87 protein-coding genes, 5 pseudogenes and 2 riboswitches (1 of these 94 running past the window's edge) are annotated in these 115,343 nt (G+C 46.9%); of the genes and pseudogenes, 34 read left to right on the forward strand and 58 right to left on the reverse strand.

Annotated features, from left to right (window positions below; genetic code table 11):
- Positions 1-91: 91 nt before the first annotated feature.
- The 19 genes from GGR07_RS00005 to GGR07_RS00090 all read right to left on the reverse strand — a co-directional run bounded on the left by GGR07_RS00005 (position 92) and on the right by GGR07_RS00090 (position 23,685).
- Positions 92-409 carry a hypothetical protein gene (locus tag GGR07_RS00005; RefSeq protein ID WP_183200451.1) on the reverse strand — a complete coding sequence of 106 codons (318 nt, stop codon included), beginning with the start codon at positions 407-409 and terminating at the stop codon, positions 92-94.
- Between the two features lie 17 nt (positions 410-426).
- Positions 427-885 (reverse strand): hypothetical protein, encoded by a 459-nt coding sequence (locus tag GGR07_RS00010; protein WP_147298137.1) that lies wholly within the window; start codon positions 883-885, stop codon positions 427-429.
- 359 nt (positions 886-1,244) lie between these two features.
- Complete coding sequence (locus GGR07_RS00015; protein WP_122056521.1) at positions 1,245-2,081, reverse strand: class I SAM-dependent methyltransferase; 837 nt, start codon at positions 2,079-2,081, stop codon at positions 1,245-1,247.
- Between the two features lie 53 nt (positions 2,082-2,134).
- On the reverse strand, positions 2,135-2,971 hold the full coding sequence (locus GGR07_RS00020; protein ID WP_034543547.1) for a DUF4372 domain-containing protein: 837 nt from the start codon (positions 2,969-2,971) through the stop codon (positions 2,135-2,137).
- Positions 2,972-3,252: 281 nt separating this feature from the next.
- Positions 3,253-3,393 carry a hypothetical protein gene (locus GGR07_RS14125; protein WP_338065884.1) on the reverse strand — a complete coding sequence of 47 codons (141 nt, stop codon included), beginning with the start codon at positions 3,391-3,393 and terminating at the stop codon, positions 3,253-3,255.
- A 61-nt stretch (positions 3,394-3,454) separates the two neighbouring features.
- Complete coding sequence (locus GGR07_RS14010; RefSeq protein ID WP_316928472.1) at positions 3,455-3,715, reverse strand: ZIP family transporter; 261 nt, start codon at positions 3,713-3,715, stop codon at positions 3,455-3,457.
- A 136-nt stretch (positions 3,716-3,851) separates the two neighbouring features.
- A complete protein-coding gene (locus GGR07_RS00030; protein WP_051990639.1) occupies positions 3,852-5,642 on the reverse strand; it encodes an ABC transporter ATP-binding protein in 1,791 nt (596 codons plus the stop codon).
- A gap of 7 nt (positions 5,643-5,649) precedes the next feature.
- On the reverse strand, positions 5,650-7,449 hold the full coding sequence (locus GGR07_RS00035) for an ABC transporter ATP-binding protein (protein WP_034543545.1): 1,800 nt from the start codon (positions 7,447-7,449) through the stop codon (positions 5,650-5,652).
- An 8-nt stretch (positions 7,450-7,457) separates the two neighbouring features.
- Positions 7,458-8,150 carry a methyltransferase family protein gene (locus tag GGR07_RS00040; RefSeq protein ID WP_034543529.1) on the reverse strand — a complete coding sequence of 231 codons (693 nt, stop codon included), beginning with the start codon at positions 8,148-8,150 and terminating at the stop codon, positions 7,458-7,460.
- A complete protein-coding gene (locus tag GGR07_RS00045) occupies positions 8,147-8,824 on the reverse strand; it encodes a hypothetical protein (RefSeq protein ID WP_034543527.1) in 678 nt (225 codons plus the stop codon). The genes GGR07_RS00040 and GGR07_RS00045 overlap by 4 nt, the downstream gene beginning before the upstream one ends.
- On the reverse strand, positions 8,821-9,618 hold the full coding sequence (locus tag GGR07_RS00050) for a methyltransferase domain-containing protein (protein WP_021644135.1): 798 nt from the start codon (positions 9,616-9,618) through the stop codon (positions 8,821-8,823). Before GGR07_RS00050 ends, GGR07_RS00045 begins: the two co-directional genes overlap by 4 nt.
- Positions 9,619-9,622: 4 nt before the next feature.
- Positions 9,623-10,417, reverse strand: a complete 795-nt coding sequence (locus tag GGR07_RS00055; protein WP_034543525.1) for a hypothetical protein — start codon at positions 10,415-10,417, stop codon at positions 9,623-9,625.
- Positions 10,401-11,504: a saccharopine dehydrogenase family protein gene (locus tag GGR07_RS00060; protein ID WP_034543524.1), complete on the reverse strand. Its 1,104-nt coding sequence runs from the start codon at positions 11,502-11,504 to the stop codon at positions 10,401-10,403. The genes GGR07_RS00055 and GGR07_RS00060 overlap by 17 nt, the downstream gene beginning before the upstream one ends.
- The gene (locus GGR07_RS00065) at positions 11,491-12,591 is read right to left on the reverse strand and encodes a saccharopine dehydrogenase family protein (RefSeq protein ID WP_034543523.1); all 1,101 of its coding nucleotides are present in this window, start codon (positions 12,589-12,591) and stop codon (positions 11,491-11,493) included. The genes GGR07_RS00060 and GGR07_RS00065 overlap by 14 nt, the downstream gene beginning before the upstream one ends.
- A complete protein-coding gene (locus GGR07_RS00070; RefSeq protein ID WP_034543522.1) occupies positions 12,570-13,226 on the reverse strand; it encodes a DUF6796 family protein in 657 nt (218 codons plus the stop codon). The genes GGR07_RS00065 and GGR07_RS00070 overlap by 22 nt, the downstream gene beginning before the upstream one ends.
- 65 nt (positions 13,227-13,291) lie before the next feature.
- Entirely contained in the window at positions 13,292-14,473 is a 1,182-nt protein-coding gene (locus GGR07_RS00075) for a YncE family protein (RefSeq protein ID WP_034543543.1), read from the reverse strand.
- 38 nt (positions 14,474-14,511) lie between these two features.
- Positions 14,512-16,941, reverse strand: coding sequence for a TonB-dependent receptor (locus tag GGR07_RS00080; protein ID WP_256680572.1), 2,430 nt, complete (start codon positions 16,939-16,941; stop codon positions 14,512-14,514).
- Complete coding sequence (locus GGR07_RS00085) at positions 16,917-17,492, reverse strand: 4'-phosphopantetheinyl transferase family protein (RefSeq protein ID WP_260167992.1); 576 nt, start codon at positions 17,490-17,492, stop codon at positions 16,917-16,919. The genes GGR07_RS00080 and GGR07_RS00085 overlap by 25 nt, the downstream gene beginning before the upstream one ends.
- Before the next feature lie 22 nt (positions 17,493-17,514).
- Positions 17,515-23,685 (reverse strand): non-ribosomal peptide synthetase, encoded by a 6,171-nt coding sequence (locus GGR07_RS00090; RefSeq protein WP_122056522.1) that lies wholly within the window; start codon positions 23,683-23,685, stop codon positions 17,515-17,517.
- Positions 23,686-23,822: 137 nt separating this feature from the next.
- Between GGR07_RS00090 and GGR07_RS14015 the strand changes: the two are divergent.
- Positions 23,823-24,078: pseudogene (locus GGR07_RS14015) on the forward strand (DNA topoisomerase III); the annotation flags it as partial.
- A 78-nt stretch (positions 24,079-24,156) separates the two neighbouring features.
- Here the strand turns inward: GGR07_RS14015 and GGR07_RS00095 are convergent.
- Complete coding sequence (locus GGR07_RS00095; protein ID WP_081724044.1) at positions 24,157-25,053, reverse strand: IS5 family transposase; 897 nt, start codon at positions 25,051-25,053, stop codon at positions 24,157-24,159.
- Between the two features lie 237 nt (positions 25,054-25,290).
- Between GGR07_RS00095 and GGR07_RS00100 the strand changes: the two genes are divergently transcribed.
- Positions 25,291-25,857, forward strand: a complete 567-nt coding sequence (locus tag GGR07_RS00100; protein WP_039972742.1) for a hypothetical protein — start codon at positions 25,291-25,293, stop codon at positions 25,855-25,857.
- A gap of 182 nt (positions 25,858-26,039) precedes the next feature.
- Here GGR07_RS00100 and GGR07_RS00105 read toward each other — a convergent pair.
- The 3 genes and pseudogenes from GGR07_RS00105 to GGR07_RS00115 all read right to left on the reverse strand — a co-directional run.
- Positions 26,040-27,087: pseudogene (locus GGR07_RS00105) on the reverse strand (IS256 family transposase); the annotation flags it as partial.
- 233 nt (positions 27,088-27,320) lie between these two features.
- A complete protein-coding gene (locus GGR07_RS00110; RefSeq protein ID WP_021644563.1) occupies positions 27,321-29,324 on the reverse strand; it encodes an AAA family ATPase in 2,004 nt (667 codons plus the stop codon).
- A 7-nt stretch (positions 29,325-29,331) separates the two neighbouring features.
- The gene (locus GGR07_RS00115) at positions 29,332-30,123 is read right to left on the reverse strand and encodes a Cof-type HAD-IIB family hydrolase (RefSeq protein ID WP_034543537.1); all 792 of its coding nucleotides are present in this window, start codon (positions 30,121-30,123) and stop codon (positions 29,332-29,334) included.
- Positions 30,124-30,193: 70 nt separating this feature from the next.
- On the opposite strand from GGR07_RS00115, the gene GGR07_RS00120 reads away from it, so the two are divergent.
- Positions 30,194-31,366 (forward strand): MalY/PatB family protein, encoded by a 1,173-nt coding sequence (locus tag GGR07_RS00120; RefSeq protein WP_021644561.1) that lies wholly within the window; start codon positions 30,194-30,196, stop codon positions 31,364-31,366.
- Here GGR07_RS00120 and dnaG read toward each other — a convergent pair.
- From dnaG to GGR07_RS00135, 3 genes are all read right to left on the reverse strand, one after another.
- Positions 31,358-33,367, reverse strand: coding sequence for a DNA primase (dnaG, locus tag GGR07_RS00125; protein ID WP_021644560.1), 2,010 nt, complete (start codon positions 33,365-33,367; stop codon positions 31,358-31,360). The two genes, GGR07_RS00120 and dnaG, sit on opposite strands and share 9 nt — an antisense overlap.
- Positions 33,368-33,441: 74 nt before the next feature.
- Positions 33,442-34,143 (reverse strand): Crp/Fnr family transcriptional regulator, encoded by a 702-nt coding sequence (locus GGR07_RS00130; protein ID WP_021644559.1) that lies wholly within the window; start codon positions 34,141-34,143, stop codon positions 33,442-33,444.
- A gap of 166 nt (positions 34,144-34,309) precedes the next feature.
- The gene (locus tag GGR07_RS00135) at positions 34,310-36,499 is read right to left on the reverse strand and encodes a glutamine synthetase III family protein (protein ID WP_122056523.1); all 2,190 of its coding nucleotides are present in this window, start codon (positions 36,497-36,499) and stop codon (positions 34,310-34,312) included.
- 306 nt (positions 36,500-36,805) lie between these two features.
- Here GGR07_RS00135 and GGR07_RS00140 point away from each other — a divergent pair, with 306 nt between their 5' ends.
- The gene (locus GGR07_RS00140) at positions 36,806-38,917 is read left to right on the forward strand and encodes a DUF5686 family protein (protein WP_221213929.1); all 2,112 of its coding nucleotides are present in this window, start codon (positions 36,806-36,808) and stop codon (positions 38,915-38,917) included.
- Between the two features lie 205 nt (positions 38,918-39,122).
- Here GGR07_RS00140 and GGR07_RS00145 read toward each other — a convergent pair whose 3' ends face one another.
- Together GGR07_RS00145 and GGR07_RS00150 are read right to left on the reverse strand one after the other, a co-directional pair.
- A complete protein-coding gene (locus GGR07_RS00145; RefSeq protein WP_122056524.1) occupies positions 39,123-41,255 on the reverse strand; it encodes a thiol-activated cytolysin family protein in 2,133 nt (710 codons plus the stop codon).
- A 161-nt stretch (positions 41,256-41,416) separates the two neighbouring features.
- Positions 41,417-41,677 (reverse strand): hypothetical protein, encoded by a 261-nt coding sequence (locus GGR07_RS00150; protein ID WP_034543514.1) that lies wholly within the window; start codon positions 41,675-41,677, stop codon positions 41,417-41,419.
- A gap of 411 nt (positions 41,678-42,088) precedes the next feature.
- Between GGR07_RS00150 and GGR07_RS00155 the strand changes: the two genes are divergently transcribed.
- From GGR07_RS00155 to GGR07_RS00160, 3 genes and pseudogenes are all read left to right on the forward strand, one after another.
- A complete protein-coding gene (locus GGR07_RS00155) occupies positions 42,089-43,204 on the forward strand; it encodes a Fic family protein (protein WP_122056525.1) in 1,116 nt (371 codons plus the stop codon).
- A 3-nt stretch (positions 43,205-43,207) separates the two neighbouring features.
- On the forward strand, positions 43,208-43,621 hold the full coding sequence (locus GGR07_RS14205; RefSeq protein WP_147298138.1) for a hypothetical protein: 414 nt from the start codon (positions 43,208-43,210) through the stop codon (positions 43,619-43,621).
- Between the two features lie 39 nt (positions 43,622-43,660).
- Positions 43,661-46,121, forward strand: a pseudogene (locus GGR07_RS00160) (hybrid sensor histidine kinase/response regulator transcription factor).
- 80 nt (positions 46,122-46,201) lie between these two features.
- Here GGR07_RS00160 and GGR07_RS00165 read toward each other — a convergent pair.
- Positions 46,202-52,039: a DUF3320 domain-containing protein gene (locus GGR07_RS00165; RefSeq protein ID WP_122056527.1), complete on the reverse strand. Its 5,838-nt coding sequence runs from the start codon at positions 52,037-52,039 to the stop codon at positions 46,202-46,204.
- A 169-nt stretch (positions 52,040-52,208) separates the two neighbouring features.
- On the opposite strand from GGR07_RS00165, the gene rpsA reads away from it, so the two are divergent.
- The 6 genes from rpsA (at position 52,209) to GGR07_RS00195 (ending at position 57,362) form a co-directional block, all read left to right on the forward strand.
- Positions 52,209-53,993: a 30S ribosomal protein S1 gene (rpsA, locus tag GGR07_RS00170; RefSeq protein ID WP_034543513.1), complete on the forward strand. Its 1,785-nt coding sequence runs from the start codon at positions 52,209-52,211 to the stop codon at positions 53,991-53,993.
- Positions 53,994-54,155: 162 nt separating this feature from the next.
- Positions 54,156-54,671 (forward strand): outer membrane protein assembly factor BamE, encoded by a 516-nt coding sequence (locus GGR07_RS00175; RefSeq protein WP_256680573.1) that lies wholly within the window; start codon positions 54,156-54,158, stop codon positions 54,669-54,671.
- 251 nt (positions 54,672-54,922) lie between these two features.
- Entirely contained in the window at positions 54,923-55,861 is a 939-nt protein-coding gene (locus GGR07_RS00180; protein ID WP_034543512.1) for a ribonuclease Z, read from the forward strand.
- A gap of 32 nt (positions 55,862-55,893) precedes the next feature.
- Complete coding sequence (locus GGR07_RS00185; RefSeq protein ID WP_034543532.1) at positions 55,894-56,445, forward strand: RNA polymerase sigma factor; 552 nt, start codon at positions 55,894-55,896, stop codon at positions 56,443-56,445.
- Between the two features lie 46 nt (positions 56,446-56,491).
- On the forward strand, positions 56,492-56,869 hold the full coding sequence (locus tag GGR07_RS00190) for a hypothetical protein (RefSeq protein WP_034543511.1): 378 nt from the start codon (positions 56,492-56,494) through the stop codon (positions 56,867-56,869).
- 28 nt (positions 56,870-56,897) lie between these two features.
- Positions 56,898-57,362: a hypothetical protein gene (locus GGR07_RS00195; RefSeq protein WP_034543509.1), complete on the forward strand. Its 465-nt coding sequence runs from the start codon at positions 56,898-56,900 to the stop codon at positions 57,360-57,362.
- 473 nt (positions 57,363-57,835) lie between these two features.
- On the opposite strand, the gene mazG is transcribed toward GGR07_RS00195, so the two are convergent.
- From mazG to GGR07_RS00230, 7 genes are all read right to left on the reverse strand, one after another.
- The gene (gene mazG, locus GGR07_RS00200; RefSeq protein ID WP_122056696.1) at positions 57,836-58,636 is read right to left on the reverse strand and encodes a nucleoside triphosphate pyrophosphohydrolase; all 801 of its coding nucleotides are present in this window, start codon (positions 58,634-58,636) and stop codon (positions 57,836-57,838) included.
- Positions 58,637-58,908: 272 nt separating this feature from the next.
- Complete coding sequence (locus GGR07_RS13805; RefSeq protein WP_034542666.1) at positions 58,909-60,459, reverse strand: hypothetical protein; 1,551 nt, start codon at positions 60,457-60,459, stop codon at positions 58,909-58,911.
- Positions 60,460-60,554: 95 nt separating this feature from the next.
- Positions 60,555-61,463, reverse strand: a complete 909-nt coding sequence (locus GGR07_RS00210) for a DUF4465 domain-containing protein (protein ID WP_081724008.1) — start codon at positions 61,461-61,463, stop codon at positions 60,555-60,557.
- 70 nt (positions 61,464-61,533) lie between these two features.
- On the reverse strand, positions 61,534-62,916 hold the full coding sequence (locus tag GGR07_RS00215) for a PKD-like domain-containing protein (protein ID WP_122056529.1): 1,383 nt from the start codon (positions 62,914-62,916) through the stop codon (positions 61,534-61,536).
- Between the two features lie 38 nt (positions 62,917-62,954).
- The gene (locus GGR07_RS00220; RefSeq protein ID WP_034542657.1) at positions 62,955-64,127 is read right to left on the reverse strand and encodes a YncE family protein; all 1,173 of its coding nucleotides are present in this window, start codon (positions 64,125-64,127) and stop codon (positions 62,955-62,957) included.
- A complete protein-coding gene (locus GGR07_RS00225) occupies positions 64,124-66,181 on the reverse strand; it encodes a TonB-dependent receptor (RefSeq protein ID WP_122056697.1) in 2,058 nt (685 codons plus the stop codon). Before GGR07_RS00225 ends, GGR07_RS00220 begins: the two co-directional genes overlap by 4 nt.
- A gap of 112 nt (positions 66,182-66,293) precedes the next feature.
- A riboswitch (cobalamin riboswitch) is annotated at positions 66,294-66,503 on the reverse strand.
- A gap of 221 nt (positions 66,504-66,724) precedes the next feature.
- Positions 66,725-67,771, reverse strand: a complete 1,047-nt coding sequence (locus tag GGR07_RS00230; protein ID WP_122056530.1) for a DUF3810 domain-containing protein — start codon at positions 67,769-67,771, stop codon at positions 66,725-66,727.
- A gap of 126 nt (positions 67,772-67,897) precedes the next feature.
- Here GGR07_RS00230 and GGR07_RS00235 point away from each other — a divergent pair, with 126 nt between their 5' ends.
- Positions 67,898-70,531 carry a valine--tRNA ligase gene (locus GGR07_RS00235; RefSeq protein WP_122056531.1) on the forward strand — a complete coding sequence of 878 codons (2,634 nt, stop codon included), beginning with the start codon at positions 67,898-67,900 and terminating at the stop codon, positions 70,529-70,531.
- Between the two features lie 47 nt (positions 70,532-70,578).
- Positions 70,579-70,815 (forward strand): hypothetical protein, encoded by a 237-nt coding sequence (locus GGR07_RS13760; protein ID WP_122056532.1) that lies wholly within the window; start codon positions 70,579-70,581, stop codon positions 70,813-70,815.
- Here the strand turns inward: GGR07_RS13760 and fucP are convergent.
- The 11 genes from fucP to lnb form a co-directional block, all read right to left on the reverse strand.
- The gene (gene fucP / locus GGR07_RS00240) at positions 70,788-72,098 is read right to left on the reverse strand and encodes an L-fucose:H+ symporter permease (protein WP_021644537.1); all 1,311 of its coding nucleotides are present in this window, start codon (positions 72,096-72,098) and stop codon (positions 70,788-70,790) included. The genes GGR07_RS13760 and fucP overlap by 28 nt on opposite strands.
- 21 nt (positions 72,099-72,119) lie before the next feature.
- On the reverse strand, positions 72,120-72,512 hold the full coding sequence (locus GGR07_RS00245; RefSeq protein WP_021644536.1) for an L-rhamnose mutarotase: 393 nt from the start codon (positions 72,510-72,512) through the stop codon (positions 72,120-72,122).
- A gap of 5 nt (positions 72,513-72,517) precedes the next feature.
- Positions 72,518-73,948 (reverse strand): rhamnulokinase, encoded by a 1,431-nt coding sequence (locus GGR07_RS00250; RefSeq protein WP_034542655.1) that lies wholly within the window; start codon positions 73,946-73,948, stop codon positions 72,518-72,520.
- Positions 73,949-73,961: 13 nt separating this feature from the next.
- Complete coding sequence (locus GGR07_RS00255) at positions 73,962-74,600, reverse strand: class II aldolase/adducin family protein (RefSeq protein WP_122056533.1); 639 nt, start codon at positions 74,598-74,600, stop codon at positions 73,962-73,964.
- 21 nt (positions 74,601-74,621) lie between these two features.
- Positions 74,622-76,397 (reverse strand): L-fucose isomerase, encoded by a 1,776-nt coding sequence (fucI, locus tag GGR07_RS00260; protein WP_034542652.1) that lies wholly within the window; start codon positions 76,395-76,397, stop codon positions 74,622-74,624.
- 99 nt (positions 76,398-76,496) lie between these two features.
- Positions 76,497-77,492 (reverse strand): GntR family transcriptional regulator, encoded by a 996-nt coding sequence (locus GGR07_RS00265; protein ID WP_021644532.1) that lies wholly within the window; start codon positions 77,490-77,492, stop codon positions 76,497-76,499.
- A gap of 252 nt (positions 77,493-77,744) precedes the next feature.
- The gene (locus GGR07_RS00270) at positions 77,745-78,191 is read right to left on the reverse strand and encodes a hypothetical protein (RefSeq protein ID WP_034542649.1); all 447 of its coding nucleotides are present in this window, start codon (positions 78,189-78,191) and stop codon (positions 77,745-77,747) included.
- A 62-nt stretch (positions 78,192-78,253) separates the two neighbouring features.
- Complete coding sequence (locus tag GGR07_RS00275; protein ID WP_034542648.1) at positions 78,254-79,354, reverse strand: DUF6340 family protein; 1,101 nt, start codon at positions 79,352-79,354, stop codon at positions 78,254-78,256.
- A 683-nt stretch (positions 79,355-80,037) separates the two neighbouring features.
- Positions 80,038-83,355 carry a preprotein translocase subunit SecA gene (secA, locus tag GGR07_RS00280; RefSeq protein ID WP_034542688.1) on the reverse strand — a complete coding sequence of 1,106 codons (3,318 nt, stop codon included), beginning with the start codon at positions 83,353-83,355 and terminating at the stop codon, positions 80,038-80,040.
- Between the two features lie 105 nt (positions 83,356-83,460).
- Positions 83,461-85,035: an alkaline phosphatase family protein gene (locus tag GGR07_RS00285; RefSeq protein ID WP_034542645.1), complete on the reverse strand. Its 1,575-nt coding sequence runs from the start codon at positions 85,033-85,035 to the stop codon at positions 83,461-83,463.
- Positions 85,032-86,222: a lipoprotein N-acyltransferase Lnb gene (gene lnb, locus GGR07_RS00290; RefSeq protein WP_034542643.1), complete on the reverse strand. Its 1,191-nt coding sequence runs from the start codon at positions 86,220-86,222 to the stop codon at positions 85,032-85,034. Before lnb ends, GGR07_RS00285 begins: the two co-directional genes overlap by 4 nt.
- A 346-nt stretch (positions 86,223-86,568) precedes the next feature.
- Between lnb and GGR07_RS00295 the strand changes: the two genes are divergently transcribed.
- The 15 genes from GGR07_RS00295 (at position 86,569) to GGR07_RS00365 (ending at position 103,189) form a co-directional block, all read left to right on the forward strand.
- Positions 86,569-87,300, forward strand: a complete 732-nt coding sequence (locus tag GGR07_RS00295) for a type III pantothenate kinase (RefSeq protein WP_034542686.1) — start codon at positions 86,569-86,571, stop codon at positions 87,298-87,300.
- Entirely contained in the window at positions 87,287-88,582 is a 1,296-nt protein-coding gene (locus GGR07_RS00300) for an outer membrane protein transport protein (RefSeq protein WP_021644521.1), read from the forward strand. The genes GGR07_RS00295 and GGR07_RS00300 overlap by 14 nt, the downstream gene beginning before the upstream one ends.
- 64 nt (positions 88,583-88,646) lie before the next feature.
- On the forward strand, positions 88,647-89,975 hold the full coding sequence (locus GGR07_RS00305) for a tetratricopeptide repeat protein (RefSeq protein WP_021644520.1): 1,329 nt from the start codon (positions 88,647-88,649) through the stop codon (positions 89,973-89,975).
- Positions 89,976-89,979: 4 nt separating this feature from the next.
- On the forward strand, positions 89,980-90,612 hold the full coding sequence (gene lptC / locus GGR07_RS00310; protein WP_021644519.1) for an LPS export ABC transporter periplasmic protein LptC: 633 nt from the start codon (positions 89,980-89,982) through the stop codon (positions 90,610-90,612).
- A gap of 2 nt (positions 90,613-90,614) precedes the next feature.
- Positions 90,615-91,871 (forward strand): hemolysin family protein, encoded by a 1,257-nt coding sequence (locus GGR07_RS00315; protein ID WP_021644518.1) that lies wholly within the window; start codon positions 90,615-90,617, stop codon positions 91,869-91,871.
- A 122-nt stretch (positions 91,872-91,993) separates the two neighbouring features.
- On the forward strand, positions 91,994-94,120 hold the full coding sequence (locus GGR07_RS00320) for a peptidylprolyl isomerase (RefSeq protein WP_122056534.1): 2,127 nt from the start codon (positions 91,994-91,996) through the stop codon (positions 94,118-94,120).
- A gap of 593 nt (positions 94,121-94,713) precedes the next feature.
- Positions 94,714-95,751 carry a 23S rRNA (adenine(2503)-C(2))-methyltransferase RlmN gene (rlmN, locus tag GGR07_RS00325; RefSeq protein WP_034542640.1) on the forward strand — a complete coding sequence of 346 codons (1,038 nt, stop codon included), beginning with the start codon at positions 94,714-94,716 and terminating at the stop codon, positions 95,749-95,751.
- Positions 95,752-95,762: 11 nt separating this feature from the next.
- Positions 95,763-96,809 carry a DUF4837 family protein gene (locus GGR07_RS00330; protein WP_021644514.1) on the forward strand — a complete coding sequence of 349 codons (1,047 nt, stop codon included), beginning with the start codon at positions 95,763-95,765 and terminating at the stop codon, positions 96,807-96,809.
- A complete protein-coding gene (pdxA, locus tag GGR07_RS00335; RefSeq protein WP_034542638.1) occupies positions 96,799-97,896 on the forward strand; it encodes a 4-hydroxythreonine-4-phosphate dehydrogenase PdxA in 1,098 nt (365 codons plus the stop codon). The genes GGR07_RS00330 and pdxA overlap by 11 nt, the downstream gene beginning before the upstream one ends.
- A gap of 77 nt (positions 97,897-97,973) precedes the next feature.
- Positions 97,974-99,182: a sigma-54 interaction domain-containing protein gene (locus GGR07_RS00340; protein ID WP_027325916.1), complete on the forward strand. Its 1,209-nt coding sequence runs from the start codon at positions 97,974-97,976 to the stop codon at positions 99,180-99,182.
- Complete coding sequence (lptE, locus tag GGR07_RS00345) at positions 99,169-99,696, forward strand: LPS assembly lipoprotein LptE (protein ID WP_021644511.1); 528 nt, start codon at positions 99,169-99,171, stop codon at positions 99,694-99,696. Before GGR07_RS00340 ends, lptE begins: the two co-directional genes overlap by 14 nt.
- Before the next feature lie 10 nt (positions 99,697-99,706).
- On the forward strand, positions 99,707-100,585 hold the full coding sequence (locus GGR07_RS00350; RefSeq protein WP_021644510.1) for a hypothetical protein: 879 nt from the start codon (positions 99,707-99,709) through the stop codon (positions 100,583-100,585).
- A 6-nt stretch (positions 100,586-100,591) separates the two neighbouring features.
- Positions 100,592-100,969: a preprotein translocase subunit SecG gene (secG, locus tag GGR07_RS00355; RefSeq protein WP_021644509.1), complete on the forward strand. Its 378-nt coding sequence runs from the start codon at positions 100,592-100,594 to the stop codon at positions 100,967-100,969.
- Between the two features lie 130 nt (positions 100,970-101,099).
- Entirely contained in the window at positions 101,100-102,764 is a 1,665-nt protein-coding gene (locus GGR07_RS00360) for an MFS transporter (RefSeq protein ID WP_122056535.1), read from the forward strand.
- A gap of 77 nt (positions 102,765-102,841) precedes the next feature.
- On the forward strand, positions 102,842-103,189 hold the full coding sequence (locus GGR07_RS00365) for a PqqD family protein (protein WP_034542685.1): 348 nt from the start codon (positions 102,842-102,844) through the stop codon (positions 103,187-103,189).
- Here the strand turns inward: GGR07_RS00365 and GGR07_RS00370 are convergent.
- The 4 genes from GGR07_RS00370 to GGR07_RS00385 all read right to left on the reverse strand — a co-directional run bounded on the left by GGR07_RS00370 (position 103,179) and on the right by GGR07_RS00385 (position 107,079).
- Positions 103,179-103,460, reverse strand: coding sequence for a hypothetical protein (locus GGR07_RS00370; protein ID WP_021644506.1), 282 nt, complete (start codon positions 103,458-103,460; stop codon positions 103,179-103,181). The two genes, GGR07_RS00365 and GGR07_RS00370, sit on opposite strands and share 11 nt — an antisense overlap.
- 20 nt (positions 103,461-103,480) lie before the next feature.
- On the reverse strand, positions 103,481-104,545 hold the full coding sequence (locus GGR07_RS00375; protein WP_122056698.1) for a DUF4831 family protein: 1,065 nt from the start codon (positions 104,543-104,545) through the stop codon (positions 103,481-103,483).
- A 159-nt stretch (positions 104,546-104,704) separates the two neighbouring features.
- Positions 104,705-106,216, reverse strand: a complete 1,512-nt coding sequence (locus GGR07_RS00380) for an NAD(P)H-hydrate dehydratase (RefSeq protein WP_122056536.1) — start codon at positions 106,214-106,216, stop codon at positions 104,705-104,707.
- 608 nt (positions 106,217-106,824) lie between these two features.
- A complete protein-coding gene (locus GGR07_RS00385; protein ID WP_034542636.1) occupies positions 106,825-107,079 on the reverse strand; it encodes a type B 50S ribosomal protein L31 in 255 nt (84 codons plus the stop codon).
- Between the two features lie 299 nt (positions 107,080-107,378).
- Between GGR07_RS00385 and GGR07_RS00390 the strand changes: the two genes are divergently transcribed.
- Positions 107,379-108,383, forward strand: coding sequence for a class II fructose-bisphosphate aldolase (locus tag GGR07_RS00390; protein ID WP_021644499.1), 1,005 nt, complete (start codon positions 107,379-107,381; stop codon positions 108,381-108,383).
- A 415-nt stretch (positions 108,384-108,798) separates the two neighbouring features.
- On the opposite strand, the gene GGR07_RS00395 is transcribed toward GGR07_RS00390, so the two are convergent.
- From GGR07_RS00395 to GGR07_RS13830, 7 genes and pseudogenes are all read right to left on the reverse strand, one after another.
- The gene (locus tag GGR07_RS00395; RefSeq protein WP_122056537.1) at positions 108,799-109,143 is read right to left on the reverse strand and encodes a transposase; all 345 of its coding nucleotides are present in this window, start codon (positions 109,141-109,143) and stop codon (positions 108,799-108,801) included.
- Positions 109,136-109,180 (reverse strand): annotated as a pseudogene (locus tag GGR07_RS14130) (hypothetical protein); the annotation flags it as partial. The gene GGR07_RS00395 and the pseudogene GGR07_RS14130, both read right to left, overlap by 8 nt.
- A 455-nt stretch (positions 109,181-109,635) precedes the next feature.
- A complete protein-coding gene (locus GGR07_RS13810) occupies positions 109,636-110,175 on the reverse strand; it encodes a hypothetical protein (RefSeq protein ID WP_256680625.1) in 540 nt (179 codons plus the stop codon).
- Positions 110,176-110,216: 41 nt separating this feature from the next.
- Positions 110,217-110,381: pseudogene (locus tag GGR07_RS13815) on the reverse strand (transposase); the annotation flags it as partial.
- Complete coding sequence (locus tag GGR07_RS14135; protein ID WP_338065891.1) at positions 110,353-110,463, reverse strand: hypothetical protein; 111 nt, start codon at positions 110,461-110,463, stop codon at positions 110,353-110,355. The gene GGR07_RS14135 and the pseudogene GGR07_RS13815, both read right to left, overlap by 29 nt.
- A gap of 276 nt (positions 110,464-110,739) precedes the next feature.
- A complete protein-coding gene (locus GGR07_RS14025) occupies positions 110,740-111,018 on the reverse strand; it encodes a transposase (protein ID WP_317616689.1) in 279 nt (92 codons plus the stop codon).
- Complete coding sequence (locus GGR07_RS13830) at positions 110,946-111,134, reverse strand: transposase (RefSeq protein WP_231381858.1); 189 nt, start codon at positions 111,132-111,134, stop codon at positions 110,946-110,948. Before GGR07_RS13830 ends, GGR07_RS14025 begins: the two co-directional genes overlap by 73 nt.
- Before the next feature lie 451 nt (positions 111,135-111,585).
- A riboswitch (cobalamin riboswitch) is annotated at positions 111,586-111,798 on the forward strand.
- A gap of 214 nt (positions 111,799-112,012) precedes the next feature.
- Between GGR07_RS13830 and GGR07_RS00415 the strand changes: the two genes are divergently transcribed.
- The 3 genes in view from GGR07_RS00415 to GGR07_RS00425 are tightly spaced (at most 51 nt apart) and all read left to right on the forward strand, a layout consistent with a single transcriptional unit that may run on beyond the window.
- Entirely contained in the window at positions 112,013-114,076 is a 2,064-nt protein-coding gene (locus tag GGR07_RS00415; protein ID WP_051322488.1) for a TonB-dependent receptor, read from the forward strand.
- Between the two features lie 14 nt (positions 114,077-114,090).
- The gene (locus tag GGR07_RS00420) at positions 114,091-115,263 is read left to right on the forward strand and encodes a YncE family protein (RefSeq protein WP_034542684.1); all 1,173 of its coding nucleotides are present in this window, start codon (positions 114,091-114,093) and stop codon (positions 115,261-115,263) included.
- 51 nt (positions 115,264-115,314) lie between these two features.
- On the forward strand, positions 115,315-115,343 hold the 5' portion of the coding sequence (locus GGR07_RS00425; RefSeq protein WP_260168013.1) for a PKD-like domain-containing protein. 1,990 nt of this gene lie beyond the right edge of the window; only the first 29 of its 2,019 coding nucleotides appear in the window; the start codon lies at positions 115,315-115,317; its stop codon lies off the right edge, out of view.

A 115,343-nucleotide genomic window follows, 5' to 3' on the forward strand; every position in this document is an offset into this window, starting at 1 on the left:
CTATTAGTCCCGACTCGGAGGCGAATCTGAACGAATCGTGCCCAGTCGGGACTAATTTTTTGTATTTTGCAATACGTACTTTACCGGAGGCTTACGCTTCTTTTTTACCTTTATACTTATAAGCCAGTTGGGATATTTGAGTACGGAATTGTTGTAGCCCAAGTTTTTCATGCTCACCTTTATATTGAGAAATGAAATGATTATAGATGGAATCTTTATGAAACATCACAAAACTTCCACGAAAATACCTGGTTATATGTCGGGGATGAATCCTGTCCATTTCATCTTTTGACAGATAATCTAGAAGTTCAGGAGGTTGGTAATTCAATGGAGACATTTCACAGAATTCTTCTGAACAATATTCCTCCGGATAATTAGGAGTAATGGCTTCCAATGGTTCTGTTTCCAAAGAAAAATAATTCTATCCTATTTCGTTGTTGATAAACTCAAATGACAATCTTTGGGGCTTGACAACATACACCAAGCCATTGAATGTAATTCTATACAATGCTTTCTCATGAGACAAGTCCGCACTTGTAAGGTCAAGCCAACACCTTCGGCGGCAGCCTGCCGGGCTTGTTCCATGAGACAAGTCCGCACTTGTAAGGTCAAGCCAACCAGCATCAGGGAAAAAGCGTGATTTGGGCTGTTGTATTTCCTCAGTAGTTCCAGCACATTTACAATATCATTAATATTATGCCATTCAGCATGAGTTGGAACCATTGTTGGAAATAATTGTTCCTGTACTTCCTGCCATTGCAAAAGATTTTGACGACTCAAACTATTGTTAATATTAATCCAGTCTGTAATTTGCTGTTTCAATTCCATCGCATTAGGATGGGTGTCTCCATTGTAATCAGTACATTGTGGCAATAGTTTTTCCAAAGGATAGAGATATATGTCATCTGACATGTATTGACGTAGACTAATAACCGAATTAGGTATATATGTCTTTCAAATGATTTCATATCGCTTGTCAATATTATCCAAATAGTTTTTGCCATAGAATAGATATCAGCCTTGTATTTATCAGCATGAACAACATCACGCTCCATCTGGGGGGGGAGATTGTTCACTTCGCTCCGAGTTTTGCACCTACAGGAGTTTTTAATATTTTTTATTAAAAACAAGTCCAAAATCCGACAATACATAATTACTGGAAAAGCCACGCTACTCTTCAGGAACGACATCGTTTATTCCAAACTAGATTTTCTCCTTGTCAAAAAAGATACTGTATTACACTCTTAATCACTAGCAGAAGATTCGATACGATAGCCCAGCATCGAGCTGAATCTATAGCAGACTTTCTTCATCCGTCCTAAAACCTGGCCGAACAGGATCCCCCAGCGGGGACGGAAGAACTTCATGTAGTTAGCCTGTTCGATAAGGGCGAGAGAAGGAACCCACCGCGTAGGTAAATGCCCGTCACTGATGCCACTGCGTATTTCGGCTTTGTGCCCACGCAAGGAATCTGGTTTGAGACCCCGGCGATACATGGTCGTGCCGCAGACATCGAACCACAGCTCCCCTCCGGAAAAACGAGCGGCCACCTCCCGCAAAAAGAGGCGCACTTGCTCTTCGTAGAAATACATCAATACGCCTTCCACCACAAAGATGAAATCGCCGTCAGGATGCCTCTTCTTCAGCTCATCCATCCATCTTGTTTCCAGCAACGAAGCTGCCAGATAATGGTCGTTCACCGGCTCCGGTATAAGCTTACGCCGCAAAACGATGACCTCCGGCAGATCCAATTCATAGAAGACGGTACAGCCATCATCCCCGATGCGTTGCGCCCGTGTATCGAGACCGCACCCTACGTTCACGACAATCGGGCAGTCATGCTCCGCAATGAACCGGCGGACAGCCTTGTCGAAATACCAGCCGCGTATCACGCACCCCACTTCACTCAACCGTGCCTCATCCAGTTTTGAATAATCATATTCAATACTATCTGCCAACTCTTCGGCCATCTCATCCTTCAAGATGGCACTTTCTCCGCGACGGCTTTCCTTTGCCCGCATATAGAGCGGGATCAGCAAGGTTTCCGCCACGACATTATCAAATGCATGTTTCTGTTTCATCTCTTATTTATTTTCTTCATATCACTAGTGTCCACTAAAAATTATTGGACAGGTTAAAAGTTAAAATTATCAAACAAACTAAGTCCATCAAGACCACTTTGATCTTTGACATTATTGAATTTAGATTGACTGAAGAGATCAACCAAATGAGACTTGTCGGTAAGTGAAATGCTAAGGATCTGAAGTACCTCATATATGCTTCTTTCAAGTTGCATGTCGTGCTGAACGACAGCAACAAGACAGTACGATATGATGGCGCAATAGACCTGGATTCGTACTGCATTCTCTGAAGTTCCCCAAAACTTTTTTATCTTCAGATGTTGCTTGAGCCATTTGAAAAATAACTCGACCTGCCATCTGTTTTTATAAAGTAGGGCAACTTGAAGAGCGGTCAAATCAAAAGCATTTGTAAGGAAAACGAATTGACGATTCTGTTCTTCATCCCAATACTCAACCTTACGGATTTTGATCGGATAGTCCTTTGAGGACTTATAAACAGTCAATATCCCTTCTGAGTCGGAAAGGACATTTTTAGGCATTCGTCTTCTCCATTTGATAGGTTTTGTTCTAGCTTGCTCGACCATGTAGTATGCGAAGTCTTCAAAGATATGGTAATCTCTGTTTTCATTAGCTTTCGAAAGATTGCTACGAGTAACGGATTTACCCAATCCAAGATGGTACCACTTCTCTTGATGTGCTTGCAATGCAACTATGAGGTCTCGAAGACCTTCACGATAACAAAGCCGGCCAAACATCATAGCGAGGAGTTGATTCCAACAGGTGAAGGACTTGACGTATTTGTCGCCTTGATACTTGGCAACAATACGATTAAACTTGCTTCTATCCAAGAAGGATGTAGGTTGAGCGAATACATACTTATCTTTAAACATATCATAAGATATGAAAAAAGATTGTGCTCCTCGCCAATTCAAGTCCATTCTCTCGGATTTTCTCTACAATTATCTAAATATCAATGATTTCAAAGAACGCTTAGCGATTTTTAGTGGACACTAATGTCTTCATATATATATTACAACAGCAAAAGGCTGAAAGCCATAACGGCCATTCCCGCAACCACGCCCCCAATGATGATATTTTTCCGTCCCAGGCAATAATTCATCAAACGAGATATACACCATGATCCCGAAAATGAAAGCAAACAGAAGGGTATTCAGCGAAGCAGTTCAGAAAGGGGCAGGAAAAGATAGCCGATCAAAGCCTCTATCGGTTCTGCCATCCCGAATAAAAAAGAATACACGAAAGCCTTCTTCCGACTTCCGGTCGCATGGTAGACAGGGACCGAAACCGCCATCCCTTCCGGAATATTATGAATGGCAATGGCAAAACGATCGGTATGGTGACTTCCCTCTTCTTCAACGCGATGTAAAGGTAGCCAATCCTTCGGGAAAATAATGGATGCCGATGGCGAATGCTATCATGATTCCGCTCCGTTTCAACCCAATACGATAATCACCTCCCGAATCCATGTGCATTTCATGTGGATTCTCATCTTCCGGAACAGATTTGTCTATCAGCGCAATGACACCGATACCTAGGGAAAACGCCGCCGGCATGTAGACTGTGGCTTCCCACTCGATATACAGATCGGACAACAGGACCACGGATTCCGGCATAAGCTCCATGAAAGAGACATAGAGACCATCACGCCTGCCGAAAGTCCCAGTGCACAGGATAGAAAGCGGTTGTTCGTATGTTTCGTCAGAAAAGCGATCAGGCTGCCGGTATCGGTAGAAAGGCCGGTCAGCAAAGTCAATCCGAATGCAATAAGTTAATCGTGCGTTCCCGCCATGCCTCCTCCGTGTTATCAACTTTCCAGCCATACGACTTTTCCTGTATTTCCCACAAGCGGGCATACAGCCCCTTGTTTTCCAATAACAGTTCATGAGTCCCCTGTTCCACGACGTACCCGTTATCCAGAACGATGATATGATCGGCATCGCTTATCGTCCTCAGCTTATGGGCGATGACGATGACGGTCCTGCCCTGTATCAGGGAATTGATGGCGCTTTGGATCTCCACCTCATTTTCCGGGTCGAGAGAGGCGGTCGCCTCATCCAGCAGAATGACCGGTGCATCCTTCAATATGGCGCGCGCAATCGAAATCCTCTGCTTTTCCCCTCCGGACAAAGTACATCCGCCTTCGCCGACCCTCGTATCGTATCCCATGGGCAGCTGCATGATGAAATCATGGCATTGGGCCTTTTTCGCGGCTGCCATGATCTCGGCGTCCGTGGCATTCTCTTTTCCGAAACGGATATTGTTCTTTATCGTATCCTGGAACAGATATACATCCTGAAAGACCATCGAGATGCGTTGCATAAGCTTTTCAGGGTCAACTTCCCGGATATCTCTGTTCCCGAACATGATCGTACCTTCCGAGGGATCATAAAAACGGGCACAAAGCTTCATCAGCGTACTCTTCCCGCTTCCCGAAGGTCCGACAAGGGCTGTCAGGGAGCCTTGGCGCATGGTAATATTGATATTGTGCAGAACCTCTGCCTCATCATATCTGAAGCTCACATCCCGGAAATAAATATCTCCCCGGTCCGGCGCGTCCTTCGTGCCCGGTATTTCCAGTTCATCCAACAAGGTCCGTATGCGTTCGCCGGCAATGGAATAATAACGGAATTCCGCCAGATTGATCAAGGCCAAGGTCAACGGATCAAAGACCCTGGACCCTACAATAAGGAACATCACGAAAACAGACACCGAAAGCGCACCGCCGATCAGGAGGTAAGTGCCGCAGAGGATCATCAGCGTAAGCCCGAACCGGAGAAGGGTTACGGACAACATGACGATCGGCCCGATCAGCGCCTCCGTTTTGATATTCGCGCGCTTGAGCTGGTCGAACGCTTCCCGTAAACGGGCGAACTTCTTCCCCGTCATATTATAGGCCTTGATTACCCGTATGCCCTGCAGGTATTCCTCCATCCTGCTGCCGGAACGTATCTTCGCCGCAATCTGGGTCTGCCCCAGCTTGCGCTGGATATCGGAAGTCAAGAGAAGAACCGAAAAAGAGACCGGAAGCGCGATGAACATAGCCACCGACATACGCCAGTCCACGAACAGCAAACCTAAAAAAGCGAACAACGGCATGACCAACGCCCCAAGCAACCGGGGAAGATGATGAGACATACCTTGTTCGGCCATCGCAAAATCAGTTATCAGCATGGAAGATAGTTCGCCGGAATCTTTCTTGTAGAAAGAACCGAGGGAGAGCCTGCGTAAATGTTCCGCAAGCGCGACACGCCCCTCCGCGCTCATCCGGTATGCTTCCTGGAAGTTGGCATGGTAGGATTTCTTTTCACCCCAAACCATAAGAACAATATACACATACATGATTGCAATCAGCATCCACAGCCTGGAGACCTCCAAAGGCGTCCCCGTCCCGTCGAAGGCACTGAAAAGCGTATTGATCACCTCTATAGAAAGGCAAAAGGGAATTATATTTATAAAATTGGCCAGCATCGTATATCCTACCGGCTTATACAAAAGCCAGGGACGACCTATCGTAATATTTCTTATAGCATCCGTAACCATTTTCATTCTATCTTTTTAGATCCAACTTCCAGGCATGGGCATGAATATAAGCCTCCCACATATTCTTATAGACACCGGGGGCCGCGTGCAATTCATCATGTTTCCCTTTCTGGACCAAATGCCCCTCCTTAAAAACCAGGATCTGGTGGGCCGACGCGATGGAAGAGAGCCGATGAGCGATGATTATAACCGTTTTACCCCTTATCAGTTTCTGCAGGGCCTGTTGTATCTTATACTCATTCTCCGGATCGGCGAAAGCGGTGGCCTCATCCAATACCAGAACAGGAGAATTTCTCAGAATCGCCCGGGCAATGCAGATACGCTGTGCCTCTCCTCCGGAGAGACAAGTGCCATGCTCGCCGATAACCGTCTCATATCCTTCGGGAAGTTTTTGGATAAATTCGTCACACTGGGCCGCCTGGGCCGCCTGCATGACATCCGACAGGCTTGCCTGCTCGTTTCCTGCCGCGATATTCGCATAGATGGTATCATTGAAAAGAAAGATATCCTGGAATACGAACGATACGATCTCGAGCAGCCTGGGCGAAGCAATCTTCCTGATGTCCACACCACCGATCAGAATCTCTCCGGAAGAGACATCCCAAAAACGGGGGATCAGATTGGCGATAGTCGACTTCCCCGAGCCCGACGGTCCGACCAAAGCCGTTATTTCTCCTTGTTTGGCGATGAAAGAAACATTCTTCAAAGCCTCTTTCCGGGTCATGATCTCTTTGTCTTCATAGGCAAAACTGACGTTCCTGAATTCGACATCATACGTTCGAGGTATCTCGGGGACAGCCGGTTCCGGCAATGTCTTTTCCTCAAATATCCGGTCGATCCGCTTGACACCTTCGTTGATTTCCACGGTCCCGGAAGACAAAAAGGCGAGTTTGTATACGGGAGAGGCGACCCCGGGCCCCATCACGATAAAGAAGAGGTAAATGGCGGCCAAAGAAATATTCCCCGGATCGGAACTCAAGATCAGCAATCCGACGGGAAGAATGAATGTAACGATTGAATTCAACAGAATGATGAAGGCGATTATGCCGTTCTGATAATTGTTACAACACTGTAAAGCGAAGGTCTTATAGGCTTCTATTTCCGCATAGAACTGTCGGTAAGAACGCACGCTTTGTCCAAAGATCTTAATGACCGGCATCCCTCTCACATACTGGACGGCCGAAGCGCTCATGCGCTCCTGCACATCGAAATAGGCTTTTGTCAACTCGGCAGCCCTTTTGCCTATGAAATTGGAGAACTGCATGCCAAGACTGAGAAAGATACATGCCAAAGCCGTCAAAGCCATCCATCCGTTCAGCGAAAAGAAGATGATGAACATGAAGATGATCGTTGCAAGGACATTCACGATATCAGGAATGGTATGGGCAATGAAATGTTCGATTTTCTCGACATTCTGCTCCATGATCTTTTTCACGCATCCCACCGATGTTGAATTCAGATACCCCAGAGACAATTGTCCGAGATGGTCCGAAAGACTCATTTTCAATCCGTATAAAATACGGAAAGCCGCGATATGGGAAGACATTAGGCTTGCATACAGGAACAGGACTCCCATGACCAGGCCGGCAAAAGCCAGCCAGCCCCAACGAACCATGAAAACCGAACCGATCGCCGACAGATCGGCAGCATGGATAAGCAATTCCTTCAATATCTCATAGATAGCCCAAAACGGGACAAGCGCGCACAATGCGCTGATAGCGGATAACAGTCCCGAAAAGAACAACAAACTTTTTTTCTCACCTGCAATTTCCAGCAACCTGGATAAGCCTTCCTTCTTCTTCTTCATTACGCATTTCAAACATCCCATTTCGTTAGACAGATATTCATGAAGATCATCGCTAGATAAAGAATGGCGAATAAACCTAATTCCCGATTGAGATAAGCCGGAGTCCTCCTGGCATATTCCATATATTCGTTCTTGAAATGGACATAGACGGAATATTTATTCTCAATATGGACTATCGCGACATTAATGCATATGTAAACCACATATAAGCACAGTGTATAGACGGCGCCAAGCAAAAGGATAAAGCTCAGATGGCAAAACAAATCCCCCATTATCATCGGATTCCTCACTTTCCCGTAAGGACCCTTCGTCATTAAGGCCGCAGGGTGCAGGAAGCGGTCTTTCGTCACCTTCAGATTATAATTCACGACCCTGCTCCCCCAGACCGACATGAAATAGACGATCAACGCGACAAGGACTATCGCGTAAAAGCCGTTTTCCCACAATATGACTTCCGCTTCGAACAATGAAAAGACATTCAACTTAAAACGAGGCTGTTCCAAAAAAGGCATCACGTACCAGAGGAGCGATATGAAAAAACCTGAATAGTACATCCGTGTGTATGGATTACTGCGGGACAAATCCAATGCTTTCGTCATATACTTATGACTCCCGAACCTAAACGCTACATAATAAGGAATCAGCATAAGCATCGAGACGATAGCCAGAAGTATTTGCAGGGCCCAACTTAAACCTATCATATTATATCATTATAAATTAAATAATTAGACACGAACAATGCAAGCATGAACAAGGCGATGCACATCAATTCACGGTCCAGGAGAGCCGGCGTTTTCTTTCTGTAGACCGATAGTTCAGCCTTAAAATAAGGCTCTAAAGAATACTTCACCTGTATCTTTATCATACACATGTCAATGAATATATAGAGCGGAAACAAAGCGCAAGTATAGATCCCTCCGGCCAATAGGACCAAAGAAAAATGCCCTAGCAGATCTCCGATAATCATCGGATGCTGTATCCTCGCGTACAACCCGTCCGTCAACAGCCTGCTGGGCGCATAGAATGCACTTTTGGTCGCTTCTATATTCTGCGAAACGGACTTCTTCCCCCAAATGCAGAAGAAATAGACGAAAAATCCGGCAGAGAGCAGGACATATATGACATTGAAAAGAGTGAATCGCCCGTCCAGCCAATCATACAGGCCATGTATCCTCGGCTGTTCCACAAAGGGAAGGGCATACCAGATAAGCGCGGGATAAACACTCAGGAAGTATAATTTTTCAGGAAGCCGAGATACGGTTTCCATCTTAAACTCATACTTTTTGCGCCCCAACCGGAACGCATAGTAGTAAATAAGCAGTCCGCTAAGCGAAAACAGACTTATTGTTATATGGATGATCAAACTATTATTCATTGTTGTGCCTTGTTATTTCTATCCGTATCCATAATGTCATCACGATCTTCGGCAGTACGCTTGGAAGGCATCTTGACGGCTATGACACCAGCGAAATTATGCCACTTTATAAACGTATCCGCATATTGGAAACCGGCATCGGAAAGAAGTTTCAGGTTTTCCGTCAGGCTCAAGGGGATCAGAACCCCTCTCAGGCTTTGCGACTTCTTGATAACTTGTTGCTCGTTCAATCCGTTCTCCTGCTTGAAATCCCAATACAAGTCGTTCCAGATATCTTCGAACAAAGAGTTCTCCGCCCTTATTTTCTCCACCAATATAAAGGCGCCCCCTTCTACCAATCCGTTATAGATCCGCTGAACCACCTTTTTTCTTTTCCATAAAGGCAAAAACTGTAACGTATAGAGGGATAGGACCAAGTCTACGCTTATAAATTCATTGATATCCTCTATGTTTTGCTGCAAGAACTGGACGCATTCGCTATCGCATTTCTTCCTTGCGATCTCAATCATGGGCAAGCTCTCCTCCACTCCGATCAGTCTCACATTCCTTTTCCTCGCATGCTTCTGCAAGAGGAGAGAGATCGTCTCGCCGGTAGAAGACCCCAGATCATACACGACGCTGTTGTCTCGGATAAACCACTCACTCATCTCAATGACCGCCTTTTGCACTTCCTCGTACAGAGGGACGCTTTTTCTCACATGCGTGTCAAAGTGTTGCGATACCTGTTCATCGAACTTCCACTCTCCGGGAATCGACGTGATCAAATCATCAACCTGCCCTTCCTTATTTTCCATATCATTATCTTCTTTTAAATATATAATAAACTCCGATCACATTCAAGACCTCGGCCAGCGACATATACACGACCCATAGCGGCCTGTACGAATCCCCAGGACTTCCCCATACGAAAAAAACGATGAAATAGAGAAGAGAGAAGACAAGGATCGACTTAGCGAAGTTCATGAAAAAAAGAATCCTGCTGCTTACATAATACAGGATCACGGAGGAAAAAGCCGTGAAACCGCTAACCATTCCGAATGTATATCTGTCATAGGCGGAAACGGAAGCATAAGGTGTTGTGAACATCGCGTCCCAGGCCCATTCCGGGAACAGGATACTGACTATATGCAATAGAAATATCCCGCTCAGTATCCGGAACAAAGGGGTCAGGACAGGCAACTTCCGTTTTTCAGGCATCATGCCGTCGATCCCGGAGTTCAAGTAGAACATGCAGCTGCCGATGACAAGCCAAACCACGGGTTCGTAGTCGGATGAGACATGCTCGATACCTGTCCGCAGCTTCAGTAAATGCATATAAAACCCCATAAATGCAACTAAGAAAGAGCAGAACCGAATGAGGCTCTTATATTTCTCCACCTTTCTCAAGAACAGAAAATAGATACAGAAAAAACCGAAGAATAAGCATTCCGCCCGAAACAGGACGAGTGTCATTGCAGACGGCGCATCATGGATCCCCATGTAGGTATGAATGACATCCCACGGAAAGAATATCCATGGAAAGCCGGTAAAACATGCTATCACGCACAGCCACAGCATGCAGACAAGTATTTTCCGTTTATTTCTTTTGCTCATAACACCTATATTTTATTCCATACGCATTCAGATCCGACATAAAAGATCGGCAATCCACTGCATCACAAAGACAATTCAATCCGCTTTTCACTTTGCCCTCCAGGATATACCGGGTCGCGAGGACAGCCGGCAAGGCCGTCCATAACAGATTGGAATGCGTGTACAAATAGTAGTATCGATCCGCATCCCTTCCAGCCTCGGAAACCCGGCAGACAACGCTTCCCCATTTATTCTCCTTTTTGACAAGGCGACGATAATCTTTTTGCAACATGCGTATAGCCCAGTCCAACCGATTCCGGTAGAAGAGTTTCAATGACATGAATTTCCCCATCGAAACATAGTCATTGATCATGACAAAGGCCGACAGGCTCCTAATTTGCTTCAACGAGAGGGCCAGTCGGCCCAATTCCGTACCAAACAGCGGCATGCAGATCTTTTTATGCCCGATGAAAGGGAAGAGGACCGTATGGGTATGCCGGAAAGGAGAAACGGCTTTTCTCTCTCCATAAGAATAGGCATAGGAACGTACCTCCCCCGTCGAAGACGCGACAAGATCATAGGTCGAAGCGTATGACCAGTTGTCGACTGCCCCGTAATAGATCGTAAACTCTGTCTTTTCTGGATTGTCCATATGAGTTTCTATCACAGCTTTAGAAAATACGCCGGAAATACCGGGCATCCAGCCCGCTCCCGTAACAAAACAAAGATTCCGGCTTTCTATCTTTTCCTGGTAAGACTCCAAGAGTTCGGGCAAGAGGTCATATCCTCCGATATCCATGTAGTGACAATGGTTCTTCAGCGCCTCCAGGGCTATCTTGTCACGGATCTCAAACGAAGGACCGGCCGCATTGATGACCAGCAGACAGCGTGAACAGAAATCTGCCAGTTCCGCATCATTCCGATAGTCTACCCGGCAATATTCAAATCGTTCGTTATTCCCGGATCTGTCGACAGGTATCTCTTCCTGAACTTTCCGGCTGCCGATCAAGAGGGGCGGACAAGCCTTCAACCGAGCCAACTGCTCCACGATGACGGCACCGATTGTTCCCGTTCCACCTATTATTCCGATATGTCTAGAATTCGTCATAGCCCGATTTCCTTATGGATACGTGTATATCGTTGTCTTCGAGCGTTTCATTCAGCAGAGGTAGATCGACATTCATCTCTTCAAATGAAAACACACCCGGAGCGACTGGAATCCGTCCCTTTATTATCAGAAGGACAATCGTGGCGCAGAAGGCTCCCGTCAGCCGGAAGGAAGAATCCGAATGCAAAGAACATTTCACCGTCGCGGTTTGGTTCTTGACGGAAACATAGGCTATCACCGCCTTTTCATTCCTTGCATTTTTATCCAACCGGTTCTGCTGCTTATTCACCATTTTACAAATCAGCCTTCTGATCAGGGAGCTCTTTCTCAGCAACGGGACTATACCCATCGGAAGATGTTGCAGATGGAAAGCGCAATCAAAATTCCGCAACGCCCTCAAACGATCGGCTCGCCGTATCGTCTTCACCTCCGGGCTGGAAAAATAGATCAAGGGCAGATGAGTATGAAAGCTGTCAAAAGAAAAGGTCCTGTTCCACGGGTATTTACGCGGGTTCATCTTTTTGACATTCCCTGCAGAAATTACCCTTATATCCTCCTTAAACCCCTCAAACATATTCATAATCGAAGCCATTCCCGAAGCCACACCCGCTCCGAAATAGATACGCGAGCAGGCATCCGAAGCAGGTTTCTTCAAATATTCCGCCGCATACTCCAGCATGAAGGTCGTCAATCCGGGACATAATCCCATTCCGGTGAAAATCGTTCCACGGAAATCGGTGGCATTTCTGTTTCTCAAATCCAGTAGGCATTCAGCATGCTTATAGTCATCATTGATATCTATACAAACGACATGATTCCTCAAACAAACCCTATAGACTTCCATTCCTACGGAAGAAAAAGGACCAAGAGCCAATATGACGACATCGAATTGACAGATGACGGCATTCAATGCCTCCGTATCGTGTATATCCATCTTTATGAATCCGACTCTTTTATCTGGTATCTCATGAATGCCCCTCGAGGAAACAAACAGTTCGCAACCCTCATAATCACACAATAAATAATCGACAATGAATCGTCCGGCAACCCCTGTACCGCCAACGACTAAAACTTTCTTTCTACACATAAATTTCTCTCTTTCTTCAGACTCATCCAGCAGATGGCATAATAGGAAGTGACCCCCAAGCTGAAAATCCCGGGCTGAAGGCATTCCGCACGCGGGTCAATCCAGACCATAACAGACGAAATAAGAGTCAACATAACCGGATTCATCACAATGGACCAACGGGGTACCACGGCCTTAGCCGAAAAATTGCTAAATCCGACGACCAGCCAACTGACCGGAAGCAAAATAAACATAAAAGGATAGAAGGGCAGATTGGACGCAACCAATACTTGCCAATCCATACCGGCCACATCCATCGTTCCAGACATGCCTATCCGATAGATTATGGCATAACTATAATGGAAAAAAGCCAACATCAACAAAGAATATACGATAGAAGCCGAACAGAGAAGTGCCACCCGCCTATTGACTCTGCACATTGTCTTGTACACGAAGTACACGCCGGTGATCCAGAAAGGAAACAGGAAAACACATCCATACGACGACAAGTTCAAAACCATACTGTCCAACGATAATAATTTCGAAACGAAATAGGTCGTCTCTACGGTGGTCATTTGCACCCAATAGTCACAAACGATCACAAATACCCCGCCTATTACGCTTTGAATGAAAATCAGATCTTCATATTTTTTCATCTCGATGGTTTGCAAAAAGAGAGGTGCCGACCGATAGGACAGAGGCCGGCACACTTCTCTGTCGTTTATTTCAAGTTACTGATCATATAAGGCGCTCCGACGGTCTTGATCTTCATATTCTCATAACTTCCGTTCTTCATATGATAGATATAGTATCCCGTGCCTAACGTCGAAGCCATACCCCAGACAATAGCATCTCCAGCCTTGCAGACAGAGGTAGCCCATCCCGTTGTACCGTCAAAATCCAGTTTCTTCAACGTTTCGCCATAGAGATCGATTTCAAAGGCTTGCATAGATTTATCATTGACATAGTCGGGCGGATTGCTCATCGCTCCCGGAATGTTCAGATAGGCGTACACTTTTCCGTTTCCTGCGTACACTTTGTTGTAAACGTAAGACGCCTTACTGCCCTTCACACCGGGAATATCCTTGTCTGAGACGGGAAAATAATACGACTTATCAAATTCCTGCTCATTCTTCTTAATACGCAGGAAACCTTCCTTCAGGTTCGGGACATAGCCGAACATGGCTACGCTATAAAAATAAATATCCCCTTTTTCATCGATAAACGGATCGCCGGCAGGAGTCATTGACGACACCATGGTAGCCCTATCATCGCTAATCATCTTGATGGGCTTGTCTGTCTTTGTATCGATAAGCACAATGTGCGAACCCGCATTGGGGTTGAATTGGGACCTCAATTGCGTTAGCGATACATACAGAATGCCGTCTCTGATGATGGAACTAGCGGGTTCGGGGTTGTTGTCTCCGCTCTCCTTGCCGATCGCGAACTCTGACAAATCGATCTCGCCCGTCTTCTTCATTGTCGACGGATCTATAATCCATAGTTTGCCCAGACCGAGACAAGACACATACGCCTTGGTATCCGAGACGAAAGAGATGAAGACCGCCTTCGCACCGGCGGGGAATATCAAGGTCTGTCCCTCCTGGACAAGATTGCCTCTGTTTACCGCATACTTATAGAAATATTCCGTATCCGTCACATATACCTTATCTTTATGGACATAGGTAAACGCACCTTTCGCAAGAATCTGCGCTTTATCCGTATCCACTTCACCGACATTCAAGTCTTTAAACAGACTGATATAGGTGTTGTCTCCGACATTGACACTGTGAACAAACCCTGCATCTTCTTCACTTGATGAAGGAGTAGGATCATCTTTCTCACATGAAATGCAGAAAGAAGAAAGCAACAGAATCGTTGCAAATAATGAATTCTTTTTCATTCTCATACTATTCAAAAATTAGGTTATTAATAATAAGATTACAAACTCATTGCCCCGCCGGAAGTCTTGTCACGGAACAGATTGAACCTCAACTTCACCTTGAATGTCCGTCCCTGCAAAGGCTTCTTGAACTCCATATAGTTCTCCTTGTTGAAGAGATTTTCGATCTCGCATCCCAGCGAGACATTGTTATGCCAGAAAGACTGCTGCAATCCCACCGTAAAAAGATGGCTGCTCGGAATGATCCATTTCTTGCGCTGCTCCGGCAAAGAACTCATTTGCCAGCCCCAGTCGAACGCCCCGACATAGGAGGCATCTACGTATATTCTCGACAGTTCATGCTTGCCCAATATCCCTTCGGCATGATATTCCGCTCCATAATTGAAGTAGAAATCAGGGATATTCGGAACCTTCTTCCTATACGTGGGGTTTTCCAGCGTCCTATCGGCGGACGTCCATTTCAACCGGTCTCTTATATCCTGAAGCGTCATATTGAAATAAGCATAGATGTCGGGGGTGAGATCGACCTTTAGATCCACATCGAATCCCATGATGCTTGTCTTTCCCAAATTAGTGTAGATAGCCTGAAGATCTGCCGGGAAAAGCCGGATCATATCCGTTATATACATATAATACAGATTTGATTCCAGCTGTACACGCGACAAGCCCATTATATGCTGCTTGTCTACGACAAGCCCGACATTCAGATTGTCTCCTCTCTCCGGGCGCAAACTGACCGAAGGTTTTATGCTTATCCCGTTGCCGAACAGTTCACCCGCATCCGGAATCCGAACATTATGCGAAAATGAGACCTTGCCCCTTATCCCCTTAAAAAACTCGTAGCTGATGCCTTCGCTGAAACCATAATAAAACTTGCTGATGCTCGTCACCTTCGGCTCGATCTTGCCCCCCGAACCATCTTCCGTCAGCTTATCGCTTGTTCGGTAAATCCGGGAATTTAAACAATACAGACTCAGCATCAAGGAGTTCTGCAACCGATTGTGCATCTCCATATATACATGGGATAATCCCAACGTATTACCGATCATTTTACTGGGAAAAGCGCTCGGATCAAACCCCAAATAGCTCTTCATATAATCATCTTTCGGCCTGTAATTGGAATAGGCGAACTGATTATTCGCATTGAAAGTATGTTTTCCCCGCTCATATTTCAAGTTGATCTTATCTCTCAGTTCGAACTGCTTGTCCTGTGAGTTGTTGAACAGGTTTTCTTCCGTCTCTCCCATCGACGGCGTAATACTGCCATCCCATTGCTTTCTGGACCGGACCGTATCCACAAAATAAGTCTGTATAATCGGTACGACAAGGGCCGATTTCAATTCCAGCCCTTGCAACAGGAAGTTTTTCTTTTCCATCACAAGAGTCGGCATCGTATTGGTCCCGTACGTATAAGCATGCCGGGAGTCAAAATTCAAGGACTGGATGCCTTTCTTGTTGTTGTACAGGGCGCATTCGAACTCCAATTTGTCGAAATACAACTTAGTGAATGCGATACCGGCATGATAGAATGTCGATCTGTAATAATCATTGTTTCTCTTTACCTTCCGGTATTCGGACGGAGGAAGATTGGTCTCGAAGACAGGCCACGTCATCGTATAGTCATTATCAGACTTATTGTTGAATAAAGCGAGGCTGACCTGTATTCCCGGCTTGGTAAATAATTTTTTCGTACTGACAAGCGTCTTCGAAGTTCCGAAGGAAGCAAATTCCTGCGTAAAACCGATAAGGTCGCAATCGTCTTCCCTTGTCACGACATTGATGGCTCCTCCCAATCCGTCTCCTCCGTATTCGGCCGGCACGATACCCTTGTACACCTCAATATATTTGATCACATCGATCGGTATGTCATTAATATCGAACGAGCCGTCCGGACTATTGAGCGGGAAGCCGTCGATATAGACCGCGACCCGTTTCCCTTCCAAACCGTGTACCGACATACGCGAGGCACTGCCCAGTCCTCCCGATTTCCGAACTTTAAGCCCGGAAGTACGACTGAGTATTTCTTCGATCCCGCTCGAACGGCCTCTCAACTTCGCTCCGTCGACAACCGTCACGGCCATCGGACTTTTACGGATCTGGTTGATCTCTGCCTGCTGTACGGAGGCTTTCACCAGAACCTCGTTCAGTACTTTTGAACTCTCTTCCAGCAGAAAGTTCTTCATCGTACTCCCATCGACCGGAACGGATTGTTTTATCGTCTTATATCCGATGAATGAGACCTCCACAAGATATGTCCCGCTTTGGGACAGCTTGATTTTATAAAGTCCTTTTTCATCCGTATTGTCTCCTGTCTGGCTTTCCCGTATATATACGGAAGCACCAGCAACCGGCTCATTCGTCTTCTTGTCGATGACGCGACCGGACAAAAAGGTTTGTGCCCAGGACAACATCGGGACACAACAGATTCCCATAATGGTCAAAATCAGCTTTCCTTTTCTATACAACATACGTTTATTACAAATTTACCTTTGTTAAACATATACATCTTAATCATATCAGACCTCTCTGACACCTGGATCGTGTCGATATCCATCCAATCATACGCAGCATGAGCTACCACATAATAAGCCTTCCATACAGCCTCCTTACGCGAAAATATATCAACGGGAGAAAATGTTTTTCGTTTGATATGCCGTATCTCTTCCGGCGTACAGAATAAGGCATATTCCTTTTCGGTCAATGCGATTGTCCGATCCTCGATATCGATTCCAATCCCCTTATATTTCTTCTTCCTCCCGACAGCAGCCACCGCGACCGTATCCTTATGGGAAATAGAGCCGACCATGTCCCCTGCCCATATAGGTTCTCCCTTTTCCCCCTTCAATACAGGAAAAGCTTTCTCTTTCAAGGCCAACAAAGCAGAATGTGCGGCACAACGTCCCAAAATGAACGTTTTCAGGCGTACTTCCGACCAGGAATCTCTGACAAGAGTTCTTTCCTCTTGAAAAAGGAATCCGCCTGTGGCAAAAGGCGTGCCTTCGACCATTTCCACGGCCATGTCTGGGAGTCGGAATAAAGAGCTATAATACATGCGACTCAATATATTTCATGACCAATGCTGCCAGTTCCACGTGATATCTGGTAATGAGCACATGCCCTCCCGGCAATTCATGGAAAGAGACCTTTTGGAAATACTCCTTCCATAAGGGTTGATTATCCCGAATCGTCGGTTCATCCTCCCTTCCCACAATGGAACACAAAGGCGTCTTCAATTTGAAATCAAGAAATTCGTAATGGACCATCGCGACCGTATTCATTCTCAACTCATGCAGATACTCATGTTTTTCTTCTTCTGACAAGGTGGCGATCAACTCCTCATTCAGCAGGTCTTTTGCACGCGAATAATCCAGAAGAGCCGTATCGTCATTCGAGAAGAATTGCATCAAATCGTCACGCAGGGTAGGAGGAGTTCCTCCTATCATGATAATGCCGCGTACCGGAATATTCTCCTGCTCGAACCGCTTGCAAAGATCATAGGCGATATAACAGCTATACGAATATCCCATGATAAACAACGGTATTTCCCGATCGGTTCCCTTCAGCTCCTCGGCTAACAAGGCCCCAACTTCTTCCACAGAAGACTTTATCTCGCGTCCGTCCCCGTGCCCCGGATATTGTACCGTGTACAGATCGATTCCGCCGGTAAAATCTCCGGCAAACGTAGTGTACATACCGGGAGTGCCCGCAGCGTAAGGCAAGCAAACGAGCTTGGCACGCGGAGAAGCATTTTTTCTCATGCAAATGATGTTCTCTGCTTTGACAGGCTCAACTTTCTGTTCAAGCAGTTCGGCAATCGTAGGTTTATCAAACAGATCCTTCAGCTTTATGTCGGTCATGCCAGCCTCCTTCAACTCCTTGATCAGTCGTACGGACCGGATGGAGTCACCTCCTATCTCCCAGAAATTATCGGACACGCCTACTTCCGGCAATCCCAATACTTTTTCCCATATTTGGGCAATCCATCTTTCTTTTTCATTTCTCGGACTTACGATATCCCTCTTGACCAGATTCTGCTTTTGATTGGCAATATCCGGCAGTTGCTTTTTATCAGTCTTGCCATTGGCGGAAATAGGGATCTGTTCTATTTTCGCCATGGCTGAAGGCAGCATATAATGGGGTATCTTCATTTGCAGGACGGACATTATATCCTGATAGTCCAAGTCACGGTTGTTCGCTGTCACATAGAAGGCAACGACCACAGGCTGCTTGTTCGCATCATATTGAATCTCGGCGCAGGCTTCTGTGACACCGGGAACCTTCAGCAAGGCATTCTCTATTTCGCCCAATTCGATTCTGTATCCTCTGACATTCACCTGAAAATCCTTGCGTCCCACGAAAACGATATCACCGGTCAACGTCATTTTCACGACATCTCCGGTATTATAAACAATGCCCTCATGCGTGATCGGATTGGTTATGAATACGGATTTCGTTTTCTCTTCCTTATTCAAATAGCCGCATGCCACACCGGCGCCTCCGATATAAAGAATACCGGGCACTTCGGGCAGCGCATATTCCAGATTGTCATTTAAGATATAGACCTGCGTATTATAAATGGGTTTCCCGATCGGAACGACATTCAAATGGCATTTGCCGTCATCCCCGATCGGAATGGGATAGAAAGTGGAAGCTACCGTTGTTTCCGTAGGTCCATATTCATTGATAAATGTGTGCAGCGGATAGCTTTCCAGCCATCTGTTTATATCGGAGACATTGATGATCTCCGCGCCTAACATGACAGTCATCCTGGGCGATAGGTCCACCGGTTTATCCAAAAAACCTAACGTATTCACCAACATGGAGAAGTGGGAAGGAGTCACATTCAGGAAATTAATCCTCTTCTCATCGATGAAATGCAGGAGAGTCTCTATATCCTTCGTCTCATGGTCCGAAAGAATATGCAAGGAAGCTCCCGTAACGAAAGGCAACCAGCTGGAAGTTACAGTCATATCAAAGGAATAGGACGTTATCAAGGCAAAACGGTTTTCACAATTCACATGAAACGCCTCTTTTTCATAATGCAGGAAATTGGAGACATTTCTATGCCTAAGCATCGTTCCCTTGGGTTGCCCTGTCGATCCGGAAGTATAGATCATATAAATCAAATCATCCGCAGTATTGCAAAGCTCGATATCTTCTGCAGGCTGCCGCCCGATCTCTTCCGCAGTATGCCGCTGATAGGTATCCGGCAGAGAGACAGTATCCTCCTCAAGCAACACGCAATGCTTAATATTCGGGGCGCAGGAGCGGTTGATATTCTCGGCATGCACTCCTTGGGTTATTAAAACTTCCGCTCCGCAATCATGTATCATGTACTGTATCCGGTCCGAAGGATAAGACGGGTCGATAGGCACATATGCGCCTCCTGCAAGAAGGATCCCAAGCTGTACGATCGGCAGGTCGAGGGTTCTGTTCAGCAACAGGACGACCTTGGAGCTCCTCACGACGCCCAGCGTACGCAAGAAATGCGCCATCTGATTGGCTCTCTTCCAATATTCCGCATAGGTCAAGGAGACATCTCGATAAGAAATCGCCTCCCTGTCCGGATAGGATTTCACGATGCTGCCGATCTGGTTATATATCGTTTCAACAGGGTACGTATGTTCCGTCTTATTGACCTGCTCCAGCAATCTCATATAAGAAAACGGAAGTATGTTCGAACAGGAACGTTCTTCGATCTTTTTAGCATCCGCATCATCGACCAGCTGACGAAGCATGGACGTGAACTGTTCGGAAAGCTGCCGGATAAACTGTATGTCAAACAGCTCTCGGACATAATTCCAGTCGAAGCACCATTTATCCTCCCATGTGTACATGACAAGATCGATATAAGTGCCGGGGGCACCGGTCTGTACCTTAGGTGCACCGATTGTCAAGTATTTGGAGGCACGGCTGACACCTTTCGGAAGCATGTTGATGGAATTGCTGAAAATAATAGCGCTCAAGGAACTCTGCTTGAGTCCTTCCTGCTCCGCTATCCTCCTTGACAATTCGATGGAAGAAATCGGATATTCCAGCATAGCCCGTACAAACCGCTCGATCTTGCGTGCAATGGAGACGATCGCTTCTTGCGGAGACGTTTGAATACGAACGGGGAAAATATCGAGAAAACTCCCTAATACATTTCGGGCATTGGGTAAATGCTGCTCCCGGTTGAATACAGGCATGTTAATGATAAGATCGTTCTGCCCGGACCATAGATTCATCAGCTTGAAATAACATGCCATCAGTAGGGAATTGAGGCATACGCCCTGAACATGAGAACTGACTTCGAACACCTTGTTCATCAACGCAGGATCCAACTCTGTATGCAAGGTGTGGAAATGCACTTTCCCGATCAGCGAAGGCTGACACTTCATGGGAATCGTTATTTTCTCAGGCAGATGCTTGAACACCTTCAACGCGAAATCCATGGCGTTCCGATACCGTTTCGTCTGTCTTCTGAACCGCTCCACAAAAACATAATCGGAAAAGAGCAATCCGCTTTCCTTTTCGATCGTGATCACTTCTCCTGCGGCAAGCTGATCATAGGTCGTTGTCAACTCCTGCAGAAACCGGAAAAAACTAAAGCCATCAATGATCTGATGATCGATATGTATGATCAATTCGTGTTCGTTTTCTCCCGTTTTATACACATTGCAATAAAACAAAGGATACTTCTTGAGATCGAACCTATAGTCATGATCTTCCTGATCTTTCCGTAAAAAGAAAGCCTCCTGCTGCTCCTTGCTCATAGAAGTCAGATCTTCATAAGAACTCTTGAATGACGGATAATGAGAAAGGGTTATCATTTCCGGCTTATCCGACTCTTCGGAAAGAATTGAATGCAGTAAGGGGTGACAGCGGATCACATGGTTCAAAGTCTTTTCCCAATATATCGGATCAAAATATCCCTTCAATTGCGTTCGACAGATGATATAACAACTCAATCCGGTCGGTTCATTACGGATAAAACTTTTACTGTGGTAGAACAAGGTCTCCTGAAAATCCATCAACGGGAAAGAATCCCCTTCCGGGATTTGGTACCGTTCTTTTATGACCCGGGCTATGTCGCGTACACACGTCTTATCCTTTATATCCTCCCATGTTATCCGATTAAAAATATCTGTCAAACGTTTCATCATCTGATATACAATGGCAAAGGAAGCCGATTTGGCAACGAGATTCTCCGTATATTGTATTTCGGAAAAAGGAATCCCCAACTCTTCACCGACAAACTCACGGACGAGCAATTCAAATTCATTGACAGGAGATTCGATCTCTTTCGAGAAATAATCCTCCAGATATTGAACCTGGGAAGCGAATGAAGGATACTTGTAGAAAAAACTATTCTCCAATTTGATGCCCAATTGCTCTTCTAATGTAGAAACAGCCATCATGCTCCGTATCGAATCTCCGCCCAGTGAGAAAAAATGATCCGACGGACCGATCGTGTCCACTTTCAGGACATCAGACCATACATTTTCGATAATCTCAGCGTAATCCATATCATTGCTTACTTTATTTAAATTCACGATCGATTTGTCATACTTCCCTTGTTCGAAGCACTGTGCCATAAACCTGCGCTTTATTTTAGAACTTGAAGTTCTGAGTATCTCGCCTTTTTTAATCTTTATCGAATATTCCGGAGCAAATCCCACCTTGTCAGCCAAAAACGCATTGCACGCATGGACCAACCGCTTGAGTTGCTCTTCCGGCATATTCTTTGACAGGACAAAGAAATGGAGTACGATCTCCCGGCCTTTTTCCGTGGAATAGAAAGAAGTAAACACGGATTTTTCGATCAAGAGACCGAATTTCTCCAGAACGCAGTTTTCCAAATCGAAAGGATGGAAGTTTTGTCCATTCACAATGATTATCTCCTTTTTACGACCGACCAGATAGAGAATCCCGTTATCATCAAAGAAACCCAAATCGCCGGTACTCAGCCAACCGTCCTCCAAGACTTCTTTCGTGCCCCGTTCGTTATTGTAATAGCCGGACATGACGCTGGCTCCTTTCACCAGAATCTCTCCTAACTCCATGTTTCCCTGTGATATGCCATTCTTCACGATACGTACCTGCACGCCCGGTAAAGCCTTGCCGGCGCTGATAAACTCACAAAAGTTCCGGTCTCCGTCAGTCGGCTGGATAATCCCGTCATAAAACAACTCCCTGTCGATCCGGATCGTCTTATTGCCTTCACCGGGCAGACAGGAGGTAACGATCAGCGTAGCTTCGGCTATTCCATATCCGGGGCGAAACGCTCTCCGGTCGAATCCCAAATCGAAAAGAGGAGACAAGCGCCCGTATAAATCAGAAGGGATCATCTCCGCTCCGATGGAAAGAGTTTTCACACGAGAAAAATCGAGTCTCTTTACTTCGTCAGACGATCTCTTCAACTTCTGAATCAGAAGCTCCAATCCGGAAGGAGTCGTTCCGCCACAGATGCTAACCTTATATGATGAGATTTTTTTCAAGAAAATCAAAGGATCTCGTAAAAAGGAGTAAGGTTCTATTTTTATTTCCGTAATTTGATTATACAGACAAAGCAGGTGGTTGCCGAAAAGGCCATAATCATGAAAATAGGGCATCCAATGAATCAGAATATCATCCGCCGTTATTCCGTCCGCAAGGGTTTTCAACTTCAGATTAGCCAAAATATTATTAAAATTTAGCATAACCCCTTTCGGAGAGCCTGTACTTCCTGACGAAAATTGAATCACACATAAATCGGAAGTATTCATTTCCAATCTATGCAATGAAAAATCTTCTAACAAATCAGATTGTCGCATTATATCTTCAAAATATATCACTCTGTGAGTCGTTAATTTATAGGACTCATACAAATTGATATCACTCGTTATAAGAGTCATTTCACCAACTATTTCAATCGTATTATTCAACCGTTCAAAGGCAATCGTTTTTTTATTGCTAAACTGAACGGAAGGCATTAAAATCGGCACACACCCAGCTATGATACTCCCCCAAAACAATAAAATAAAATCTTCCGATCTTTCAACGGATACAACAATCTTACTACCGGGTTCTATCTGATAAACAGATTGTAACACAAAAGCTATCTTTTTAGATCTATCTCTCAGCTCCGAATAACTTATGAAAATATCGCTTTGACTATTATTGACGATAACAATACCCTTCTGGGGCACATCAGATGCTGCTTTTTCCAATAAATTATATAGCATTTTCATTCACTTTTTATTTTTATTTTGCAAAGTTGACAAGTTTTTTCAGACTCATCAATACCCATAATTGGGTATTTTATCATAGTCCATAAAAGGAAATAACCGCATCTGGTAAGAAAGTAATCCTGTTCATTGTTTGACGCTATGTGGAAAGAAGTGGACGGTCACTGGTTCCCACTCCTAAAGGGCCGGAAGTATATGGTATCGTGAAAGAGAAAATGATCGCCAATGTGAGTGACCGGAAGGTGGAAATGTCAATTACATGAAATAAAAACCGGAGAAGTTTCTACAGAAACATTCACGAAGAGTATCAACTCCTACGCCCGGCAAATCGCATCTGAACCGTTTGCTCTTAAACTTGACCATCCGGACTTGCCGTATTGTAAATGTCCCAAATGCAGATTGACCTCTCTTGGGTATGGGCGATATTAATTCCGCTCCCATTTATTATACATATATGTCAGGTATTGAAGTGATTTAAACTTTTCTTTTTCTCAAACATTTCCTTAGCAGAATTATCATAAACGCAATATAGTTCCATGATTCCCAATTCCTAACCGTTGTTTCAAATCGATTTAAAATAGTCCTGTAACTGTCCATCCATGCATTGGTCCTCTCAATGGCATAACGTTCAGCATACAACAGTTCGTCCACAATGGTATTATTGGTAGTCCTGTTTCTTTTATTGATACGGCTATTGGAGACTACTCCATGACAGCCAAGTACACTTCGGAGAGCTGTACAGTCAAATCCGGTATCCGCATTCAAGAAAAGACCATCCGTTCTGACATTTGCAATCCCAAGGTCATGCATCATAGACCGGATTACGTTTTTTATGTCATGAGTATCATGATGTTCGCCGCTTTTAGGCGAAGACATGATAACCGATATGCCTTGCCGGTCTGTAATATAAAGAGCGTTGGTTGTCTTGCGCTTTTTTCTACCCTGATAACCAACCTCCTCTCCACCACGCATAGCTACCGTATGACTTCCGTCAAGGTCTACACTTGACATATCAAACTTCGTACGGTGCTTATCCAAAAGATGAAGCCAAAGAGACTTCCATTCACCTTTTTTACTCCATTTGTTATAATGATAGAATACCGCACCATATGTCAGAACCTTGTCACTGAACAGGGAATCTACAGGTAAATATTTCCACTGACACCCCGTTTTCAGTTTATAAAGAATGGCATTTACGATTTCAACAAGACTACTTTGAGTTACGAAATCACGTTTGGCCACACATAAATGAGGCAATATTTCACTTTTTATTGTATCTTTGTCCAACACAGCGTACATAGGGATATTGTTATGAATGAGTTTGGTCACCCATAATATAACAATTTTAGCTATTAGTACGCTGTTTCTCATTGGATCAATTAGTTTAAATCACTTCGATTCATAGAAAACTTTATTGACGATTTAATTAAGTCCCCTTTCCCATCTGAAGAAATAGAAGAAGATTTGCTTCATTGTCTTATTGCCACAGATTCTCTTCCAATAAATGTATTTAAAGGTATCTTACCTATATTCAAAAGATGGATATTTGGAGAAAAGGATCTATCTGATCTCACCTCTGATAAGATAAGGTTATTATTGCAAAACTCAATGATTAAATATAATGAGTTTAATACAAAGCAGTTATTGCCCTTTGGAGATGAAATTTTTGCACAGTATTTATTAAACCGCAAATCGGAATATCTAAAGATACCATCGGATATTAGTTATTCAAAGGATTTAGTATCAATATTATTCGGATCAACAGACCTAACAATAAAAGAGAAAAGTTCGCTGCTCCCATATGTACAAGCAGATCATCTTGAGGATAATCGAGATTTAGCTGAGCAAATTATCGTTGTATTACAACAAGAAAGTGTAGATTTGAATCATGCTGTGTTATGTGAAATATTAGCTAATTCCAAACGGATTGAAGAAAAAAATCACATTATAAATCAGACAATCCTTAAAAAGGATGATTTAACGGAAGAAGAGATAGATACTTTCCTCAAAACCCTTCCCGAACCTTATTGTGTGATAGCAAAAAGAGGGAAGAATCCAGCGATACCAAAAAAAGATTATTCAATGCAATTAGTTGAAATCCTTTACAATATAAATTATATATCATCTTTTACGCCAGAAAAAGATATAATACGTATCTATACTAAGAAAACATAATGCCCCATTGGGCTTTATGTTGCTTTTAAGTCATCTCAACTCACAGTTAAAAGTAAGGAGGTATTTTTCATAGTGGGTAATGTAAAATAAACTGTGTCAAGCATTATTTTCTAGTTAAAACTCATCGGTCGGGGATCGCTTGGCGGCAAAGGGCGGGACCACCCGTCCCGACGAGCGTAAAATTACAACAACTTAAATCTCTCTCCAAATTTTATTGCTAATTGTTTTGATATGGTACCCCAATTTGCCTGCGGCATAGGCCATTTCTTCCGTATATTAGATAAGCAAGATAAACTAACTTTTCAAGGGCGGTGTCTGTAGGGAACACGCCCTTGTTTTTTGTAACTTTACGGATCCGGCGATGATATCCTTCGACAGTGTTGGTTGTGTATATTAGTTTACGTATACCAGATGTGAATTGGAAGTACTCAGAGGGCCTATCCCGGTTGCCCTGCTATGACTTGATAACAATAGGATAAAGTTCACCCCACTTTTGATCCGGTTTCTTAAGTTCGTCTTCAGCTGCGTCTTTACTAACAGCCTGGTATACGCATTTCAGATCCTTGAGGAACTCTTTCCGGTTCTTAGAACCGATGTATTTGATGGAATTTCTGATTTGATGTACGATGCAAAGTTGAGCAACAGTATCAGGATAAACGCTCTGTATGGCTTCAGGGAAGCCTTTCAAACCGTCTACACAGGCAATAAGGATGTCTTCAACACCACGGTTTTGAAGGTCTGTAAGGACACTCAGCCAAAAGTTAGCTCCTTCACCTCTCTTTCTATATATACATACATACCAAGAACGTTCTTGTGGCCTTCCTTATCAATGCCAAGAACATTATAAATGGTAGGGGTAACTGCACAGCCTCGTTCATCTGTTACCTTGTAATGAATGGCATCCATCCGGACTATTGGATAAACAGGATCAAGCATGCGTGACTTCCAGGCTTTTATCTCAGGCAGCACACGGTCGGTAATACTGCTGATAGTTTCAGCAGAAACACGGTTACCTAAGTTCTCTTCCATCCGGTCACTGATTTCACGTGTGCTCTTACCAAAAGCATATAAGCCGATAATACGGTTTGCAACGCCCTCTGCAAGGATAGTTTCACGCTTCTTAATAAACTGAGGATCGTAACTTGCATTACGGTCTCTTGGTGTTGAAATGGTCACTTCGCCGAGTGGTGTCTGAACCTCCTTGTGCATCTTTCCGTTACGACGATTGCCATTATCACAAAGCCCGCCGTGTCTGCTTCCAAAGCCCGCCGCCTTTTTTTCAAAGCCCGCCGCCTTTTTTTCAAAGCCCACGGGCTTTTTTTCAGAGCCCGCCGCCTTTTTCTACATCCGCCGCCCCCTCTGTTTTTCTCTGCTGCGGGAGAATGTCATTGAGCGTCACATGTGTATATTCCATATGAAGCGGATTATCATTTCATTGAAACGGATCATCACGCGACCCGGAGCTAATCTCTTGCTTTGCCTTGTCTGAGCTCTTCCGCAATCCTCCATTGAAGCGCAGCTTCGTCCTCTTTCCCTGCCTTCGACAGTGCGTCTCCGAACAGTTGGTGCGCGCCTGCATGACCGGGTTTCAGGGTGGTGGCTTTATCCAAGTCGGACACGGCTCCTTCCGTATTGCCGGTTTTCAGGCGAAGTTTCCCGCGATTGTAGAAGGCTTTGAATTCCATGGGGCGCAGACCGACGGCTGTGCTGAAACAATGCTCGGCCTCTGCATACGATTGGTTGTTGAACAGCGTGATTCCTTTGCGTATCCAGGCGTCGGTATAACCGGGATCGAGACTGATCGCTTTGTCGTAGTTGGCAATGGCGGCACGCGAATCGTGCGCCTGCGTGATGCACTCGTTTCCCATTTGCAGGTATTCGCGGGCATACTTGCGCAGGCGTTCCTGTTGCCGGCGCATTTCTTCCTGAAGACGGCTGTTCTTCTCTTTCAGCGTATTGATAATTCCCAATTTTCTGCGGATCAATCGGCGGGCAACGGGCTTTTCGATGTCGTACCGGGAGTGGATGGCTCGAAAGAACTGTTCCAGACACTCTTCCATGTCTCCCTTGTCGAACGCGCGGGCGGCAGCGGCATATTGCACATCCGCCTGCGCTTGTTTCAGAGCCTTCTCGATGGCTTGGCGGTCGTTGAACTTCCGTGCGAAGTTGACAATCTCCTGACGGACAAAAATGTCGGCGCGATTGACAGGCTTCTTTAGCCGGATACCATCCAGCGAAGTGCAACGGCTCAGGGCAACGTATGTCTGTCCGCCGGCAAACACGCCGCCGGTGAAGTCGATCACCACCCGGCTGAAAGTCAGCCCCTGGCTTTTATGAACGGTTATGGCCCATGCCAGACGGATGGGATATTGGGTGAAAGTGCCCAGCACCTCTTCTTCGATTTCTTTCTTCTTTTCGTTGTATCGGTAGCGGATGTTGCGCCACGACTCGCGCTTTACGTCGCACTCCTTGCCGTCGTCGGTTATCACGTAGATGGTGTCGTTCTCCTCGTCGATGCCTGCTACCGTTCCGATGGTTCCGTTTACCCATCGGCGGTCGAAGTCGTTTTTGATAAAAATGACCTGTGCGCCGGGCTTCAGCACCAGCTCTTGCGAAGTGGGCAGGCTGCTTTCGGGGAAGTCGCCGTTTATTTCGCCCTCAAACACCAGCGGGTCGCCCGGCAGTTCGGCGAGCTTCTTCTCATTGATCCCGTCCACCGTATCCCTCCGCGTGGCGAGCGTGATATACATGTCCTCCTCCGACTCTTCAATCCGGGTGCCGTAGCGGGTGTTGAGCAGTTGAAGGTCGGCAGCCCCGGCATTGTTTGTGCGGATGCGGTCGAGCACGCCCACAAAGACGGGATCGGACTGCCGGTATACCTTCTGCAGTTCGATGGAAACAAGGTCTATCTGCGCGAAAACATGCGCCGAGAAGAAATAGGGAGTGGGATAGAAACGGTTGAGAATCTCCCGTTCGTCAGCCTTCACCACCGGCTCCAACTGAAACACATCGCCCACCAACAGCAACTGCTTGCCGCCGAAAGGTTCGCGGAGATTGTGCGAATATACCCTCAGGATGCGGTCGATGGCGTCGATTATATCTGCCCTGACCATCGAAATCTCGTCGATAATCACCAATTCTATCTGTTCCAGCAGCTTCCGGTGATGTTTGGTGTATTTAAAGAAGTTGTGGATGCGTCCTTTTTGCAGGCTCAAATTCGGATCGTCGGGCAGTAGCGGATAAAAAGGAAGCTTGAAAAAACTGTGCATCGTGCTTCCGCCCGCATTGATGGCGGCAATGCCTGTGGGAGCGAGCACCACGTGTTTCTTTTTGGTATGCTCGCAAACGTAGCGGAGAAATGTAGACTTTCCCGTGCCCGCCTTTCCGGTGAGGAAAACCGATCGGCGGGTGTACTGAATCAGGTTCAGCGCATCCTGAAAAGCGGTATTGTCGGTATCGACCTGCATTGTCCGGTTATTCGATTATGCCGAAATGTTTCAGCGCAAGGCTGATTCCGTCTTCGTCGACCGGCGCGGTGACATAATCCGCCGCTGCTTTCACTTCGTCTCTGGCCTGCCCCATGGCTACCCCGACGGCCGCATGGCGGAGCATGCTGATGTCGTTTCCTCCATCGCCGAAAGCCATTGTTTCTTCGAGTTTCAGGCCGAAATGCCCGATGATGGCATCGATTCCTTTCTGCTTGGTGTTGCCTTTTGCGGTGATGTCGGCAAAGGCCGGATACCAACGGCTTATTTCGCAATTGGGGATGTAGGGAAGCAGCTCTTTTTCTTCCTCCTCTGTGATCAATGGAGTCATTTGAAATATTTCTTTCCGTATCACCTCTTCGAAGGACGCGACGGTCGGCATTGCTTTTACGTGCAGTAAATCTTGGAAAATGTGGCGTAACGATTCGTTGGGCTGATACATGAAGATATCCTTTTCTTCCACGAAGATGCAGGGGGCCTCTTTCTGTCGGCAGAACTTCGCCATAGTTTCCACCTCTTCGCGGCGGATGGCGCTTTTGTAGATTACTTTGTTGCCTACAAAACAATAGGCGCCGTTCATCGTAATGTAACCGTCGATGAGGTTCCGCTCTTGGAGTTCGGAAAGATTGTTGATGATGGCATCCGGACGGCCGGTGGCGATAAACACCTTGACTCCCTTTTTATGGGCGGCCTCGATGGCCCGAACGGTGGAAGACGGGATGCGGTGGGTCTTGAAGCTGACCAGTGTTCCGTCGATATCGAAAAATAAAGCTTTCGTCATGATTTCTTTTTTGAATTGCATACAAAAGTACTATTTTTGCCTGACATAACATAGAAAAACAATCTCTCGCATGAATTATAATTTCGATGAAATAATAGACCGCAGCGGCACAGACTCCGTGAAATGGGACGGGGTGGAAGCCGTTTGGGGACGGAACGATCTGATGCCGATGTGGGTGGCGGATATGGATTTCCGCACGGCTCCCTGCGTGATAGAAGCGCTGAAAAAGCGTCTGGAGCACGAAGTGTTGGGATACACCATGCCCTGCAAGGAGTGGGGAGAGTCGATTGTCCGCTGGCTGAAAGAGCGTCACGGATGGGCGGTGACCGAACGGATGCTGACTTTTACGCCGGGCATTGTGCGCGGTCTGGCTTTCGCCATCCATTGCTTTACCGAGAAGGCGGATAAGGTGATGGTGATGCCGCCGGTCTATCCGCCGTTTTTTTCGGTGACGCAATGCACCGGGCGGGAAGTGGTGTTCAGTCCGTTGCAACTTAAAGACGGCCGGTACGAAATCGACTTCGAACGCTTGCCCCATGATGTGCGGGGCTGCAAACTGCTTATTCTTTGCAATCCTCATAACCCCGGAGGGAGGGTATGGACGCGTGAAGAGCTGGCGCGCATCGCCGACATCTGCTACGAGAACAGAACGCTGGTCGTTTCCGACGAGATTCATGCCGACCTTACACTGCCGCCTTACAAGCATGTGGCGTTTGCTTCGGCTTCCGAACGGGCGCGTATGAACTCGCTGGTGTTCATGTCGCCCAGCAAGGCTTTCAACATGGCGGGACTGGCTTCTTCGTACGCCGTGATCGAAAATGAAGAAATCTGCGAACGTTTCCGGCAATACATGGAAGCCGGAGAGTTCTGTACCGGGCATTTGTTCGCCTACCTGAGCGTGGCCGCCGCCTACAACGGAGGAGGGGAGTGGCTCGACCGGCTGTTGGCGTACATCGGCGAGAATATCGATTTCACGGAGAGTTACCTGCGGGAGCATATTCCCGGCATCAGCGCCATTCGTCCGCAAGCGTCTTTTCTTGTTTTTCTCGATTGCCGGGGGTTGGGACTGAACCGCGAGGAGCTTCATCGTCTTTTTGTGGAAGATGCCCGGTTGGCATTGAATGAAGGATCTACATTCGGCAGGGAAGGCGAAGGATTCATGCGCCTGAACGTGGGCTGTCCGCGGGCTGTGCTCCGGCAGGCGCTGGAACGGCTGGCAGAAGCTGTGGCGGGATTATCTTAACACGACACGGTCGCCAAGACGTTTGGCCATCATGCTCTGTATGCTTCTCAAATCGTTGTACCGTTCCATCAGCGAGTTGCATTTCTCGTTGTCGCGGGCAAGCTCGGGGTCTTGCAGGGCAAGGAGCATATGCTTCAGCTCCTCGGTCACAATGGCGTTTTTGAAATCTCCCATCAGGCGGGGCACTATCTCGTAAAGCCGCTCTTCGTCCGCCACAATCTTTTGAAGTTTGGAGTGATACTTGCTGAGCCGGTAGCGCACATCGATCAGGTCTGCGCTCAGCTTGCTGATAGCCGCGTCGGAATGGGAAAGGAAATACCTTTCGGCGGTGAATCCGTCGTCGTGCAGGTGGGCGACCGCCTCTGCCAGCATGCGCCTGTGCAGCGGATTGTGAAACGCCAGACTGTCTTCTTTCAGTTCGCTTTCCACGTATTCTATCACGGTAATGGCGGTTGATGCTCCGTCGTCATCGGTCAGCTCGCACATCACCTGTTCGCCGTAGCGCACGATGGCGGTCAGTATCAGCCGTTCGAATTTGTAAAACTCCCGTCCCTCCTGTCCCTGTTGCGGGATGAAAGAGGTGTACGCGTCTTCCGGCAGCGGGTTCTCCGCATTCGGAATATCGGCGCCGGGCGGTGTGTTTTCTTGCGATGCGGTGTTGCTGACGATCGGTTTGTTCGCTTTTTCGGCTTGCGCTTCCCTCATTTTGGCGACCTCCGCCACCAGAAGTTTTTCTTCCAGATGCAGTTGCTGCCCGCACTCTTTGATGTACACGTCGCGTACGATGGCCTCCGGTATCACCGAAATGCTCCGTACGATGTTCGCTATCAGTTCGGCACGCTTTATCGGATCCTTTCCCGCGTCCTCCATCAGCAAGTCGGTCTTGAAGCGGATGAAATCTTTTTCGTTTTCGCGGATAAAGTTCTGAAACTCTTCGGAATTGTGCTTTCGGGCGAATGAATCAGGGTCGTCGCCGTCGGGGAGCAGGCACACCTTGATGTTCATTCCCTCTTCCAGCAGCATGTCGATGCCGCGGATAGAGGCGCGGATGCCTGCAAGGTCGCCGTCGTAGAGCACGGTAATGTTATTGGTGAAGCGGTGAATCAGGCGAATCTGTCCCGGCGTGAGCGCCGTTCCCGAAGAGGCCACCACGTTCTCCACACCCGACTGGTGCATGGAGATGACATCCGTATATCCTTCGACGAGGAAGCAGCGGTCTTGCTTCACGATTGCCTGCTTGGCGAAAAAAATGCCGTACAGTTCGTTGCTCTTATGGTATATTTCCGATTCGGGCGAATTGACGTATTTCACTTTCACGCCCTTCGTCGCGTTGCTCAACACCCGTCCGCCGAAAGCCACCACCTTACCCGAAAGCGTATGCACGGGAAAGATGACGCGTCCCCAGAAACGGTCGCGCAGCCGGTGGTCGTCGGTTTCGTAGCAGATGCCCGTCTTCACGAGAAACTCTTTCCTGTACCCTTTGCGCAAAGCCTCCTGCGCCATTGCGTCGTGGCTTTCGGTGCAATATCCGAGTTGGAATTTCTCGATAATGTCGTCGCGGAATCCGCGTTGGCGGAGATAAGCCATGCCGACGCTACGCCCTTCGGCATGATTCTTCAGTGTCTCCTGAAAATAGTCGCGGGCAAAGCTGTTGACGATGAACAGGCTTTCGCGCAACGACTGCGCCAGTTTCTCCTCGTCGGTCAGCTCCCTTTCCTGTATCTCGATGTTGTATTTCTTGGCCAGAAACTTCAAGGCCTCGTAATAAGTCATCTGTTCGTGCTCCATGATGAAGTGCACGACATTTCCGCCTTTTCCGCAGCTGAAACATTTGCAAAGCCCTTTGGCGGGAGATACGCTGAAAGAAGGTGTCTTCTCGTTATGAAACGGGCAAAGGCCGACATAGTTCACTCCGCGCCTGCGCAGCGTGACGAACTCGGACACCACGTCTACGATTTGTGCGGCGTCCAGAATGCGGTCGATGGTTGCCTGATCTATCATTCTTGTTTTCCCGGTCTTAGCATCTACATTTGTCAGTACTCCTGTTTGCGCTCTTGTATCTACCTTATTCTTTATTATCCGATTTTGCTGATCTTCTTCAATCTTTCTTCGTCTATGATCTTGATTTTTCTTCCGTCGATGGTTATCAACCGTTCTGTGGCAAACTGAGAAAGGGTACGTATGGCGTTGGAGGTTGTCATATTGGAGAGGTTGGCCAGATCTTCCCGCGAGAGGTAAATGCTTAAGGTAGATCCGTCTTCTTCCAGCCCGTAGTTTTCTTTGAGAAACAGCAATGATTCGGACAGGCGTCCGCGGATGTGTTTTTGCGTCAGGTTGACCGTGCGCTCGTCGGATATGCCCAGATCGATGGATAGCTGGCGGATAAAGAACATTGCCAGATTGTTGTTCTGGACTATCAAAGTGGCGATAACACTCATAGGAATTAAGCAGACCACGGAGGGTTCGAAGGCGGCGGCGGCGGTGACAAAGTCTTCTTTGGCAAAATAGGCCCGGTAAGCGAAATATTCACGCGGCTTGATCATGCGTATAATCTGGCTTCTGCCTCCGACACCATCCTTGAATATCTTCACCTTTCCGCTGATGAGGCACATGAGTTGCCGGGGCGTTTCGCCTTCGCAATAGATGATTTCGTTTTTTTTGTAGGTCTGTATCGTGTAATTATTCATCAAGAACTCCCTTTGCTCGCTGTTCAAAGGAGCTAACATATCGGATAGCGGTTCCGAAACATTGATGTCTGATATGTTTATTTTTACCATGAGTACTACAAAACTGTGTTATACAGCACAAAAGTAAAAATAAAAAGTGAGAAAAAAAACGGATAAAGAGAAAAAGGAGGGTGAAAGGGTGATTTGATTCATGTTTAAAACCGGCAACCGGAAGCAAGCTCGCGATGGAGCCTTACTGCCGGTGGCCGGAGAAATGCTATTTGGCGAACAGCAATTCTCTGTATTTGGGCAACGGCCATATCTCATCGTCCACTTCCATTTCAAGATGGTCGATATGGTCGCGTATCTTGTCGAGGTACGGCCGTACTTTTTCTTCGTAATCGAATGCTTTTTCCTTGTAATTTTCTTTGTGGTTGGCCACTTTGCGGGCTTCGGTCATTTCGTACACCAATATTTTGATTGCCGTAACTCTGCGTGATATTTCACGGATCAAGTCTTTGCGGTCGGCACTCATCTGTTCGTATTCCTCAGCGGAGAAAACCTCTTTCAAGCCGCGCAGGTTTTCGAGAAGCCGGTTTTGGTAAGCCACGGCGATAGGGACGATATGGTTGATGGCCAGGTCGCCCAACACGCGGCTTTCTATCTGCACCTTCATGGTGTATTTTTCGAGCTCTACCTCCAAGCGGCAGTTCAGCTCCGTTTCATTGAAGATGCGTTCGCCGATGAGCACGGCTTTCGATTGGTTGTCGACATAGTGCATCAGAGCCTCCGGCACGTGGCAGATGTTTGTCAGTCCGCGACGGGCGGCTTCCTGCTTCCACTCTTCGGAATATCCGTCGCCTTCGAAACGGATGGGTTCGGAGGCTATGATGGTTTCTTTCAGAATACGGAAGATGGCCTCATCTTTGCCCACGCCTTCTTCCATCAACTTTTCGACAGAGGCGCGGAATTCATTCAACTGGTTTGCCATGGCGGCATTGATAGCTATCATGGCGGCCGCACAGTTTGAGGAAGAGCCTGCCGCACGGAACTCGAAACGGTTTCCGGTGAAGGCGAAAGGAGAAGTGCGGTTGCGGTCGGTCGTGTCGAGCAGAATTTCGGGAATCCTGCCGATGCCGAGCTTTAAAGTGGTCTTCTCTTCGGGGGTCATTTTGTCATTGCCTACCTGGCGCACGATTTCGTCGAGAGTGCCCGAAAGCTCTTTGCCTAAAAAACACGACAGGATGGCCGGAGGGGCTTCATTGGCTCCCAGCCGGTGGCTGTTGCCTGCGCTCATGATCGAGGCACGTAGCAAATTCTGATTCTTATAAACCATCATCAGTGCGTTTACAAGGAAAGTAAGAAACAGCATATTGCCTTTCGGGTTCTTTCCGGGAGCGAAGAGGTTGACTCCGGTATCTGTACATAACGACCAATTGTTGTGCTTCCCCGATCCGTTTACTCCGTTGTAAGGTTTTTCGTGTAGCAATACGTTGAAATGATGCTTGCGGGCAATGCGTTTCATCAGGTCCATTACGAGCTGGTTGTGGTCGTTGGCCAGGTTGCAGTTTTCGAACACCGGAGCCAGTTCGAATTGGTTGGGCGCCACTTCGTTGTGGCGTGTTTTGGCGGGAATTCCCAGCTTGTGGCACTCGATCTCGAGCTCTTTCATGAAAGCAGTCACACGGGGAGGGATGGAGCCGAAATAATGATCCTCCAATTGTTGGTCTTTGGCAGAAGAGTGTCCCATCAGCGTGCGTCCGGTAAGGCAAAGGTCCGGCCGTGCATTATATAAGGAAGAATCTACGAGGAAATATTCCTGCTCCCATCCTAAATTGGTAAATACGCGTGTAATGTTCTTGTCGAAGAGTTGCGATACTTCGGTTGCCGCCTTGTCTACCGCAGCAAGGGCTTTGAGCAGGGGAGTCTTGTAGTCGAGCGCTTCGCCCGTGTACGATATGAATATGGTAGGTATGCAAAGAGTAGTGTCTACGATGAAGGCGGGCGACGAAACGTCCCATGCGGTGTATCCTCTGGCCTCAAAGGTGTTGCGTATTCCTCCGTTGGGAAAAGAAGACGCATCGGGCTCTTGCTGAACCAGCAGTTTTCCCGAGAACCGTTCGATTACTTCGCCGTCTTCGCCGAACTCTATGAAGCCGTCGTGCTTTTCGGCGGTTCCGTCGGTCAATGGCTGAAACCAGTGCGTGTAGTGCGTCACGTTGAGCGATTTCGCCCAGCTTTTCATGCCGTTGGCTATCAGGTCGGCCATTTCCCTGTTAATGGGTGTTCCTTTTTCGTTGGCGTCTATTACCGCTTTATAAGCTTCTTTCGGAAGATACTCCTGCATCTTCTTGCGGTCGAATACATGACTGCCGTAGTAGTCGGAAACCTTGTTGGAAGGAACTGTCACTTCCAAAGGCTTCCGGGTGGAAAGCTCTTGCAAAGCAAAAAATCTCATTTTTGACATAGGTGTGTTGTTTTTGTGGGTCGATGGCGCAAAATTAGTGGTTTTTCTTGAATATACCCTATAAAAAATAGGGGTGATTTTGAAAAAAAGTGTGATTTTATCTGTAAGAGGCGTTTTCCGATAGGCTTCGCCGGTAGTACCGTAGCCGTTCAGGGCAACCGGATATTATTGGCTTTTGATAATCTTTTTCTATATTTGTGTCACTATAAACTTAAGGAGTGACAATCATTGAGAGGTAACATACTGACAGGATGGCTATTGTGCTTGTTTTTTCTGTTTCCGGCAAGGGGAGAAGCAAGCGTTGTGCTGAATCCCTATACCCGGCAGGGGATATCGGTGGACTCCATCATCGAACGTATGATGACCTTTGCCCCTTCTTATGAAATGATTGTGAATGAGTATCGTGCGGGACTGTATATAAAAGGAAAAATACATATCCGTAAGAAGAATTTCATCCTTCGCTACGTTCCTTCGATGTTCCGGCTGCAAAGGGGGGTGCGCGAGTATTTGCTCGAAACGTATAGCGACCTGCATTATACGGCTCCGAATATTTACGACCAGAAGGTGAAGGCCGCACAAGGAACGATAAGAGGCACCAAAGGCGTGCCGGGACTGCTCGAATATTTCAATATCAACATCTACTCCTCTTCCCTCCTGAAAGACGAACGCCTGCTGTCTCCTCTCGCCAGAAACGGGAATAAGTATTATGTTTACCGGATAGACAGCGTGATGGGCGATCCGAATAATCTTGATTATCTGATACGCTTTACTCCCAAGACCAAAAGCGACCAGCTGGTGAGCGGGTGCATGATTGTCAGCGGCAATGTGTGGAGTATACGAAAAATAGAATTCGAAGGACGGTCGGAGTTGATTACTTTCAAATGCAGGATTCTGATGGGAGATGTAAACAAACCGGATGAGTTTCTGCCGGTGAGGTATGACGTAAATGCTTCGTTCAGTTTCGTGGGGAATAAGATCGACGGCAATTATACGGCCTCTTTGAATTATAATTCTATCGAGCTGAAAGAAAAAAATGTGCGCAAGAAAGAAAAGAAGAATTATGACCTGTCGGACTCTTTTTCTTTGCGATGCGACACGAATGCCTATAAAACGGATCCCTCCGTTTTTGCCATGCTGCGCCCCATTCCTTTGGAGGCGGGGGAAAAAGAACTGTATGAGGAGTATAAGTCGAGGCAAGACACCGCATTGAAAATGAAGAAAGCCAAAGGACAGTCTTTTTGGGGAACGGTGGGCGATCTGATGGTGGAAGATTATAAATTCAACTTGGCTAATGTAGGGAGCCTTCGCTTCTCACCGTTCATCAACCCGCTGTTGTTCAGCTACAGCGGAAGCAACGGACTCTCTTACCGGCAGGACTTTCGCTATAACCGGCTGTTCAGGGGGGATAAATTGTTGCGGGTAGTCCCGAAATTCGGATATAACTTCACACGTAAAGAATTCTACTGGTCGATGAACGCCTCTTTTGAATATTGGCCGCAGAAGAGGGGAGTATTGAGGCTGAACACGGGAAGCGGTAACCGGATTTACAGCAGTAGAGTGTTGGATGAACTGAAAGCGATACCGGACAGCATTTTCGACTTCAACCAGATACATCTCGAATATTTTAAAGACTTGTATCTGAATGTCTTTCACTCTTGTGAGATTGTGAACGGACTGGAGCTGAATCTGGGATTTTCCGCCCACCGGCGAAAAGCGGTAGAACGCTCAAAGTTTATTTTCAACGGAAACCATCCGCTGCCTCCTCCCGATTTTCTGAGCAAGTTCAAAAACACGTATATCAGTTTTGCTCCGCATGTCCGTGTGGAGTGGACGCCGGGCATGTATTATTATATGAACGGGAGACGGAAAATGAATCTGTACTCCCGGTATCCTACGTTTTCTGTCGATTACGAACGCGGCATCAAGGGCGTGTTTCGCAGTACGGGCGAGTATGAGAAGGTGGAGTTCGATATTCAGCATAAGGTGAAAATGGACCTGATGCACAATATTTATTATCGTTTGGGCATGGGAATGTTTACCAATCAGGATGAATTGTATTTTGTAGACTTTGCCCACTTCTCGCGCCATAATCTGCCTGTCGGCTGGAACGATGAGATCGGCGGCGTGTTTCAATTGCTCGACGCGCGTTGGTATAACTCTTCCCGAAGGTATATAAGAGGGCATTTCACTTACGAGGCTCCGTTGTTGCTTTTGAAGCATCTGGTGAAGCGTACCCGCTATGTACAAAACGAACGCATTTATCTCAGTGCGCTTTCCATGCCTCATTTGCGTCCTTACATGGAAGCGGGATACGGCATAGGAACGCATATCTTTGATTTCGGCTTTTTTGTGGGAGGCGGAAATTGGAAGTTCGACCAGATAGGTTGTAAATTCACATTCGAGCTGTTCAACCGGTAGTCCGGGATATTCAGCAAATGCCTCAAATTTCTATATTTGTTTTTTCTTCTTCTACTCTTTTCAATGTTAAATTCGTTGCATTTGCGCATAAGTATGCAAACTACCTTCCGGCCGGATAGTGCTCTCGCGGCTAAGTGCTTATCAGGATATGGCGCCCTGACAAAATCGCTACTTTGTCAAGGCTGTTTTTATTGTTACACATTACTCATAAAGCCTTTACTTCAGAGATTCTCACAGATCTGAAAACGCTGCCTTTCAGTACGATTTCCATTGCCCCCGTTTCTATTTCCCCGTGATTAAGCCGTCGCTCGTCCTGGGCATCCCAGCCGTCTATCCTGCTGAATCGGGTTCTTATTCGCAATAAGGGATTTTTATAAATATATTCACCGGGCTGCAGGTCGCCGTACTCTCTTGTCCTGCTGTTTTGGAATTTATACCACCAGGGATCTGACACCTTCGACGGGCTGTTGCCGTTTACAATCTTAAAAATAACAGGAGTTCCATTTTTTACACGGAAGCACTGCACATCGAGTTGCACCTTTACGTGGCCGTCCGCTATTCTTACGTCTTTCACATTGATTTTTGCGGATATTCTTCTCGGGCATCGTGTGTAGCCAATCCGGTACTGTGTTCCGGAGTACAATGGTCTGATAATCTTACCGGGATACGCTCCGGTAATAAGCTGGATCGTATATTTCGTTACAACTCCCTGATTGTTTGGCCCGAATTTCATGTTGTCGCTCATGGCTTTTTCCAACTCTGCCTGACTGCGTTTGCTTCTCAGAACACTTATAGTCAACCCCGTACCTCCGAGGTTAAAGATCTCGTCGTTGGTGTAGCTTGAGGATTCGGCAAGCGATTGACTTGCATTTGCCGTTTGTCCGTATCCGGATACTTTCTGGGAAGAATCAAATGTGAAATTCTTTGCAGAATACTCTTTCATGTAGCTGAATGTCCTGCCGTAGGTTACTGAAGTGACAATAGCAATGGCTTTTCCTCTCAGTTCATTGCTGAGTTGCTGCCAAGTCACGCTCTTGTCGAATAGAGAGGAAGGGTCTTGTTTCCAGTTGTCCTTCAACTTGATGGTGAAGTAATCTTGGTCTAACGTGGTAGCCTGAATAAATGACTGCTCCGAAGAAGAGGCTTTTGCCTTTACATTGACATTGCAGCCTGCAAATGAAGAATCTACATTCAAATCCATCATCAGGCTCTTTTGGCTGGTATGGATTTTTGTTCTTGGCCTTTGTACGCCCGGAGCTTCGTATCTTGAATCCCTTAACAGAGTCTGCATAATTCTATTCGTAGCCTCTCTTACGTCAGAATTGTTAGGGCTGACGTTACTCTGGGAAGGATTACCACCGGCGAGGAAGTCTCCATAAATAGAAATCTTGTTTCTTGGAATCCTGCCCAAAGGATGTGGAGTTCCACTTGTTATTTGGTCGTCAACCACAAGTATTGCTCCCGGATAGATATTCTCATATCCACTTCCACGTACATATATCTCCCGTTCGCTGAATGTATCGGGTTTCTTGTCCAAGATAAAAGCAAACTCTCTGTCCGGCAGGCTTTCAAATGCGTCCGGATATTGCGTCTTGTCATTATACATGTCGTTGTTTATCAAATCGGCAGGCCGATAGGCTATAGATGCCAGTCCGGAATTGATTTCCTTCCGTCTCTGCTCATCCGTGTTACTGCCTGCTGAACTTGCGGTAGTGACATGTAGGCTGTTGTATTGCGAGAATTTCTCCCCGTCATGCACCCAGACTGTAATGTGATAGCTGGTATTGGGGAACAATCCTGTTATTTTATAGGTATCTGCATCCTTAAGATAAGGTCCCTGCTTCCTGTTGGCATTATCGTATGCCGGTCCCTGCGTCCATGTCAGTACATAGCGAAGATCCTTCTGGGCGGTTTCCTTGTCCGTAGCCTTCTGCCATGACAGTTCAATGCTGTTGGTACTGATTCTGCTGACAACCACCACCTTGTTTGGGATGTAAGGGGCAATGTTGGGTACAGCGTCAGGCAGGGTGGTTACTTTGGTGCGGGCATACGTGTTCTCATATCCATTCGGATCTCTCACATATACGATAATTTCGTAAGTAGTGTTAGGCTTGAGCCCTGTAATGGTGTAGGAGGAGTTGTCGAATTTCCTTTCACCTATCTTGCGGATATTGTTGTCCCATACGTAAGGGGCTACGCACCATGTGACGGTGTACATCAACTCACTTTGAGGGCTTTCCTTGTCAGTAGCCTTGTTCCAACGAATTGAAATACTGTTTTTCGTTTTGTTGGTAATCGTGATGTCCTTGACAGCAACAATCGGTTGAGTATTAGCCATAGTTTTATGCAATTGACCTTAATACTATTGCGAGGTTTTAAATGATTAACTTTTTGAGCCTATAATCTATTGGTATTGTTCGTTTTTTTGTTCATACTTGCTTTGAATTAAAAGAATGATATATAAGGTTGATATATATAGTCTTGTTCTGCATGCCTTAATTATGACAGGTTGCCCGTGAAGATACTTATGAGCCGTTGCCACAGCGTGCGGCGGGGTGGCTTGCAGTCAGGCGGCTCGCGTCCTGCATTCTCAGGCGGCGCGTTCTCGGGATGAGGGTTGTCCTCAGCGGGCAATCTACGCCGTTCGAACTCGATGTCTATCATTTGGCGAACGGTGTCAAGCAGTTGCATTCGGTCGTCAAGAAAGCCTAAGTCTTCATCGTAGGGTTGCTTGGGTCTGCTGTCGTTCTTCCGCTTCATACTTTTTATGATTTGAACAGTTAGCGGATTATTTCAATCCGTCTGAGAGCGTTTCATCTTTGTTGCTTGTCACATTACAAAGCTAAAGATGAAGGGGTGAACCGACCTTGCAAATCCTGCCAAAATTCTTGCGCCATCGGACATCCTGCATTTTCCCCATCTTGCATCATCGGACATTTTTAGTCTGTAATGAGTTGTGTACGAGCCGGTTGTGCTGACATATTTGCACATTTTGACAATCCTTGGTTTTGAATCATCGAATAGAAATTCAAAGACAAATTCACAGGGATATTCGGATAGAGGTAGCTTTGCTTCTCACCACCTTAAACAGTAGTCAAATAAGAGAAGGTGGTCTTTCTCTTTGGTTGTTTCCGAACTTTTTGTAACTTTGTGGAATCTAATGCTCGATGAATGAAACAGATACAGGAACTCTATCAGAAGTGGCAGTCGATGCAGCCCCTCTCGTCGGAAGACGAGGAACGGCTTCGGCGAAAGTTTATGTTTGACTTCAATTTCAACAGCAACCATATCGAGGGAAATACCCTTACATACGGGCAGACGGAAGTGTTGCTGCTGCTCGGCGAAGTGGTCGGCCCTGCCAAGATGAAGGATCTGGAAGAGATGAAAGCGCATAACGTGTGCCTGAAGATGATGGAGGCGGAGGCATTGGGCGACCATCCCCTGACGGAGGGTTTCATCCGCAATCTGCAATACACGATGCTGAGGGAGGACTACGAGATGTTCAGACAGTTGCCCGGTGGCATACAGACCGGTTACGTGGCACGTGCCGGGTGCTACAAGACCCGCCCGAACTCTGTCATCACACCCACCGGAGAGTGTTTCGACTATGCCTCCCCCGAAGAAACACCGGCTTTCATGCATGACCTTGTGGCTTGGTACAATCTTGTGGCGGACACCGATGAGTATTCACCCATAGAACTTGCCTCGCTGTTTCATTACCGATACATCCGCATACACCCTTTTGAAGACGGTAACGGACGCATTGCCCGGTTGCTGATGAACTTTATCCTGTTGCGCAAGCGGTATCCGATGATAGTCGTTCGCAGCAGCAACAAGCATACCTACCTCAATGCGCTCAGGGAAGCCGATGCGAGGGTGGGTTCTTTCCCGTCGGATGGCGCAAACGCCACACGGGAGCATATAAAACCTTTTACGACATATCTGGAAAAACTGCTTGCCGGTGAACTAATGCAGAACATAGCCTTCGTCGAGGGCAATGCAAGTCGTATATGGTGGTACAACGGTGAGCTCATCTCTTTCCGAAGTCTGCGTACCCCGCGGCTGCTGCAAATACTTGCCGATAATCCCAGAGTTACAAATGCAGAATTGTCCTCACTCTTGGGCATCAACACCTCGGCTGTGCAAAAGCAACTGGCAACACTGTCGGGCAAGGGGTATATCGTGAAAGAAAGCAACCCCAAACGATGGCGTGTCATAGCATTGCCAACTACCTCGAAAGGTGGAAATACAAACGAAGGTGGTCAAACCAATACTGTGGAAAAATGAAATATGAACAAGCCTAAATCATCGCATACATGCAGCACTATAAATATGGCCCCCGTTTACAACTTCGTTATGGGGCTTCCAACTCACATCGGGCGAGGTAAATGCAGGCTGAGTTTAAGTGCGTTAGGCGCGTTTATTTTCATCTCTTTCCTGCTTGTATCGTGTGAAAAGAAGCCTGCTATGTTTACCGATGCAGACCGTAAAGTAGCAGACAGTATCGTGCGTGCCGTGCGCACCACCGACTCACTCGCCTTACTGCAAAAACGTATGGAAAGCGAGGGGGACATATTGGGCAGCATCGTAGCCCTCAGGGAATGGGGTAAGGCGTTGCGCAACGAGAGCCGCTTCGAGGAGGCGCTGTGCGCCCACAGTGAGGGACTGCGACAGGCGGAAGCCATCGGCGACACCATAGAATGAGTGCAGGCCCTGAACAACATCGGTACCGACTACCGTCGCATGGGTGTGCTCGATGTGGCGCAAGAGTATCATTACCGGGCATGGGTACTGAGCGAGGAATGTGCCGATACTTCGTTCACCGCGAAGAAGAACCGCGTGGTCTCGCTCAACGGACTGGGAAACATCTATCTCACTCTGGGTAACTACGAACGTGCCAACAGCGTATTGCGCATGGCGCTGAAAGGAGAGCGAGAACTTGATAGCGCTTTGGGACTGGCCATCAACTACGCCAACCTCGGCTCCATCTTCGAGCATCGGGGGCAGACGGACTCGGCTTGGGTCTATTACCGTCGCTCGATGGTGCTGAATATGGAGGCAGGCAACGACCTCGGTATATCGCTTTGCCACACCTACTTCGGCTCGCTCTACGAGAAAGCACAACAATATGACAAGGCTACGGAGGAATATCAGACGGCCTATCGGCTGATGCAAGCCTCTAAAGATGAATGGCATGCGCTGAACTCGCTCATAGCCCTTGCCGGTATCTATCACACCACAGGCAGCAGCACCAAGGCGATGGAATACCTTGGCAGGGCAAGGCAGATGGCAGAGAGTATCAAGTCTCCGGAACACTTGGCAGAAATCTACACCTTGTATTATAAACACTACAAGCGGGCGGGAGACTGCCGTTCGGCATTGGCTTCATACGAGCAAGCCCCCGCCATGCAGGACAGCGTACTGGACATGGAGAAAGTGAACCGCATTCAGAATACGAGCCTGAACATCGAGCGTAACCGGCAGGAAAGGGAGACGAATGGGATGAAGCTGCGTCTGGAGCAGGAACGCGTGGCAAAGAAGACAGGCTACATCGTCTTCGGCATCATGATCGTCTCGCTCTCGGGGCTGGTAGCCCTGCTTCTCTATATCCAGCGCATCCGAAAACGTAACCACCTGACCTTGAAGCGGCTTTCGTCTCTGCGCGAGAATTTCTTCACCAACATCACCCACGAGTTCCGCACGCCGCTCACCGTGATACTCGGACTGAGCCACGACCTGCAAACCACCGATGCGGCGGAGGTTAGGGACAAGGCACAGACCATCGAGCGGCAGGGCAATGGACTGCTCATGCTTATCAACCAACTGCTCGACATCTCGAAGATAAAATCGGCAGTGGGCAATGCCGACTGGAAGCGCGGCAACATCACCGCACACCTCACACCTCACGATGATTATGGAGAGCTACCGCGACTATGCCCGCAAACGCAACATCGACCTGCAATTCTTCGGCAAGGAGGCGGTGGAGATGGACTTCGTGCCCGACTATGTGAACAAAGTGATGAACAACCTGCTTTCCAATGCCTTCAAGTTCACCCCGGAATACGGCAAGGTGAGCGTGGCAGCATGGCGTGAGGATGAAAGACTGTTCATCGATGTGGAGGATACAGGCAGGGGGATGGACAATGAGACGCTCGCCCATGTCTTCGAACCGTTCTATCAAGGCGAGGGTAACGCACGGAACATCGGTACGGGTGTAGGACTGGCTCTCGTGAAGCAGATTATGGATGCCGTGGAAGGAACGATAGCGGCGGAGAGCACAGCGGGCAGAGGTACGACCTTCCATATCAGCATGCCGATACGCAACGAAGCCAAGCAAATAGCCGACACATCGGAAATCAATACGCCGCTATTGCCCGAAACCGAAACAACACTTGCCGACAGCGGGGGAGAGAATGAACAGTGTCGCCTGCTCATCATCGAGGACAATCGCGACATTGCCGCCTACATCGGCTCGCAGTTTGCCGGACGATACGCCGTCAGTTATGCTGCCAATGGAGCGGAGGGACTGGAAAAGGCACAGAAACTGGTGCCCGACCTCATCATTACCGACCTGATGATGCCTGGCATGGACGGGTTGGAAGTGTGCCGGCAGGTGCGCGGCAATGAAATCACCGACCATATTCCCATCATCGTGGTAACGGCGAAGATTACGGAAGAAGAGCGCATCTGCGGACTGGAAGCCGGGACCGACGCCTATCTCGCCAAGCCATTCAATGCCGGTGAGCTGCGCACGAGGGTGGAGAAACTGCTCGAAGGACGGCGGCTGTTGCGCGAGAAATACGCACAAATAATGGTAGTACATCAGGACCACGAAGAGAAGGAAGCCATGCAAAAGAACGCCGCCGCCATGCGCTTCCTCGCCAAGGTGTCGGACGTCATATACCTCCAGCTTAATCGTGGAAAGGAAATAGAGGTGTCGCAGATTGCATCGGCCATGTGCATGAGCGACAGGCAGTTTTATCGCAAGATACATGCTCTCACAAACAGCACCCCGACGGTCTATATCCAGCGTATCAAAATCAAGAAAGCCAAGAGCCTTCTTGACGGAAATTCGCAGATGAGTTTCGGAGAGATAGCCGACAGATGTGGTTTTAACGACTACTCTAACTTTGTGCGGACATTCAAGAATGCCTGCGGTGTCACGCCTACGGAGTACAGACGGAGTAATGCCGGAAAAGTGTAAGAGCCTGCATATGTCTTCATCTATTGTTGTCCGGTGAACCTCAAAAGGAGATAACAACCGTGCCCGAAGCCCCAGTAAAATCAGGCTTCGGGCATCATCACCCGGTCGTTCTCTATGTTGATAAATCCTCTCGCTGATGCTTCCTGAATACCTCTCCGTATGGCTGCTTCTATGTTTGTTCCCATCCGGGTGAAGCCGAATAATCTGGCTCCGCCCTTGATGAGGTCGGGTAAAGGAAGGCTGATGCTGTCTTTTACCAGTTGGCGGATGGCATTGGCTACCTCTTCAGGTGGAAGGTCTGCCGCGTCTCTTCCAGAATCGGGGCGGTAAGCCGAATAAGTGCGGTATTGCTCTTCGCTCTTCCAGAAGATTACGAGCTCTCCGTGGAAAGTCCGGTAAAGATTCGATTCGTCGAAAGCGATGGCCAGCGGAAACTCAGCCCGTTGGACGATGCGGTTGATGCCCCATTCCGAAAGCACTTTCTTGCTCAACAGCGTTTTGCTGATAGGGGCCTCGCATGCTATAATCTTACGCACCTGCGAGGCGAGTATCGAGGCGCTTCTGGGGGCGGCGAGCTTGTCGGAAGGATACTTTCCCGGTGTCAGTTTCGCCTCCGTATATTCTTCTCTTCCATTTTCTTCGTGACGGGATTGGCTGTTTGCACTGCCTGAAATCTCTTTGCCGGCAATGCGGGGCGGTGAGACGCTTTTTTTCTCCTCGTTCCGAGCCGGAGGCATATCATCCGCAGCATGGCCGTTTTCCATCGCTCGTTGTATGGAAGCGATCACCTCGTCCGGTTTTTCCCACCAGTCCATGGTCCAGATGCGGCAGATGTTCCAGCCGAGCCCTTTCAACACTCCGTTCTGTACGATCTCACGGTCGCGCACGGTTTTGGTTTGTCGGTAGTTTTTCCCGTCGCAAATAATTCCCACCCGGTATTTTTGCGGATGTTCGCGGTCTACGATGCCTATATCTATTTTGTATCCCGAGTAGCCGATGTCTGTGTGTACGGTATATCCCATTGTGCGTAATTTTTCGGCGATGATCTCTTCGATCGAAATCTTTCTGTCCGAAGGGCGGGATGTGTAGGTATTAAGCGCCGACCTTGTCCCTTTCTCGGCATATTCGAGGAATCGTTTCAGCCCTGCCACTCCGACGGAAGATGTACGGTTGAGGTCGATCATGTCCGAACGCAGAGTGGAGAAGATCAGCATTTCGTACCGCGAACGTGAAACCGCTACATTCAGCCTCCGTTCTCCACCCAACCGGTTGAGCGGTCCGAAATTCATGCTGACACGTCCTTCCGCGTCGGGGCCGTATCCGATAGAGAACAAAATTACGTCCCGCTCATCCCCTTGTACATTTTCCAGATTTTTGATGAACAGCGGTTCTTCGCATTCCAGCGCCAGTGTTTCAAGCTCGGGGTGGGCGATGAAGAGATCCGATAATAAATCTTCGATCAACGCTTGCTGAACGATGCTGAAAGTCACTACCCCGATACTTCTTTTCCTCAGTTCCTCATCCCTCAGCCTGCGTGCGATTTCGTCCACCACCGCTTGCGCCTCTGCACGGTTTTGACGTGTCTTGCCCTTGTCATAATGTCCTTCGATGGCCACCATCTTCACTTTGGATTCGATATTGTCCGGCGCCGGAAAAGTCATTAGCCTGTTGTCGTAGAACTCGGAGTTGCTGAACGCTATTAGGCTTTCGTGCCTGCTCCGGTAGTGCCATTGCAAATATTTGGAAGGAATGGAGAGAGCGAGGCAGTCATCGAGAATACTTTCCAGATCTTCTAATTCGATATTCTCTTCGTCTACCATGTTTACGGAAAAGAAATTGGTGGGAGGCATTTGTTTCGGGTCTCCCACAACCACTACGTTCTTGCCCCGGGCGATAGCGCCTACCGCTTCATATGTCGGCATCTGGGAAGCTTCGTCGAAAACGACCAGGTCGAAGAGGTCTGCATCGGCATCAATATATTGGGCTACCGATAGGGGGCTCATCAACATGCACGGGCACATGCGAGGCAGCAATGTCGGAATTTGGTCGAACAACTTGCGGATGGAGATTCCTCGTGCATTGTTCCGTATGTTCTTCTGAAGAATGCCCACTTCGGAGTTCTGAATGGCTTCTTGCGTAAACGACGGAATATTGGAAGCCAGTTTGGCAAACAACTCTTTCCGGGTGATTTTTTCGAATTCCGCGGCTACTTGTTTGTATTTGGCTATGACGTCATTGAATATTCTGCCATTGAACAGTTCAAGTTTCGGCTCTTTGGAAATGATATACCGTGTGATGTCGCGGTAAAGGCTTTTCCGGAAACGGTCGTTGAGTTCGTCGGTGGGGATCGGTCGCTCCGCGTATTCTCTTGCAACGAAACCGATACCCGATGCTTCGAGTTTGCGAACCGCTTCCAGCCATTGATACCACTCTTTCAGCCTATGCAGATTTTCTGTCCACGTTTTCGTTTGCGCCAATGCTCTGTCTGTCCATCCGCCCGAATCCCCATATAGAGTTTCGGCGGAGATTCCCAAGGTTGTGCCGAGCTTCTGTTCCATTGCGGAAAGCGCTTCGGAGAGTTGCAGCAAATCGCGGATTTCCGAAGCATGAATGTCTCTGAACACATCGACCCCTTCGGACAAACGGGTTGCCAGCGCTTGCTTCACTTCTGCGGTTTTGGCGGCGTCTTTCGTGTAACTCAACAGCAACGAGTGGATGGAGGAGGCGCTGTCGATTATTTGGTCGACTGCGTCCCAATCTTCTTCTCTCCCGTATTTCCCGAACCGGGCAGAGAGTTCCTCTTTATGTCTCTCCACAAATGCGGCTTCTTCCCGGTATTGTTTGATCCGGTGAAGGATTCCTTTGATTTCATCGTTCGCTATCGGATTTAAGGCGAATGGCGATATTGCCTTTTTTATTTTTTTCTGTCCGAAATAGCGTGGCAGGAACCATTGTCCGGATACTCGCTCCCATTCGTTCAGCAACTGCGCAGCATTGATATTCAGAATTTCATGCAAGAAATCCCGTTCGATATCCGTTCGGAATGCGTCGCGTTGCCTTCCGTGAACCGCAGCGGCATGTAGCCCGTCCAGCGTCTCCTTCAGCCGGGGAGTTGTCAGCAGTTCGGGAGTCAGCTCCGGAGTCTCGTTGATCTTTTGAACAATTGTGTTCCATATCCGGAATCCTTCGCGTGTATCCGGCGTTTCCATGCCTTTCAGCAAGATGGAGAATGAGGATGTTTTTGCCTGAATGCGGTGCAACAAATCGGTGAATTCGGCAAACAGCCGTGCCGCTTCTTCTTTGGAATCCAATGAATAGCTGTTAACCTGTATTCCCGTGAGCGGATGTCGGTGAGGGTGTTCGCCTGCATTCGCCGTTCTTACCAGCAGTTCCACTTCGTCTTTCCATTGCGACAACTTCTCTTTGTCCAATGTTTCTAAAAGTTCCGGTGGAAAGCGGAAGGAGGCTTCCGTGTCGAGCGATTGCTCTCCGACGACAGCTTCATATAAGGAAAGTCCGAAAGGATATTCTTTGTGCAGGGCGTCGATATATTCGCCCAACTCCTTGCGCAGTGCAGCCAGCCGTTCCGCCTCTTTCCGAAATTCTTCGGGCGGATTTTGTTTCAGTAGTTCGGTGGTTTCTTTCAGTTGTGAAATAATGGCCGACTTCTGCATCTTGTTTGAATGCAGCTCGAGGCAAAAGGCTCCCAGTCCCAGCCTGTTCATTCGTTTTTCAACCACGGCAAGCGCCGCCATTTTCTCGGCTACGAATAAAACCCTCTTCCCTCTGTAAAGGGCATTGGCTATGATGTTGGTGATGGTCTGCGATTTGCCGGTTCCCGGAGGCCCGTGCAATATGAACGTCTTGTCGTGTACCGCTTCATAAACCGCTTCCAGCTGTGATGAGTCCGCACTGATGGGCAATAAGATGTCGGCAGGCGATAGCTTTTTATCCATTGAGGCAGCATCGGCTTCTTGCTCCGCAGCGACATCCCATTTTATTTTTCCGTCGATGAGGCTCGATACGATTTTATTTTTCGCCAGTTTGGACGAATTATTGTGAATGTCGTTCCACATAATGAATTTGTTGAACGAGAATATGCCGAGCATCGCCTGCTCCTCCACATCCCATTTCCGTTGGTTCTTAATGCTGTTCCGGATGAGCGAGTAGATTCGTTTGACATCGACCCCGTTGTCGTCGGCAGGAAGCGGATCCAGTCCGGGAATTGTAATGCCGAAATTCTGGCGCAACATTTCGAGCAGGGTAATATTCATCATCGTCTCTTCTTCCCGTAAGCGGATCACATACCCTTTGGCCGCCGACTTGCGGATGATGTCGATGGGCAACAGCAACACGGGCGCGTAGCGAGGGCGTTCGCTCGCCGCCGTTTCGTACCATTTCAAAAGGCCGACTGCCAGATAAAGAGTATTCGCTCCGTTTTCTTCGATAGACATGCGCGACGCTCGATAGAGATGAGTAAGCGCTTTCGCGAGATCGTTTTCCGTCAGGTAAGAGCGAAGCCTTTTCTGTGCCAGCTCCGACTTCACCAGTTCGGTCACCGGATCGTTTGCGTGGAGTGTGGAATAAATGCCGAACTCTATAGCCGGATTTTCCCAATCGGCAGGCCGATGCAATATCTGAAACTCGCCTCCGCCCGCCAGAGCATCCTCCAGACTTGCAAAATCCGTAGGTATCAGCTGCAATGTGTTTTTGGTGGCGCGAATATTCAACAGGTTGTTCCGTAGGCTTAAGTCCAGCAACCTTCTTTCCCATAGAAGTTGCTTGGTCATCACAATGCCGGTATTTTCGCCCGATAAATCGTACCGGCTGACGCTTTGAGGAGTGGCGTGGACGGAAACGGGAGCGTTGTCTTCCTCTTGTTCTTTGATTTCCCGATTCTCCCCGTTGAGAGTCTGTTGGGGAATGGGGCGGACTCCTGAGAGTCTCGCTCTCTTTACGTCCAGTGCGCACAGGAAGTTTTCACTTCCGATCAGTCTGTCGTTCGCCGCTTTTACCGCATGGTCGAAGTCGGCTCTCTGTCCCGGATTCATGCACGTCGTTTCTACGAGCGTGATGTCGCAGATTCCTTCTGCTGTGCGTTTAGTCAGAAGCGAGGAATCGTCTACGATGCTGTCGGGAAACGTTTCGGGAACCAGCCATCCGCCGGCAAAAGCATGTCCCTTGGTCAGGATGATGAGAGGATGTATGCCGATCGACTCCAGGCAAGAGGCATACAGCAATGCCATGTCGAGGCAAGTTCCCAGTTTCTGTGAGATCACCGTGTTTGCCAGACGTATGCGCTGGCCGTTTGTTTCGAACCCGGCAGACGGAGCGCTGTAAATAACAGATTGTTCGGCGATGGCATTGTATACGGCAGCCATCTGCTTCTTTGCCCGGTCGGGGTTGCGGCTTTGGTATTCGTTCAGCGAAGGGTTGCCGGTCCATTCCTCTAAAATGGAAGCCGCCCTGTGCAAGATAGGAGAGAGGGCAGGGTGGTTGGGAGTGATATAGGCCGACAGCATTTGAGGGAAAACATTGATTCCGCCCCATTGGTCGTACGCCAGAAGGTCGATGGGGTATTTCCGGCCGAAGACAGGCTCTGTTCCGGAGTAGATGCCGACGTTCAGGCTGCCCGACAGGCGTTCGGTGAGCCGGGCAAAATAGCCGGCCGATAACGTCAGATTGAAGGAAGTGAGCGAAAGGCTGCCGCGGGGAGGAATTTCTTCTATCGAAGCCGGGACGGAACTCCCGAAGTCCGGTTCCGGAATGACTTCAATACGCAGATCCTTTAGCGGCTCGTCCGTTATGTTTTCGATGGTAATCTGGTGGATCACGGGCGTTCTGTTCTGTTGCATCGCGAAATTGACGAGCGGCAAGTAGCTCAGCTGTATCTCGACTTTGTTCAATCTTTCGTTCATGATAAAAACAATATAAGTTTCGGAGTTGCAATATTACAAAAAATAGATGTATAAACCGCTTTTTATTTTCCTATTCTTTTGTCAGTCAAGAAAATATTTCTAACTTTGCGCCCGATTTATAGTCATATAATGTCTTATTCAATTAAAGTATTAACAATTTAATTTATTAATGGAAAACTTAAAGAACGTAGCTCCTATCGAAGATTTCAACTGGGATGCTTATGAAAATGGCGAAGCGGTAGCCAATGCCAGTCAGGAAGAGCTTGAAAAAGCTTATGACAGTACGCTTAACAAGGTAAACGACCGTGAGGTTGTCGATGGAACCGTAATCTCAATGAACAAGCGTGAAGTAGTTGTGAACATCGGTTACAAGTCGGACGGTATCATCCCGTTGAATGAGTTCCGTTACAATCCCGACCTGAAGGTAGGTGATACTGTAGAGGTATACATTGAAAATCAGGAAGACAAAAAAGGACAGTTGGTGCTGTCGCACAGAAAAGCCCGCGCTACCCGCTCTTGGGATCGTGTGAACGCGGCTTTGGAAAACGAAGAAATTATCAAGGGTTACATCAAGTGCCGCACGAAGGGCGGTATGATCGTAGACGTATTCGGTATCGAAGCATTCTTGCCGGGTTCTCAGATCGACGTGAAACCGATTCGCGACTATGATGTATTCGTTGGCAAAACAATGGAATTCAAGGTGGTTAAAATCAACCAGGAATTCAAAAACGTGGTTGTTTCTCACAAGGCTCTTATCGAAGCCGAACTGGAACAACAGAAGAAGGAAATTATCAGCAAACTCGAAAAAGGACAAGTTCTTGAAGGAACTGTTAAGAATATCACCTCTTACGGAGTATTCATCGACTTGGGCGGCGTAGACGGCCTGATTCACATTACAGACCTTTCTTGGGGCCGTGTAAGCGATCCGAAGGAAGTAGTCGAACTGGATCAGAAGCTCAACGTCGTTATTCTCGACTTCGATGACGAGAAGAAGCGTATCGCTTTGGGTCTGAAACAGCTTACTCCGCATCCGTGGGACGCTTTGGATACTGAGCTGAAAGTAGGCGACAAGGTGAAAGGCAAAGTGGTTGTGATGGCAGATTACGGTGCGTTCATCGAAATAGCTCCGGGTGTGGAAGGTTTGATCCACGTTTCTGAAATGTCTTGGAGCCAGCATTTGCGCTCAGCTCAGGACTTTATGAAGGTAGGAGACGAGGTGGAAGCAGTCGTTCTTACTCTCGACCGCGACGAACGCAAGATGTCTTTGGGCATCAAACAGCTGAAACAAGACCCGTGGGAAACTATCGAAACGAAGTATCCCGTAGGTTCTCAGCATACTGCAAAGGTGCGCAACTTCACGAACTTCGGTGTGTTCGTTGAAATCGAAGAAGGCGTTGACGGCTTGATCCACATCTCCGACTTGTCTTGGACGAAGAAGGTGAAACATCCGTCAGAGTTCACTCAGATCGGTGCCGATATCGAAGTTCAGGTATTGGAGATCGACAAAGACAACCGTCGCTTGAGCTTAGGCCACAAACAACTCGAAGAAAACCCCTGGGATGTATTCGAAACCGTATTTACCGTAGGTTCGGTACACGAAGGTACAATCATCGAAATGCTGGATAAGGGCGCTGTAGTATCTTTGCCTTATGGCGTGGAAGGCTTTGCCACTCCGAAACATCTGGTGAAAGAAGACGGCTCACAGGCTCAGTTGGATGAGAAACTCGAATTCAAGGTGATTGAGTTCAACAAAGACGCTAAGAGAATCATCCTTTCTCACAGCCGTATTTTCGAAGATGTAGCGAAGGCGGAAGAAAGAGCAGAAAAGAAAGCATCGAAGAAATCTTCCAAGAAAGAAGACACTCCGATGATTCAGAATCAGGCTGCTTCGACTACGCTGGGAGACATCGACGCTCTGGCTGCACTGAAAGAACAGTTGGAAGGAAATAAATAATCGGAACTGTTTCCGGATAAATAAGAAAGGCATTCCGCTCGTCGGGATGCCTTTTTTGTGTTTACGCAGCAGATAGGGGAATCCCTATCCGCAAATAGGAATAACCGCTCGGATAGGGATTTTTTTCATTTTACATTTGAGGCAATTGAAAAACATAAAACGATGGGAAGAATGAAAACGATTCAACATGTTTTATTCCTGCTGCCGGTGCTTCTGCTCAGCAGTTGCTTTACAAACCGGATCGCTTATAAGCAGATGGAGAGCATCCGGCGCGGGATGTCGGCGGAAGAGGTGATAGCGATTCTTGGCGAACCGAGTTACCGGAGCTTTAACGACAAAGGCGAAATGCTGGAGTTTCGGGAAGCGGAATACGGAACGTCCAAAGTTGTCAAGGTGTGGTTTGTCGATGAAAAAGCGGTTGAGATGAAAAGCTATCTGGACCGCTATGACAATGGTTGTACTAACCGCAAAAAAGCCGGGGAAGCCGATGAGAAAGAGGAAGAAAAGAAATCTTCCGGGAAGAGCGGCGAGGTTAGAGTGCGGGTGACGACAGACGGAAAGCATGTGGTGCAGACGGGCTCTGTCATCGTCACTCCGGATGGAAAGCACGAAACGGTGGTAATGGATGCGGGCGGAGTGATTGTCACCGCCTCCGGCAAGCACATTCATGTGTTGTGATATTGCATGCAGAGAGAGGCGGTTTATCCGTCAGCGGCGGGTGAAGATGGATTGATTGTCCCGCAACGGGGATTGCCGCGTTGGGGTGAAAGATGCTGCTCCCGCGTGAAGATGGATTGATTGTCCCGCAACGGAGTATCGGTTCTACGGGAATTTCCCGCTGATGGCCGATGAAAACGGAAGCGATTGCACGTAACTTTTTCCCCGTTTCCTTGCCGTATTGAATTTGAAATACTCTATCTTTGCACGTAATGGAGAAATTTGAGCTACATATATTGGGGTGCGGTTCGGCTTTGCCTACCACCCGGCACTTCCCTTCCTCCCAAGTCGTCAACTTGCGCGATAAGCTCTTTATGGTCGATTGCGGAGAAGGAACGCAACTGCAACTGCGCCGTTCGCGGCTGAAGTTTTCGCGGCTGAACAGGGTGTTCATCTCCCATTTGCATGGCGACCACTGTTTCGGCCTGCCGGGATTGATCTCAACGTTCGGTCTACTGGGGCGCACTGCCGATTTGCATATCCATTCTCCCCACGGTTTGGAGGAGCTGTTCGCGCCGTGGATGGAGTTTTTCCATAAAACGTTGCCCTACAAAGTGCTTTTCCACGAGTTCGAAACGAAGCGCCCGGAGGTGGTTTATGAAGACCGTTCGCTTACCGTGTCCACCATTCCTTTGAAGCATCGCATCCCCTGTTGCGGGTTTCTGTTTGAAGAGAAGCAGGTTGCCAACCATATCATCAGGGAGATGACGGACTTCTACAAAGTTCCCGTGTATGAGCTGAACCGGATAAAGAACGGTGCCGATTTCGTCACTCCCGACGGCGAGCTGATTCCGAACGCCCGTCTGACGCGTCCCGCCGAACCGGCACGGAAGTACGCTTATTGTTCCGATACGGCTTTCCACCCGCAGATTGCGGAGCAGATAAAAGGTGCGGACCTGCTGTTTCATGAGGCTACGTTCGCGCAGGACGAGCAGGCGCGCGCCCGGGAGACGTTTCATTCCACCGCAGCGCAAGCGGCGCGCATGGCTGCCGATGCACAGGTAAAGCGATTGGTCATCGGACATTTCTCCGCCCGTTACGAAGACGAATCGGTGCTGCTCGACGAGGCGAGGGCGGTGTTTCCGCAAACCATGCTCGCGAAAGAGAATTTGTGTGTGAATGTGGGCGCGGGCGGGAACCGGGATTTTTGAAACGATAATGAATCTATATAAGAACTGAGATGATGACCCCTTATAACGAAGCAGAGATATTAGAGCTCATCCGGGAAGAGAGTACGCAACGGAAAGGCTTCGAGATGATCGTGTCGGAATATGGCGAACAGCTGTACTGGCAGATACGCCGGATGGTGCTGTCGCACGAGGATGCCAACGACTTGTTGCAGAATACGTTTGTCAAAGCGTGGACGAATATCGGTTATTTCCGTGCGGAGGCCAGACTCTCTACCTGGCTCTATCGCATCGCGCTCAACGAATGCCTCACTTTTCTGAACAGGCAACGCACGGCGGGCACGGTGGCGATAGACGATCCGGAGGCGGGCATGGTGAACAGGCTCGAGAGCGATCCGTATTACTCCGGCGACCGGGTGCAGACGCTGCTGCAAAAGGCGCTGGCCCAACTGCCCGAAAAACAGCGCATGGTATTCAACCTGCGATACTATCGGGAGATGAAATACGAAGATATGTCCGAGATATTCGGCACGTCGGTAGGGGCGTTGAAAGCCTCTTACCACCATGCGGTGAAGAAAATAGAGAAGTTTTTGAGAGATGCGGATTAAACCTTTTGAAACATATCATATCTAAGGAACAGAGAGGAGCAAATGTATGAAAGAAGAAGATGCCTTGTTAAAGAAGATCGGCAAAGAAAACGTGTTCAAAGTGCCCGAGGGATACTTTGAAAACCTTACTTCGGAAGTGATGGACAAGCTTCCGCCCATTGAGAAGCAACATTTTGCCGGAGCGGAAACCGTGACCCGGTGGACAAAGATAAAGCCTTTGCTCTACCTGGCAGCGATGTTTGCCGGAGCTGCACTGATCATCCGTGTGGCTTCGCCGGTGCATAAATCCCCGACGGGAGATGCGGCGGTAGCGGAACAGGACACTGAAATGATTTCGGAGCAGGTGGTCAACACGGCTGTGAACGGCGCCATGCTCGATGACTATTCGCTGTACGTCTATCTGACCGATGCGGGAACCGAATGATTTGTTACATAAATAAAGGAATAAGAATATGAGAAAAACTGTTGCTTTGGTGGTTTGCCTGTTTGCGTTCATGCCGTTCCTGGCGGCTACAGACGGCTGTACACAACATCTGTCGCGTGAAGAATTCAGAGAGAAACAAAAGGCCTTCATTATCGAGCAGGCCGGGCTGACGGAAGCGGAGTCGGCTAAGTTCTTCCCCGTTTACTATGAGCTTCAGGAGCTCAAGAAGAAGCTGAACGACGAGTCGTGGGAACTGATTCGCAAGGGGAAAGACGGGAAATCATCCGAAGCCGAGTACGAAGAAATCATCGAACGGGTCTGCGACAACCGCATTGCCGCCACTCGTCTCGACAAATCGTATCTGGATAAGTTCAAAAAGATACTTTCGTGCAAGAAGATCTATCTGGTGCAACATGCCGAAATGCGTTTCCATCGCGAAATACTTAGAGGGATGAGGCATCGCGGAGGCAAAGAGCGAAGGGGGAAAAAGTAACTGTATGCTGCCCTCTTGCCACTGCCTTGTCCGTTAGTCTTACTTTGTCGTAAAGGTAAAATATAACTATATACTGCCCGGGCAGAGGCTTTGTTTCATTCGAACAGAGCTTCTGTCCGATTTGTTTAGAGGTTCTTGACGTTTGAAACGGAGGTTCTGTTCGATTTGCTCAAAGCCTCTTCCCGTTTGAAACGGACGTTCTGTTCGATTTGTTTAAAGGTTCTTGACGTTTGAAACGGAGGTTCTGTTCGATTTGCTCAAAGCCTCTTCCCGTTTGAAAGCTGCGTTCTGTCCGATTTGTTTAGAGGTTCTTGGCGTTTGAAACGGAGCTTGTGTTTGATTTGCTCAAAGCCTCTTCCCGTTTGAAAGCTGCGTTCTGTCCGATTTGTTTAGAGGTTCTTGGCGTTTGAAACAAAGATTCTGTTCGAATGAAACAAAGCCTCTTTCCCTTTCAGACAGAGGCTCTGTTTTTTTCAGTGCACCTCTTTGCTTTCCTGCTTTTTGGCTTCCTCCCAGATCGCATCCATTTCTGCCAGCGTCATATCTTTCAGGCTTTTGCCTTGCTTCAGAGTATGCTCTTCGAGGTAGTTGAACCGCCGGATGAACTTCTGGTTGGTGCGCTCCAACGCATTGTCGGGGTTGATTTTGTATAGCCGTGCCGCGTTGACAAGGCTGAACATCACGTCTCCGAACTCGGCTTCCGCCTTCTCCTTGTCCATGTGGGCGACTTCCGCCTGAAACTCCGCAATCTCTTCTTTTACCTTTTCCCATACCTGCTCACGCTCTTCCCAATCGAACCCGACGTTCCTTGCCTTGTCCTGTATCCGGTACGATTTGATGAGCGAGGGGAGCGATGCGGGTACTCCGCTCAGCACGCTTTTGTTTCCGCCCTTCTCTTTGAGCTTCAGTTGCTCCCAGTTCTCCACCACTTGTCCTGCCGTTTCCGCTTTCTCGTCGCCGAATACATGCGGATGGCGGAAGATGAGCTTGTCGCACAGCTTATCGCATACATCCTTGATGTCGAAGTCTCCCGTTTCCGACCCGATTCTGGCATAGAAGGCTACGTGCAGCAGCACATCGCCCAGCTCTTTGCAAATGTCCTGCTTGTCTTGCCGCATCAAAGCGTCGCACAGCTCGTATGTTTCCTCAATAGTGTTCGGGCGCAGGCTTTCGTTGGTCTGCTTCCTGTCCCACGGGCATTTCACCCGCAGTTCGTCGAGAATGTCGAGAAAGCGTCCGAAAGCCTCCATCTGTTCCTGTCTCGTATGTTTCATATTCTTATTTTCCATGCAGATTCTCTTTTTGAGTCGTGCAAAGATACTTCAAATATGGGAAAGAAAAAGAGAGATGGGGAAATAAAAAAATCCCGTTTGGGCAAGTTCTCCTTATCGGTGCCGGTTGGAAACAGGCGGAAATCACGGAGAAAGAAAACGATACGACCGCTTAGTCGGGTGGAGGGATAGGTATGAAAAAGCTCCACGCGTAAAGGAAGCGCCGTCATTGCAAAGCACGTCCTTTACGCGTGGTTGGCCGGAGAAGTCCGGTATTATACTCCTTCGATAGTATCTACATCCTCTCCCAGCATGTGGAGGTCTTGCCCGCCGGCCACTTCGGTGGAGGCTTCGCCCAGCCATCCGTTCTCCTTGTCTACGCCGTTGTAGACTTTCACGAAGTCGATGCCGGGCAGATGGACTTTGTTGCCATCTTTATCCACAGCCCAGTCGATGTCGATAGCTGAGCGGGCATCCAGATTGGGGAAGTTGTCCGCATAGCCGTATCGGTAGGCATAGAGCACGTAATAACTTCCGTCTTCTTTTTCACTGATCCCGTTATCGGCGAGCCGGATGCCCTTATAGGTGATTTGATCGTCTTTAATCCAGCCCGGATAATAGCTTTGATCGTGATATACGTTCTTTATCTTATAACCCTCTTTACCCTGATTGTCTTTCCAGCGAATGTATTCCTTAATCGTGGTGAAACTCCCCGGGTTATCAATTTCGCCGGCTTCCTGCGGCGTTTCGGAAGTGGGACGGAAATAGGTCATTTCGTAATTCCGGTAAGTGGCAACATCTTGGCCTTTGTCTTTGGCGATTTGGTACCAGGGTTCGCCTTCAGCAGTCATATTGCCGCTGCCTCTGATTTCATACCATTCGTCTTCATCGGGCTTCCCGTTCTTGTTCTTGTCGTAGGCCACCATGATGATGCCCGGTTCGCAACTGCCTCCGAACGGCGGGTCCGGACGCGGGTTGGCATTGGCTCCGAAAGCGTTGCCGAGAATGCGGAAGTCGCGTTTGCCGGCTACGTTGACAATCGTGTGGTCGAATCCGAACACGATGTATCCGCCCCATCCGCCGAGCGTGACCAGCTCATTCTTCTCTCCTGCGATGAGCGCTTCGGCTTTCAGATTCATGACCTCTTGCGTATCTCCGTCTTCATACTTCGGAAGTTTGTTGACGAATTGTCCCGGAGCGGGCAGGTAATGGAATACTTTGGAGATGTAGGGAGTCTGCATGCCCTCGCTGAAAAGAACGCGTATGGAAATAACATCGCTCAAATCGTCGATGGCGGCTTTTATCTTGTACAACCCCGGTTTGATGGCGCAGAACAAAGGAGTTCCCGTTTCGGACAATGCGATGCGATAGTGTGTTGTTTGAGGTTCCATTACTTCCCAAACGATTTTTGCCGGATCTTTTCCCTCGAACTTCTTCGAGATTTCCAGCGGAATCACCGTATTGACAAAGCCCCGGAAGCTCAAATCCTCTATTGTAATGGAGAATGCCTGCTGGGTAATGTTGTCTTCGTTGTAGGCGCGTACAAGCATGCGGTATGTGCCTGTTTGGGCGGTACGGTCGAACGTATAGGTCAGCGCGTTGGCCACTCTTTGCCCGTCTATCCACCAAACGATGGAGTCGATTCGGTTTCCTACTTTCGGGCTCAGCGTCAGTTTATCGTTTACGGTCAGAAAGTACTCCGGCTCCAATCCTGAAAGTATGGGAGCGGGTTCGGGGAGGTCGGCTTTTTCGGTACAACCGGTTGCGAACAAAAGCATTGCGGCGATGCAGCCGGTTGAAAATAGAATTTTATGTATGGTTTTCATTTCTTTTCTGTTTTTTCTTCGCGCGGCGAAACCGGCGAATATGATGTTACTTAATTTTTTCGATTACCGGCTATGCCGGAAGCACCATGGCGGGATCATTGCATCACAATGTCGCGCAGGCAGAAGTAGACAGCAGTGTTGGGACCCAATTCTCCACTATTGTCAGTGCTATACATCTGGAACACCAAATATTTGACAGGCTCGCCGAAGTCGATGGTGATATCTGTCCAACCGGTCGGCATGTTCAAAGTTCCTCCGATCGGATAATCGGCCATGGCGTGGGTGATGGATTTTACTGTTTGGGCATTTGCTGTAACAAATCTACCATTCCTTTTTACACCATATATAATAAGGTCGAAGTGATCACCCGGGCCGAACGGGCGGGCGAATCCGTCGCCATAGAGATTGCCGTAGTAAGGCCACGGATGGATGGCTACGGTTACTTTGCTTACGGTGTATGCTTGACTATTATTTCCTAATTTTACCCAAGTCGCGTAACCGTTTTCTCTGAATCGGCTGTTTGGTGTAATGGGATTTTGATAGTCGAGCATGTAATATCCCCAATAGCCGACCATGTAATTGGGGCTATTGGTTGTTCCCGTAGGTACAGCCATACAACCCCATTGATGGGCTATCCATCCGTCGGAACTTCCCGGCGCACCGTAGTTGTTGGTGTCGGCTACATTGGAGATGGTGAATCCGTCCCAGTAATTATAGCCCGATACAGTTCCGCCGGTGTGCGAGAAGGTGAAGTTTGTGGTTTGATATTTCGTATTCGAATAGGTTTGATTCCAATAGAAACCTCCTGTGGTTGCTGTGCCGTTGGAGGGATTCAATGTTACTCCATTCAGATCGTTGGCCAAAGAGATGCTTGTGCGTGCAGCTCTTGTCTGTGGGGAGTCAGAACGCTGTTCTAACTCCGGGAATTCATACATGTCGTTTGTACAAGCTGCGAATAATGCAGAGCAAACGAATAAAAACCTGAAAATTGTTTTTTGTTTCATGGTGTAAGTTTTAAATTATAAAATAATAAGTAACACCAGCTTCGCCGGACAATATGTTGATGCTTAATCGTTAATTCAATAAATGTAAATCGACAATAGATTGTATCTTTACCTCCGAGCGGGAACCCATCGGCGGGGTTTCTTCTTTGGAATACAACATGCCTGCATTTTCTATTTTTAGGAAGTCGATTCCCAAGAGATTGGCCGGTTCGCCTTCTGAAGTAACAGCATCATTGATGTTGAGGTAGTGTTTCTTTGTGAACGGCATACCGGAGACGTTTGTTTTATCAATTCTTCTGCCTTTCAGTGTAAATGAGTTTCCCCAACCGTTTACTTGTACCATTTCTCCGCCAACTAAATGATATCCTGGGAAACCGCAATAGGTTTGTTTCTTGCCTGACTGTCCTTGATTGTCTTTCCATGTGAAGATCGTTTCTTCTTCGAAATCATCATAGCCCTCGTAGGTAAATGTAATCTCGTAGTCTCGTATTTGAGGGTAATTAAAGTTATTTGTTCTTATCTCCCGCCATTCGTCTTCATCGGGCTTTCCGTTTTTATTGCTGTCATGGGCGACGAAGAACAATACTTCTTTTGCAGCATATCCATTGATATCTATTTGAATGTCGTAGGCATTTTTTTTATTGACTACTTTGTGGTCGAAGCCTACAACAATGTAGCTGCCCCACGCATCTAACTCGAATTTGGGAAAAGCGGACTGGTTGCTGAGATATTCATTTAGTTTTTGAATCATTTCTTCGGGTGGATATGCAAATGATTCATCTGCTTCCGGTATACACCAATCCCAAAAGGCTCCTTCCCATACAGAGGGCCGGTATGCCATCAATTTAGGAGGAAATACTTTATAATCCGCCTCTTTAACCTCCACGACGCAACTGCTTGTTTCGGTTTGACGATCGGCCTTCGCCTTCAGCGTAAGTGTATACGTCCCGGGTTTGGCGGAGATAAATTCAAGCGTGGGCTTATTGCCGAGTATAGAGTCCCCGATAGCCCATTCATACTGATAATCGTCGCGTTGTGGACCAGTGATGACGGGGGAAATCTCTATCACTTCGCAGCGGGGCACCTCCACTTTTTCTTGTGCGAAAGCGATACGGATGGGCTCGTCGACGAATACCTTAAAATGCTTTTCATTCATACCGCCTTTATTTTCTGCGCGGAAGGTGATGATGAAAGTACCCGGCTTGGTTGCCGTAAACGTGTAGTCGAGGTTTCCGGTAGCCACTTCTTTATCGTCGATGAGCCAAAGGTAGTGATTGCTGCCGTGAAGATTCGTGATGTTGGGGGCCAGCGTAACTTTTTCCCCGATGTAGAGAGTGTATTCTGCTGTACCTGTATCCATTCCCGTAATTTCGGGCGCCAATACTTCTTCTTTACATGCGATAAAGAGGAAGGTTGCTGCGAGCAGCGTTGCATAGAAGATCTTTTTTTTCATACATGTGTAAAATTTGAGGTTGATATATAATTAGGAAATTATTTATTGTCGTACATCGGAACCAGCACGAAGTGACCGGGAATGTTGCCTGCTCGTACCGCCCATCGTTGTTTGCCTGCTGCGCTGAAACAAAAGAGTACGCCGGGGCTTACATAGTTGCCCGCATCGGTGATGTAGATGTTTTTGTTTACCGGGTTCACCATGATACCGTAAGGTTTCTCTATCTGTTTATCGGTTCCGTCGGTGATGATATGGCGGGTGATAATTTCGTGCGTACGGGTATCAACGATGCTGTAAGTTATGTCCCAGCTTTGGGTGATGTGGCTCCATTCTGTGCCATATGCATAGAGGTAATCGTCGTCTATCCAATAATTGGTGGCGGCAATAGGAATAGTATCGGTAACCTCCTGCCGTTCACGGTCGATGAAGAACAAACGGGCGGGCAGTTGTTTGTAATCTCCTCGCGAACTCACCCATAGATTCCCCCGCGGGTCGGCCTTGATGCGTTCCAGATTGTAGGCCACGTCAATGCGGCGTTCTTCTTTGAAGGTGGCAAGATCGACCACAGATACCGTCCGTTCATATCCTGTCGTTTGGTCGGCTCCCATGTAACCGCCGGAATTGGCTACGTAAATTTTGCCTTCTACAATTTCCAGTTCATCGGGTTGGAAGCCGACCAGACAACGATCCACCTCTTTCAACGTAGTGAGGTCGACTTTCGCCACGTAGCCTATCTGGGTGTAGTTCGGATCTATCTTTACCGGGCCGGCATACGAGGTGACATAGGCATAGTCGCCGTGAAACTTGATGAAACGGCAGTTGGGAATTTCGATTTGTCCGATGCGCCGGGTGGTGGTCACATCTATAACCTCCACTTTGTTGGAACAATTGATGACCGCATAGAGACGGTTGCGATAGATAGCTATGTCGTTGCCTACATCGCCCATCTCTTTGGGCACGGTGGGGTTGCGTTCGGCATAGATGTTCCGCTTGTAGACGCCTGTCGAGAAATCGAAATAGTCTAACGTGGCTTTGTTGCTGCCCATGTTTCCCTCGTTGAGGAGGTAGAATCCGTAATAACCGTCCACTACTTCGGGAAATCCCGTAGGAATGTTCTCCGATAGAATCATTTCTTGATCTTCGCGGCAGCTTGTCGCAAGCACATGGGCGAGGAGTAAGCAGCTGTATATCCAAAGGTGTTTTTTTTTCATAAGGTTACAGTAAGTGAAAGTTTATAATTGCGTTTGGGCATGGGGTAATTCAATACCACTTCGTAGTCTTGACTTAAAAGATTATTGACTTCGAGGTTGAGTCTCCATTGGGTAGCCCTCCAAACAAATGTTTTGCTTATTCCCATGTCGTGTGTGTACCACGGTTGCTCGTACTCTTCGGGGATATTGGCCGAGCTGTGATAGCGTTCGCCCACGTAGATAAAGCTGTAGTTGAGTTGCCAACTGCGATAGTTGAGGCTTGCGATGACCGATCCGTCATGCCGGGGGATGTAGGCAATCTGGCCGCCGTAAGTCGTAGCTTGTAGTACGGAACTTTTTCGTTTGGTAAAGTCTTGCGCCCGTTGGTAGGTATAGTTCATTTTCAGGTTGCCAAGTATCCGGTACGGCAGATTGAAGGTGAACGATGACGAGGTTTCTATGCCCCGTATTTCCACTTCACCGAGATTCATCATCATCCATCGGTACTGTCCGCTTCCTTTAGGAACGGCAACGATTTTGTTCGTTACGTGATTGTAGTAAGCGTCGGCTTGTATTTGCCAGTGCCTTAGAAACCCGTGCCCTCGCCGGAGCACGTAATGTGCGCCGATGTTGTACTGATGAGTAAATTCGGGTTTCAGGTCTGCGTTGCCGATGTCTGTGTAGTAAAGATCGTTGAACGTAGGCATTCGGAAGATATGCTTGTAAAAAGCCCTTAAGTTGAACTCATGCCGGCGGAAAGGTTTATAGGAGATAAACAAGGCAGGGCTTAGTTCTTTCTTGTCGGGGGCCGAACGTGCCTGCTCGTCGATGGCAAGATTACCCGAGTTTACCCGCTCGCGTACAAATGTCCCCAGCAAACTACCCTGCATTTTCATCCATCCTATCTCGACGGCTGAAGCCACGGCAGCCTGTGCAGTGAGCCGTTTAGGGAAAACGAAACCGTCCATGTCTGAAGTAAGTGTGTTGTATTGCACGTCGGTGGATAGCGAAACCTCCCACTTCTTCGCAAGAGCATATTTATGAGCCGCCGAGAGGTAGAACTCCTGTTGGCGGAACGTGTTGTCGATGAGCATCAGCGTAGTATCGGGGTTCTGGAAACGCATATAGTCGTAAGCGTATTTGGCATTGGTAAGCAGTTCGTACTTTTTACCGAATGCTTTCCGAAGTGAGCCTTGCGAGAAGAAACTGCGGTCCCATTGCCGCTGCGGATTCTTCCACCGATTGTTGACAATGGCTCCGGGAATGCCTCGTTCGGAGTTGTAGAAATAGTTTTTCCACTTCCAATGTCCTTGCGGCAGTACACCGTAAAGCCCCGCTTCGAGCCGTTGGGAGGAGACATCGCCGTTCTGGCGTACGGCAGTGGTATCGTACATCACCTTGCTCGTACGGGGGTAGACACGCTTGTAACGAAACTTATACTTACCTGTGGCATGGATGAGTTCCCCGTTTACAGAAGCGCTGAGGCGATCGTCGAAGCGGTGTTCGTAAAGCACCGAGGGGTTCACCAACCCGAACGAACCGGTTTTAAAGACTGCCCGCAGATTATAACGCTTGTCTTTCTCGAACTTTGGCGTGCGAGAACGCAGGTAGACCGATGCCGACGAAGCAAAGTCTTTGGCGGGTTGGAGAATCTCACTCTTCTGTCCGTTGTAGAGCGAAATCTCCTCCATATTGTCGAGAGAGAATTTACCGAGGTCAATCTGTCCGTTCTGCGCGTTCCCCAGCTGAATGCCGTCGTAGAAGATACCTACATGGTGGGTTCCCATACTGCGCACATTCACCGTTTTCAGTCCGCCGATACCGCCATAATCTTTGATTTGTACGCCGGAAAAGTAACGGATGGCATCGGCCACCGAAAAGCTGTTCAACGAATGGAGTTCCTTGCCTGTAAGCCGTTGGGCGGGAATCACTTCTTTGTAGGGATGAGCTACGACGGTAACTTCCGGCAGCTGTTGTAAACTGTCGAGTTTCGATTGGGCGCAAATTCTGCCGCCTGCACCCGATAAGAAGACCGAGATGCAACCGATTAGTGCGTGTTGATACATTTTCTTCATAGTATAACCGGCATATAATATGCTTCCTCTACTTCTTTTGTGAGGCAGCATACGGATATAAAAAACACAGCTAAAACATATATTCATCTTTTACGTCCTAATCCCGGAGGACGTAAGAGATTCCATTCCGGCAGGTCTTCTGACTTGCTCCGTTTCCCCGATGCCCTTCCCGCCTGTTCAACAGGCAGTGGATGTTGAGTATTATCGGGAAATTTGTGGTGGAGCTTACAGCAGCGGGTCTGTTCAGGATTTACACCTGATTCCCTTTTCACCGTCTGTTCCGTGGAAATGGAAAGACGACACCGGAATTTCTCGGGGCAAATATAAGGTTTTCTTTTTCTTACCTTGTATCGAAAAAGGAAAAAGCACTTGTAATGAAGATCTTGATGACTCATTCCTAATGGTCTCTGCCTATAATTCGGGAGATGGTGGCTTAAAGAGCTTTCTCTTTCTCGAACTTCTCTTACGATGCGATTTGATGCGTGTCAGGCAGAGTGTACGTATGCCGGAAGAATGCTTTTCGTCATCTGCCGGAACATCGTGTCACTTCCGGTTGCGATAAGAAACCAGCAGCCCGACCACTTCCGAATAGTTCCGCCTCCCGCTTCCTATTCCGTTTCCTTTCAGGTACAGGTCGTAAATCCGGCTTTGGATGTTCCCGACGAGCGGGCTGTATTTCTCCATCCAATAGGCATGGCTCTTTTCCGCTTCCGCCAGAACTTCGGGACGGATGCGAGCGAAAAGGGCGGCGTACTTCTCTTCCGGCAATACGCTCCGCGCGTTTCTCAACACATGCCGCAACACAGAGAAGTAACCCGCGAAACGAATGCCTGCTGCTTTCGAGCGGGTGCATACCTGATAGGCATAAAAGTTGGCTTCCGCTTCGCTCGATATGCCGAGCCAATGCGAAAACTCGTGTGCGTATGTGGCGGGATAGCCCACGGGAAGCAGGTCGCCGTTCAGCGTGAACTCGTTGAAGAAAGGAGCCATGCTGCCCGTTACCCCGACTTTCGACACGAGCGGGGTGAAGAGCATCGTCTTGCCTTTCGGCGGATGCGAAGGCGGGCGGCGGATGCCCAGACTGTCGGCCAGTTCGCTGTAAATCCGCACGCACTCTTCGTGTATCAGCTCTTTGGGGATGCTTTTGAGCGGAGTGTACGAGCGGTTGAGCCGTGTGATGTAGTCGTTGGCAAAGGTCTCGAACGCTCCTTCTTCGAAAGGAGTATACGGAATGCCTGTCCGTTCGTAGAAGTCGGGCTGCGAATAATTGAGTCCCCATGCCAGATAGAACCACACGTATATCCATAGCAGATATTCTCCGCAGCGAGCGAGTGTCTTTCTCCACTTCTGCTTTCGGCAGAGGCGGGCGTAGAAAGGGTAGGCGACGAGTCCGGCGATGCTGAGAAAGATAAACAAATCGCCCACGGCAAAGGGGGCGAGCCGGGAAAAGGAGGAGAGAAGGAACGATGCGGCGGGATAAACCGAACGGGCATACGCATTGCCCATCGGCGGCAGGGCTTGGGTAAGCCATATCGTAACCAGAAGGATGCCCAAGAGAGAGTATCGGATTGTTTTTGTTTTACCTTTCATCGCAATGCACTTTTCGGAGAACAAAAATACGGATTCTTGTGACTATATGTTACTTATTTATTAATTTTGCAGCCGTATTTCGTAAACTTTCGTAATAACGAACTTATATAAAAAGGTAAAAACAACATGGAATTAGCAAGTAAGTACAACCCTGCTGACGTGGAGGGAAAGTGGTACCAGTATTGGCTGGATCATCATTTATTCAGTTCAAAACCCGATGGTCGTGAGCCTTACACCGTCGTCATTCCTCCTCCGAACGTCACCGGCGTGTTGCACATGGGACACATGCTTAATAATACCATTCAGGATATTCTGGTCCGTCGCGCCCGCATGGAAGGCAAAAACGCCTGCTGGGTGCCGGGAACCGACCACGCCTCTATCGCTACCGAAGCGAAAGTGGTGAACAAACTTGCCGCTCAGGGCATCAAGAAGACCGACCTTACCCGCGAGGAGTTCCTCAAGCATGCGTGGGAGTGGACGGACGAACACGGAGGAATTATCCTCAAGCAGCTCCGTAAGCTGGGGGCTTCGTGCGATTGGGACCGCACGGCTTTCACGATGGACGAGAAGCGCAGCGAAAGCGTATGGAAGGTTTTTGTCGATTTGCACGACAAGGGATTGATTTATCGCGGTGTCCGTATGGTAAACTGGGACCCGAAGGCGCTGACGGCTCTTTCGGACGAAGAAGTGGTCTACAAAGAAGAGCACGGCAAGCTGTACTATCTCCGCTACATGGTGGAGGGTGATGCCGAAGGCCGTTATGCCGTGGTGGCGACTACCCGTCCCGAAACGATCATGGGCGACACGGCGATGTGTATCAACCCGAACGATCCGAAAAACGAATGGCTGAAAGGGAAGAAAGTGATTGTTCCTTTGGTGAACCGCGTTATTCCGGTCATCGAGGACGAGTATGTGGATGTCGAATTCGGTACGGGTTGCCTGAAAGTGACTCCGGCACATGACGTGAACGACTATATGCTGGGCGAGAAATACAACCTGCCCAGTATCGATATCTTCAACGACAACGGTACGTTGAGCGAAGCGGCGGAACTCTATATCGGCATGGATCGTTTTGACGTGCGCAAGCAGATTGAAAAAGACCTGGAAGCTGCCGGACTGCTGGAAAAGACGGAAGCCTACACCAACAAGGTGGGGTATTCGGAACGTACCAATGTGGTGATCGAGCCGAAACTGTCGATGCAGTGGTTCCTCAGCATGCAGCATTTCGCCGATATGGCTCTGCCGCCGGTGATGAACGATGAGCTGAAGTTTTATCCCGCCAAATATAAGAATACCTACCGCCATTGGATGGAGAATATCAAAGATTGGTGCATCAGCCGCCAACTTTGGTGGGGACACCGCATCCCGGCTTACTTCCTGCCCGAAGGGGGATATGTAGTGGCGGTCACTCCCGAGGAGGCGCTGGCAAAGGCGAAAGAGAAGACCGGCAACGACGCCCTCACCATCGCCGACCTCCGTCAGGACGAGGACTGTCTGGATACGTGGTTCTCTTCGTGGCTGTGGCCTGTCTCGCTGTTCGACGGAATCAATAATCCGGGCAACGAAGAGATGAAGTACTACTATCCTACGAGCGACCTCGTGACGGGGCCCGACATCATCTTCTTCTGGGTAGCCCGCATGATTATGGCAGGCTATGAATATGAGGGGCAGATGCCGTTCCGCAATGTTTATTTCACGGGTATCGTGCGCGACAAGCTGGGACGCAAAATGTCGAAATCATTGGGCAACTCTCCCGACCCGCTGGAACTCATCGAACGTTTCGGAGCCGATGGTGTGCGTATGGGAATGATGCTTTCCGCTCCTGCCGGAAACGATATTTTGTTCGACGACGCTCTTTGCGAACAGGGACGCAACTTCTGCAATAAAATATGGAACGCTTTCCGTCTCATCAAAGGCTGGAGAGTGGACGGAGAAGCAACTACGCCCGAAGCTACGGCATTGGCGATGGATTGGTTCGAGGCCAAACAGAATGAAGTGGCTGCCGAAGTGGCCGACCTCTTCGGCAAGTATCGTTTGAGCGAGGCTCTGATGGCTGTTTACAAACTTTTCTGGGATGAGTTCTCGGCTTGGTATCTCGAAATCATCAAGCCGGCTTACGGAAAAGGAATCGATTCGGCAACGCTCCACCGCACGCTTCGTTTCTTCGACAACCTGCTCCATCTGCTTCATCCTTTCATGCCGTTCATCACCGAAGAGTTGTGGCAGCAGCTGGCCGACCGCAAGGAGGGTGAGTCGCTGATGGTCGACTCGATGCGTTTCGACGACAAGGTGGATGCAACGTTGCTGGCCGATTTCGAATCGGTGAAGGGAATCATCAGCAACGTGCGGGCCATCCGCCTGCAAAAGAACATTGCGCAGAAAGAAACGCTCGAATTGCAGGTGAACGGAACCGATCCGCTTCCCTCGTTCGCAAGCGTCATTATAAAGATGTGCAACTTGTCCGGTATCAATCAGGCTGCCGACACTCAGGAAGGTGTCGCCTCTTTCATGGTAGGAACTACCGAATACGCTGTTCCGCTGGGCAATATGATCGACACGGAGGCTGAGATTGCCCGTATGGAGGCCGAACTGAAACATAAAGAGGGTTTCCTGCAAGGGGTTTTGAAGAAGCTCGGCAACGAGAAGTTCGTCAACAATGCTCCTGAAGCCGTTATCGAGATGGAACGCAAGAAGAAAGCCGATGCCGAAAGCATCATCCGTTCTTTGAAAGAGAGTATTGCGGCATTGAAGAAAGGCTGATTCTTATTGCTGCTCTTCGCCGAAGCTGTTTTCAAAGCCTATCGTATTTGATTTCAAAGCGCATCGCGGACACACATACAAATCAAAAGCCTCTTTTTTCAAAGCCTATCGTATTTGATTTCAAAGCCCGCCGCCTTTTTTTCAAAGCCCGCCGTGTTTTTTTTAAAGGCGGCGGGCTTTTTTTCAAAGGCGGCGGGCTTTTTTTCAGGCAAACGCAAAGCATATCAGCAAGCGTTTTTGGCGGCAGCTCTTTTTCTTACCAGTTCCCTTTTACCGTGCGATAACCGTAACCGATGATTACCAGGAAGCAGATGAAAGGCAGAATGAAAGAAACGTTGACTGCGGGCATCCAGCCAATCTCCTTCATGTCGATGATGCTTGCCTGCAACGGAGGCAGTACGGAACCGCCCAAGATAGCCATGATAAGTCCGGCTGCTCCGAATTTGGCGTCTTCTCCCAAACCTTTCAGGGCTATGCCGTAGATGGTGGGGAACATCAAAGACATGCAGGCGGAAATAGCCACCAGCGAATATAGCCCGTAGATGTTCCGGAGGAAGATGGTGCCCAACGTAAATATGCCGCCGAATATGGCGAGAATCATCAGCAGCTTGCCGGCATTCAGGTAGCGCAGGATAAAGGTGCAGATGAACCGGCTGATGCAGAAAATAACCATGGCTATGATGTTGTATTGCTGCGACAGAACTTCCGCGCTTTTCTCATCCATGCCTTGCGACATGAACAGGTGTGTGCCGTACTGAATGATGAACGTCCAGCACATGATCTGCGCGCCTACGTAGAAGAATTGGGCAACGACTCCTTCGCGGTAGCGCGGCACGGTAAAGATACGCTTCAGTGTAGGGAAGAAGTTTATCTGATTGTTCGGTCCGCTGTTTTTCGGCATCTTTACCAGTCGTATCACTATCAGCATGGCCAGAATGATCACCCCGATTATCAGGTAAGGGGTGATGAGCACAGAGAGGTCGCTTTCCTTGATGGCTTCGAATTCCTGCCCGTCGAGCAGAGCGCGAGCGTCGCTATCCATGGGGTGCAGCTTTGCCTGAATGAAGTTCATGGCGACATACATGCCCAGCAACGACCCCATCGGATTGAACGATTGGGCGAGATTCAGTCGGCGTGTGGCACTTTCTTCCGTTCCCATGGAAAGGATGTACGGATTGCAGCTGGTCTCCAGAAAAGAGAGCCCGCAGGTAAGGATAAAGTAAGCTATCAGGAAAGGGTAGTACTCTCCCGTCATTTTGGCGGGGAAGAACAGAAACGCGCCGAGCGCATACATGCCGAGCCCCAGCATCACGCCGGCCTTGTACGAATATTTGCGGATAAATACGGCAGCCGGAAAGGCCATGGCGAAATATCCTCCGTAGAAAGCGACCTGAACCATTGCGCCGTCGGTAGCGCTCATCCGGAATATTTTGGAGAACGCTTTGACCATCGGATTGGTGATATCGTTGGCAAATCCCCACAAAGCAAAGCAGGAGGTGATGAGGATGAATGGAATGAGGTAACTTACTCCATCTTTCCACAGGATGGGCTGTTTGGTGTGTTTCATGGTAATTCGTGGTTGTTTTTGTTAGAGGTTATACAAATGGAACATTCTTTCCATCGGTTGCCATTTTTCGGCAGAACTCATCCCGGGAGCGGCCTGCTGGAAGACAGCCATGTACGCTTCCCATTCTTCTTGGCGCGGGAGGGCGCCCAGCCGTTTCATCGCGGTGTCCCAGTCGAAGTCGACAGGGGTTTCTACAATCATGAACAGGCGTGTGCCGAGGATGTAGATTTCCATTTCCAGAATACCGACCTCCCGGATGCCGGCAAGTATTTCAGGCCATACTTCTGTCGGGCTGTGCCTTTTCCGGTATTCGGCGATCAACTCCGGAGAATCGCGCAAGTCGAGTGTCTGGCAATAGCGTTTCACGGGAATGCCGTGCGTCTGTGTCCGATAGCCGGTTGCAGGTGTTTCCATATCGTTTACTTTTGTGGATGAAACTCTTCAGGTGTTACACTTCTCATGACGATTTCCCGCAGTTCCTTAAGATCGGCAATCTCGCCTTTGGCCATTGCCTGTGTCAGGATATTGCCCATTGCCGTGGCTTCTACCGGACCTGCATATACGGGAATGCCCAGTTGGTTGGCTGTAAGCTGGTTGAGCAGTTTGTTTTGCGAGCCTCCTCCGATGATGTTCAGCCGGCGGATGGGAGAGGGGAGACAGCGGTTCAGCCGTTCTACCGCCTGTCCGTATTTGAATGCCAGCGATTGGAGCACGCATTTTGCGAATTCCGCTTTGCTTTGCGGGATTGGCAGTGCATGGTCGCGGCAATAATTCCGTATGGCGGCCTCCATGCTTTCGGGATTCATGAACAAAGCGTCGTCTACGGGAATGATCGAGCTAATCGCGGCATCTGCGGCTTGCGGGATGAGCGTATCATAGCTTTGCTTTTCCCCGCGCATTTCCCATTCGCTCATCAGGCGCTGTAAAATCCACAGTCCGGTGATGTTCCGCAGAAAACGGATACGTCCGCCCACTCCTCCTTCATTGGTGAACCGGGCTTCGCGGGCCTCTTCGGTCAATATGGGCTCGTCTGTCTCGACGCCTAACAACGACCATGTGCCTGAACTCAGGAAAGCAACAGGGCCTTCGGCGGCGGGAACGGCTGCAACGGCGCTGGCTGTGTCGTGAGAGCCTACGGCAATGACATCTACGGCGTCTAACCCTGTCTCGCGCGCAATCTCTTCTTTCAATTTCCCGCGTATAGTGCCCGGCGGAATGATTTCGCCGAACAGGTGTTCGGGAAGTCCCAAAGCACGGATGGCGCTTAACGACCAGTTGCGGCGGCGCGCGTCGAGCAATTCGGACGTAGAAGCGATGGAGTATTCGTTGTTGGCCACCCCCGTCAGGAAGTAACTGAAAAGATCGGGCATGAACAAAAGCTTGTCGGCGGCTTTTAATAACACATCGCCGCTTTCTTTCATGCTGTAGAGCTGAAACAGCGTATTGATGGCCATCACTTGTATTCCCGTCTCCGCATAATGCGCCTGCTCATCCAGTATTCGAAAAACCTTGGCAGGCATTCCGTCAGTTCGGGCATCGCGGTAACAAACCGGATTGCCCAACAGGTTTCCGTCTTTATCAATCAGTCCGAAGTCCACGCCCCAAGTGTCGATGCCTATTCCTTTTACGGAATATCCCTTGCGGGCAGTCTTTTTCAAACCGGTCTTCAATTCTTCGAAAAGAGAAAGAAAATCCCAATAAAGATGGTTGCCGAGCTTAACCTGACGGTTCGCGAAACGATGAACTTCTTCAAGCTCCAGCTTCCCTTGAAAGAGGGAGCCGGCGATAAGTCGCCCGCTTCCTCCTCCAAAGTCTGCTGCTAAATAAGTGTTTCTCATGGTATCTTCCATGGCATCCGGATGCTTATATGGTTTTCTTTCCTAACACATACACCTCGAGGTCTTCGATCTCTTCCGGCGTCAATACCGAGTATTCGCCTCCTGATTGGACAATAATCCGGCAAGCCATCTCGAAGAATGTCGCCCGTTCGTATGCCTCGTCGAAATCTTTTGCGCATACCACTTGCCCGTGGTTGGTCAGTAATACGGAATTGTGATTCGCCATGGCTTCCACTACCGCCTTTGCCAATTCCGGCGAACCGGGTCGGTAGTAGGGGATGACGGGAATTTCGGAACCTACGTGGCAGGGAATCTCGGCCGTTACGTTGAAGTTCTCAGGCTTATTCCTCATGCAGGAAACAGCTGTGGCATATTCCGACTGGAAATGAAGTACCACATTTACATCCGGACGTTGGCGCAAAATGCCTAAATGGAAACTGCTTTCCATCGACGGCTTTACGCCATTCACCGGTGTTCCGTCGGCAATGCGGCAGATGGAGACTTTCTCTTTCCCGAGCGTGGGAAGCCACGAACCCGTACCGGAGATTAACGCTTCTTCACCGATTCTCCAGGAGAGGTTTCCGCTGCTGCAAAGCATTAGCCTGGCATCTCCATAGCGGTGTGCCTGCCCGATGAACTGCTCGATATGTTCGTTAGTTATCATACTTGCAAAAGTTAAACGTCGTTATTTGTAGATCGGTCCGTAGGTGCTGCAAGCTCTGTAGTCCGCCCCTTCTTTATCCATGCCGAAAGCGTTCCATGCAGCCGGGCGGAAGATGGTGTTTTCATCCACATTGTGCATGCAAACCGGTATGCGAAGCATAGAAGCAAGCGTGATCAGGTCTTGTCCGATATGCCCGTAGCTGATGGCGCCGTGGTTGGCTCCCCAGTTGTTCATTACGGAGTAAACGTCCTTGAAAGCAGGCTTGTCGCACAAGCGGGGGACGAACCATGTGGTAGGCCATGTGGGGTCGGTACGCACGTTGAGTTTGTCGTGGATTTCCGGATCGATAGTCACCGTCCATCCTTCGGCGATCTGCAATACGGGGCCCAAGCCTTTGACAAGATTCAGGCGCGTCATTGTCACGGGCATGCCTCCCTTCGACAGGAAATTCGATGAGAATCCTCCGCCACGGAAATAGTCACGGTTTGCCGGATACCATGTAGTGGCTTTCAGGCAGTTTTCTACGTCTGCTTCAGTCATATTCCACGGCTCTTTCATTGACGGATTCCCTTCTGCGTCTACTGATTGTCCGGAACCGTCGAGAGTGGTTGCTCCCGAATTGATCAGGTGAATGATACCGTTGGCAGCCGCTCCGGTAAGTTCTTTGCCGGTTACCCGCTTCACGGCCTCGGGACTCCAGTATGTTCTTACGTCCGAGAATATCTGCGCGCGGTTGGTAAGCAAATGTCCGAACAGCATGGCGACACCGTTGCAAGCGTCGTTCTCCGTAGCTACCACGAATGCCTCTCGGATACCGTTCCAATCGAACGATGTATTGAGCAAAGCCTCCGGATAATCGCCGTTGGGGTAGAAATCCGTCCATTGGCGTTGCCCCTGGAAACCGGCTAAAATGGCATTGTGTCCCAACGCTTCTTCTTTGAAGCCCATTTCTTTCAGTTTCGGATTTCCGGTCATTAAGTCGCGCATGATGATTGTCATTTTCACAACAAATTCCCAGTCCGCATCTTTTTCCTGACGTGTCTTACGCTTCTCGGGGCAGTTCTTAAAGTCATCGCCTTCGTTTGTTTTGCAGTATTTCTCGGTCCACGCCATTGCTTTGGCGTATTCCTCACGGTCGTAAATGCCTTCTTCCATTCGGCGGATGATTTCAGTCAGGTCGACCGACTCGTTGCGCATGCCCAGATACTCCTGAAAGAAATCAGGGTTGACAATGGAGCCGGCAATACCCATCGACACACTGCCCATCGACAGGTAGGACTTGCCTCGCATCGTAGCTACTGCTTGCGCCGCACGGGCAAAACGGAGGATTTTTTCGGCCACATCTTCGGGGATGCTGTTATCGTCCAAATCCTGTACGTCACGCCCGTAAATGCCGAATGCGGGAAGACCTTTCTGGGCATGTCCTGCCAAGACGGCCGCAAGGTATACGGCACCCGGGCGTTCCGTTCCGTTGAAGCCCCATACAGCTTTCGGATAATAAGGGTTCATGTCCATTGTTTCTGCGCCATAACACCAGCAAGATGTTACGGTGATGGTAGAACCGACCCCTTCTCTTTCAAACTTTTCTGCACAAGCGGCACTTTCTGCCACACGGCCGATGGTACTGTCGGCAATTACGCATTCGACAGGACTTCCGTCGCCGTTCTTCAGGTTGCTCCTGATTAGTTCCGCTACTGCTTTTGCAAGGTTCATCGTCTTTTCTTCAAGACTTTCGCGAACACCGCCCTGGCGACCGTCGATGGTGGGACGAATCCCGATTTTCGGATACTTTTTCATAGTTTCTTTTTTGAAATTTATAATAGATGTGTTGTGCTGAACTGTGCTGATAATATTGGATATCCTAATTTCCTTTTGTTTTTTATTAATAATATAATTTCAGAGTGATTTTCGGAGTATGACTTCTGTTGTCAGATATTTCTGCACGAGTGTGTTGTTGAGCACGAAGTTTGCCGCTTCGTTGCCCATCATTTCCCAATCGATGCTCAGCGAGGTTATTCCTTCGTCGATTACTTCGTATGAAGGGATATCGTTGTATGCCAACAAACCGAAATCTTTTCCGCATTTCAGTCCTTCCTTTCTTCCCTGTTTTATCACTTTCACTACATCTTGTTGCTTAATAGCAATATAAACTACTCCTTTGCGCACAGTTAACTCGTCTGTATTTTCTTTTATCTCCGACAAAAATCCTTGCTCTTCGCAGAAGCGGGTGAAATACAGCTTGCTGCTCTGAGGGTGTTTCAAGTTTTTGGGAAACAGGAATATAAGTTGCCGGTAGTGTTGCAATCGATTGTTGAGGCTAAGCAATGCCTGATAGAACGCTTCGTCGAAATCCTGACTGATATAGGAGTATTTGTCTTTTTCGAACTTGCAGAAATCAAGCAGCAATAGCCTGGCAGGATTGATTTTATTGAGCACAGCGCTGAACTTTTCGTTGTCGAAGTTCATCACTACATATTTATTGTACTTTCCTCTTGATTCGCGGATGATGGTGTTGAAAAGGCTTTCGTTGTACTGATGGAACAACAGGTCTACCTTATAGTTGATGGGAAGGCGTTTGATAAAGCTGTTATATAAGGCCTCTTTGAAAGGTGTGTACTCGTCAAGCAGTAATAATACGTTTTTCACTTGATTGGCGACATAATACCCTTTGCCCGGTGTGGAATCGACCAGACCACGTTCGCGCAGATCGAGAAATGCTTTGAAAACCGTGTCGCGAGACACTCCATATTCTGCGCTTAACTGATTGATGGAGGGCAAAGAATCTCCTTCGAGAAATTCTTTCATAGAGATGGCTTGACTCAGTGTGTCTGCCAACTGGGTGACTTTGCTTGCCTGCTGACCGAATGTTGCCTTCTTTTCAATCCGTTTCATAGTAGATTTATAAATAATAACTGTGCTGAACGATGCTGATGCAAAGAAATGATTTTTATTTTGAAAGGCACGAATAGCCGGCTATGTTTTATAGCATGTTTGCTATCTTCTTTGGGATTTTTTATTTTTTTTGTCTTCGAGGCTTCGGCATGGAAGTGAGAGCGACTCCACATCGTTTCACTTTTAAACGGTAAGCAACAATAAGGGGTTATCCGACTCTTTGAACAGCCCCTTGACGCCAATTGCCGACAATTATTTCTCCAATAATTCTTTCAGGAAATTGTCCAGTTCTTTGTCCAACCCCTTCAGAAGTTCGTCGTTTAGCAACAAGGTGTCGTCATCTATCAGCAGCAATTCCGCTACGGTTTCCTTTTCTTCATCCACCAATACAAAAGAATAGGGTTTCATAATCATGACTTTCTCAAAGTCCCCTGCATCTTTCATCTTGCCGAGTATATTTCGCAGAGCCGACCCCGCTTTTTCCATAAAGTCGTCCCCTTCGTAGGTAGCCCATTCTTTAACCATTACACTGCCCAACTCTCCATCGTCGTCGTTGTAGATATTGAGCAGCCCGGACATTTGATCGGGTTGCATATGAATATCGGTTACGGTTGCTTGTTCGCATCCGCGTATATATCTCCCGACTGCTTTCTGGATAGTCGATTCGATGCTAAGTAATGATTGTTGGCTTAATTTCATGGGATACCTCCTTTTTCTCAGTTCAAAGGTATGAAAAAAACTGATAATCGATGCACTTTCTTCTAAAAATCGTCATTGAAACGGCTCATTTGCATTTTTAGCTTAGGCAACTGCCTGTTTCGCTCTTTTAATTTGAATAAATAAACAGTGGTTTGGTAATAATGAGGTACTTTTTCTATGTTGAAATATAGCTTATTTGTGGTCTCCGTATTTATTTTGTCTATTCTCTTTGCCATATCCTGCGCTTTGGTCATCCATTCTTCCGCCAAGTCAAGGCTGTCTTTCAGTTCATAATAAACCGCTATATTGATGGCATTCTGCATTTTCTTTTTGTTGCTTGTGGTTTTATTATACATTTTCTTCCAAAGCTCACAAGCTTTATCCCAGTTGTTTTCTTTCACATGTATGGCCGCTTCTCTCATCTGGGCGGAACCTCCGGCATATATATACCTATCGGCTTTCTCCCAAAACGGAATTAATCGGTTCACCGGAATTGTTCCTGCAAACTCCGAGGTCTCTTCTATGATTTGAGAGTCGGGAATAAACTGTTTGGCTTTGGTTTCCGAGGCCCGGATATCTTCCCAGAAAATGCTGTCGTTGGATGTAAGCGTGACCATGGGAGCCTTCCTTCCGGGCAGATAGACGCTGACAGTGGGATATGCTTTGACGCTTACGGTTCCCAGAAATCCGTATTGCGGCAAAAAGCTGACTGTCTTCACTGCTTTAATTTGCAGATTCTCCAAAGCGATGATGCAATCAACGTCCAAATCGGATGTGAGTGCTTTCACTTCTTCTTCGCTGAGAGTACTCTCTCGGAGAAACCTGTCATTCGAACGTAAAGCCGAATCGCAGACGACCACTTTGTCGAAGTAGTTCCGGTGGGCGATTTCCTGTGCCAAAGATTCGGTGGCTATACGGGAATCTCCGTTGGCATAGGCAACTCCTCGTCTGATCTCCATATTTTCTTCTTGGGGAGTTTCTGCCTCTACGATCATTTTGTTGTCAGGTGTTTTCGCGGTATTATTCACAATGCCGACTCTCCGGAGTTGATTGGGGAAACTTACTTCGGCAGGCTGCATATAGTCGATGGAGATGATTCTTATGCTTTCACAACCGGTGAGAAACAGCATAGAGATGAAACACAGTGAGTGGATTTTTTTCATAGTTCCGTTCTGTTTTTAAGAATTGATTCATACATATTTATTGTCGGGCAAACAAAAATTCTATATGGCATATATCAGGTAGTTTCGTTCCATCTCGCAGAGAAGCTGTCAATTCTGTCAGATAGAAGCAATAGTACAAAAATACTATTTTATTTAAGAATATAAAGAAGTCTCAAACAGAATTTAACCGTTTGAATACTCTTTTGCCGGTGGAAGCAGCTTTTTTGCATGTACGCTGCCAGGATTGCTATGACAGACTTGTCGGTGGGACATCAAAGCTTTGTGGATGAAAAGTATGAACCAAAGGCTTTTCGGGCCGATCCGCTTATTAGCTTATTTTCGAAAAGTTCTTACCAATCTGTAATTTCAGGTAAAAAATATCGGAGGGAAATGAAATCCCATATAATATCTAAATCTGTTTTGGAGGAGGTGGTTACATCTAAAAAAGTAGCCTTTCTCGGTTTAAAAACACTCTTTTTCGTAGGCACAAGCAAAAAAACTTGGGCAGGGAGTTTTTTCCGTCGATGAAATTCTGACAGGAAAAACTCCCTTTTATCACATCGCTGATTTATGTAAAAAGTAGAGTGATGATTTCTGCTTTTCCATGTTTTTTCTTTTCTGAATCGTTCAGTGATATGTACGCCCGGTGTTGACGGCTGCTTTTGCCTGTGTGCTGCTGGTGTTTAATTTCTTCCGTGGCAGTTTTTATATTTCTTACCGCTTCCGCATGGACAAGGGTCGTTTCTTCCTACAGTTTTCTCCGCACGAATCGGTTCGCGTTTTTGTACCTCGCGGGTATCCTGCTGTGCGGCTGCCTGCTGGTGCGGGTCGTTCAGATCCTGTTTTTGCTCGCGATACTTGCTCATGTCCTGACGTCGTTCGGGAGCAGCTTGTCGTACATCCACACGGCGTGTCTGATCGTCGGCCGGACCTTCTTGCACAGGTATTTGTCCACGCATCAGGATGGCGGTAGTCTGGTTGTTGATCTTATCTACCATACTGTCGAATAAAGTGACCGATTCGAGCTTGTAGATCAGCAACGGATCTTTCTGCTCGTAGCTTGCGTTCTGTACCGAATGTTTCAGCTCATCCAGCTCGCGGAGGTTTTCTTTCCATGCCTCGTCTATAACGTGGAGCAGAATAGACTTCTGGAAAGCTTTTACAACTTCTTTCGACTCCGACTCATAAGCTGCTTTCAGGTTGCACGAAATGTTGTACATCCGCTTTCCATCTGTGATGGGAATTAAGATATTTTCATACATATGCCCCTGATTCTCATGTACTTGCTTGATTACCGGGTTGGCAATCTGCGCCAAACGCTCCGCCTTTCGTTTGAAGTTGCTCATGGCAAGACCGAATGCTTTTTCCGCCAATACTTCTTTCTTTTCGTTGCGGAACTCTTCTTCCGTGAAAGGACATTCCATAGCCAGTGTCTGAAGCATTTCCAGTTGGCATCCCTCGTAATCGTTGTTTTCGATGGAATTGGCGCAACGGTCCCAAATCATATTCACGATATCCATGCCGATGCGTTCGCCCATCAATGCGTGGCGGCGTTTCGTGTAAACCACCGTGCGTTGCTTGTTCATCACGTCGTCATATTCCAGCAAGCGTTTGCGGATACCGAAGTTGTTTTCCTCCACTTTCTTTTGAGCGCGCTCGATGGAATTGGATATCATTTTGTGTTCAATCATCTCACCTTCCTGGAAGCCCAGTCGGTCCATGACGCTGGCGATGCGGTCGGAAGAGAACAGGCGCATCAGGTCGTCTTCGAGCGAGACGAAGAATACGGAAGATCCGGGGTCGCCTTGCCGCCCTGCACGACCGCGCAACTGGCGGTCGACCCGACGGGATTCGTGACGCTCTGTGCCGATAATTGCCAAACCGCCGGCAGCTTTCACTTCCGGGCTTAGCTTAATATCGGTACCGCGCCCTGCCATGTTGGTGGCGATGGTTACTGTTCCGCTCAACCCGGCCTTGGCTACAATGTCTGCCTCTCTCTGGTGCAGTTTTGCGTTCAGCACGTTATGTTCGATTTTGCGCATGGCGAGCATTTTGCTCAGCATTTCGGAGATCTCGACGGAAGTCGTACCCACCAATACCGGACGGCCTGCCTGAACCAGCTTTTCGATTTCTTCGATTACGGCTTTGTATTTCTCGCGCTTCGTTTTATAAACGCGGTCGTTCATATCTTTGCGAGCGATGGGGCGGTTTGTCGGTATGACTACAACATCCAGTTTATAGATGTCCCAGAACTCGCCTGCTTCCGTTTCGGCGGTACCGGTCATACCGGACAGCTTGTGATACATACGGAAATAGTTCTGCAAAGTTATGGTCGCGAATGTCTGTGTTGCCGCTTCCACTTTAACCCGCTCTTTAGCTTCGATGGCCTGGTGCAATCCGTCGGAATAGCGACGTCCTTCCATGATACGTCCGGTCTGCTCGTCTACAATTTTCACCTGTCCGTCGATAACTACATATTCATCGTCTTTTTCGAACATGGTGTAGGCCTTCAGCAATTGGTTGATGGTATGCACCCGCTCCGATTTGATGGCATAGTTGGTCAGCAGCTCGTCTTTTTTCTGTAGCCTCTCTTCATCGGTAAGATTGGTCACTACTTCCAGTTCCGAGAGTTGCGCCGCAATATCCGGAAGCACAAACAGAGTGGGGTCTTCCGAATTTCCGGTGATAAGGTCGATACCTTTATCCGTCAGGTCTACACTGTTCAGCTTTTCGTCGATGACGAAGTACAAAGGTTCTGTTACTTCGTGCATACGCTTGTTGTTCTGCTCCATGTAGATTTCCTCGGTTTTCAGCATTCCCGCTTTAATGCCTTGTTCGCTCAGGAATTTAATTAACGCTTTGTTTTTCGGCAAGCATTTATGGCTGCGATACAGAGCGAGGAATCCTTCCTCCACCTCTTTTTTGTCATCCGAGGCAATCATCCGTTTGGCTTCGGACAGATATTTGGTTGCCAAAACCTTTTGTGCTTCTACCAAACGTTCCACCAATGGGCGAAGCTCCTCGAACAATTGGTCGTCTCCTTTCGGTACCGGTCCTGAAATAATCAACGGCGTACGGGCATCGTCGATCAATACCGAGTCCACCTCGTCGACGATGGCATAGTTATGCCGGCGCTGTACCAGGTCTTTCGGGCTGATAGCCATGTTGTCGCGCAGATAGTCGAAACCGAATTCGTTGTTCGTACCAAATGTAATGTCGGCGAGATAAGCCTGACGGCGGGCGTCTGAGTTCGGCTGGTGGCGATCGATGCAGTCGACGCTTAAACCGTGGAACATGTAAAGCGGTCCCATCCATTCGGAGTCGCGTTTGGCAAGGTAATCATTCACGGTAACTACATGCACTCCATTTCCGGTCAATGCGTTCAGGAATACCGGCAAAGTAGCCACCAGTGTTTTTCCTTCACCTGTTGCCATTTCCGCAATTTTACCTTTGTGAAGAACCACCCCGCCGAATAGCTGCACGTCATAGTGTACCATGTTCCACAGCGTGTCGTTTCCTCCTGCCATCCAATGGTTTTGGTAGATGGCTTTATCGTCTTCGATCCGGACAAAGTCTTTTGTTGCTGCCAATTGGCGGTCGAAATCGGTAGCCGTTACTACGATTTCTTCATTTTCGGCAAAACGCTTGGCAGTAGCTTTAACGATAGAGAAAGCTACCGGAAGAATTTCGTCCAACGCCTTTTCGTATTTTCCCAGAATTTCTTTTTCTATTTTATCTATTTGTGCGAAAACTCCCTCGCGTTCTTCCAGCTCGAGGCTTTCGATACTTTCTTTCAGCTCTTCAACTTTGGCGTTTTCTTCACTTGCCGACTGCCGGATATATTGTTTCAGTTCTTCCGTTTTGGCACGGAGCGCGTCATTGTCCAATGCTTCAATCTCCGGGTAGGCCGCTTTGATTTTTTCTACCCAGGGCTTGACTTCTTTCATGTCTCGCGTAGATTTGTTTCCAAAAATCGAGCTTAAAAATTCATTAAATCCCATTTGTATATAGTCTATATTATTATTATCGGTTTTGAATAACTTGCGCAAAGTTACATTAAAATGCTGATTTATTTATGCTTTGCGCCTGTTTTTATAAGTAATATTTTATCGAAGTTCCGTCAGAGGTGTGGCAGTGCAGGCATTAGGTGCCCGGATACGCATAAAATGCGATAGTGTAGGGGCTATGCGGTCGATGGTTACAGGAGTCTCTATGATGGAAGGCTTTACTCCATATCCCATGAAGACCAGCGGGGTGGGGGCATAGGAGTAGCGTACGACCTGACGGTCGTTGGTGTTTTCATCTACAATGCTCCAGCCGGGAAGTACGTCGATGACTAAATCGCCCGAACGTTTGCGGTGAAATCCGCTGCGTATTTTATAAATTTCGGGAGTCCATGCACCTAAAAGAAGCCTATGGGCGGAATATACCTCATTCACCCCGCTGAACTGAATCAGGAAAGCCGCGCATTTTTCCTGCACATCCGTCAAGTTCAGCTGCTTTTTTTCAAGTAACTTGTGATTCAGATAAATCTGCCGGTTATGATAAGCTTCCACATACTTCCCCTGACCGTAGGTAGCCATCAGATACATGTTCAACAAGGCGGCGCAACGGTTGAGGTGAAATTCTCCACCCGGGATTTTGTAAGAACCGGAATCGATGGGATCGTTGTCTGTATACCCGGTGGAGGTAACGAAGAACAGTACATTATGCAGTCCGATTTTTTTTTCAATCAGGTCTAATAACGTTCCGATGCATCGGTCGAGCCGGACATAAGTGTCTTGAATCTCCAATCCGGCTTCTTGTCCGGCTTTCTGTATATAGTTTCCTGCATAATAGGTAATTGCGAGCAGGTCTGTTACTTCGTCCGAACCGATGGAGCTTTTTCCCAATACTTCCGCTGCAAGGGCATTTACCTCCTCGTTGACCAAAGGGCTGGCGATGAAGCGGCGGAATTTGTTCGAACGTTCGTCTTCGAATTTATGTTTGAAAGAGGCCTCTCTGCGGTCGGGCAGATACTTATACATGCTTCGCGGGAAAAGCGGTTCCCATGCGAGTCCCGATATCCTGAGGTCGATGGCTTTCCGGTCATTATACTGATTGGCCCACCAGGGAAATTCGCCGTAAAAAGTACTTCCGCTCCATTTCCCCGTATTCGGATTCAGCCAAAAAGCTCCGTTACCGCCATGTCCGGCGGCAAAAATTGCGGCCTCGCAATCCGGAGCGATGGCGTATACCAATCCTTTTCCCTGCGTAGCCACCTTTAGTTCGTCGGCAATGGTGGAAGTCAGCAATTGGGTCGGCGCGCAAGTCTGATCGGTGTAGTATCCCATAAACCCTTTGTCGTCGGTGCTGTTGACCACGCGAAGCGTGCTTGCGTCCATCCACCGGTTGGCGATGATGCCGTTTACGGAGGGTGTAGTGCCGGTGTAAATGGCGGCGATGGCAGAAGCTCGGTCTACGCCACTGAAAGTATATTCCGCATTATAAAATACTCTTCCTTCTTTCCAGAGGCGTTTGAATCCTTTTTCGCCGTAAAGCGACGAAAACGCTTCTAAGTAATCTGTGCGCAACTGGTCGATTGTAAGTCCGACCACCAGCTTCGGAGCGGCCGGAAGCGATTGTCCCTGAAGCCCCGTGAAAGTTAGCGCGGTAATAAGAGAAGTAAGTATTCCTTTCATTCTTTTTTTGTATAAGTCAAGATCATGTTGCTTGCCGAACGTATCAACAAACTGAGTGCCAAAGGTACAACGGCGAAGTCAATATTTTGAGGTATTAAGGGGAAAAGGATTATAAAAAACATTAAAACGAGAAAGTTGAGGGTGTGATATGCGCATTTTTTTCTTTTCCGCACACAATATATAATATAAGGAAGCAATAATAAATGCAGAGGATGGAATGCTATCAATAGAAAATTCGGGTTGAGGGCGGGATGTTGCGAGAAAATAGCCAAGAACGCAAGGATACATCCGGCAATTCCGGCAGCTCCGAATAGCAAGAGGTCGATTCCCCAAAGCCCTTTCCCTTTGCGTATTCCGTAAATGGTGAAAGCGACAGCGAGAATAAATAAAAGTAGGGAACTTTGGAAAGGAGTAGGGAACCAAACTTCGGCATCCGTTGACGTTTTCGCTTGAATGATCTCTTTCGTTGAAGTGACCAACGGGCGTCGCTTAATTTCGTTTCCTACGTGAGCTCCGGCAAAAGCGTTCATCAAATAATACGGAGCAAACATCATTTGGCGGCGATTGATAGGACGGTCGGCTGCGCTGCCTAAGCAAAAGTCCATACCGAATCGTGCCCATGGATGGTCTTTGCAAAATTCGTGAATGATTTTCCGGTAAGTGCGTGATCCGTCTTTCGGATACGAGGGGTAAAGAATTCCGTCCATCACACACTCCTCTATTCTATCCCGAGGGCGTGTACAGCAATTGTCGTAAAAATAGTTGTATCTGTAAACCCTATTTTCGGGCAGATAATTTCTTTCCAATAGGAAAAGAAGACGCTCTTTTTCTTTTGGCGTCAAATTAAGCTCCTGTTGCCATACGCTTCTGCCATAATAAGCATACTCCCCAACGAAAAAATCGAATTCGGTCACTCCCAGTTGATAGTCGGTTTCGCCGAGAGCGAAGCGGAAAATGAAATTGGGCGCATTGAAGCTGAATAAACCGTAGTTGAATACCACATCTATATTCCGCGACAGATTCTGATAGCGTATGGCGGTGTGCCCGAACAGGGTGTAGATTTCTTCTCCCGGCGAACAAGTGAGCAGGCTGATATGGACAGAATCGCTTTGGCTTGCTGAGGCTTTTTCCGCAGGAAAGTATAGTATGAGCAACGCAAGTAGCAAACAGAGTATGTATCGTTTCATCGGATGTACTTTTATATAGTTTGTCGGCAAAGATAAGAAGATATCTTGTTTTTTGGGATATTTGTACGTTGGAAATACTTCTTAAAATATTCCTGATTTCTCAAGGAAACAATAGAAAGGTTGTTCTCATTCCTTTTTTTATCCTAATTGATATTTGCTGATAGATATTCCGGCTATCTGGTTATAGTGGCTGTGGATAATATCGGACATGTTGTGTAGGAAGGTTTGGCTATCCGGGAATGGATGGTTGGCGTATTGTGGAAGATATGTCATATTGAAAAAAGATATGTTCATGCTTCTTCTTTTCCTTTTTTAGTTTACCTTTGTAGCCTTAAAAGTAATGATTTTGAATCTGGTTATCGATATAGGAAATACAACGGTAAAAGTGGCTTTGTTCGACAGGGACGGCATGGTTGAAACGTTGGTCGAGTCTAATTGCTCATTAGACTTTCTGAAGCCGTTCTGTGCGAAATATTCCGTGAAGCGGGGCATTATAGCTACTGTCGTCGATTTGGACGAGACTTTACGGGCACAGCTTGCTTCCCTGCCGTTTCCTTTGTTGTGGCTCGATAATAAAACCCCTTTGCCCGTAATCAATCTTTACGAAACGCCCGAGACGCTTGGTTACGATCGGATAGCTGCCGTAGTGGGTGCAAACGGTGAATACCCCGATAATGACTTGCTGGTAATTGATGCAGGTACTTGCATTACTTACGAATTTATAGACGCCCAGGGAAGATATCACGGCGGAAATATTTCACCCGGTATGCAGATGCGTTTTAAAGCCCTTCATCAGTTTACGGGACGTCTCCCGCTGGTGGTGCCCGAAGGGCGGAAACCCGCTATGGGAAACGATACCGAGACGGCCATTCGTGCAGGCGTACTGAAAGGAATGGAGTATGAAATTGCAGGTTATATTGCTGCCATGAAGTATAAATATCCTGAACTTTTGGTTTTTTTAACGGGTGGAGATGAATTTTCTTTTGATACAAGCGTAAAAAGTATCATCTTTGCAGATAGATTTTTAGTGTTGAAAGGATTAAATAGAATTTTAAACTATAATAATGACAGGATTTAAACAGACCCTATGTACGCTTCTGTTCACAATGGTTACCGGAGTGGTGGTCGCTCAAAATAATACAAATTCCCCCTACACACGATATGGCTACGGCGACCTGTCCGATCAAAGCTTTGGAAACAGCAAAGCTATGGGGGGGATTGCTTTCGGACTTCGTGACGGAGCGCAGATAAATCCGCTGAATCCTGCCTCGTATACGGCCATTGATTCGCTGACGTGCTTGTTTGAAGGAGGTGTTAGTCTACAGAATATGAACATCAGTTATAACGGTGTAAAGTTGAATGCCAAGAATTCGAGTTTCGATTATCTGGCTATGCAGTTCCGCCTGCGCCCTTGGCTAGCAATGAGTATCGGGCTGTTGCCGTTTTCTAATGTGGGATATGATGTATCTGACACCCGGACGACGAAGGATGGATTGACCTACGCCCGTAATTTTACAGGAAACGGCAGTTTATACCAGATGTATGGCGGCTTGGGGGTGAAAATAAAAAAGAACTTATCGTTAGGGGTGAACGCTTCTTATTTCTGGGGAGACATAGACCGCTTGCAGACAATGTTTTATCCGGGAATGTCATCGAATGTTTACTCCTATAGAAAGAAAACCGGTTTGTCTGTTTCGGACTATAAGCTGGATTTTGGGTTGCAGTATACGATGGCTTTGGGCAAAGACCGTTCGATGACGGTAGGAGCTGTATACTCTCCGAAACACGAGTTGAATGGCGATCAAAAGATCGTGACTACGCTTTCGACAGAGTCCGAAGTAGGAACCGTTACCGATAAAAGTGCAGGCATAACTATGGAATTGCCCAATTTTTTCGGAGCAGGTGTAACTTATAAATATAATGGGCATTTTATTGTCGGAATTGATTACAGCCTGCAGCAGTGGTCGAAAGTTAAAAACAAAATAACGACTGACGATGCAGCCTTACGCAAAGATTTTGAGGCAACGTACGATCTTTGTGATCGTTCCAAAATATCGTTGGGAGGAGAATATATTCCCGATCCGTCCGGACGTTCTTATTTCGGGCATATAAAATATCGTTTAGGAGCGTATTACACCACTCCTTATTATAAAGTCGACGGTAAAAAAGCGACTCAGGAATATGGGGTTACTGCCGGATTAGGACTACCTGTTCCACGCTCACGCTCTATCCTGAGCATCGGCGCTCAGTTCGTGCATATAAAAGCGAAAGAGTCGAATCTGCTTAGTGAGAATATTTTTCGCATAAGTGTCGGATTGACGTTCAACGAACGCTGGTTCTTTAAACGTAGAGTGGAGTAACTTGTTTGGAATTTGAGTTGAGAGAAGTAGACGATATAGTAATAATAACTAAAATTTAGATACAATGAAAATTAAAACGCTTGTGGCTATACTGTTTCTGGCGGCAGGAACAACGACTGTGGCGGCACAGAATGATACGACTAACTGTAATTCGAACAGCAGTATCTCTCATGAGGCTGTACGCTCAGGAAGTTTTAAAGATGCATATCTTCCTTGGAAAGCAGTGTTGGAGAATTGTCCCACACTCCGTTTCTATACTTTTACCGATGGATATAAAATTTTGAAAGGATTGTTAGGACAAATTAGTGATAAGAATTCGCCTGAGTATAAGAAGTATTTCGATGAACTTATGAATACGCATGATTTGCGTATGAAGTATACCCCTGATTTTCTTGCAAAAGGCGTTAAAGTATCTTCAGTAGACGAAGCGTTGGGTATTAAAGCGGTAGATTATATCGCTCTGGCCCCGTCGATAGATGTTAATCTGGCATATAAATGGTTGAGTGAATCGGTGAACGCAGTGAAAGGTGAATCGGCAGGCGCCACTCTCTTTTACTTCTTGCAGATGTCTCTTGATAAACTGAAAACAGACGCTAATCATAAAGAGCAATTTATTCAGGATTATCTGGCTGCTTCAGAATACGTAGACGCAGCTTTGGCTTCTACCGAAAAAGAGAATGTGAAGAAGTCCTTGCAAGGTATCAAAGATAACTTGGTTGCTTTGTTTATCAATAGCGGAACAGCCGATTGCGAGTCTTTGCAAGCTATCTACGCTCCGAAAGTAGAAGCGAATCAAAAAGACTTGGCTTATCTGAAGAAGGTAATCGATATCATGAAAATGATGAAATGTACCGATAGCGAGGCTTATTTACAAGCATCTTACTATGTCTATAAGATGGATCCTACTCCCGATGCCGCTACCGGATGCGCTTATCAGGCTTTCAAGAAAGGCGATATTGATGCTGCGGTAAAATTCTTTGATGAAGCAATCAATTTGGAGACTAACAATGCTGCCAAAGCCGAAAAGGCCTATGCAACCGCAGCTGTTTTAGCTTCTGCAAAGAAATTGTCTCAAGCAAGATCATATTGTCAGAAAGCAATTAGCTACAATGGAAACTATGGAGCTCCTTATATTTTGATAGCCAATTTGTATGCAACCAGCCCTAACTGGAGCGATGAGTCCGCATTGAATAAATGTACTTATTTTGTGGTGATCGATAAGCTGCAACAAGCCAAGTCGGTTGATCCGAGTGTGGCCGAAGAGGCAAACAGACTGATCGGCAGATATTCTGCTCATACTCCCCAGGCGAAAGATCTCTTTATGTTGGGATATAAGCAAGGCGACCGTATTACAATTGGCGGATGGATTGGAGAGACTACAACGATTAGATAACTTTATGTTGCGAAAACGAAGTATCCGTTTATTGCATAGGAGCAAGAGCATAACAATTGTCTTCGGGGGAATTGTTATGCTTCTTTTATTTTCTTCCTGCAATGACAAGAAAAAGTCTTTAGGGGCTGCCATTACCGAGCGTGATTCTCTATCGGTACTGAATACAGTTGGGATGACAAGTCTTATTTCGGACTCAGGGGTGACACGCTATCGCATAAAAACGGAAGAGTGGTTGGTGTATGACAGGAAGCGTCCTTCTTATTGGGCATTCGAAAAAGGAGTGTATTTGGAGCAATTCGATTCTTTGCTTCATGTGGAGGCCAGCATCAAAGCTGATACGGCTTATTACTATGATCGGGAAAAGTTATGGAAATTGATGGGACGTGTAGATATACAGAATCGTAAAGGTGAGCGTTTTAATACAGAACTGCTGTATTGGAATCAAACCGATCGGAAAGTATATTCGGACAAGTTCATACGCATTCAGCAGCCCGACCGGATTATTACCGGTTATGGGTTTGACTCCAACGAGCAAATGACTGTTTATGTAATCCACAATATAGGAGGAGTCTTTGACGTAGACGAAACAGCTCCTAACGCTCAGCTGGATTCATTGCAAAAAGACTCTGTGAAATAACTATGAATATTTATCTTTCTCTTATCATTACAATGGCTTTCTCTGCGTTCTTTTCGGGAATGGAGATCGCTTTTGTATCAGTAGACAAGTTGCGTTTTGAAATGGCTCGGAAGCGAACTGTCTCCTCTCGAATCCTCTCCACTTTTTTAAAAAATCCCAACGAGTTTATTTCTACTATGTTAGTGGGGAATAATATTGCATTGGTTATTTACGGTATTCTGATGGCTCAGATTATCGGTGATGCTTTTCTGACAGGTGTTGTCGAAAATCATTTCCTGATGGTTCTGATTCAAACCGTTATTTCCACTTTAATAATTCTCGTAACAGGAGAATTTCTTCCGAAGACATTGTTTAAAATCAATCCTAATTGGGTTTTAAACGTATTTGCTGTTCCTTTATTCTTTTGTTATGTAATTCTATATCCTATTTCTAAATTTTCTTCAGGCTTGTCATATTTCTTTCTGCGGCTTTTCGGCTTGAAAGTAAATAAAGAAGTATCTAATAAAGCATTCAGTAAAATTGATCTGGACTATTTTGTTCAAGCGGGTATCGACAATGCAGAAAATGAGGAAGAGTTGGATACAGAAGTGAAGATTTTTCAGAATGCACTTGATTTTTCCAGTGTTAGGATACGCGACTGTATTGTACCCCGTACGGAGATTGTGGCGGTGGATGTGGGCGCTTCGCTTGAAGAGCTCAAGAACAGATTTATCGAATCGGGAATTTCGAAGATTATTGTTTATGATGGTAATATTGACAATATCGTGGGATATATTCATTCGTCGGAAATGTTCCGGAATCCCAAAGAATGGCCGGACAACTTGACGAATGTGCCCATCGTGCCCGAGACAATGGCTGCTAATAAGCTGATGAAGCTCTTCATGCAACAGAAAAAAACGATTGCTGTGGTGGTAGACGAATTCGGAGGAACAGCAGGTATCGTGTCGCTGGAGGACTTAGTTGAAGAAATATTCGGAGATATAGAGGATGAACATGACAATACTTCTTATATCTGTAAAGAAATAGGTGAAAGCGAATACATTTTGTCGGCGCGTTTGGAAATCGGTAAAGTTAATGAGATGTTCGGCCTTGATTTACCCGAATCGGACGATTACCTGACAGTGGGAGGATTGATTTTAGACCAATATCAAAGCCTGCCGAAACTGCACGATTTGATTCAGGTAGGCAGATATCAGTTTAAGATTATTAAGGTGACAGCCACTAAAATAGAGCTTGTTCGGCTTAAAGTCCTGGAATAATTTCGACATCTATGATTTTTTTGCTTAATAAATAGACGCATATTTGCATTTTTTGTATCTTCGTGCGCTAAAAAGACCAAGAAAGAAATAATAATAATAAACATAAATCGTATTAATAGAAAATGGCAACATTACAAAACATCAGGTCGAAAGGACCTTTATTGGTGATTGTTATAGGTGTGGCACTATTTGCTTTCATCGCGAGCGATGCTTGGAGGATTGCACAGCCGCACCAGTCGCATGATGTAGGTGAGATCAACGGAGACGTTCTTTCCGCTCAGGAGTATCAAGGGTTAATAGAAGAATATACCGAAGTGATTAAGCTTTCACGCGGTGTGAACGCTTTGGACGATGAACAAACCAATCAGGTGCGCGATGAGGTATGGCGCTCTTATGTTAATAATAAACTGATTGAAAAAGAAGCAAAAAGCCTCGGCCTTATTGTTTCTCCGGCTGAGGTTCAGGATATCCTGAAGGCGGGAATTCATCCTTTGTTGCAACAGACTCCGTTCCGCAATCCGCAAACAGGAAAGTTTGATTGGGACATGCTCAATAAATTCCTCGTGGAATATTCGAGGATGAACGATTCGCAAACGTCGGAACAATATGCTGGGTTGTATAGATACTGGTCGTTTATTCAAAAGACTCTGATTCAAAGCCGTTTGGCAGAGAAGTATCAGACGTTGGTTGCCAAAGCGCTTTTCTCTAATCCTGTGGAAGCTCAGTCTGCTTTCGATAGCAGAGTGAATCAATATAATCTGCTGTTGACTGCTGTCCCTTATTCTTCTATAGCCGATTCTGCTGTCTCTGTAAAAGAGTCGGAGCTGAAGGAGTTGTATAACAAAAAGAAAGAGCAATTCAAACAGTATCAGGAGACACGTGATATTAAATATGTGGATGTTCAGGTGACTGCCAGCGCAGCGGATAAAGCGGCCATTCAGAAAGAAGTAGACGAAGCAACGCAGCAATTGGCTGCTGCCACAGGAGACTATATGGCTTTTATTCGTAGTACAGGATCTGAGGTTCCTTATGTCGATCTGTTGTGCAATAAGGCGGCTTTGCCTTCGGATGTGTCGGCGCGTTTGGATTCTGTTTCTATCGGATCTGTATACGGACCTTACTATAATGGTGCGGATAATACGATTAACTCATTCAAGGTGTTGGCGAAAGGGGCTGCTGCCGATTCCGTTCAATTCCGCCAAATTCAGGTGATTGCTGCAGATGCCGCAAAAACAAAAGCTTTATCAGACAGTATTTATACAGCCTTGAAGGGCGGCGCCGATTTTGTTGAATTGGCCAAGAAATACGGACAAACAGGAGAGTCCAGCTGGTTGACTGCTGCACAATTCGAAGGTGCCCAGCTTGACGGAGATAATTTGAAGTTTATTTCCACTATTGTCAATACCGGTGTAAACGAACTCGTAAAACTGCCTATGGCACAAGTGGATGTTATCTTACAGGTGACTAATAAGAAAGCCGTGAAAGATAAATATAAAGTAGCTGTGGTTAAGCGTAAAGTGGAATTCAGTAAAGAAACATACAACCGTGCTTATAATGATTTCAGCCAGTTTATTGCTGCTAACCCAACCTTGGAAAAGATGACCGCGAATGCTGAAGAGGCAGGGTATAAATTGCTTGACAGGTCGGATATCTCGAGCGCTGAACATGGTATTGGAGGCGTGAGAGGAACGAAGGAAGCATTAAGATGGGTGTTCAGTGCCAAGCCAGGCGATGTTTCCGGCCTGTATGAATGTGGAGAAAGCGATCATTTGATGGCAGTGGCTCTGGTAAATGTTACCCCCGAAGGCTATCGTCCGCTGAAAGATGTACAGGAGATTTTGAGAGCTGAAATAGTGAAAGACAAGAAAGCGGAGAAGATAATGGCGGATATGAAAGCCGTGAATGCATCGGCATTGGAGCAATATAAAGCAATGCCGGGTACTGTAAGCGATTCATTGAAAATGGTGACTTTTGCCGCTCCCGCATATGTGGCTTCATTGCGTAGTAGCGAACCTCTGGTAGGCGCTTATGCTTCGGTTGCGGAAGTCGATAAATTGAGTGCGCCGATTAAAGGCAATGCTGGAGTCTTTGTATTACAGATGTACGGTAAAGAAAAAAACAGCGAAACCTTTGATGCCAAGGCAGAAGAAAGCATGTTGGCCAATATGCATGCACGTTTTGCCAGTCGCATGATGAATGATTTGTATCTGAAAGGCAAAGTGAAAGATACTCGTTATTTGTTTTTCTAAAACTACTTTAAAAGTTCCTCTTAAATAATCGGGGAAGAGCAGTAAGGGGGTGTTCAGAAAAGATGGACAATCCCCTTACTTTCTCTGTAAAAGATAATGCCATCAACAAATAGTCCTTATGTAACAACGATAGACAGTCTTTTTCTTTTATTCTGCAAAAACACTTTTTGCAGAGTCAGAAACTCTCTTTTTCATTGTTGTCCGGCAGACTCTCCAAGCATCCTTATAGGCATTTAATAAATGGGCGAATATTATGTTGCTTTTATAGTATGAAGATTATCTTTGCTTTCTGAATTTATAGTCAAATATTTAAAGGATTTTGACGGTCAATAATGGTCTTTTTAGATTGCCCAAATCTTTAGGGAAAAACAACTGTTCTATTAAACAGATGTGAAAAAGTAGGCAGATGATTGTTGCGATATGCTACTTTTGCGCCCGTGAATAGGCAGCACGTGCGAGTTCTTGTTTAAGGTTAAAAGTGTTTTTTGAGGGAAGTTTTTGTTATCGTTCGTCCCAATTTTTGCAGCTTCACTTTGCAGAAATCGACTTTATTTCCTTACATTTGCAATATAAATGTAAAGAGCAAAAATAGAATGTCTAAATATCCCCTCCTTGGAATGACGTTGGCAGAGTTGCAGTCTGTAGCGAAAAGACTGGGTATGCCCGGCTTTGCCGCCAAGCAGATCGCATCCTGGCTTTACGATAAGAAAGTTGTTTCAATCGATGAAATGACCAATCTTTCGTTGAAGCACAGGAACTTGTTAAAGCAGAATTATGAGGTAGGCGCAATGTCACCCGTAGATGAAATGCGTTCTGTCGACGGGACGGTGAAGTACTTGTATAGGGTCGGCGATCATTTTGTCGAGTCGGTATATATCCCCGACGAAGACCGTGCTACGCTTTGCGTCTCTTCGCAGGTGGGCTGTAAGATGAATTGTCGCTTTTGCATGACGGGTAAACAAGGATATACCGTCAGTTTGACAGCTCATCAGATTATCAACCAAATACATTCGCTGCCCGAACGGGATAAGCTGACCAATGTGGTGATGATGGGAATGGGAGAACCCCTCGATAATTTAGACGAGCTTTTGAAAGCGCTGGATGTGCTCACCGCTTCGTATGGCTATGCGTGGAGTCCTAAACGTATCACTGTGTCCACGGTAGGGTTGCGGAAGGGATTGCGGCGTTTTATCGAAGAGAGTGAATGCCATCTCGCAATAAGCTTGCATTCTCCGGTCGGCCGGCAACGCGCGGAACTGATGCCGGCTGAGAAAGCGTTTCCGGCGACCGAAATTGTGGAACTTCTGAAAAACTATGATTTCAGTAAGCAACGGAGGCTCTCGTTCGAGTATATCATGTTTAAAGGGGTGAACGATTCGCAAGTCTATGCCAAAGAACTTTTAAAGCTTCTTCGGGGCTTGGATTGCCGTATGAACCTGATTCGTTTTCATGCCATACCCGGAGTTGACCTCGAAGGTTCCGATATGGAGACAATCACCCGTTTCCGCGATTATCTGACTTCGCACGGCTTGTTCACTACCATTCGCGCCTCCAGAGGAGAAGACATCTTTGCCGCCTGCGGCATGTTGTCGACAGCCAAACAAGAAAAAAAGAATCACATTAACATATAAAACCGAACATCATGAAAAAGTATTTCTCTCTTTTTAGCCTGGCTCTGGCTGTCGTCGTGCTTGCTTCCTGTGTTGGCGGGAACCCGCTTGCGAGCGGACGTCCGTTTGAGATATTAGTCGTAGTCGATCAAGATGTGTGGGAACGTCCTGCAGGAAGAGCTTTGCATGATGTGCTCGATACGGATGTGCCGGGTTTGCCTCAGTCCGAACCGTCTTTCCGCATTATGTATACCGCCCCGAAAAATTATGATTCGACTTTAAAATTGATTCGTAATATTGTTATAGTAGACATACAAAATATTTATACGAAAGCTTCTTTTAAGTTTGCGAGAGATGTGTATGCCGCCCAGCAGATGATTTTGACCATTCAGGCTCCCGATGAAGAAGAATTCCGCAAGTTTGTGGCGGAAAACAAACAAGTCATTATCGACTTCTTTACACGCGTAGAGATGAATCGCCAGATATCTTTGCTGGAAAAGAAACATAGCGCGATGATTTCGAATAAGGCAGATAGTTTGTTCGGCTGTGAAGTGTGGTTGCCTGCAGAGTTGAGCTATTCGAAAACAGGCGTGGATTTTCTGTGGGTATCTACGAATACTGCCAGTGCCGATCGTAACTTTGTGATGTACTCTTACCCGTATACCGACAAAGATACGTTTACCAAAAAGTTTTTTATACAGAAACGCGACTCTGTGATGAAAGCCAATATTCCCGGTTATAAAGAAGGTGTGTACATGATGACCGACTCTTTGTTGACAGATGTCCGTGCCATCAGTGTACACAATGAATACACGATGGAAGTACGCGGTCTGTGGCGTATGAAAGGAGACTTCATGGGCGGCCCGTATGTCTCTCACACTCGTTTGGACAGTAAGAACAACCGGATTATTACAGCCGAGATATTTGTTTATTCACCCGATAAAATGAAACGAAACCTGGTTCGCCAAATGGAGGCGTCTCTCTACACGTTGAAACTTCCCGGCGAAGTTCAGCAAAGTCGGATACCTCTGGGGGTAAAAGACGGGGAACAACTTAAAAAACAAGAAAATGGAAAATAATAAGATAAGGATAGGCATCACTCAGGGAGATATTAACGGTGTGGGATATGAAGTTATTTTGAAAACGTTTGCAGATCCGGTCATGCTGGAACTTTGCACTCCCATTATTTACGGTTCTCCGAAAGTAGCCGCGTATCATCGCAAATCTTTGGATTTGTCTGCCAATTTCAGTATCATCAACTCTGCTTCCGAAGCTTCCTATAATCGTTTGAGCGTAGTCAATTGTTCGGATGATGAGGTAAAGGTGGAGTTTTCAAAACCCGATCCGGAGGCGGGAAAAGCTGCTTTCGACTCTTTGAAATGCGCGATAGAAGAATACCGCGAAGGATTGATCGACGCAATCGTGACGGCACCTATCAATAAGCATACGATTCAGTCGGAGGAGTTTGTTTTCCCCGGTCATACGGAGTATATCGAGGAGCAATTAGGGAACGGGAACAAGGCATTGATGATCTTGATGAAAGGCGATTTCCGGATGGCTTTGGTTACCACCCATATTCCTGTGAAAGATATTGCGGCTACCATAACCAAGGAGTTGATTCAAGAGAAACTGATGATATTCCACCGTTGCCTGAAGCAGGATTTCGGTATCGGCGCTCCCCGTATCGCCGTTCTCTCTCTTAATCCGCATGCCGGAGACGGCGGATTGCTCGGGACGGAAGAGCAGGATATCATTATCCCAGCGATGAAAGAGCTGGCGGATAAGAAGATTCTTTGTTACGGCCCTTATGCAGCCGACGGCTTCATGGGATCGGGCAATTATTCTCACTTCGACGGAATTCTGGCGATGTATCACGACCAGGGATTGGCTCCATTCAAAGCTTTGGCCATGGACGACGGTGTAAATTATACGGCGGGGCTTCCCGTTGTAAGAACTTCGCCTGCACACGGCACCGCCTACGATATCGCCGGCAAGGGAGTGGCAAGTGAAGACTCTTTCCGACAGGCTGTTTATGCGGCTATCGATGTGTTCCGAAATCGTCGGCGGGAGAAAGAAGCGCGCACCAATCCTTTGCGGAAACAATATTACGAAAAACGCGACGACAGCGACAAGCTGAAGTTGGATGTAGTGGCAGACGAAGATTAAGGGTCTGGCGGTTTTAATGATAGGCGAACGGGAGACTGAGTTCCTGTTTGGCAAATCACTAAATGATAATTATAGTAATGACAAAGACGGAAATACAGCAAGTGAAACTGCGTTTCGGTATTATTGGCAATACCGAGGCGTTGTTGCGTGCCATCGATATTGCAATTCAGGTAGCGCCTACCGATTTGTCTGTACTGATCACCGGAGAAAGCGGTGTGGGAAAAGAAAGTTTTCCGCAAATCATTCATCAGTACAGCCGGAGAAAACACGGGCAGTATATTGCAGTGAATTGCGGAGCTATCCCCGAAGGAACAATCGATTCGGAACTCTTCGGTCATGAGAAGGGAGCCTTTACCGGAGCAATCGGTGAACGCAAAGGATATTTCGGAGAAGCCGATGGCGGAACAATCTTTCTTGATGAAGTGGGAGAGTTGCCGTTGCCTACTCAAGCCCGCTTGCTTCGTGTGTTGGAGAGCGGCGAATTTATTAAAGTCGGGTCGTCTAAGGTTCAGAAGACAGATGTCCGTATTGTTGCGGCTACGAATGTGAATCTCACTCAAGCCATTGCCGAAGGACGTTTCCGGGAAGATTTGTATTACCGGCTCAACACTGTTCCCATTCAGGTGCCTCCTTTGCGTGAAAGAGGCGAAGATGTGTTTTTGTTGTTCCGGAAATTTGCGGCAGACTTTGCCGAACGATACCGGATGCCGGCTATTCAACTCACAGAAGATGCGAAGCGCTTGCTGCTTGATTATTCGTGGCCGGGTAACGTGCGCCAATTGAAGAATATCACCGAACAGATATCGATTATTGAAACGAACCGGGAAATTACAGGAGCTATCTTGCAAACCTATCTCCCCGCACAGAACACCCAGCGGCTTCCGGCATTACTGGGGAAGCACGAAAGCAAAAGTTTTGAGAGCGAACGTGAAATACTCTACTCGGTCTTGTTCGATATGCGGCAGGAAGTGGCCGAATTGAAGAAGATGGTGCATAACCTGATGGGAGAACGGACGGGGCAAATGATGGCTGCTTCCGTAATTGCCCCGCAACCCGTCATGCCGGCCATTATTCATCCTATTCATCCTGTACAGAAAGAAGAAGACGATGATATACAAGATACCGAAGAGTATGTGGAGGAAACTCTCTCTTTGGATGAAGCCGAAAAAGAGTTGATACGAAAGGCGCTCGACAAACATCACGGGAAACGGAAAAGTGCGGCAAAAGATCTGAATATTTCGGAGCGTACCCTTTATAGAAAAATAAAAGAATATGGATTGGATTAAAAGAAGAATATATATCCTGTTGTTGCCGGCATTGCTGTCGATGGCTTTTGCCTGTAGCGTGTCTTACAAGTTTAACGGCTCGTCTATCAATTACGATAAGGTGAAAACAATTTCCATTACCGAGTTTCCCATCAAGTCGGAGTATGTGTATGCTCCTTTGGCGACAAAGTTTAATGAAGACTTAAAAGATATCTTTATCAGGCAGACGCGTTTGCAAATGGTCAGGCCCAATCAAAATGCCGACTTACAGATTGACGGTGAAATCACCGGTTACAATCAATACAACCAAGCCGTATCTGCCGACGGGTATTCTTCGGAAACCAAATTGACGATTACCGTAAACGTTCGTTTTGTCAACAACACGAATCATGCCGAAGACTTCGAACAGCAGTTTACCGCTTTCCGTACTTACGATTCCCGGCAATTGCTGACAGCCGTGCAAGACGTTCTGATTGCCGAAATGACCAAAGAGATAACCGACCAAATATTTAATGCGACTGTCGCAAACTGGTAATTTAATTTAAATGACTTCCGCCAACCTTCAAGAATGGATTGAGCATCCCGAAAAACTGGATAGGGATACGCTGTACGAGCTACGAAATATGCTTGCGAGATATCCTTATTTCCAGACGCTTCGCCTGTTGTATCTCAAAAATTTATATCTCCTTCACGATATCAGTTTTGGGACGGAGTTGCGCAAGTCCGTTTTGTATGCGGCTGACCGACAAAAACTGTTTTACCTCATCGAGGCCGGAAATTTTGCCATACAGCCGCGAAAAGAGAATATTGCAGCTGAAGAGGCTGTCGAAGAGGAACCTTCTGTCGACCGTACGTTGGCTTTGATCGACGCTTTTTTGGCTAACGCTCCTGAAGAAATAACCAATCAAACGGGTTTGCCCGATTACAGTACGGACTATACGGCTTACCTGTTGCAGGATGAAGCGGCGGGTGAAGTTGCCGAACCGCACCATCGGCTGAAGGGATACGAGCTGATCGACCATTTCATCGAGAATAGCGAAAAAGATGCTCTTTTGCCGATGAGAGGGGGAACTGACAATTCTTCGGCAGGATTGTCGCGCAATGATTCGGAACCTTCTGCCGACCCGGAGTATGATGTTACAGTGCATGAGAAAGAAATAAAGTCGGGAAACGAGAATGTTGCAGTGCATAAAGAAGTAAGCACATGCGCCGAAAGTATTCAAGATGATCGGGTGGAGAAAGAAGACGAGGATGACAGCTGTTTTACTGAAACTTTAGCTAAAATATACATAAAACAGCAACGATATTCGAAAGCTCTTGAAATAATTAAAAAATTAAGTTTGAAATATCCAAAAAAAAACGCTTACTTTGCAGACCAAATCCGTTTTTTAGAGAAATTGATTATTAACGCTAATTCAAAATAACTAAAGATGTACTTATTATTGATTATTTTAATGGTTATAGCATCCTTGTTGATGTGCTTCATTGTGCTGATTCAGAATTCGAAAGGAGGCGGTCTGGCTTCCGGTTTCTCTTCATCCAATGCAATTATGGGTGTGCGTAAGACTACCGATTTTCTGGAAAAAGCGACATGGTTCCTGGCTGCTTTCATGGTTGTGATGAGCATTGCCGCAGCTTATGCCCTTCCGAGTGCTTCGGCAACGCAGGATGTGGTGTTGGAACAAGCACAGAAAGATGAACAGACTAACCCGTATAACATGCCTGCCGGTACGGACGCTCCCAAAACCGACGAAGTGCCCGCTCAATCAGAGCCTGCCACAGAGACTCCGGCGCCTGTTGCAGAATAGCCTCAGGCTTTTCTGTCGGTAGCTGTTATACTTGATTTGATAGGCGAAGCGGTAACTCTGTCCGGGTTGCGGCTTCGCTTACTTTTTTGCGCCGGATTTATTATTAACTAACTATTTATAATTTAATAAAATGGAAACTACAAACGGACTTCATCAAACATTAAGAGATTCGAGCGCAGCGCGTTGGACTGCTTTGTTGCTATTAGCTTCGGCCATGTTCTGCTCTTATATTTTTATGGACATACTGTCGCCTATAAAAGATTTGATGCAGTCGACCCGCGGCTGGGACTCCACGGCATTCGGAACAATGCAGGGAGCTGAAACTTTTCTTAATGTATTTGTCTTCTTCCTTATTTTTGCGGGTATCATCTTGGATAAGATGGGAGTTCGTTTTACTGCTATTCTGTCCGGAGCGGTCATGCTTGTAGGGGCAATCATCAATTGGTATGCAGTAACGGAAATGTTTATTGGCAGCGGATTGGAAAGATGGTTTACCAATAATCTGAACTATATACCGGGATTCGATGAGCTGGGTATTTCTCCTTTTTATGAAGGAATGCTCGCTTCGGCTAAGTTTGCGGCTTGCGGCTTTATGATTTTCGGTTGTGGGGTAGAAATGGCAGGTATTACAGCGTCTCGCGGAATCGTAAAGTGGTTTAAAGGCCGTGAGATGGCTTTGGCTATGGGGTCGGAGATGGCTTTGGCGCGGCTGGGAGTGGCCACCTGTATGATATTCTCTCCCGTATTTGCCAAGTTAGGCGGAAACATCGATGTTTCCCGGTCGGTGGCTTTTGGAGTCGTGCTGCTGATGATTGCGCTGATCATGTTCATCGTTTATTATTTTATGGATAAGAAACTGGACATGCAAACGGGCGAGTCGGAAGAAAAAGACGAACCTTTCAAGGTGAGTGATTTGGGAAAGATACTTTCGAGCGGAGGCTTCTGGGTTGTGGCATTGCTTTGCGTGCTTTATTATTCGGCTATTTTCCCGTTTCAAAAGTATGCGGTGAATATGTTGCAATGTAATTTGACTTTTAAAGAAATCGATCCTTCTTCTTTTTGGGCAACCAATACCGTGACCGTCATTCAGTATTGCATCATGCTGGTGGTAGCGGCCGCTGCGTTTGCCAGCAATTTCTCCAAGCGTAAAGCGAAGAAATATGGCCTGCTTATCCTGGCCTCCTTGGCTCTGGTGCTTTTCTGCTGGATGGGTTACAAACGCCAAAGCGCGGAAACGGTATTTGCGGTATTCCCTATTTTAGCTGTCGGCATCACCCCCATATTGGGAAATTATGTAGACCATAAGGGAAAGGCTGCGACCATGCTGGTCATGGGTTCGTTGCTGCTCATTGCCTGTCATCTGATTTTTGCTTTTGTTCTTCCGGAGCTTAGAGGGAATGTCGTTGGAGGTTTTGTTGTCGCTTATCTTACCATTCTTGTGCTGGGGGCGAGCTTCTCTTTGGTTCCCGCTTCTTTATGGCCGAGTGTGCCGAAGCTGGTCGATGCGAACATCATCGGCAGCGCTTATGCCCTTATTTTCTGGATTCAAAATATCGGGTTATGGCTTTTCCCGTTGCTTATAGGTAAAGTTCTCGATAAAACTAATCCGCAATTGGTGGCTGATTTGCGTGACGGAGTCATTACTGCCGAAGAGGCGGCTATCTCTTACGATTACACTATGCCGTTGGTGATGTTGGCAGGATTGGGAGTCGCCGCTCTTATCTTGGGTTTTGTGCTTAAGGTAGTCGACAGGAAGAAAGGCTACGGGCTGGAGCTCCCCAATATCAAAGAGTAAGCAGGCAAAACAAAGATATTTGCTATTGGTTGCAGTTCGGCAAAGCAGGTAAGGTCTAAACAGTTTTTTGAATGGCTATGGCTTCTAAAGAGAAAGTGAATCTGTTGCAGGTTATTCCCTGTCGTAGTCCGCGCATCACAACATGTAAGGAAGGAGAGGAGACCGTTCTCTCCTTTCCTCGTTTTAAGAATGCGTGGATAAATCGTTATTTACTGCCGAAAGGCGTATCGAAAGAAATTCATGTTCGTCTGGAGAAACATGGAGCGGCTGTATGGGAACTTATAGACGGAAGACGAACGGCAGGTGAAATTATAGAAAAACTCGCGGCGCACTTCGGCAACGAAGCGGGCTACGAGTCGCGTATTGCTTCTTTTCTTTTTCAGTTGCGGAAAGACGGCTTTATAAAACTGACCGTCATTGAATGAAAAGCTTCCATAGAATAAAGAACAGGGCTACCGTGATACCGAATATAATGAGGGTTCCCCATGTGAAGTAGCGCGCGTCTTTTTCTTTTTTTATTTTCGTCTCTTTAATGATGTATTCCATTTCTTCGGGCGTAGTATCCGGCATGGAAAGAGAATTCCCCATCTGCATCTTCTTCAATTGCTGATTTCTCCGTTCGCGGTTTAAGCGAGAAGCTTCTCTTCCTTGACGGAGCCGATGGATCATATCAAGCATGTGTCCTTCGCCGCCCATGTCTTTTTCGTTTTAAGTTTTTATCTGTTGTCTTCCCGATCTATTTTCAACAACCCTCCGGTAGAAGTGTCGAAATAGACTTTGATGGTAGAGTTCTTGTTGAACAATACCGGAGCCAGATATTCCACAATCCCGAATTGAGTGACGGGTATTTCTCCTTCGTAGAGTTTCTTCCTGCCGTCTGTCAGTGTCACCAAAGCTTGTCCCGGCACGTTGTAAGCTATCCCCTCGAGCTTTTTCTTTTTCTTTTCGTCTTCTTCGGGGATGTTTATTTTCTTCAGGTCTTTCAGACTGATGTAGTAAGGCTCGCCTGCGAGGTCGTTAACGGCTACTATACCCAATTTTCTGGAGAAACGGAAAACTATTTCTTTGTCGAATTCTTTGTCAGGCGTCAGGCGGACCGTGAAAGTTCTGACCTCTTCATCGCGTGTGCCGGAGAACATTTCCGTCATCGCCTCTTCCTGCTTGTTCAGGTTGTCGAGCATAATTTTCAGCTGGGCGCCGTCTTGCGGCATATTGTCGGCCTGCCCGCGGAGAAGTGCGTTTCTGCTTTCGCGGATGTTGTATATTTCTTTGGCTACCAGTTCCGCCATTTTCGCGGTGGAGTTGGTCATAAGAATTTCTTCGGTGAGGAAATCGCGCGGATTCGTCTTTCGGCGTGTTGCCGCAACAAGCGGCTCCATCCTCTTTTCTTTTCCTCCGCCATAGGGTACATTGATCGATTCCACAATTCCGTCTTCCGTAAGCGTGAGCAGGGGAGCCACTGTCTTGTCTTTCATCTTGACGAAGTAAGTCGCTTCGCTATCGGGGATTCCCGCCGATCTGACCTTTATCCCGCTCAGCTCCCAGTATTCTTCGGCAACGACGGGAACGTCGGACATACGTAAGTAGCGGTCGGCATATTTGCCGAACTCTCCGGGCGTATAGCTGATTTTCTTCGCTTTTATTTCAATTTCGATTTCAGTTTTCGGCAGCATGTATACCACGCCGTAATCTTTTCCGCGAGTCACTCCTGTGAGAACTTCCGTTTGCGCATGGGCAGAAGTTGCCATCAGCAGGCCTGTCGCTATAATTAACTTTTTCATATTCGGTTCTTTTTCTTGGTTTAAAAAAACAAAGTTAATGAAGTTCCGCATAAACCGCTAAGTTCTTAACGTTTATTCGCTTACGGTTTTTCTTTTATTTGCCTGTCAATTGCCGGCGGTGTATAAGATAGGTCGTGACAAAGAGGCTGACTTTTTCTTTTATTCGCCTATCAATTGCCAGGCCTTTGGCAGATTGGAAACGATATCGCTTGCGATCAGTCCCGTCATTCCTTTCTTCTTTTGCGCGAGGTTTCCCGCCAGTCCGTGTATGTATGTTCCTATTTTGCACGCTTCTTCCGCCGTATATCCTTGTGCGGTCAAGGCTAAAACAATTCCGGTCAGCACATCTCCGCTACCGCCTGTCGCCATGCCCGGATTTCCCGTCGGGTTGAAGTAGCACTTTCCTTCGGGAGTGATGATGGCAGAGTAAGCCCCTTTTAAAATGATGTGTACGTCGGCAGTCTGCGCCAGTTCGCGGGCTTTGGCCAGACGCTCGTAAGAATCCTGACATTTGCCTGCGAGACGATCCAGCTCTTTGGGGTGAGGCGTGAGGATGCATCCTTTGGGCAAATGAGTCAGCTCATGCCGATGATTGGCGATGATGTTGAGCGCGTCGGCATCCAGCACCATCGGAGTCTGACACTGTGTCAACAATTGGAGCAACGCCATCTCCGTCTCCGCGCTTCGCCCCAATCCGGGTCCGATGCCGACGGCCTGGTAGTCGTCCGTGTCGGTGGGCGAGGCGAAGCATGTCTCACTTCCGTCTGCTTCCACCATTGCTTCGGGAACAGCTGTCTGGAGGATGTCGTTGTTGCATGCCGGAGCGTGTACCGTAAGCAGTCCCACACCCGAGCGGAGACAAGCGCGAGCCGCCAAAACCGAAGCGCCGGCCATTCCTTTCGAGCCGGCGATTAAAAGAGCGTGCCCGAAGTTTCCTTTGTGGGCAAACCGGTTCCTTGGTTTCATCAGGTAGCGGATGTCTTCCGTTTCCAGTATTTCGTAATCTGTCTCGATTTCTTCGATGCCTTCCTTGCTCAACCCGATGTCCAATATTTCCCATTCGCCGATAAACTCCGCGTTTTCGGGAAACAGGAAAGCCAGTTTGGGAAATTGCAGGCTGAAAGTGACATCGGCGCGAATAATATTGGTTTTGACGTTGAACGTGTTCTCTTCTCCCATCAGGCCCGAAGGAATATCGATCGACGCCACCGTTGCCGGTGAGGCGTTGATGTATTTCACAACCGCCGCGAATCCGCCGCTCAACGGCTTGTTCAGTCCCGAACCGAACAGACCGTCGATTACCAGATGTTCGGCAGTCAGTGTCGGGGGTGCGAACTGTGTGCTGATTTCATGAAAATCCACCTCCTCCATCATCTCCACCAATTCCTTGTTCGTTTGGCAGTCCGGCGAAAGTTTTCCTTTGATGTTGAAAAGGAAAACCTCTGTTTTATATCCTTTCTCCGCCATCATCCGGGCCACAGCCAGCGCGTCTCCTCCATTGTTGCCCGGTCCGGCAAAAAATGTTATCGGCGTTTCCGTGCCCCATCTTTCGGTTATTTCTTTGGTAAGGGCTTGCGCAGCCCGCTCCATCAGGTCGATAGATGCAATCGGTTCATGTTCAATGGTATATGCGTCCAGCTTTTTTATACTGCCGGTAGGGAATATTTTCATTGTAATTTCTTTTTAGAGTTTATCGTACCACAAAATTACACAAAAACTCCGAGAATCGGCTGAAATCGGTTGTTATTTGCCATTTCCGTTCCGTTACGGGCGTTTCCTTTCATCGGCACGCTGTTTGGCGACTTCATATTTCAGGCTTCCTTTATTCCGGATCTTGCCTATGTAGATTGAGGTGGAGCTATGTTCTTTAAGGGAAACCTCCGTATTGAATGAAGAGAGGGCAATTGCTTGATTTAAATTTCAATTCTGGCAGATATGCAGGTGCTGGTTCATCTCTTCCGGCGCAGTTCGCAGCGGGTGTGGTTTTCTTGTCTTTATTTCTGCTTTGAGAGGCTTTTGGATGGCATTCTACTCGGATTCTCAGTTCGAAAGCGGACAGTTGGGGTTCTTCATCTTGCGCAAATCTGTGGCTGGTTTTCCGGAGACGAAGCACGGGGCATGCTTTGGCTTTGGTTTCTCTGTTGCCTGTGGTCCTTTATCCGACGTTTGAAAGCAAAAGGCTGAGGCATTGAAAGCGGTGCATTTCCACTGGAGAGGTAAAGAGAAAGGGACTGTCCGTATGCCGGGCAATCCCTTCGTCTCATTCTAAAAAGATAGAATTATTTCTTTTTACGATTACCGTAGCGGTTCATGAACTTGTCGACACGGCCGGCAGTGTCTACCAGCGTAGATTTACCTGTATAGAACGGGTGTGACGTGTTCGAGATTTCAATCTTCAGCAACGGATATGTTTCACCTTCGAATTCGATGGTCTCTTTAGTTGCTACAGTTGATTTCGACAAAAACATATCGCCGTTTGACATATCTTTGAACACTACCGGACGGTATGATTCTGGATGAAGACCTTTTTTCATTTCAGTATCTGCTTTTAAAAATTATATATTCTGTTACTATTTTGGTAAGAAATAGTGTAATGGTCATTTTTCAGTGCGCAAAGATAATGCATTTCAACGAAATAGCAAAGAAAAAGAATCAAAAAGAAAAGTTTGCCACGCAGAGGTGGCAATAACCCGCGGAAATATCTTTTAATATATTGAAATAGGATTAAATTATTATTATCAATGAGATATTTCCACGTTCTCTTTTTTCTATTAAAAGGATTATTCCTACCTTTGCGTAGAATTTTATTCACTAACAATAAACTTTAAACAAAATGATTAATTACAAAGATTTAGGCCTGGTAAATACCAGAGAGATGTTTGCAAAGGCTATCAAAGGCGGATATGCTATCCCTGCTTTCAACTTCAACAACATGGAGCAGTTGCAAGCCATCATCAAGGCTGCAGTCGAGACTAAATCTCCGGTGATTTTGCAAGTTTCGAAAGGAGCCCGTCAATATGCCAACCAGACTTTGCTGCGTTATATGGCGGAAGGCGCTGTGCAATACGCAAAGGAACTGGGATGCGAAAAGCCGGAAATCGTTCTTCACCTCGATCACGGAGACTCTTTCGAAACCTGCAAATCTTGTATCGATATGGGATTCTCTTCGGTTATGATCGATGGTTCTCACCTTCCTTACGACGAAAACGTTGCGTTGACCAAGAAAGTGGTTGAATACGCTCATCAGTTCGATGTGACTGTAGAGGGCGAGCTGGGTGTATTGGCCGGTGTGGAAGATGATGTTTCCGCAGACCACCATACATATACCGAGCCGGATGAAGTGGTTGATTTCGTTACGAAGACCGGTTGCGACAGCTTGGCTATTTCTATCGGAACTTCTCACGGAGCTTACAAATTTACTCCGGAACAATGTCATGTAGATCCGGCAACAGGCCGTATGGTTCCTCCTCCTTTGGCATTCGACGTGTTGGATGCTGTGATGAAGGAGTTGCCCGGATTCCCCATCGTTCTGCACGGTTCTTCTTCCGTTCCTCAGGAAGAGGTGGAAACGATCAACAAATTCGGTGGAGCGTTGAAGGCTGCTATCGGTATTCCCGAAGAGTGGTTGCGCAAAGCTGCTAAATCTGCGGTTTGCAAAATCAATATCGACTCCGACTCACGTCTGGCTATGACGGCTGCTATTCGTCGTGTGTTTGCTGAGAAACCGGCCGAATTCGACCCCCGCAAGTATCTGGGACCGGCTCGCGACAGCATGGAGAAACTGTACAAGCACAAGATCATCAACGTGTTGGGCTCAGACAATAAGTTGGCTGAATAATAAATATACTTTTAATATATGATTGGATGAAGGCTGTGGCTGTCGATGGCGGTTACAGCCTTTTCTTATTGTAGCGGGGCTCTTCGATGAGTTGTGGAATGCAGTGGTGGGGGAGGACAAAAGCCGCTGTTGCAGGAGAGTGGTTTCGTTTCGTTCGAATAAATGTTCTGCTTGTTTCAATCGGTGGCAGTATTCTGTTCAGGTAAAAGCTCTGCTTGTCTCAACCACCGGCAGTATTGTGCTCAGCTAAGGGCTTTGCGTGCTTCAACCGGCAGCAGTACGGTGCTCAGATAAAAGTTCTGTTTATTTTAATCAGAGATTTCGTTCCCTTTAAATTATTATTGTCCGCTAAACCATAATTATCTACTCCCAACTCGTTAGCTATTAACGTATTTCTATGGAGATATGCAACTTGTTATGCTGGGAATTTAATTGTATTAACAAATTTTGTATTTTTATTGACGGTTGCAAATATTCTCCCTATTAGTTTGAATTTTACATTATTCAGTACTAATAGAGAGTGCTTTCCTTCCTTTTTCTTTCTTTGATAGTAACCTTTTAGTTCCTTGTCAGTTCTTATTGCATTAATGGCGGTAAGGTGGAGCATTGCCTTTATTTTCTTATCAGCCAAGGGATTCACTCTGGCTTTTCCTCTGACAGTTGTTCCCGAAGTGTATTCAAAAAGGTGCGACTTCTGCATATCATGCAAACTTTCTGGAATTGCTGAACGATGTAAATCCCTTTGTAGCAATGATGACATACACTGCAATGGTTTTACCGATACCTAGAATACTCATAAGAAGTTCCTGCTGTCTGTTAAGAAGTTGTTTTGAATTTATATAGTCGTTCCTTATAAATTCAAATTATGCTGAAAATTTCATTTTATCTTGGCGGAAAAACCATTGGAAACTAAAATATAAAAAATTTTCTTTTAGTCTTTCCATCATTTTCTTCAAGTTCCAGGCAGTTGCAGCCAGATAAGCGTTGATTTGTATGCCTTTTTCAGATCACAGGTAATTCTGTTCCATACGGAGGTCCTTTTAAGATGTCCGAACATAGGTTCAATTGCCGCTCTGGCTCTGCATTTGTTTCGTTTCTGCCGTTTTTGACAAGGGGTGTCTTTGGCTTTGGGTTTACCGGGAGTGATGATGCTTACACCCCTTATTTGTTTGCGCCCCCTTTCCGCCTCGATCATAAATCAACTCTTGGGGTAATTTCAACCGACCGGCTTCCATCTGTGCAAGTAGTGGTTCTATTGTATCGCCCCGTCGTAAGGGTTTCCCAAAAATGCTTTTATAGCCGTGATAATTTTTCGCCCTTTTCTACCCGTGATTATCATCCCCACTTTATTGTCGAACCCATATTGCTTGTGCGCCTTTCCCTTAGCAATACAGCGGGTAAAGGGTTTATGCAGACTGTAGATTTTGTCCTTGTCGTTTTTCTGTTGATTCACTGCACGCTTGCAGATTGAAAGGGTCTGTTCGTATTGCTTTTTTTGTGCCTCTGTCATTTTACGTTCAAGTTCCCGAAGTTGGATATTGGCTATCGTTTTCAAGCGACGTTTGGCCTTGCTGGTACGTTTCTTACGTTTGGGATGCTTACCGTTGTATGTGTCCCGAACCAACCGTTTGCTCTCACGTATATAGCTCCGATGCTGCTTGATCCCTTCCTTATCGACAATGGCATTGCACTTGTCGATGACCTTTTTGCAAAGCTTGGCATCGGTAGGAAAGGTGGTGTTATTTTCTTGAACAGTGGTGTCTGAAAGGACAAAACCGGTTTGTCCCGGCAACTTTTTACCGTGTGAAGCTGTACGCTGTAAGCGAATATTTTCCCTATCCCTTCTTCTCCCACACGGTTACGGAAATGGACAAAGTTACTCGGGTCAAAAGGAAACTCATGTTCGAAAAACTCACATCCACAAAAGTACTGGAAATAAACATTCCGAACCCAATACTCGAGAATGTGCTCATCTCCAAGATTGTACAGGTGCTTCAAAAGCTCTGCTGCAATGAGGCCTTTCGCACGTTCTCCTCACTCCAAGATTGTACAGGTGCTTCAAAAGCAGGCAGCCGACCATCAAACGGATGGGAATGCTTGGTGCACCCCGTTGTGAATTCAAAGGAGTAAATTCTTCCTCAAAATATGATCAATCGATCTTGTCTGCCAAAAGAACGAGTTCATGCCCCATATCGATGAAGTCTTTCAGCATCGGGCGAAACAGATCGCGTTGTCCTTTTTCCGATAATTTCCCTAACATAATTTGCAGAGTTTTAGTACCTAAAGAGACAAAATATTGCAAAAAATACAACTGTTTATGAGATTATTTCACTGAATATCTGATAACTATACGCTTTTAAGGAGCAACTATATACCGAAGCTGTTTTATAGGTTCGATAGCCCCTACGCTGTCATGTATATTGGCTGCATGAATTTTTACAGCCATTGGTAATCCCAGAGTATCAACAATGATATGTTCTTTTCTGCCTTTGACTTTCTTTTCACCGTCAATACCATACTCACTACTGTCTATGTGATGAGAAGTTCTCGCGCTTTTGGAGTCTATGAGTCCAATGCTTGGGCTGAAGCTTTGCCAAAGGCTTTTCGAACCGATTCGCGAAGATGGTGTATCAATTCCTCAAAGAGTCCCTCCAACTTCCATTTGCGAAAATAGAAGTAAACGGTTTGCCAAGGACCGAATTCCTTGGGAAGCATACGCCACTGGTAGCCGGTCTTGGTTATGTAGATCATAACATTTATCATTTCACGTAATGACTTTTTTTGCTTCCTTTGGTTGATTTCTACTATATTTTTTATAACTTGTTACTGTTTATCAGTCAGGTTGGTTGGATAATTACTCGTAACTTATGTCTTGATAGCCATAAAGTTAAGAAATAATATTTAATTAACAAGCTGATAAACAATATATTAAATGATTATTCCATAATTCAAAACAACTTCTCAGTTTTGATAAGATTCTGAAATTCGCGAAAGACAAGGTTGAAAAAAAGACTTTACCTCCCGGAAATCCTACGTTGTTTTTACCCTGCCTAATGGAGATACACCTAAACAATTGCTCGCACACAGCCAATACCTTATTCAAATCTTCGGGCATTTACTCTTCTTTCGGAGAAAAGAGGTTTCTGTACGGCATAGAATAAAAATACAAAAACTCCTTGAATTCTAAAATATCTTTCATATCTTTGTTTCCAGTTTTTTTGGTGTCATCCGCCCTATATATTCTTTGGGGTGAATGGTGAAAAGGGAATCAGGTGTAAATCCTGAACAGACCCGCTGCTGTAAGCTCAACCAAAATCCTTGTGCAATATTCAAATCCACTGTCCTGATTATCGGGATGGGAAGGAGGCACAAAGGACGAGTAAGTCAGAAGACCTGCCAAGATTAAATGTTTCATAGCTTTCGGGAAGTTGGAGCTTGAAGTACTAAATAAAACGCACGCTACGGCTGTTTTTTTATTTCATTATTTGGGTTATTCTACCTTTGTAAAAACATTTTACACGTGCGTTAATTTCTCTCAATACCCCACTTCCCGAAAGCTTAATTTTCGGCAAATAATGAATTTATGCAAGAAAATCACACCTTGTCTTGTAATCGGACTATTATTGATTATGGCAGGAAATCTATTTGCACAAACTGGAGTGAATCAGTCCAAGCAAATACCCGGTCAGCTCGTAACTTCTCAATCCGACAAAGATTCAACGGCAATGTCTCTCCAATTGGATGAGCTTGTAGTTTATGGCAGCCTCTTGATGAAGGAGGTGATTCCCGTCCAGAAACTGTCGGGTGAACAACTCAAAAATCTCAGTTCGTTTTCGGTAGCCGATGCCATACGCTATTTTTCAGGCGTACAACTTAAAGACTACGGCGGCATTGGTGGGTTGAAAACTGTGAACGTTCGCAGTATGGGCACACATCACGTGGGTGTTTTCTATGATGGCATTCAGCTGGGCAATGCACAGAATGGACAAATCGATTTGGGCAAATTCTCGCTCGAAAACATCGAAGAGATATCGTTGTATAACGGGCAAAAAAGCAATATCTTTCAACCCGGAAAAGATTTCGGTTCGTCAGCCACAGTCTATTTACGTTCGCGTACACCTCGTTTTGTGGAAAACAAACGATACAATTTGCGCACCTCTGTCAAAGGCGGTTCTTTCGACCTCATAAACCCCTCTGTGCTTTATGAATACAAAATAAACGACAATCTGAGTGCTTCCATAAATGGTGAGTATATCAGCGCTTCCGGAAAATACAAATATCGTTATAAACGTGTTTATCCTAACAGCCGCGAAGTGATGTACGATACCACTGCTGTGAGGAAGAACGGCGATATCTATTCTGTCCGTTTTGAAGGAGGATTGTTCGGAACAATACCCAAAGGGTATTGGCGGGTGAAAACCTATTTCTACGATTCGGAACGAGGTATACCCGGAGCCATTGTGAACAACAAATGGAAAAACTCGCAACGCCAATGGGATAGAAGTTTCTTCACGCAAGGGGTTTTTCAGAAAAGCATTACTCCAAAATACGATATTTTGGTTAACGCCAAGTTTGCGTACGACTATATGCACTACCTTAATCCCGACACTACGCTGATGCTTATCGACAATACCTTTAAGCAGAAAGAAGTATATGCTTCTGTAAGCAATAAATACTCCATCACTCGCAATTGGGACGCTGTGCTGTCTGCAGATGTGCAGTACAACACGCTGACCTCCGATTTAGACGGTTTTGTTTTTCCGAAACGGCTCACTACGCTTGTTGCTTTGGCAAGTGCTGCCGACCTTGGTAAAGTAAAAATGCAGGGAAGTATGTTGGCTACTTTCGTGCGCGAACGTATCAGATCGGGGAACACTACTGCCGACGACAATGTTGAAGCCGCACCCGATAAACGTGAATTTACCCCTGCCTTTTTTGTATCCTACAAACCATTCAAAAGTCAGAACTTCAACATCCGCGCTTTTTACAAACATATTTTCCGAATGCCTACGTTTAACGACCTCTACTATACCGATATTGGCAATATCAAACTTAAACCGGAGTATACTCATCAATATAATGTGGGATTTCGATACGAAAAATCATACGAGAAAAACATCATCAAGCATTGGGAATTTCAAACCGATGCCTACTACAACGAAGTTACTGATAAAATTGTTGCCGTACCCAAAGGCACTGGGCAATACCGATGGATGATGATGAACTTGGGCTGCGTGGAAATTCGTGGTGTAGATGTCTCCGCATCCACAACCATTGAGCCGCTCAAAGATTTGCTATTCAATCTTCGTCTGACATACACCTATCAAAAAGCACAAGATTTCACTAACCGGGAAAATCCATTCTTGCAAGAACTGACCTACGGCGGTCAAATTGCGTATATCCCCTGGCACAACGGATCGGTTGTGGCCGCACTTACGTACAAATCTTGGCAAATGAATTACAGCTTTATATACGTGGGCGAGCGTTATCACAGTTCGGCAAATATTCTTGAGGATTATGAACAGCCTTGGTACACCAACGATATGACAATAAGTAAGAAATTTACAATAAGAAAGATAAATATGCGAGCAGCTTTAGAGATAAATAATATCTACAATCAGAATTACGAAGTAGTACTTAATTATCCCATGCCCGGTAGAAATTACAAACTTTCATTAACACTTGAAATATGATGTTATTAGTGGAGATGCAATGCTTGTGTCTATTAAAAACCGGAACCTTATTCATTGCTTTTCTTGCTGTGCTTTCCTCTTGCCGTGGCGATGTGGAAATGGTTCTTTCGGAAGAAAAACAGTTAACACCTGATTTACAGTCGGCAAAAACCCACGCGGGGTTTTATCTACTTAACGAGGGCAATATGGGCACCAATAAATGTACCCTTGATTTTCTTGACTTCGAAAAAGGTATTTACAAACGTAATATTTACGCCGAAATCAACCCCACTGTCCCCAAAGAGATGGGAGATGTGGGTAACGACATCGGTATATACGGCAGTAAGCTCTATGCAGTAATCAATTGCTCCAATAAAATAGAGGTAATGGATGCCCGAAGCACCAAACGCATCGGCCAGATAGAAATTCCCAACTGCCGATACATTAAATTCCATAAACAATATGCTTATGTAACTTCATATGCCGGTCCAGTAAAAATTGACCCACATTACGAACAGTTAGGTTATGTGGCAAAAGTGGATACCGCCACTCTGAAAGTTATTGATCGCTGTTTAGTAGGTTTTCAACCCGACGAACTGGAAATAGTTGACGGTAAAATATACGTTGCCAATTCCGGTGGGTATATGGGTGCCGGGGATTTAAAAGGATACGAACGGACAGTCTCAGTTATCGACATAGCTACCTTTAAGGAAGAAAAGAGGATTCCTGTGGCTTGGAACCTGCATCGTATAAAGGCGGATAAAAGAGGAAATCTTTGGGTAAGTTCGCGTGGCGATTACAAAGGGTATCCTTCACGCTTGTTTTTTCTCGACAAAGAACAACAACGGGTTACCGATACCATAGCTGTTGCCGCAACTCATTATTGGATAGATGATGACCTTTTGTACGTGTATGGAGCTGAATATAGCTATATCAATAAACAAGAATGGACTTTTTCTTATGGGATAGTGGATACAAGAACTCATCAGGTTATTACAAAAAATATTATTACCGATGGTACAGACAAACAGATTGAAATGCCTTATGGCATTATGGTGCATCCCGGTACGAAAGATATTTACATTACCGATGCCGGTAATTTTGTGACTCCGGGTGCATTATATTGCTTTGACCGTTACGGCAGAATGAAATGGAAAGTGCGTGCAGGTAACATTCCTGCTCATTTTGTACTTCTTCCTCAACCATAAAAAACAAAAAACATGAAACAAAAAACTAGCTTATTCCTGTTCTTATTTGCGATGCTGATAAGTTCGTGCAATAAAGATGA

Source organism: Bacteroides pyogenes, assembly GCF_014196225.1.
In the GTDB taxonomy this organism is placed as follows: Bacteria; Bacteroidota; Bacteroidia; order Bacteroidales; family Bacteroidaceae; genus Bacteroides; species Bacteroides pyogenes_A.

Bases quoted from the DNA above. Each gene is read 5' to 3' on its own strand.
- GGR07_RS00115 (WP_034543537.1), bottom strand. From the start codon at position 30,123: ATGACGAAAGCTTTATTTTTCGATATCGACGGAACACTGGTCAGCTTC.
- GGR07_RS00255 (WP_122056533.1), bottom strand. From the start codon at position 74,600: ATGATAACTAACGAACATATCGAGCAGTTCATCGGGCAGGCACACCGC.
- GGR07_RS00320 (WP_122056534.1), top strand. From the start codon at position 91,994: ATGGCAACATTACAAAACATCAGGTCGAAAGGACCTTTATTGGTGATT.
- lptE (WP_021644511.1), top strand. From the start codon at position 99,169: ATGGATTGGATTAAAAGAAGAATATATATCCTGTTGTTGCCGGCATTG.
- GGR07_RS00185 (WP_034543532.1), top strand. From the start codon at position 55,894: ATGACCCCTTATAACGAAGCAGAGATATTAGAGCTCATCCGGGAAGAG.
- GGR07_RS00370 (WP_021644506.1), bottom strand. From the start codon at position 103,460: ATGGGCGGCGAAGGACACATGCTTGATATGATCCATCGGCTCCGTCAA.
- GGR07_RS00090 (WP_122056522.1), bottom strand. From the start codon at position 23,685: ATGAAAATGCTATATAATTTATTGGAAAAAGCAGCATCTGATGTGCCC.
- GGR07_RS00070 (WP_034543522.1), bottom strand. From the start codon at position 13,226: ATGAAAAAATATGAAGATCTGATTTTCATTCAAAGCGTAATAGGCGGG.
- fucP (WP_021644537.1), bottom strand. From the start codon at position 72,098: ATGAAACACACCAAACAGCCCATCCTGTGGAAAGATGGAGTAAGTTAC.
- GGR07_RS00270 (WP_034542649.1), bottom strand. From the start codon at position 78,191: ATGAAATTAAGCCAACAATCATTACTTAGCATCGAATCGACTATCCAG.
- GGR07_RS00060 (WP_034543524.1), bottom strand. From the start codon at position 11,504: ATGACGAATTCTAGACATATCGGAATAATAGGTGGAACGGGAACAATC.
- GGR07_RS00080 (WP_256680572.1), bottom strand. From the start codon at position 16,941: ATGTTGTATAGAAAAGGAAAGCTGATTTTGACCATTATGGGAATCTGT.
- GGR07_RS00275 (WP_034542648.1), bottom strand. From the start codon at position 79,354: ATGAAAAAAATCCACTCACTGTGTTTCATCTCTATGCTGTTTCTCACC.
- GGR07_RS00030 (WP_051990639.1), bottom strand. From the start codon at position 5,642: ATGGTTACGGATGCTATAAGAAATATTACGATAGGTCGTCCCTGGCTT.
- GGR07_RS14205 (WP_147298138.1), top strand. From the start codon at position 43,208: ATGAACAAGCCTAAATCATCGCATACATGCAGCACTATAAATATGGCC.
- secG (WP_021644509.1), top strand. From the start codon at position 100,592: ATGTACTTATTATTGATTATTTTAATGGTTATAGCATCCTTGTTGATG.
- GGR07_RS00225 (WP_122056697.1), bottom strand. From the start codon at position 66,181: ATGAAGAAAATGTATCAACACGCACTAATCGGTTGCATCTCGGTCTTC.
- GGR07_RS00285 (WP_034542645.1), bottom strand. From the start codon at position 85,035: ATGAAAGGAATACTTACTTCTCTTATTACCGCGCTAACTTTCACGGGG.
- GGR07_RS00360 (WP_122056535.1), top strand. From the start codon at position 101,100: ATGGAAACTACAAACGGACTTCATCAAACATTAAGAGATTCGAGCGCA.
- pdxA (WP_034542638.1), top strand. From the start codon at position 96,799: ATGGAAAATAATAAGATAAGGATAGGCATCACTCAGGGAGATATTAAC.
- GGR07_RS00145 (WP_122056524.1), bottom strand. From the start codon at position 41,255: ATGGCTAATACTCAACCGATTGTTGCTGTCAAGGACATCACGATTACC.
- lnb (WP_034542643.1), bottom strand. From the start codon at position 86,222: ATGAAACGATACATACTCTGTTTGCTACTTGCGTTGCTCATACTATAC.
- GGR07_RS00250 (WP_034542655.1), bottom strand. From the start codon at position 73,948: ATGGAAGATACCATGAGAAACACTTATTTAGCAGCAGACTTTGGAGGA.
- GGR07_RS00035 (WP_034543545.1), bottom strand. From the start codon at position 7,449: ATGAAGAAGAAGAAGGAAGGCTTATCCAGGTTGCTGGAAATTGCAGGT.
- GGR07_RS00300 (WP_021644521.1), top strand. From the start codon at position 87,287: ATGACAGGATTTAAACAGACCCTATGTACGCTTCTGTTCACAATGGTT.
- GGR07_RS00110 (WP_021644563.1), bottom strand. From the start codon at position 29,324: ATGCAGGTCGATACCGACAATACCGCTTTTCAGGATGCGCTGAACCTG.
- GGR07_RS14125 (WP_338065884.1), bottom strand. From the start codon at position 3,393: ATGGCGGTTTCGGTCCCTGTCTACCATGCGACCGGAAGTCGGAAGAAG.
- GGR07_RS00175 (WP_256680573.1), top strand. From the start codon at position 54,156: ATGGGAAGAATGAAAACGATTCAACATGTTTTATTCCTGCTGCCGGTG.
- GGR07_RS00095 (WP_081724044.1), bottom strand. From the start codon at position 25,053: ATGAGAAACAGCGTACTAATAGCTAAAATTGTTATATTATGGGTGACC.
- rlmN (WP_034542640.1), top strand. From the start codon at position 94,714: ATGTCTAAATATCCCCTCCTTGGAATGACGTTGGCAGAGTTGCAGTCT.
- GGR07_RS00040 (WP_034543529.1), bottom strand. From the start codon at position 8,150: ATGATAGGTTTAAGTTGGGCCCTGCAAATACTTCTGGCTATCGTCTCG.
- fucI (WP_034542652.1), bottom strand. From the start codon at position 76,397: ATGAAAAAGTATCCGAAAATCGGGATTCGTCCCACCATCGACGGTCGC.
- GGR07_RS00130 (WP_021644559.1), bottom strand. From the start codon at position 34,143: ATGGTAAAAATAAACATATCAGACATCAATGTTTCGGAACCGCTATCC.
- GGR07_RS00155 (WP_122056525.1), top strand. From the start codon at position 42,089: ATGAAACAGATACAGGAACTCTATCAGAAGTGGCAGTCGATGCAGCCC.
- dnaG (WP_021644560.1), bottom strand. From the start codon at position 33,367: ATGATAGATCAGGCAACCATCGACCGCATTCTGGACGCCGCACAAATC.
- GGR07_RS00375 (WP_122056698.1), bottom strand. From the start codon at position 104,545: ATGAAAAAGTTAATTATAGCGACAGGCCTGCTGATGGCAACTTCTGCC.
- GGR07_RS00415 (WP_051322488.1), top strand. From the start codon at position 112,013: ATGGCAGGAAATCTATTTGCACAAACTGGAGTGAATCAGTCCAAGCAA.
- rpsA (WP_034543513.1), top strand. From the start codon at position 52,209: ATGGAAAACTTAAAGAACGTAGCTCCTATCGAAGATTTCAACTGGGAT.
- GGR07_RS00265 (WP_021644532.1), bottom strand. From the start codon at position 77,492: ATGAAACGGATTGAAAAGAAGGCAACATTCGGTCAGCAGGCAAGCAAA.
- lptC (WP_021644519.1), top strand. From the start codon at position 89,980: ATGTTGCGAAAACGAAGTATCCGTTTATTGCATAGGAGCAAGAGCATA.
- GGR07_RS00365 (WP_034542685.1), top strand. From the start codon at position 102,842: ATGGCTTCTAAAGAGAAAGTGAATCTGTTGCAGGTTATTCCCTGTCGT.
- GGR07_RS00085 (WP_260167992.1), bottom strand. From the start codon at position 17,492: ATGGCCGTGGAAATGGTCGAAGGCACGCCTTTTGCCACAGGCGGATTC.
- GGR07_RS00245 (WP_021644536.1), bottom strand. From the start codon at position 72,512: ATGGAAACACCTGCAACCGGCTATCGGACACAGACGCACGGCATTCCC.
- GGR07_RS00420 (WP_034542684.1), top strand. From the start codon at position 114,091: ATGCAATGCTTGTGTCTATTAAAAACCGGAACCTTATTCATTGCTTTT.
- GGR07_RS00230 (WP_122056530.1), bottom strand. From the start codon at position 67,771: ATGAAAGGTAAAACAAAAACAATCCGATACTCTCTCTTGGGCATCCTT.
- GGR07_RS00330 (WP_021644514.1), top strand. From the start codon at position 95,763: ATGAAAAAGTATTTCTCTCTTTTTAGCCTGGCTCTGGCTGTCGTCGTG.
- GGR07_RS00385 (WP_034542636.1), bottom strand. From the start codon at position 107,079: ATGAAAAAAGGTCTTCATCCAGAATCATACCGTCCGGTAGTGTTCAAA.
- GGR07_RS13805 (WP_034542666.1), bottom strand. From the start codon at position 60,459: ATGAAAACCATACATAAAATTCTATTTTCAACCGGCTGCATCGCCGCA.
- GGR07_RS00350 (WP_021644510.1), top strand. From the start codon at position 99,707: ATGACTTCCGCCAACCTTCAAGAATGGATTGAGCATCCCGAAAAACTG.
- GGR07_RS00210 (WP_081724008.1), bottom strand. From the start codon at position 61,463: ATGAAACAAAAAACAATTTTCAGGTTTTTATTCGTTTGCTCTGCATTA.
- GGR07_RS00045 (WP_034543527.1), bottom strand. From the start codon at position 8,824: ATGAATAATAGTTTGATCATCCATATAACAATAAGTCTGTTTTCGCTT.
- GGR07_RS00390 (WP_021644499.1), top strand. From the start codon at position 107,379: ATGATTAATTACAAAGATTTAGGCCTGGTAAATACCAGAGAGATGTTT.
- GGR07_RS00150 (WP_034543514.1), bottom strand. From the start codon at position 41,677: ATGAAGCGGAAGAACGACAGCAGACCCAAGCAACCCTACGATGAAGAC.
- GGR07_RS00380 (WP_122056536.1), bottom strand. From the start codon at position 106,216: ATGAAAATATTCCCTACCGGCAGTATAAAAAAGCTGGACGCATATACC.
- GGR07_RS00180 (WP_034543512.1), top strand. From the start codon at position 54,923: ATGGAGAAATTTGAGCTACATATATTGGGGTGCGGTTCGGCTTTGCCT.
- GGR07_RS00120 (WP_021644561.1), top strand. From the start codon at position 30,194: ATGAATTATAATTTCGATGAAATAATAGACCGCAGCGGCACAGACTCC.
- GGR07_RS00195 (WP_034543509.1), top strand. From the start codon at position 56,898: ATGAGAAAAACTGTTGCTTTGGTGGTTTGCCTGTTTGCGTTCATGCCG.
- GGR07_RS00395 (WP_122056537.1), bottom strand. From the start codon at position 109,143: ATGTCATCATTGCTACAAAGGGATTTACATCGTTCAGCAATTCCAGAA.
- GGR07_RS00235 (WP_122056531.1), top strand. From the start codon at position 67,898: ATGGAATTAGCAAGTAAGTACAACCCTGCTGACGTGGAGGGAAAGTGG.
- GGR07_RS00100 (WP_039972742.1), top strand. From the start codon at position 25,291: ATGATTAAATATAATGAGTTTAATACAAAGCAGTTATTGCCCTTTGGA.
- GGR07_RS00215 (WP_122056529.1), bottom strand. From the start codon at position 62,916: ATGAAAAAAAAGATCTTCTATGCAACGCTGCTCGCAGCAACCTTCCTC.
- GGR07_RS00020 (WP_034543547.1), bottom strand. From the start codon at position 2,971: ATGTTTAAAGATAAGTATGTATTCGCTCAACCTACATCCTTCTTGGAT.
- secA (WP_034542688.1), bottom strand. From the start codon at position 83,355: ATGGGATTTAATGAATTTTTAAGCTCGATTTTTGGAAACAAATCTACG.
- GGR07_RS00305 (WP_021644520.1), top strand. From the start codon at position 88,647: ATGAAAATTAAAACGCTTGTGGCTATACTGTTTCTGGCGGCAGGAACA.
- GGR07_RS00340 (WP_027325916.1), top strand. From the start codon at position 97,974: ATGACAAAGACGGAAATACAGCAAGTGAAACTGCGTTTCGGTATTATT.
- GGR07_RS00190 (WP_034543511.1), top strand. From the start codon at position 56,492: ATGAAAGAAGAAGATGCCTTGTTAAAGAAGATCGGCAAAGAAAACGTG.
- GGR07_RS00075 (WP_034543543.1), bottom strand. From the start codon at position 14,473: ATGAAAAAGAATTCATTATTTGCAACGATTCTGTTGCTTTCTTCTTTC.
- GGR07_RS00050 (WP_021644135.1), bottom strand. From the start codon at position 9,618: ATGGAAAATAAGGAAGGGCAGGTTGATGATTTGATCACGTCGATTCCC.
- GGR07_RS00315 (WP_021644518.1), top strand. From the start codon at position 90,615: ATGAATATTTATCTTTCTCTTATCATTACAATGGCTTTCTCTGCGTTC.
- GGR07_RS00055 (WP_034543525.1), bottom strand. From the start codon at position 10,417: ATGAGCAAAAGAAATAAACGGAAAATACTTGTCTGCATGCTGTGGCTG.
- GGR07_RS00135 (WP_122056523.1), bottom strand. From the start codon at position 36,499: ATGTCAAAAATGAGATTTTTTGCTTTGCAAGAGCTTTCCACCCGGAAG.
- GGR07_RS00165 (WP_122056527.1), bottom strand. From the start codon at position 52,039: ATGAACGAAAGATTGAACAAAGTCGAGATACAGCTGAGCTACTTGCCG.
- GGR07_RS14010 (WP_316928472.1), bottom strand. From the start codon at position 3,715: ATGCCGGAATCCGTGGTCCTGTTGTCCGATCTGTATATCGAGTGGGAA.
- GGR07_RS13830 (WP_231381858.1), bottom strand. From the start codon at position 111,134: ATGATCTACATAACCAAGACCGGCTACCAGTGGCGTATGCTTCCCAAG.
- GGR07_RS00015 (WP_122056521.1), bottom strand. From the start codon at position 2,081: ATGAAACAGAAACATGCATTTGATAATGTCGTGGCGGAAACCTTGCTG.
- GGR07_RS00220 (WP_034542657.1), bottom strand. From the start codon at position 64,127: ATGAAAAAAAAACACCTTTGGATATACAGCTGCTTACTCCTCGCCCAT.
- GGR07_RS14135 (WP_338065891.1), bottom strand. From the start codon at position 110,463: ATGGTCGGCTGCCTGCTTTTGAAGCACCTGTACAATCTTGGAGTGAGG.
- GGR07_RS00065 (WP_034543523.1), bottom strand. From the start codon at position 12,591: ATGTGTAGAAAGAAAGTTTTAGTCGTTGGCGGTACAGGGGTTGCCGGA.
- mazG (WP_122056696.1), bottom strand. From the start codon at position 58,636: ATGAAACATACGAGACAGGAACAGATGGAGGCTTTCGGACGCTTTCTC.